The organism is Alcanivorax sp. P2S70 (genome assembly GCF_000475295.1).
Taxonomy (GTDB): Bacteria; Pseudomonadota; Gammaproteobacteria; order Pseudomonadales; family Alcanivoracaceae; genus Alcanivorax; species Alcanivorax profundi.
Genome location: NZ_AXBZ01000034.1, coordinates 170,053 through 285,395, shown reverse-complemented (window position 1 = coordinate 285,395; position 115,343 = coordinate 170,053). Strand labels below are relative to the sequence as shown.

Below are 115,343 nucleotides of genomic sequence, written 5' to 3'. Positions count from 1 at the left end.
GATGGAGCGCCTACCATTACGATTGAAAATCAGTTGTTGATTGGCGAAAGCGTCAACTTTGGCAATGGCCCGGGTAATCCACTGATCGGTAACGTGGGATTTGGGGATCAAAACTACGGACGTATCGCTATGCCTGGCGGAATCTGGAATAGCGAGATTGTAGCCAAGGTTCCCTAGGAAAACTGAACAGCATAAGACCTGTTTCCGGTGTTAACCGGAAACAGGCAAAGCAGACATCAGCAGGTGGGCTGTTCCGCTCCATGCCATGCGAATTTCTTGAACGGTTCATCAACCGGTGTATTGGCCAGATGGTTGGTGTAATTACTCATCACCTTTTGTGCCAGCCCAAGAATAATCTCGAGAACATGTCGCTTTTCAAAGCCGGCACCAAGAAAGCTGTTGATCGCTTCTTCACTGACCTCACCCCGGTCGCGAACCACTGCAAGAGTGAAGTCACGGAGTGCCTCCAGCCTGTCGGTAGGCAGAGGTGTCTTGTCACGTAATGCATTGGTGATGCGGTCGTCTACTTTCATGGATTTGGCGATGCCGGTGTGTGCGGGAACACAATAGTGGCAGGCATGTTCCACATTAATGGTCTGCCAAACGACGGTGATTTCATCATCGTTAAAGCTGGTTTCAAGAAACAGGGAATGCAGTTTTTGGTACCCCTCCAGCAGTCCCGGGGCCTCCGCCATTACCGCATGCAAATTCGGAATCATGCCAAAGCTTTTCTGTGACGCCTTCAAGAGGGCTTGGCTGGCCTCAGGGGCGCTGTCTTCTGTATGCAGCTGAAAATCCGTCATGGGGACTCCTCAGTAAAGGTTTGTTTTTGAGTGATTGCTCAAATACAGGATCAAACCCTAACAGCATTGTGTGGAATCTCAACCTTTTTTGAGTGAATACTCAAAAAAGGAGTAAAATGCATTGCATTCGAGGCGATTGACCCACCAGAGGAGAGAAAGGTTTTGCCAAGACCAATGCGCCAAGACCGCCAAGAGTGTCTACAACGCGCCATGGCCCTGTTCTGGGACAGGGGTTATCACGCGACCTCCATGAAAGACCTGGAACAGGTCCTGGATATGCGCCCGGGCAGTATCTATGCCGCCTTTGGAAGCAAGGAAGGCCTTTATAGTGAAGCATTGACGTTGTATGCCAGAGACATGGCCAGCGAGTTTTCCCAACGGGTCTCCAGCCAGTCCAGTGTGCTCAATGCGCTGGCCAGCTATGTGAGGGAGCTGGGTAAACTGAATCGTGACAAGCTGCCTTCCTGTGCCTGCATGCTGGTGAAAGGGTTGCTGGAAACGGGGGAAAGCCACACCTTGCAACGGCAAATCGAGGCCAGTCTGTCGGGTATGGAAGGCCTGTTCCGACAGGCTTTTCAGCACGCCATCGAGAACAGCGAAATAGCCCGGTCTGGCGAGGACCGCTATCAGCCGGAGCGATTGGCCAGGTGGTTGCAGTTTTCCATCATGGGCCTGCGTGCCTATGCTCAGCGGTCCGGGAATCAGCGCGGGCTTCAAGCCCTGGCGAATGATCTGGCAGATGACGTTTTGAGACTAGGAACCCTCTGACCAGTGCCTTGATGTCTTGCCTGCCGTTTGAAGACCGGCAAGGCTTGGGAGAGCGGGCTTGTTGGGCGGCTAGAACGCGACTGCGATTCCCAGCCCCGTTTCATTATCCACGCTGTCGTTATCCAGGGCGCCGCGGCCATAAAGATCGAATTGAATCGTCGGAGTCAGCATCCAGGTAAGACCGCCGCCTGCGCGATGATTATCGTCACCGTTTTCGTCGTTCCGGCTTAGGCCGGCGTCAAGAAAGACCGCCCATTGCTCGTTGAGCCGTGCGTGCCAGCTTGGCACCACGGTAGTCCACTTTTCGTTACCTCTGTCGTCATAACGAACACTGAGTTGCAGCTGGTGTCGGTCGTCAAGCCACCAGCCTCCACTGATTGCCATGAAGCTGCCATCTTCTTCATTACTGAAAGCGTCGCTGGCGGTATCCAGCAGCATGCCGCCGAGCAATGCTGCGCGAAAGATGTCGCCCCGGTAGAGGGACAATTTGAGACCCAGGCTGCTGTCGCCCATTCCATCCAGTTCGCTGGACTGTTTTCCGGTGGTGTATTCCTGATAACGGTAACTGTTGATACCGACCTGAATTTCCATCTTCGGGATAACACGCAATCGCAACAGGGTATTGAAGTCCAGGGTCGTAATTTCCGGACTGCTGCGCATGTCCAGTGTCGCGTCAGGGAGCCCCTGTTCAATGGCGATGCGGTATTTGCCTAGCAGATCCGGGTTCAGTCCCAGTCCTGGTCGTTCGAAAGCCGGGGCGGCCACGCCCGGGCCAGCAACAAGCAACAGTAGGGGGGGTACGCAAAGCCAGCGGGGCATCGACTCTTCACTCCTTTGAAGAACATGCAGGCAGACAAATCGGAAAAGGCACCCTAGCACCGCCAGAACCGGCTTCACCATTAACCGAAAGAATTAACCGTGCCAGGGGATGACGAGATTGCTAGACAGGGTGTCTACATGGCGTAGTATTTTGTAACCGTTCCGGGTTTGCCGCAGGTGACCTGCGGGGAAGGCTGTGCCACCCTTGGGGGCCGGCATACTGGTGAGTAGGTGGAACACCCTGCCGCCGTCGGAACGATAATAATTGCCATATTTATGGACCTTTGGAGAGTCAAAATGAGTAGCGACCTGAGCATTCAGCGCAGTGCTTCCGCCGTGGAGCCGGCACTGGTGATCAACCGTATCCTGGAAGCGGGGGTGCGCAAGGCGCCGAACCAGACCATCACCTACAATGGTCGTGATTACACCTACCGCGAGTTTGAGGAGCGGGTTCATCGTCTGGCCGGGGCGCTGGCCGCCCAGGGCATCAAGCCCGGTGACACCGTCGCCGTCATGGACTGGGATACCAACCGCTACCTGGAAGCCTTCTTTGCAATCCCGATGATGGGGGCTGTGCTGCACACCGTAAATGTACGGTTGAGCCCGGAGCAGATCCTTTACACCATCAACCACGCCAAGGATGACGCTATCCTGGTGAACAGCGAATTCCTGCCGGTGCTGGAAGAGCTGAAAGACCGTATCGAGCCGGTGAAAACCTATATCCTGCTGGACGATGACGGGGTCAAAGGCAGCGACAGCCTGCCCCTGGCGGGGGAATACGAGGCGCTGCTGGCCGACGCACCGGCCCGCTATGCGTTCCCGGAGCTGGACGAAAACACCCGCGCCACCACCTTTTACACCACCGGCACCACCGGCCTGCCCAAAGGGGTGTATTTCTCCCACCGTCAGCTGGTGCTGCATACCTTTGCCGGTCGTAACACCATGTCCGGTGTCGGTCAGGGTCGCTTCAACGAAGACGACGTCTATATGCCGATTACCCCCATGTTCCATGTGCACGCCTGGGGGATTCCCTACATGGCGACCCTGATGGGCGTGCAGCAGGTATACCCGGGCCGTTATGAGCCGGCTACCCTGCTCAAGCTGCTGGTCAGCAAGAAAGTCACCTTCTCTCACTGTGTCCCCACCATTATCCAGATGCTGTTGCAGGCGGAAGCCGCCAAGAGCGTGGACCTGAGTGGCTGGAAAGTGATCATCGGCGGTTCGGCCTTGCCCAAGGCCCTGGCCATGGGGGCGCTGGAGCGAGGTATTGATATCTATACCGGTTACGGCATGAGCGAAACCTGCCCACTGCTGACCCTCGCACAGTTGACCCCGGAGCTGGAGAACGCCGACCTGGAAACCCAGGCCGACTACCGCACCCGCACCGGTCGCCCGGTGGCCATGGTGCAGTTGCGAATCGTCGATGGCGAGATGAACGACGTCCCTCACGATGGCAAGAGCCAGGGGGAAGTGGTTGTCCGCGCCCCCTGGCTGACCCAGGGTTATCTGAACGATCCGGAAAAGTCCGAAGAGCTGTGGGCGGGTGGCTGGTTGCACACCGGTGACGTGGCGGTGATGAGCGACGATGGTTGGCTGAAGATCGTTGACCGCATCAAGGACGTGATCAAGACGGGCGGCGAGTGGGTCTCCTCCATTGATCTGGAAGGCCTTGTCCTGCAACACCCCGGTGTGGGTGAGTGTGCAGTGGTCGGCGTGCCGGATGCCAAGTGGGGCGAACGCCCGGTGGCGCTGGTGGTGAAAAGCGGTGATGCCGACGAAGAGGGTATCAAGGCCCTGATTGCCGACTATGCCGAGAAAGGCATCATCAGCCGTTATGGCATCCCGGACCGGGTGATTTTTGTCGATGCCCTGCCGCGTACCTCCGTGGGCAAGCTCGACAAGAAGAAGATGCGGGCGGAAATGGTGTAAGAAGCCCTGGCAAATACGGTGGTTCGACCGCGAAGGGTCAGCGACGCTTGGCGCGTCGCGGTGGAACCACCGTTCGCTCAGAACAGCGACCTGCAATCAGCGTTGCCACGATAACCACGACGAATACGCTGTAGGAGCGGAGGTTCCGCCGCGAAACCGTACTCTGGAAACCCCACCTTAACCGCAGTGCATGACGACGCACGAAGCATCCCCCGGTTTTATCTCTTTGCCCTCTGTGGTGATGAGCGCTTTGGAGCACCTTTCCGGCAAGACACCAGCAGATCAAGGCGCGATATTCGCAAAGAATGTATCCAGGAATGAATTAGCTTCATACTTGGCGGTCAGACTGGCGTATGAATTGCGAATTGCTTGCATAATGACGCGCTAGGCTTGGCGTGTTGAATTGAGGGAGTACCCCATGGGGCGGATTTTGGCGGGGCTGGTGCTGTTGGCGCTGGCGGCAGGGGGTATCTGGTGGGCACTGGTACCCGATAGTGCGGCACCGCGACAACGGCCACCCACCGCGGTCAACGTGGCACCCAGCATTGAGCGGGACCTGTTTGATCAGGTCGAGGCCGTGGGCACCGCCCGGGCGGCCCAGGCCGTGGTGCTGTTGGCGGAGGTGCCCGGGCGGGTCTCGAAGATTCATTTTCAACAGGGCCAGCAAGTCAAACGGGGTCAGCTGCTGGTGCAGCTCGATGATCGCAATGCCCGTGCCGAACTGGCCCGGGCCGAAGCCGAATACCAGCGTGCCCAGGACGATTTTCGCCGTGGCCAGCAGTTGGTAGACCGCCGGGCGATCTCGCAATCGGAAGTGGATACTTTCCGCACCAGCCTGGAAGCCGCCAGAGCCAATCGCGATGCAGCCCAGGCGAACCTCAACGACCACCGTATTCAGGCCCCCTTTGCCGGGGTGGTCGGGCTGCGCCAGGTGGATCCCGGCGCGTATCTTCAAACCGGTGATGCCATCACCACGCTGGATAACCTGGGCCATATCGAAGTGGATTTTCAGATACCGGAGCGCTATCTGGGGCGGCTTACCGTGGGGCTGCGGGTGCATGCCAGCAATGAGGCGTTCCCGAACCTGAATTTTGACGGGGCCATCAGCCATCTGGATTCCCGGGTCAATGCCAGCAGCCGCAGCCTGACCGCCCGGGCCCGGCTCAACAACCCCGGTAACCGGGTACGTCCCGGTCAGTTCATGCGTATTACCGTGCAACTGGCACAACGCACCGCGTTACTGGTACCGGAACAGGCGATCATCACCCAGGGAGCACAGAGCTATGTGTTCACCGTGGATGCCAACAGTCAGGCGATTCGTCATCCGGTGACCCTCGGCGGTCGGCGTGATGGTTGGGTAGAGATTCGTGACGGTCTGGTGGGGAACCCCGAGATCATCGTTAACGGACACACCCGGCTGGGCAGTGGTCAGGCGGTCAACATCATCGACAACCCCGATGCCTTGTTGCCGGAACAGCGGGTCTTGATTGCCCCACCGACACAGGACGTGGCGGGAGACGCGGCCGCATGATCCTGTCTGATGTGTCCATCAAGCGGCCGGTCTTCGCTACGGTGATCAGCCTGCTGATCGTGGTGTTCGGTGTCATTGCCTTGCAGAAACTGCCGATCCGGGAATACCCGGACATTGATCCGCCGGAAGTGTCGGTAACGGTGGACTATGCCGGCGCGGCACCAGAGGTGATCGATACCCAGATTATCCAGGTTATTGAAGGCGCCATTGCCGGGGTGGAAGGGGTGCACCGCATTGAGTCGCGCAGCCGGTTGGGCTCGGCGCGGACCACGGTGGAATTCAGCCTTGAGCGGGATGTGGATATCGCCGCCAATGATGTTCGCGACGCCGTATCACGGGTGTTGAATCGCCTTCCGGAAGAAGCAGAAACACCGGTGATTGCCAAGGCCGATGCGGATGCCCGCCCGATCATCTGGGTGACCCTGACCAGTACCTCGCTGGCGCCACAGGAGCTGACGGACTTTGCCGAGCGTTCTCTGGTGGACCGTTTTGCGGTGCTCGATGGCGTATCGGAAGTGATCATCGGTGGTGAGCGCCGTTATGCCATGCGGGTGTGGCTGGATCGTCAGAGGATGGCAGCCAACGGCGTTACCGTGACCGATATCGAGCAGGCCCTGCGCAGCAACAATGTGGAGCTGCCGGCGGGACGGCTGGAGTCCGACTCGCGCGCCTTTACGCTGCGCGCCGACAACCGTTTGGCAACCGTGGACGCCTTCAAGGACCTGGTGGTGCGCCGCCAGGGCGATTACCTGTTGCGGCTCGGTGATGTGGCGAGAATTTCCCTGGGGGTGGAAAACGACGATTCCATTCTTCGCGCCAACGGTGAAACCGCCATTGGCCTTGGGGTCGTGCGCCAGTCCAAGGCCAACACCGTGGCGGTATCGGACCTGGTGCGTGAAGAGATTCTGGCGGTGCGCGAAAGCCTGCCGGCTGATATTCATCTGGATATCAATTCTGACGAGTCCCTGTTCATTCGCGCCTCTATCCGCGAGGTGTTGATCACCCTTGGGATCTCGGTGGTGCTGGTGATTGCCGTGATCTTTGTCTTCCTGGGCAATTTGCGTGCGACCCTGATTCCTGCCGTCACCATCCCGGTTTCCGTGATCGGCGCCTTTATCGGTTTCGGGATGATGGATTTCTCCATCAATGTGCTCACTCTGTTGGCGTTGATTCTGGCCATTGGTCTGGTGGTGGATGATGCCATCGTGATGCTGGAAAACATTCAGCGGCGTATTGATGAAGGGGAGTCGCGACTGGTGGCGGCTTACCTGGGGGCCCGGCAGGTGGCCTTTGCCGTGGTCGCCACTACGCTGACCCTGGTCGCGGTGTTTGTGCCTATCTCGTTCATGGGCGGCGATGTGGGCCGGTTATTCAGTGAATTTGGTTTTACCCTCGCTTCAGCAGTGATCATTTCCAGTATCGTGGCGCTCAGTCTTGCGCCCATGCTGTGCTCGCGCTGGCTGCACCGTCACAGCCAAAAAAATCAGCAAGGGCAGGGCAACGCATTTGAGCGCGCGTTGACGCGACTCAACAATGGCTACGCGAGCACCCTGAAACGGACCCTGCAATCACCGGGGTTGTTGATTGGTGGCTGCGTGTTGTTGTGTGTAGTGGCGGTGGTGCTGTTCCGTCAATTGCCCCAGGAACTCGCCCCCACAGAAGATCGCGGCGTCTTTATTATTCCAGCCACCGCGCCCCAGGGAGCCACGGTGGAATATGGCGCTCATCACACCCAGGCCGTGGAAGAGATTCTCATGCCGCTGGTGGAAAACGGTGAAGCAGAGCGGGTGCTGGCAATCGTTGGTTTCCGGGGGGTGGCAGAGCGGGCGTTCACCATTGTTCGCCTGAAAGACTGGGAAGATCGCGAGCGCACCCAGCAGGAAATCGTTAACGGGATTCGTGGCCCGCTGATGAACGTGACAGGCCTGCGAGCCTTCCCGGTGAATCCCCCGGGGCTCGGGCAGAGTGCCTTCAATCAGGAACTGGAAGTGGTGGTCGCCGGACCAGACTATGAGCAAGTGTTGGCCTGGAGCGAAACCCTGATGCAGGCCATGAATGACAATCCCAACCTGACCAGCATCGACACCGATTTCGAACAAACCCAGCCGCAACTGGACGTGAAACTGAATCGTGAACGGGCCGCGGATCTGGGCATCACCGCCACCGATGTGGGGCAGACCCTGCAGGCCATGTTCGCCACCCTCACCGCGTCCACCTACGTGGATCGTGGTCGCGAATATGATGTGCTGCTGGAAGCCGAAAAACGCGCCAGCCGCAGTCCCGAGGACGTACTGCCGATCTACCTGCGCGGCAGTTACGGCGATCTGGTACCGTTCTCCAGTGTGGTGGAACTGACCACCACCGGCGATGCCCCGGAGCTGCGCCGGGTGGATCGCCTGCCCGCGATTACCCTGTCTGCCAACCTGGCAGAAGGCTACGATCTGGCCTCGGCCATGAACTATGTGGAACAGAAAGCGCAGGAAATCCTGCCGCTGGAAGCGCGCATCAGCTATAAGGGGATGGCCGAAGAACTGGAAGAATCCTCCTCGGCCATTCTGATTACCTTTGCGCTGGCGCTGGTGATTGTGTTCCTGGTGCTGGCGGCCCAGTTCGAAAGCTGGATCCACCCCCTGATCATCATGTTGACCGTGCCACTGGCGCTGGCCGGCGCGGTGATTGCCATCCGCGTCACCGGGGACAGCCTCAATATCTACAGCCAGATTGGCATGATCATGCTGCTTGGGCTCATGGCCAAGAACGGCATCCTCATCGTTGAATTCGCCAATCAGTTACGGGATGAAGGCAGCAGCGTCAAAGACGCGATTTACCAGGGCGCCATTGTGCGTTTCCGGCCGGTGTTGATGACCGGGGTGTCCACCATTTTTGGTGCCGTACCACTGGTGCTGGCCACCGGTGCCGGTGCGGAAAGCCGTTTTACCATCGGCGTGGTGATTCTGGGAGGCTTGCTCTTTGCCACGGTACTCACACTCTTTATCATCCCGGTGTTGTACCAGTGGTTGGCACCCTACGCTTCCCCCGCCGATGCGGTGAAGCAGCAGCTGGATAAGGAAATGCCGAGAAGCCACTAACTACGCTGTAGGAGCGTCGCTCGCGCCGCGAGCGACGCTCCTACGGCGAGGTTGATTCATGACTGACTACCAACTGATCCGCAGCAAGCGCCGCAGCCTGGAGCTGCGTGTGCTGGAAGATGGCCGTGTTCAGGTGCGTGCGCCGCAGCGGGCGTCCCTGCGCATGGTGCAGGATTTTGTGGATAGCCGGCGTCAGTGGATAGCTGACCAGCAACAGCGCCAGGCCAGCCGCCCCCGGCAACGCTGGCAAGATGGTGCCACGCTCGCGTGGCGCGGCGAGCCCTTGCAGATGGATGTCTGTGAAGGGCGCACCCGGGTCGCACTCAGCGGACCCTACCTGTCGGTGCGGGTGGCAGAGCCGGAGCAGGAAATGGCGGTGCGCAGCGCCGTGGAGGGCTGGATGCGCCGCCAGGCCAAACCGGTGTTTGAAGACAGTATCGAGCGCCAGTTTCACTGGTTTGAACAACAGGGCTTTGTCCGCCCCACCTTGCGCATCAAGAAAATGCGCACCCGCTGGGGGTCACTGTCTGCCCGCGGTTACATCAACCTCAACATGGCGCTGCTGCACTACCCGGCCGATGCACTGGACTATGTGGTGATGCACGAGCTCTGTCACCTAAAACACATGGACCACGGTCCCGGCTTCCATGCCCTCATGGACGCCCGCATGCCCGACTGGCGTCACCGCAAAACCCTCCTCGAGCAACCCCTGTTCCAACCGTGAATGAAAACCCCCCACCCTTCCCGTAGGAGCGTCGCTCGCGGCGCGATAAAAAACGCCTGGCATTTTCGCCAGGCACAAAAAAACCCGCCGAAGCGGGTTTTTTTGTTTGCCGAAGCAGTGACTTAGTCAGCCACTACGTTGGCAGCCTGAGGACCTTTAGGGCCCTGCTGGATCTCGAAGGAAACCTTCTGACCCTCGGCCAGGGTTTTGAAGCCTGAGCCAGTGATTGCACTGAAATGAACGAATACGTCCGCACCACCATCGTCCTGGGAGATGAAACCAAAACCCTTGGACTCGTTGAACCACTTCACAGTACCAGTAGCCATGTGAATCTATACCTCAAAAACTATTACTTAGGGTGTTGCTTGCAAACCATGATGGGGGGTGTTCGGAGACAACTTCAGCTTCACGCAGGGAAGGCAACTACCAACACAAACCTCGGCCATAATTCGCAGCCACTTCCGACTCTACTCCCCTTTTACGGCAATCACCACCTCTTTTTATGGCGTATTTCTGCGGCTTACAGCGGCGTTGTCATAAATCTGACCGCCATCTCATGGTGCTGGCCCGGTGCCAGCACCAGCATGTCGTCCAGCACGCGGGCGGTTTCAATGCAGATCATCTGTTGCCAGGCATCGTCCGGGAACTGGCTCAGGCGCTGACTTTTCTCGACCCAGGGGTTCCACACCACTGCGGATTGGCTGCCGGAAACCGACAGGGTAATGCGCCGTTGCCAACCGGGATCGTCGATATGGAGCTGATTGCCCAGCTTCAGGTACAGGCGATCCGTTTCGCCTTGCAGGGTCAGCGGGCCCTGCTGCAAATGGCTGTGCCATTGGTCCAGAGCATCCACATAGGGGTGCCCATCGAGGCCCTGCAGGGTAATCCGCCGGCTGTCGCTGACCGCAAAATAGCTATGCAGTGCCTGAGACAGCGCGACCTCGGACTCACTGTGGTTGTGGTTAACCAGCGTCAGTGTCAGGTGCTGGTCCAGACAGACGATCAGGGTCGGGGTCACGCCGGGGGCCTCATCGGGCAGGTGATCCGGGTCGGGCCGGAACCGCAGCACACATTGCTGCGAGCTCTGCACCTGCTCTACCAGTGTCCATGGCAGGCCTCGCACCAGGCCATGGGCGGGCGGGTCGGCCAGGATATAGCGTGAGGCGACAGCGTCGGGATTGAAGCCAAGCCCACCAAACCAGGGCCAGCAAACGGGCACCCCTCCGCGTACGCTCTGGCCACGCTGGTAGGCCGCTTCCGGGCTCAACCAGATCAGTGGGGGCTCGCCGTCGTGGCGGTACTCCAGCACCTGGGCGCCCTGTTCGGCGATCACCAGCGTTTGTCCTCGATGATAAATCTGCCAGCAGGACAGTTCACCGCGGGTGATTTGGGAGATGGAAGAGGTCATCCGTTACCTGCCATTGTCGTCAGGAGAAAATCGGCGTTAGCCGATCTTCGCTGTCATATAGCACCCGCTCCGGTTTGCATCGGGCAGGAAATGTCGGAGATGGGCTTGCGCCCATTTCCGACCTGCGGTTCAGCGGGTTACCCAGCTTGCCTATGTCACTTGATCCCTGCCGCGATCTCCAGCTCGCGGATGGACTGCTCCAGATAATCCAGCAGGCGCTGCATGGAAGGCAGGGTCCGGCGGCAGGCGATCAGGCCAAATTCCAGCTGATCCTGGTAGCTGGTCAGGGTGATATTGAGGGCAATGCGATCCAGGGCAATGGAGACCGGGTACACCCCCTTGAGTTGGGCCCCGTTCCAATACAGCGGCTCACGGGGCCCCGGCACGTTGGAAATCACCACATTGAAGGCACGCCATTTGGGGGCCAGCCCGGTCAACAGGTTGAGGCCGGTGGGCGCCATGGTCAGGGCGGTAAAGTTGAGGATTTCCTCGGCACTCATTTGCGAGAAGCGTTGCTTGGCCTCCTCGATGGAGTCATGCACCACCCGGATACGGTTGCCGGGATCACAGATATGGGTGCCCAGGTTGGCCAGGATCATACCGATCTGGTTACCGCCGGCGCTGTCGTCGGTACGCAAGTTCATGGGCACCATGGCAATCAGCGGTTCGTCCGGCAGGGCATGCTGGCTGATCAGATATTCGCGCAGGGCGTGACCGCACATGGCCAGCACCACGGTGTTCACTGTACAGCCAAACGCCTTGGCAATGCCTTTCAGGCGCGACAGGCAGAAGCTCTGGGCGGCGAACCGGCGCGAACCGGTGATGGCACCATTCAGAATGGTGTCAGGGGCCTGGAAGATGGAAACGTAATTCTCATCCTTCTTGGCCTTCTGGGTGACCTTGTAGATCTCCCGCGCCAGCGCAGGCACCGTCGCCGCCTGCTTGCTCACGCCGGCGGTGAGGCGGGCCAGACTGGAGGCCACATCCACCGGGTTGCTGGGCAGTGAGCGTTGGCGCTTCTTGATCTGGAAGGCCCAGCCCGGTGCCATATCCCGCTCATTGGGGTCGGTAGACAAGGTGCGTGTAGCCGTGCGCATGGCCGAAATACCGTCCATGACCGAATGGTGAATCTTGTAGTAGAGCGCGAACTGGCGGCCGCGGATGCCTTCAATCAGGTGGGCCTCCCACAGCGGCCGTTCCCGGTCCATCAGGTTGGAATGCTCTGCCGACACCAGTGCCAGCAGCTCACGGATACGGCCGGGTTTGGGCAGGGCTTCGTGACGAAAGTGATGGTCCAGGTCGAACTGTTTGTCCTCGGTCCAGTAGTACTGGCCAAGGCGCCGGGTAAGGCGCTGATTGAACGGCGCCACCGGGCTGGAATATTCACGCATCTGCTCGGCCAGCTCACTGACATACTTGGGGCCGGCACCCTCCGGAAAATGGAACAATTGCAGGCCGCCTACATGCATGGGCTGCTGGCGTTTTTCGAGCCACAAGAACAACTGGTCCACCGGGCTTAGCGCTTTCATAGAGTCCTGTTCCTTCTCTCTTGTCGTGGTTCCATTTACACAGACTGTCTACCGCTATTGAAAATGAAATGCAGCGTCCGTGCCAATCGGTGAAAAAACCGATTTTTTGCTTGGCAGAGAGGATGATAGCGATAAAAACGGGTGGGGGTCACTGTGTCGACGGCGAGGTCATCATGGCATTCATGTGAATAAGAAGGGCTGTCTCATTGGGTAATGTTATCGAAGAAGATTCAGTGAAAGACAGTGGGATGCCGTCCGCATACGCAAGGAATTTGTGGCTTGCGTAGCGACAGGGTTTCACTAACACTCGATGGCTGACTGAGCAGTCATAACAGGGTGAGAGGGAGAGCGTCCTGGGCTTGCGTCATGCGACGGTATTGTGCGCTCGTTATCCTCAGGAAGGGGAGGCGCCAGCCACTGCAAAGCATTCATCCTGTGAATACTGAAAATAGACCGTATTGATTATGTTTATGGGATGGTGAGGTCTAGAATGCGCTGCATCGTAGGCCGGCATGTCCTGACATGAACAGGGTTGCCCCTCCCCGGTATCGATAAATCAATTTCATATATCAGAGGTTCACCATGTCATACACCAAAGATATCGAAGCACTTAGCTCCGTGATTGGTGCCAACAGCACCTGGAAAGATATCAATCCGGAATCTGCTGTTCGCATGCGTCTGCAAAACCGTTTCAACACGCATCTGGATATCGCAAAGTTCAACGCCAAGACCATGCGTGAAGACATGGCCGCCTATGATGCCGACAACAGCCTGTACACCCAGTCTCTGGGTTGCTGGCACGGTTTCATCGGTCAGCAGAAGCTGATCTCCATCAAGAAGCACTTCGGCACCACCAAGCGTCGTTACCTGTACCTGTCCGGCTGGATGGTTGCTGCTCTGCGCTCCCAGTTCGGTCCGCTGCCTGATCAGTCCATGCACGAGAAGACTACCGTTGCTGACCTGATCCGTGAGCTGTACACCTTCCTGAAGCAAGCTGACGCCTGGGAACTGAACCACCTGTACCGCGCTCTGGACGATGCCAAAGAAGCTGGCGACGCTGCCAAGCAAGCTGAAATCATCGACAAGATCGACAACTACGAAACTCACGTTGTTCCGATCATCGCTGACATCGATGCTGGTTTCGGTAACCCGGAAGCCACCTACCTGATGGCCAAGCAAATGATCGAAGCGGGTGCTTGCTGTATCCAGATCGAAAACCAGGTTTCCGACGAGAAGCAGTGTGGCCACCAGGACGGTAAAGTTACCGTTCCTCACGCCGACTTCCTGGCCAAGATCAATGCCGTACGTTACGCGTTCCTCGAGCTGGGCGTTGACGATGGCGTGATCGTTGCCCGTACCGACTCCGAAGGTGCTGGCTTGACCAAGCAGATCGCTGTTTCCACTCAGGAAGGCGACCTGGCTGACCAGTACAACTCCTTCCTGGAAGGCGAAGAAGTCACCGATCCGTCTACCGTTTCTCACGGTGACGTTCTGGTGAAGACTGCTGGCAAGCTGATCAAGCCGACCAAACTGGCTTCTGGTCTGTTCCAGTTCCGTCGCGATTCCAACATCGACCGTGTTGTTCTGGACTGTGTCACCAGCCTGCAGAACGGCGCTGACCTGCTGTGGATCGAAACCCCGACTCCGAACATCGAGCACATCAAAGGCATGGTTGATCGCATCCGCGAACAAGAGCCGTCTGCCAAGCTGGTGTACAACAACAGCCCGTCCTTCAACTGGACTCTGAACTTCCGTCAGCAAGTATTCGATGCGTGGGAGAAAGAAGGTAAAGACGTATCCGGTTACGACCGTACCCGTCTGATGAGCGCTGACTTCGATGACTCCGAGCTGGCTGCTGAAGCTGACAAGTGGTGTCAGAACTTCCAGCGTGACGCTGCTCGTGAAGCCGGTGTATTCCACCACCTGATCACTCTGCCGACCTACCACACCGCTGCTCTGTCCACCGACCAGCTGGTAGAAGGCTACTTCGGCGAAGAAGGCATGCTGGCCTACGCCGCTGGTGTTCAGCGTCAGGAAATCCGTCGCGGTATCGCTACCGTGAAGCACCAGGACATGGCCGGTTCCAACATCGGTGATGACCACAAAGAGTACTTCTCTGGTGAAGCTGCTCTGAAAGCTGGTGGTAAGCACAACACCATGGGTCAGTTCGAGAACAACTAAGTTTCTCGATCTAACCTTCGGTTAGTGTGAAAAACGGCTCCCGCAAGGGGGCCGTTTTTTTTGGGGGATTCATCGTGGCTTGTGGGAATGGGTCCGCTGTAAGGCCCCATCCGCAGGAGCGTTCCTGCCGGAAGACTAAGGCGTATGGGGGCAGGTGGATTTGCCTGGAATTTGCTTTTGGATGACAGAACCGAAACGCTGAATTCCTCAACGCCACCACAGATAGTCTACTTTTCTGGAAAGCCGCGCGCGTCTGCGGCAACAAAAAAAGGGGCGGCCTGATGGCCGCCCCTTTTTGCATCCGACGTCAGTCATCTGACGCCTGACGATCACTTACTCATAATCGAACGAGAAGTGCTCTTCTTTCAACTGCATGGTGCTCTTGGTAGGCTTCAGCGCGGCTTCGGCATGGCCTTTGGCGCTGGGCAGCATACGCTCGAAGTAGAACTCTGCAGTGGCCAGCTTGGCTTTGTAGAATTCCGCCGGCTCGGCACCGCCGTTCTCCAGCTTGTCCTTGGCAACGCCTGCCTGCAGCGCCCAGAAGTACGCCATCATGGCGTAGCCGCTGTACATCAGGAAGTCGTAGCTGGCAGTGGAGACCATGTCGCGGTCCTTGGCTGCCACCAGCATGATGCGGGTGGTCAGGTAGTTCCACTCTGCTGCGATTTTCAGCAGCTTCCAGGCGAACGGACGCAGCTTCGGATCACGCAGGTTCTTGGTTCCGAAATCCACCAGCTTCTTGCTGAAGTCACGAACACATTTGCCTTTGGTGCTCAGCAGAACCTTACGGCCCAGCAGATCCAGTGCTTGGATACCGGTGGTGCCTTCGTACAGGGTAGAGATCCGCGCATCGCGCACGATCTGCTCCATGCCGTGTTCCTTGATGTAGCCGTGGCCACCGAACACCTGCATGCCGTCGTTAGCCACTTCCAGACCCTTCTCGGTCAGGAAGCCCTTCAGGATCGGGGTGAAGAAGCCCAGCTCGCTATCCCAGTGCTCGTACTTCTTCATGTCGTCTTCCAGGATGCCGGAAATCATGTTGTCGGCGTACTGGGCGGCGAAGTAGATCATGGCACGACCGCCTTCGGCGATGGCCTTCTGCTTGAGCAGCATGCGGCGTACATCACCGTGATGGATCAGGCTGTCAGCAATCTCATCGGGCTGTTTCTTGCCAGACAGGGCACGCATGGACTTACGCTCTTTGGCATAAGGCAGGGCGCCCTGATAAGACAGTTCGGCGTGGGCAATGCCCTGCATGGCGGTACCCAGACGGGCAGTGTTCATAAAGGTGAACATGCACTCCAGGCCCTTGTTTTCCGGACCGATCAGGAAGCCGGTCGCGCCGTCAAAGTTCATCACACAGGTAGCGGAAGCCTTGATCCCCATTTTCTTTTCCAGGGAACCGACGCTCACACCGTGGTCTTCGCCAATCTTGCCAGGCAGATACTTCGGCACGATAAACAGGGAGATACCCTTGGTGCCTTTGGGGGCATCAGGCAGACGTGCCAACACGATGTGCACGACGTTCTCGGTCAGGTCATGATCACCGGAAGAAATGAAGATTTTGGTGCCGGTAATCTTGTAGCTGCCATCACCCTGAGGCTCGGCTTTGGTTTTCACCTGACCAAGGTCGGTGCCGCACTGGGGCTCGGTCAGACACATAGTGCCTGCCCAGGTGCCCTCGGTCAGTGGTACCAGGTAAGCCTGCTTTTGCTCTTCGGTACCGTGCAGCTGGATGGTATTCATTGCGCCCAGGGACAGACCCGGGTACATGGAGAACGACCAGTTCGCAGTGGCCATCATTTCCTGTTTGAGCAGGCCCAGAGACATGGGCAGGCCCTGGCCGCCATATTCAACAGGATGGCTCAGACCTTGCCAGCCACCCGCGACAAATTCGCTGTAGGCTTCCTTGAAGCCCTTCGGAGTGGTAACGACGCCATCTTTCAGCTCACAGCCTTCTTCATCGCCGCTCTGATACAGGGGGGCGATGGTGTTTTCACACAGCTTGGCCATTTCTCCGATGATGGCTTCCACCATATCCGGGGTGGCTTCTTCACCATTGGGCAGAGTCTTGTAGTGACTCTCGAAGTCGAACACTTCGTTCATCAAAAAGCGCATGTCGCGCACGGGGGCCTTGTAAGTCGGCATGGAAATTCCCTCGTCAGAATCAGTCAGGCTGTCATAAAGAGCCAAAGGCGGTCTTAAACGGACAGCGGATCACGGAGCGCATTGTTGGGGAAAGCCAACGCAAAGACATTGACTGCCAAGGCGGCAGGGGCGCGGCGTTAGGGTGAATGGGCGTTCACGGGGTGTTGAGCTTCGAGCTGTTAACGGCGAGCGCTGAGGAAAACCACAAACATCGCAACAACGCCGCTGCGCTACGTTCCTGCAGCAGCTCCGCAGAAGGGTTTTCCTCACAGCTCAAAGCGCATAGCTCACAGCTGTCTTACTTCTTTCCCTTCCAGCTATACATGGACGTGGATACCCCGATCCGGTAGGCCACTTCATCCCAGGCCTTGCGCGGCAGTGCCGCCTTGAGCAGCTCGGTGGATTTGGCGATGGCCGGCTCGATGACAAAGCTGTCTTTCTTCTGCATGCCGCGAAGAATGCTTTTGACTACTTTCTCCGGGGTCAGCATGGGGGTGAACATGGGCGTCTTCACCCCGTCGAACATGCCGGTGGAAATGTAGCTGGGGCACACGGTGGTCACATGCACGTGTTTGATCTTGCGCACGTCCAGTTCCAGCCGAATGGATTCAGAAAAACCCACCACGGCCCACTTGCTTGCCGCGTAGGTGCTGCCATAGGGCAGGCCAACAAAGGCAGAAGCGCTGGCGATATTGACCAGGTAACCTTCCTTCGCACTGATCAGGTCATCCAGAAACGCATGGGTGGTGGCCATCAGCCCTTCGCTGTTGATGCGAAAGGTATTGAGGTGCTGCTCCAGATCCACTTGCTCGAACTCGCCGCCAAATACCACGCCTGCGTTATTGATCAGCCCGGTGATGGGGCCCACATCGGCGTGCAGCTTGTCGCGGAATTTGGCGATGCTGGCAAGCTTGCTCACATCCAGCACATAGGGATGGGCCTTGCCGCCGGCGGCCTTGATACGGTCGGCGACCTCGCGGGCGGCACTGATACGGCGAGCGGTGACAATCACCTCGGCGCCCTTGCGCGCAAACTCTTCTGCCATCAGGGCGCCGATACCGGCACCGGCGCCAGTGATCAGAATGCGGTGATTATCAAAACGGGCCATGGGTCATCCTTGTTGGTGTCGACAGTGAATGTGGGGGTCCATGCTCGCATGCCCGCCCCGCCACAGTAAGGATAATAACCGTCAGGGCAGGGATAGGTTGTGCTATCCCGGCAGTTTCAGGCCGGCCAGCACCACCTGCCCATTTTCGACCGAGCGGGCGCGCAGGCGCAGGCCACTGATGCGTACCGTATCGCCGACCACGGCATGCTTGCCGACTTGTTTGGTAAACAGCTCGGCCACGGTGAGCCCCTGCCAAAGGGGCGGGGGAGATTCCACCCCGTAGACGGCCACCAATTGGGCCACCGGGGTTTTGCCGAGCACGGAAAAGTCCCCGTAATAGCGTTTTTCGTCCTGACTCATCTTGTGGCACAGGTCAGACAGCGCCGATTTCTCGGACAGGGGAGCCAGCCAGGAAATCAGGTCGCCGGCTTCAATGACGGGCTCGTCCCGTGGGCTCAGCACCGTGTGATTGCGGTACAGCATCAAGGGCGTGCGCCCGTCATCGGAGAGCTCAGCCAACGGTTTGCCCACCGCACGGGCGCCATCTTCCACCTGGAACTGCAGTAAGTAGCGGTCCCGTGGGGCGGCCAGGGCGACCGTCTGCCGGGGTTCGGTGGAGGGGGGCACCGAGACCTTCAGGCGTCGCGCCATAAAACGCAGGCTCGCGCCCTGGCCAATCAGGGAAATCAGTACCACCACCAGAGTGATATCAAACAACAGGTAGGTCTGTTCCACCCCGGCCAGCAACGGGAACACCGCCAGCACGATGGGCACGGCGCCGCGCAGCCCGGTCCAGGCAATGAACATTTCCTCGCGCCAGGTAAAACGGAACGGCAGCAGGCTGATCCAGACGGCCAGCGGCCGCGCCAGCAGCATCAGGAAGGCCGCCACGGCCAGGGCCCAGGCCAGGTGTTCGGTCAGTCGCGACGGCGTGACCAGCAGACCCAGAATCAAGAACATGCCGGATTGGGCCAGCCAGGCCATGGAGTCCATGGACTTGAGGACGTTGTCGCCGGTCCCGCCGCGGCGATTGCCCGCCACCAGGCCAGTCAGGTAGATCGCCAGAAACCCCGAGCCGCCCACCAGGTTAGTAAGCGCAAACACCATGGCGCCGCCAGAGCACAGCAGCAATGCATGCAGCCCTTCATTGCTGCGCACCCGCAGCAGCAGTTCGCTGATCACCACCCCCAGCACCAGCCCCATCAGTGCGCCGAGGCCGAACTGCTGCACCAGGGTCACCAGCATGCCAATGCCCCACTGGGCATCCGGATTGACCAGTAATCCCACCAGCATCAGGGTGATGAAGATGGCCATCGGGTCGTTGAGTCCGGATTCGATTTCCAGGGTACTGGCGACCCGCTCGTTCAGCGACACACCGGCGCCCTTGATCACGCTGAACACCGCCGCTGCATCGGTAGAACCAATAATGCCCCCCAGCAGCAGGCCCACTCGCCAGTCCACGCCCATCAACCAGGTAGCAAAGGCGCCCACCAGCCCGGCAGAGATGGCCACCCCGAGGGTGGCGAGACTGAGCGCCGGCTTCAGTCCCAGCTTGAAGGTACTGAGCCGGGTGCGCAGGCCGCCATCCAGCAGGATCACGGCCAGGGCAATGTTGCCAATCACATAGGCGGTGGAAAAATCATCGAAATCAATCCCGCCAAGGCCGTCTTCCCCTGCCGCCATGCCGACCAGCAGGAAAATCAACAGCGACGGCACCCCGAAGCGAGCGCTCAGGGACCCAAGCAGCAAGCCGGTGAACATCAGCCCGGTGCCGATCAGCAGGAATAAGTTCAATGAATCCAAGGAGTTTTCCGGTTAAGTGAGATGAACGATCTATAGTAGAATAGCTTACACGCAAGTGGCGCCAGGCTGCATGCTCTGAGTAGGCGCATCGGTGGCGGTGCGATTCCCAGCCAGGATCAAAAACCTTTTCACCACAGCGCGCACTGGGTTCACAGAGAAAACCGTGTTTCCTTAGTGACCGCTGTGCGCTCTGTGGTAATCAATCCGGTTTAATCGCCGTGGGTTATCGCGCCGCGAGCGAGGCTCCTACGGTAGCGTTTGGTGGCATGGTGTGAGACGCGTGACACTTGCGGCGTGGGCCGTTCTTTCTATACTATCGCGCCCCTTTGATCATATTTTGAGCAGCAGGCAAACCTGCAAGGTTGTTGTCAGATGGATTATTCCCAGCGTTTTGGCGTGATTGTGATCGGTGGTGGTCATGCCGGTACCGAAGCCGCCCTGGCGTCTGCGCGAATGGGCGTGTCCACCCTGTTGCTCACCCACAATATCGAAACCCTGGGTCAGATGAGCTGTAACCCGGCCATCGGCGGGATCGGCAAGAGCCATCTGGTGCGTGAGATCGATGCCCTCGGCGGGGCCATGGCCCGCGCCACCGATAAAGGCGGCATCCAGTTCCGCGTGCTCAATGCCCGCAAGGGCCCGGCAGTGCGCGCCACCCGTGCCCAGGCGGACCGCATCCGCTACAAGGCGGCAATCCGCGAGACGCTGGAAAACCAGCCCAACCTGACCATCTTCCAGCAGCCCGTTGACGACCTGATCGTGGACAATGGCCGCTGTGTCGGCGCTGTTACCAACATGGGCCTGCGTTTTCATGCGGATGCGGTAGTGCTGTGTACCGGTACCTTCCTGGGCGGCGTGATCCACATTGGTCTGGATAACCACCAGGGTGGCCGTGCCGGCGACCAGCCCTCCAATGCGCTGGCCCGCCGTCTGCGCGAGCTGCCGTTCCGGGTGGATCGTCTGAAAACCGGGACCCCGCCGCGTATCGATGGAAAGACCGTGGATTTCTCGGTGATGGAAGAGCAGTGGGGCGACACCCCGCTGCCGGTGATGAGCTATCTGGGCAAGGTGGAAGAGCACCCGCGCCAGATCTGCTGCTATATCACCCACACCAATGCGCAGACCCATGACATCATTCGCAGTGGTTTCGACCGCAGCCCCATGTTCACGGGGGTGATCGAAGGCACCGGCCCGCGCTATTGCCCGTCCATTGAAGACAAGGTGAATCGCTACCCGGACAAGGACACTCACCAGATCTTTGTGGAGCCGGAAGGCCTCGACACCCACGAGCTGTATCCCAATGGCATCTCTACCAGCCTGCCGTTCGATGTGCAGCTGCAGGCGGTGCGTTCCATCCGCGGCTTTGAAAATGCCCACATTACTCGCCCTGGCTATGCCATCGAGTATGACTTCTTCAATCCCCAGGATCTCAAGCACAGCCTGGAAACCAAGCATATGCCGGGGCTGTTCTTTGCCGGCCAGATCAATGGCACCACCGGCTACGAAGAAGCCGGGGCCCAGGGGTTGCTGGCGGGCCTGAATGCCGCCCGCCTGAGCCTGGAGCAGGATGCCTGGACCCCGCGCCGTGATGAGGCCTACATCGGCGTGCTGGTGGACGACCTGATTACCATGGGTACCCAGGAGCCTTACCGCATGTTCACCAGCCGAGCCGAATATCGGCTGTTGCTGCGTGAAGACAATGCCGACCTGCGGCTCACCGAAAAGGGCCGCGAGCTGGGGCTGGTGGACGACGAACGCTGGGCGGCCTTCAATGCCAAGCGCGAGGGCATGGAGAAGGAAGAGCAGCGCCTGAAAAATACCTGGGTGCGACCGCAGACACCGCAGGCCGAAGCGGTGAACCAGCTGATCGAGAACCCGCTGACCCGCGAATACAGCCTGTTGGACCTGCTCAAGCGTCCGGAGCTGGATTACGCCAGCCTGGCCAATGCTGTGGCGCTGGAAGATCGCCCGTCCGCCGAAGTGGTCGAGCAGATGGAAATTCTCGCCAAGTACGCCGGCTACATTGACCGTCAGACCGACGAGATCGAAAAGCTGCGGGCGGCGGAAACCACGGCTCTGCCGGCGGATTTCGACTACGAGCAGGTGAAAGGCCTGTCCAACGAGGTGAAGCAGAAGCTCGGCACCGTGCGCCCGGACACCCTGGGCCAGGCGGGCCGGATTCCCGGGGTGACCCCGGCGGCCATTTCCCTGCTGATGATTTACCTGAAGAAACACCACCACCAGAACAAGGCCGCCCAACACGCATGAGCCTGCCCGCACAACTGGCTGACACTCTGGCCCGGGGGATCGACACCCTCGGCCTGCCCCTCAGCGACGACCAGCAACGCCAGCTGATCCACTACGTGGAACTGCTGGTCAAATGGAACCAGGCCTACAACCTCACCGCCATCCGCGACCCGCAGGAAATGGTGACCCGCCACCTGCTCGACTCGCTGGCGGTGCTGCCGTTCGTGGGCGAGGGCGATACTCTGGATGTGGGAACCGGTGCCGGCATTCCCGGCATTATCCTCGCGGTATCCCGCCCGCAGCAGTCGTTCACCCTGCTGGATTCCAATGGCAAGAAAACCCGCTTTGTGCGCCAGGCCCGCCGGGAACTGGGGCTGGATAACGTGGAGGTTGTACACGGTCGCGTGGAACAGTACCGTAAAGCGCCATCACAGATAATTTGTCGGGCCTTTGCCTCCTTGTCGGACATGCTGGCGCTCATGACGTCCATAATGACCGACAATACCCGGCTACTGGCCATGAAAGCGGCCAGCACGGAAGACGAACTGGCGACCCTGCCGGCACAATGGCAAGGGCATCACCACACCCTGACCGTGCCGGGTCTGGACGAACCCCGCACCCTGGTGGTGGTAAGCAAGGCCTGATGCCCGTGCCCGGCATTGCCGAATGGAGTGTGGGAGCTTGCCTGCAAGCGATTTTCGTTGCGACAGCGCAAATCGCCAGCAGGCTGGCTTCCACAGCGGTCTGATCCGCCCGCATGGCGGAGCCGCAATGTCTCAATAAGGAGAACAGCGTGACCACCGTATTTGCCGTAGCCAATCAGAAAGGCGGCGTGGGGAAAACCACCAGCAGTGTGAACCTGGCGGCGTCACTGGCGGCCACCCGCAAGAAGGTGTTGCTGGTAGACATTGATCCCCAGGGGAACGCAACCACCGGTTCCGGTGTGGACAAGTTCGACACCGACTACACCATCTACGACGTACTGTGTGACGAAGTGCCCACCGAAAAGGCCATCGTCAACACCCCGGAAGACAGCGGCTTCGACCTGATCACCGCCAACGGCGACCTGACGGCGGCGGAAGTCCAGCTGCTGGACATGAAATCCCGTGAGTTCCGCCTGCGCAACGCGCTGGCCCGCATCCGTGACAATTACGACTATATCCTCATCGACTGCCCGCCGAGCCTCAATATGCTCACGGTGAATGCCCTGACCGCGGCAGACTCGGTGATCGTGCCGATCCAGTGCGAATACTACGCCCTGGAAGGTCTCACGGCCCTGATGAACACCATCGAAAAAATCCGCACCGTGCTGAACCCCAAGCTTCACATCGGCGGCCTGTTGCGCACCATGTACGATCCGCGCAACAGCCTTTCCAACGATGTCTCCAACCAGCTGATCAGCCACTTTGGTGACAAGGTGTACCGCACCATCATTCCGCGCAACGTGCGGCTGGCGGAGGCTCCCAGCCACGGCGCCCCGGTGATTACCTATGATCCCAAGTCCCGTGGTGCGGTAAGCTACCTGGCACTGGCCGGCGAAATCCTGCGCCGCGAACAGGCCCTCAAGACTCAACCTGCCGCGGCATCGTAATTGCACGGCAGATGACACGCATTACCTGTGGGAGCGGTCGTTCGACCGCGATTTTCACACTGGAACGGGGATCGCGGTGGAACCACCGCTCCCACAGAAGAACAAGGAACCACCATGGCGGCAAAGCGTAAACGCGGTCTCAGCAAGGGCCTGGATGCCCTGCTCAGCAGTAATGAGTCCTACCAGCAACGGCAGCAGGACGAAGTGAGTGTGGAGGCTGGTGAGCAACCGGATCCGGTGACCCAGCCACCCCGCGACGGTGAATTGCGCCACCTGCCGGTGGAATACATGGAGCGTGGCCGCTACCAGCCGCGCCGTGACATGTCTCCGGATGCCCTCGAAGAGCTGGCCGAATCCATTCGTGCCCAGGGGGTCATGCAGCCCATCGTGGTGCGCCCGCTCGGCGAAAAGCGCTACGAGATCATCGCCGGTGAACGCCGCTGGCGTGCCGCCCAGATGGCCGAGCTGGACACCATCCCGGCGGTAGTGCGCGAAGTCCCGGACGAAGCGGCCATCGCCATGGCGCTGATCGAGAACATCCAGCGGGAAAACCTCAATCCCATGGAAGAAGCCATTGCCCTGGGGCGCCTGAAAGAAGAATTCGGCCTGACCCATCAGCAAGTGGCTGACGCCGTAGGTAAATCCCGCGCCATGGTCACCAACCTGCTGCGCCTGATGAGCCTGGAGCCTGACGTCAAAAAGCTGCTGGAACACGGCGACCTGGAAATGGGCCATGCCCGTGCCCTGCTGGCGCTGGACGGCAACAAGCAGATCGATGCGGCCCGCACCGTGGTGGCCAAGGGGCTGTCCGTCCGCCAGACCGAAGAGCTGGTGCGTGACTACGAAAAGGCCAAACCCGCCAAACCGGCCGCCCCCAAGGAAGACCCCAACGTGAAAGCGCTGGTCAACGACCTGTCCGATCGCCTCGGGGCGCCGGTACAGATCCAGTCTGGCCAGGGGGGCAAGGGCAAGCTGGTGATCAGCTACAACAACCTGGACGAGCTTGACGGCATCCTCGCCCATATCAAGTAACCCACCTTCTCAGCCAGCCGAATTGCAACAAGGCGTGTCCGGCGTGGGTGCGGTTGCCGCTCCTGAAGGTGGCAAATGCGGCGGTCCTCCGTGGCCGCCACTTGTTGCCTGAACGTGCCGCAAGCCTTCAATGGGCCGCTGTCCTCGCCCCGCCTTTACGAGTAAACGAAAATTTCAAATTTGTCTCTTTGTGGATTTGAACTTAGTTCAGGCGAAACCCGCAGCGATCCTGCTGCGAAAACGGCTCGACCATGGTCGAACATTGACCAACAATCCACGCTCTACGGTTGCCACTTGCGTGCCAACTCCATATACTTCGCCGCGCTAACGATCAGGGGTGCCCAAGACCTTGCGCCTGGTGCGGCATCAACATGCATCAGCCCAGAGGCTTCACGGTGACCACCAGCAACGAATTCCAGGCCCACAGAACATTGTTCTGGGGGTTAATGCGCGCTCAACTAGCCGCCATTGTGGTGTTCGCCCTGCTGGTAACGGTAACGGCCGGAACACTGGCCGGCCTGGTAGCGGCCTGGGGAGGCACTATCAGCCTGATCGCATATGCCTGGGGCGGCTATCAGATATGGCTGCATCCCGGCAATCATGCGCCCAAGCGCATGGCCACCGCAGCAGTACGGGCGGAAATGGGCAAGATCGCAATCATGTTGTTGCTGTTCTGGCTCACTTTTTCCAAGGTCCCCGAAACGCGGGAAATGAAAATTGCAATGGTTCTGCTGCTAGGCTTCCTGATCGCCCAGGTCGTGGGCTGGATTCAGGTAGCGCGTCTCGACGGACGCACAGCAGGGCAAGACGGGCAAAACGACTGAGACTGTAGGTATCAATATGGCTGGTAGCTCTCCGGGCGAGTACATCAAGCACCATTTGGGTAATCTGACCTATGGCGAACTGCCCGCAGGCTATGTCCGTGAATGTCACGGTCATGCCGAGACGCTGAGCGAAACCACCTGGACTTTTGCCTGTAACGGTACCGAAGCCAAAGACATGGGCTTCATGGCATTCCACGTTGATTCCCTCGCCTGGTCCGGCGGTCTCGGCATCATCATGTGCCTGTTGTTCTGGCTGGGTGCCCGCAAGGCAACCGCCGGCGTCCCTACCGGTTTCATGAACTTCATCGAAACCATCATTGAATTTATCGACACCCAGGTTCGCGATTCTTTCCACGGCAAGAGCAAACTGGTGGCGCCGCTGTCACTGGTGATCTTCTGCTGGGTATTCCTGATGAACCTGATGGATCTGATCCCTGTGGACTTCATCCCGCAGACCTTTACCTGGATCATGACCACCTTCTTCGGCTGGACCGCACACGAAGCCTACTTCAAGATCGTGCCCAGCACTGACCCCAACATCACGTTGTCCATGTCCTTCTCTGTCATGCTGCTGGTGATCTTCTTCACCATCAAGGCGAAAGGTGTGGGTGGCTTTATCGGTACCTTGGCCCTGCACCCCTTTGAGGCCAGCAACCCGGTAGTGAAATGTCTGTTGATCCCGGTGAACCTGCTGCTGGAGACCATTGGTCTGCTGGCCAAGCCGGTATCCCTGGGTCTGCGACTGTTCGGCAACATGTATGCCGGCGAGTTCGTGTTTATTCTGCTGGCCGCCATGATGGGCACCTGGCAGTTTATCGGTGCCTGGCCGTGGGCGGTATTCCACATTCTGGTTATCACCCTGCAGGCATTTATCTTCATGGTACTCACTATCGTGTACCTGAGCATGGCGGTCGAAGACCACTAAGATTTTTTAAACCGGTTTTTAATTAAACCAACCAAGCACTTAACGGGAGTGTAAAGATGGAAGGCATTCAATTTCTTGCTGCTGCTATCGTAGCTGGCCTGGCGGCCATCGGCGCAGGTCTGGGCTTCGGCATGATGGGTGGCCGTTTTCTGGAATCTGTAGCTCGTCAGCCTGAACTGGCTCCGATGCTGCAAACCCGCATGTTCATCATCGCTGGTCTGCTGGATGCTGTGCCGATTATCTGTATCGCTATCGCGTTCCTGCTGATCTTCCAGTAATCGATCGCGTTTGATCCGGTAAATTACCTAACGCGATTGAGGTGATGGCATGAACATCAACATGACGATCATCGGCCAGGCTATCTGGTTCGCTCTGTTCGTATTCTTCTGCATGAAGTTCGTCTGGCCGCCCATTTCCCGGGCTCTGGAAGAGCGCAAGCAGAAAATTGCCGAGGGCCTGAGCGCCGCAGATCGTGCTGAGCGCGATCTGGAACTGGCCCAGGAAAAGGCGACCGCCAATCTCAAAGAAGCAAAAGAGAAGGCGGCCGAAATCATTGATCAGGCCAATCGCCGGGCTAATCAGATTGTGGATGAGGCTAAAGAAGCCGCGCGCACCGAAGGTGAGCGTCTGGTAGCCAAAGCCCAGTCTGAGATTGACCAAGAAGTTAATCAGGCTCGCGAGCAGCTGCGTAAAGAAGTGGCAGCCCTGGCGTTGTCTGGTGCCGAGAAGGTACTGGGCGGCGAAGTAAACCAGGACGCGCACAAGCAGATGCTTGAGCAGCTGGCGGCTGAACTCTGAGACTACGGGTAACCCATGGCTGAACTGACCACCATCGCACGCCCCTACGCCAAGGCCGCCTTTGTTTTTGCAAAGGAACAAGGCGCCCTGGACAAGTGGGAAAAGATGCTGGGCCTGGCAGCAGCAGTGGCAGGTGATGCCAGCATGCGTGCCTACCTTGACCAGCCGGAACTGGATGACGCCGCCAAGGTTTCTGCCTTTGCAGAAGTCTGTGGCGACGAACTGGACGAAAGCGGGCGCAATTTCATTGCGCAGCTGGCGCACAACAAGCGTCTGCCGCTGTTGCCGGTCATCCTGGAACTGTTCCACGCGCTTCTGGCAGCGGAACAGCAGTTCACCGACGTGGAGCTGGTCTCCGCGTTCGAGATGGACGACGCTGTTGCCGAAAAGCTGGTAGCCGCTTTGAAAAAACGCCTTGGCACCGACGTGAATGTCACCACGTCTGTGGACCAGTCACTGATTGGAGGCGTGCTGGTGCGAGCCGGCGATACCGTAATTGATGGCAGTGTGCGTGGCCGACTTAACCGTCTGGCAGAGCAACTGAACTCTTGAGTTTGAGGGATTAGAGATGCAGCAACTCAACCCGTCCGAAATCAGCGAGATTATCAAGTCGCGCATCGCGAAACTTGATACCTCCACCGAAGCACGTAACGAAGGTACGGTGGTTTCCGTATCCGATGGTATCGTGCGTATTCACGGTCTTGCCGATGTCATGTTCGGTGAGATGATCGAGTTTGAGGGCGGCATCTATGGCATGGCCCTTAACCTCGAGCAGGATTCCGTTGGCGCCGTGGTACTGGGCGACTACCTGAGCCTGGCCGAAGGTCAGAAGGTACGTTGTACTGGCCGCATCCTGGAAGTTCCGGTTGGTCCGGAGCTGCTGGGTCGCGTTGTTGACGCCCTGGGTAACCCGATCGATGGCAAAGGCCCGATCAACGCTTCCGCTTCTGACGCGGTAGAAAAGGTTGCTCCTGGCGTTATCTGGCGTAAGGAAGTTAACGAGCCGGTTCAGACTGGCTACAAGGCGATCGACTCCATGGTGCCGATCGGTCGTGGTCAGCGTGAGCTGATCATTGGCGACCGTCAGATCGGTAAGACCGCGGTAGCCGTCGACTCCATCATTGCCCAGAAGGGCACTGGCGTTAAGTGTATCTACGTTGCGGTTGGCCAGAAGCAGTCCACCATCGCCAACGTGGTACGCAAGCTGGAAGAGCACGGTGCAATGGATCACACCATCATCGTTGCCGCTTCCGCTTCCGATCCGGCTTCCATGCAGTTCCTGGCACCGTTTGCCGGTTGCGCCATGGGCGAATACTTCCGCGACCGCGGTGAAGATGCCCTGATCGTATACGATGACCTGACCAAGCAAGCCTGGGCGTATCGTCAGATCTCCCTGCTGCTGCGTCGTCCGCCGGGCCGTGAAGCTTATCCTGGTGACGTGTTCTACCTGCACTCCCGTCTGCTGGAGCGCGCCGCCAAGGTCAGCGAAGAATACGTAGAGAAGTTCACCAACGGTGAAGTGAAAGGCAAAACCGGTTCTCTGACCGCCCTGCCGATCATCGAAACCCAGGGTGGTGACGTATCTGCATTCGTACCGACCAACGTGATCTCCATCACCGATGGTCAGATCTTCCTGGAAACCGACCTGTTCAACTCCGGCGTACGTCCGGCCATGAACGCCGGTGTGTCTGTATCCCGTGTAGGTGGTGCAGCCCAGACCAAGATCGTCAAGAAGCTCGGCGGTGGTATCCGTCTGGCACTGGCTCAGTACCGTGAACTGGCGGCCTTCGCCCAGTTCGCTTCCGACCTGGATGATTCCACTCGTGAGCAGCTGGAACATGGTCAGGCCGTTACCGAGCTGATGAAGCAGAAGCAGTACAGCCCGCTGAGCGTTGCTGAGATGGGTGTTGTTCTGTACGCCGCTAACGAAGGTTACCTGAAAGGTATCGAAATCGAGAAAATCGGTTCCTTCGAAACGGCCATGCTGGACTACATGAACAGCGAAAAGAAAGCGTTGATGGACAAGATCAACGAGAAGGGTGACTACAACGGCGACATCGAGGGTGAGATCAAGGAATCTCTCGATCAGTTCAAAGCCACCCAGACCTGGTAATTCGCTGATAAAAGGTACTTCCTATGGCCAGCGGTAAAGAGATCAAAGGCAAGATTGCCAGCGTCCAGAGCACGAAGAAGATTACCCGTGCAATGGAAATGGTGGCAGCTTCCAAGATGCGTAAGGCACAAGAGCGTATGGCGGCTTCCAAGCCCTACGCCAGCCGCATGCGTCAGGTGGTTGCCCATCTGGCCAATGCCGATCTGGAATACCGGCACAGCTACCTGCAAGAGCGGGAAGTCAAAAACGTTGGCTACATCGTAGTGACCTCCGACCGGGGTCTCTGCGGTGGCCTCAACGTGAACCTGCTCAAGAATGTCGTCAAAAGCGCGCAAGAGTGGAAAGAAAAAGGCGCCAAGGCCCAGTACTGCGTAGTGGGTACCAAAGGTGTGTCTTTCTTCAAAAGCGTAGGCGGCAATGTGGAAGCGACCGTGAACGGTCTGGGTGATACTCCTCACCTGAACGATCTGATCGGTTCCATCAAGGTAATGCTGGATGCCTATGACAATGGTGCCATCGACCGTCTGTACATCGTGTACAACGAATTCGTGAACACCATGACCCAGGCGCCGACCAACATTCAGCTTCTGCCGCTTGAAGCGGGCGAAGAAGAAGAGTTGAAGCGTCACTGGGACTACATTTACGAGCCTGCCCCGAAAGAGCTGCTCGACGAACTGCTGGTGCGGTTCATCGAATCACAGGTCTATCAGGGTGTGGTTGAAAACAATGCCTGTGAGCAGGCAGCGCGTATGATCGCGATGAAAGCGGCCAGCGATAATGCCGGTGACATCATTCGTGATCTGCAGTTGGTGTACAACAAGGCACGCCAGGCTGCAATTACGCAGGAAATCTCCGAAATCGTTGGTGGTGCTGCTGCGGTCTAAACTGATAGACCCGGCAAAAACGCAAGTTAAGAGGATGCAAGCATGAGTAGCGGTCGTATTGTTCAGATCATCGGTGCTGTGATCGACGTGGAATTCCCGCGCGAAAACGTACCGAAGGTATATGACGCCCTCACCGTGGACGGTACTGAAACCACGCTGGAAGTTCAGCAGCAGCTGGGCGACGGCGTAGTCCGTACCATCGCCATGGGCTCCACCGAAGGTCTGAAGCGTGGTATCACCGTGACCGACACTGGTGAGCCGATTCAGGTACCGGTAGGCACCAAGACCCTGGGCCGTATCATGGACGTGCTGGGTCGCCCGATCGACGAAGCCGGTCCTATCGGTGAAGAAGAGCGCATGTCTATTCACCGTGCGGCTCCTACTTACGCTGAGCAGGCAGCTACCAACGAACTGCTGGAAACCGGCATCAAGGTAATCGACCTGGTTTGCCCCTTCGCGAAAGGCGGTAAGGTTGGTCTGTTCGGTGGTGCGGGTGTAGGTAAAACCGTAAACATGATGGAGCTGATCCGGAACATCGCGATCGAGCACTCCGGTTTCTCCGTGTTTGCGGGTGTGGGTGAGCGTACTCGTGAGGGTAACGACTTCTACCACGAAATGAAGGACTCCAACGTACTGGATAAAGTATCGCTGGTTTACGGTCAGATGAACGAGCCGCCGGGTAACCGTCTGCGTGTAGCGCTGACTGGTCTGACCATGGCCGAGAAGTTCCGTGACGAAGGTCGTGACGTACTGTTCTTCGTCGATAACATCTACCGTTACACCCTGGCCGGTACCGAAGTATCCGCTCTGCTGGGTCGTATGCCTTCTGCGGTAGGTTACCAGCCGACTCTGGCGGAAGAGATGGGCGTTCTGCAGGAACGTATTACCTCCACCAAGGTAGGTTCCATCACCTCCGTACAGGCCGTATACGTACCGGCGGATGACTTGACTGACCCGTCTCCGGCGACCACCTTTGCTCACCTGGATTCCACTGTATCCCTGAGCCGTGACATCGCGTCCAAAGGTATCTACCCGGCGATCGACCCGCTGGATTCCACCTCTCGTCAGCTGGATCCGCTGGTTATCGGTCAGGAACACTACGACATCGCTCGTGGCGTTCAGATGGTGCTGCAGCGCTTTAAAGAGCTGAAGGACATCATCGCGATTCTGGGTATGGACGAGCTGTCTGAAGAAGACAAGCAGGTGGTATCCCGCGCCCGTAAGATCGAGCGTTTCCTGTCCCAGCCGTTCTTCGTGGCGGAAGTATTTACCGGTTCTCCCGGCAAGTACGTTTCCCTGAAAGACACCCTGGCAGGTTTCAAGGGTATCCTGAACGGTGACTACGACCACATTCCGGAGCAGGACTTCTACATGAAGGGTTCTATCGACGAAGTGGTAGAAGCCTACAACAAGCGTAGCAAGTAACCTTCACCGGGAGACAACAAATGGCGATGACCGTGCATTGCGACATTGTTAGTGCAGAACGCCAGCTGTTCTCCGGCCTGGTAGAAATCGTGGTAGCTTCCGGTGTGGAAGGCGACCTCGGTATCATGCCAGGCCATGCCCCGCTGCTGACCCGGCTCAAGCCGGGCCCGGTACGGGTGAAGAAGCAGAATGGTGAAGAAGAAGTGTTCTACGTATCTGGCGGCTTCCTGGAAGTGCAGCCGAAGCTGGTCACCGTACTGGCTGATACGGCAGAACGTGCCGACAACATGGACGAAGCTGCCGCCGAGCAGGCAAAACAGCGCGCCAAAGAAGCGCTGGAAGGGAAGAACTCCGAAATGGATTACTCCCGTGCTGCCGCGACGCTGGCCGAGGCTGTTGCCCAGTTGCGTGCAATTCAACAGTTGAAGAAAAAGGGCCGGTAACGGTACTTTTTGCAAATCTTCAACACAGAAAGGGTAGCCGGGTGCTACCCTTTTTTGTTTCTGTCATAAAGATGACGTACAACAGCAAGCCAAACGGGCCGGGAAGGTCTGGAACACCTCAGTAAAGCAATAAGGACAGGCTAATGAGTCTAGCGGTAGTCATTCTCGCGGCAGGCAAGGGCACACGCATGAAGAGCGCCCTGCCCAAGGTTCTCCATGAAGTGGCAGGCAAAGCGATGGTTCAGCACGTCGTCGATGCAGCCGCCAGCCTGGAGGTGACCAATACGGTCGTGGTTTATGGACATGGTGGTGACCAGGTACAGCAGACCGTGCAAGGCCATAACCTGCAGTGGGCGGAACAGGCAGAACAACTCGGAACGGGCCATGCTGTCGCCCAGGCGATGCCCTTGGTCAGCGAGGATATCGTTCTGGTGCTCTACGGCGACGTACCGCTCATCCGTCCAGAAACCCTCAAGGAATTTGTCGCCTGTGTGGATGACAACACGCTGGCACTGATGACCCTTACCCTGGATGACCCCAGCGGCTATGGCCGTATCGTCCGTGATGGCCAGAATAACGTCCAGCGCATCGTCGAACAGAAAGATGCCTCCGATGCCGAATTGGGTATCCAGGAGATCAACACCGGTATCCTTGCCTGTACCCGCAGTTTTCTGGCGGATTGCCTGCCGAAGCTGTCCAGCAACAATGCCCAGGGTGAATATTACCTGACGGACGTCATCGCCATGGCGGTGCAGTCTGGCCTGAATGTGGAAACCCTGCAGCCTGGGTCCGCCTGGGAGGTCGATGGGGTCAACGACCGTGTCCAGCTGGCCCGTCTCGAGCGTATTTTTCAGCGGGCCCAGGCCGAATCGCTGATGCGTGATGGGGTCACCCTCCGTGATCCCGCCAGGCTGGATATCCGTGGCAGCGTACAAATCGCCAGTGACGTCATTATCGATGTGAACGTGATACTGGAAGGCGATGTCACCATCGAAGAGGGCGTCACCATTGGCCCGAACTGCATCATTCGCGACGCCAATATTGGTGCTGGCACGGCCATCGAAGCCAACAGCCTGATTGATGGTGCGGTAGTGGGCGACCATTGCACGGTGGGGCCCTACGCACGCCTGCGCCCCGGCACCGAACTGGCGGACAAAGCCAGGATCGGCAACTTTGTAGAGACCAAGAAGTCCTATGTGGGCGAAGGCTCCAAAGTGAATCACCTGACCTACATCGGCGACAGCCAAATCGGCAAGGGCGTGAATGTTGGAGCCGGCACCATTACCTGCAATTATGATGGTGTGAACAAATTCCAGACCGTGATGAAAGATGGTGCCTTCATCGGCTCCAACTCGTCACTGGTGGCCCCGGTGACCATCGGCGAAAACGCAACCGTTGGGGCGGGCAGTACCGTCACCAAGGACGTGGACGACAACGGCCTTGCCGTGGCCCGTGGTCAGCAACGGAATGTGGCCAACTGGAAGCGTCCCACGAAGAAAAGTTGACAGTTGATAGTGGACAGTTGACAGCGAAACCGTCGCTTGTCGCTGATTCGTAGGGCGGAAATAAGCGTCAGCCCATCTCCGTCATAACACCGCTATTCAGGAACAGAGTTAGGGAAAATTAAGCATGTGTGGAATCGTCGGTGCCATCGCCCAGCGTAACGTAGGCAACATCCTGATCACCGGACTCAAGCGCCTGGAATACCGGGGCTATGACAGTGCCGGTGTCGCGCTGCTCAACGACAGCGGGATTACCCGGGTACGTCGGCAGGGCAAGGTGGCCGGGCTGGAAGATGCGGTTAATGAACAGGCGGCCAGCGGTTTCACCGGTATCGCCCACACCCGCTGGGCGACTCACGGTAAACCCTCTGAAGCCAATGCCCACCCGCACATGTCTGGCAACGATCTGGCGCTGGTCCATAACGGCATCATCGAAAACTTTCAGGAGCTGAAAGACGCACTGGAAGCCGACGGTTACACCTTCCAGTCCCAGACCGATACCGAAGTGATTGTTCACCTCATCGACCAGACCCTGCAAACCGGCGTGGACCTGTTCACCGCCGTGCAGCAAGTGACAAAGAAACTCGACGGCGCCTACGCCCTGGGTGTGATTCACAAGGCGCAACCGGACAAGCTGGTTACCGTCCGTTCCGGCAGCCCGCTGGTGATCGGGCTTGGCATCGATGAAAACTACATCGCCTCCGACCAGCTGGCCCTGTTGCCCGTCACCAACCGCTTTATCTTTCTGGAAGAAGGCGATCAGGCAGAGCTGACCATCGACGGTGTCCGTATCGTTGATGCCAACGGTAACCCGGTCACCCGCGAGCCCCACGAATTCGACGGCACCCACGAAGATGCGGAAAAGGGTGAATACCGCCACTACATGCAGAAGGAAATCTTCGAGCAGCCGGCGGCCATCCAGAAAACCCTGGAAGACCGTATCGAATCACCGGCAACGTTGATCAACGCCTTCGGTGAAAAAGCCCCGGCCATTTTCGACAAGGTAAAAACTGTCCAGATCGTGGCCTGTGGCACCAGTTACCACGCAGGTATGGTGGCCCGTTACTGGCTCGAAGACATTGCCGGCATCCCCTGCCAGGTAGAAGTGGCCAGTGAATTCCGCTACCGCAAACATGTGGTACCGGAAGGCACCCTGTTCGTGACCATTTCCCAGAGTGGCGAAACTGCCGACACCCTGGCTGCCCTGCGTGATACCCAGTCTCCCAACTATGTGGGCCGGCTGGCCATCTGTAACGTGGACAGCTCCTCACTGGTGCGCGAATCCGAGCTGGTATTCCTGACCAAGGCCGGCCCGGAAATTGGCGTGGCGTCCACCAAGGCGTTCACCACCCAGCTGGCCGGCCTGCTGATGCTGGTATTGGCCCTGGGCCGCCAGAAGGGTCTGGCCGACAGCGAAATCGAAACGGTACTGGCAGAAATGCGCCAGCTGCCGAACCTGATCGAACAGGCCGCCGCACTGGATAAGCCCATCGAAAAACTGTCCGAGCACTTTGTAGAAAAACATCACGCGCTGTTCCTGGGCCGGGGTGTGCAGTTCCCGGTGGCGCTGGAAGGTGCGCTCAAGCTCAAGGAAATTTCCTACATCCACGCAGAGGCCTACGCCGCCGGTGAACTCAAGCATGGTCCGCTGGCGCTGGTCGACAGTGAAATGCCAGTGGTGTCCGTGGCGCCCAACGACGAACTGCTGGAAAAACTGAAATCCAACCTGCAGGAAGTGCGCGCCCGGGGTGGTGAGCTGTATGTGTTCGCCGACAAGAACGCCCACGTCAAAGAAGGCGAAGGCATCCACGTACTCAACATGCCTGCCGTCCCGGAAACCATCGCCCCCATCGTCTACACCGTGCCGCTGCAATTGCTCAGCTACCACGTCGCCGTGCTGCGCGGCACCGATGTGGATCAGCCAAGGAATCTGGCCAAGTCGGTGACAGTGGAATAAGGCAGTTAACAGTTAATAGTGAACAGTTAACAGCGAAAGCCCGGCAACGCCGGGCTTTTTGTTGCACACCTCCCCCTGTAGGAGCGTCGCTCGCGGCGCGGCTTTCTTTCACGATTGGAACACCAACCCAGCCGATGCCTGGCTCTCGTGCGTTCGCTCAAAAAGGGATGTAGCCAGTGCAACGATGTCATCCCGCATGGCGAGTTTGGCCATCCATGCTTCAGGGATAGCGGACGCCCCGTAAAATGCACCGGCAATCTGTCCGGCGATCGCGGCGGTAGTGTCTGCATCATCCCCCAGGTTGGTGGCGGCAAGGATGGCGTCGCGGTAATTGTCGGTATGGAAGAAACACCACAACGCGGCTTCCAGGGACTGGATGCAGTAGCCGGAGCCGATAATGTCATCATAACCCGCTTGCAGAAAATCCCCGCCGGCCAGAGCCTGCACCTTGGCTTCCTGCCAGTGTTGGTCAGCCAGGTTTTGCATGAGTGATGCCTTGTCAGTGCCACGCAAACAACGGTCCAGCAACAGGGCAAACAGCTCACAACATTCCACCGCTTCAGCTGCGCCGTGAGTAGTACGGGAACTGAGTGCCGCCAGTTGGCGCAAGCGATCCGGTGCAGGGTGGGCAAACAGCACCACCGGAGCCAGCCGCATCAGCGAGCCATTGCCAGCGGTATGGGCTGCGGTGTCGCCAGAGTAGGGCTCGCCGGTATCACGGAAACGCGCCAGGGCGTCGCGCACGGTGTTGCCGATATCAAAGCAGCTGCCGGTGGCGCTAAGGTAGCCCCATTGCCACCAGTTCAAATAGCGACTCATTTGGTCTCGGGCATCAAAGGCCTGCTTTTCAACGAGGCTTTCCGCCAGACACAGGGCCATGGAGGTGTCGTCGGTCCATTGACCGGCTTTCAGGTTGAAGGGACCGTTGCCCGTCATGTCGGTAACCGGTGCAAAGCTGCCTCGGGGTGAAAATTCCACCGTCGTGCCCACCGCATCACCGCAGGCAAGCCCGGCCAGCGCGCCGATGAAACGATCCTTGCGTGTGTTCATGATGCTTTCCTTTTGATAGGCCTTTACAGGCCTTCACCAAACACCCGCGCAAACAGATGTTGCTCGGAGCCGGTGGCGGGTTGATAGAGTGCCGCAGGCCGGCCCCGCCCCCCTTCGGGAATGCCTTCGCCCACTTCTTCGAGAATCTCCGCATTGAGAATGCGCCGACGAAACGATTTCTTTTCCAGGGTGGCATCCATCAATTGTTCGAACGCACGCTGTAACTGGGTCAGAGTGAAAGGGCGTTTCAGCACATGAACCGGCAGCACGGTATAGGCCGTCTTGTTCTTCAAGCGCTCCCGCGCTGTGGCAATCAGGCTGCGGTGATCGAACGCCAGCTCAATGCCTCCGAGCTGATCCAGCGGCCACCAGCGGGCATCGTTAACTGACGCCACGAAGTCTGCGGTAGGGGCATGGGGGATCAGCGCCATGTACAAGGCCGTGACAGACCAGCCACGGGGATCGCGCAGGCCGTTGCCCTTGCTACACACCTGCTCCAGAAGCGGCGCGGCGACACCGGTTTTTTCCTTCAGCTTGCGGTGGGCGCAGGCGTCCAGGTCGTCATCACTGTGAATGTCGATAAAACCGCCGGGTAAGGCCCAACGCCCCTTGTGCGGAAAGTCGCCCCGTTCCACCAGTAGCACCTGCAGGGCGCCTTCGTGCAGGGTAAAGATCGCCACGTCCACGGTAACCAGTGGGCTGTCGTAGTCCCTGGCGTTGTACTGTTTGAGGAAGTCGGCTTCTGAGCGGTAGGTCATGGTTCGATCACCAGGGGTTGCTATATAGTGGCAGTTAGCCAACAATACAGAGCAACACCGGTTCAGGCAACCGGTTCACGGCAGCGAGACAGACTTGCTGCCCACATCCACGGCAAGGAGCTTGCTGATGCAGTACGAATTCGATTTCGCGGTCTTTATTGGCCGCTTTCAGCCCTTTCACGCCGGTCACCTGCAGGTGGTGCGCACCGGCCTGGAGAAAGCCGAACGATTAATCTTGTTGATCGGTTCCGCCTGGCAGGCTCGCAATCCCCGCAACCCCTGGACTCACCAGGAGCGAGAACAGATGGTGCGCGCCTGCCTGACGGAAAGTGAAAACCAGCGCCTGCTGTGCTTGCCATTGATGGACGTGCCCTACAATGACGAAGCCTGGGTGCGAAACGTGCAGTCCACCGTCGCCGGTATGGTCACCGCCCATCACGCCACCCCGCACCGGCCAGCGCGCATTGCCCTGATCGGGCACCGCAAGGACCACACCGGTTTTTATCTGAACCTGTTCCCGCAGTGGTCCGCAGTGGGCGTAGACAACGTGCGGCAGATCAGCGCCACGCCGATACGCGAGCGTTACTTTTCCGCCGCCCCGGAGACACTGCTCCCCTCGCTGGTCGATACGGACGTGCTGCCGTCAGCAGTGGCGTCCTACCTCACTGGCTTTGCCAATGATGCGGGTGCTTATCAGCACATCCGCGATGAAATCGCCTTCGTGCGCAAATACCGAGACGCCTGGTCGTCCGCGCCCTATGCGCCCACCTTCGTCACGGTGGATGGTGTGGTGGTGCAATCCGGCCATGTATTGCTGGTGGAGCGTCGTGCCAGCCCCGGCAAGGGGCTATGGGCGTTGCCCGGTGGTTTTGTGGATGGTAGTGAACGGTTGCTGGATGCCTGCCTGCGGGAACTGCGTGAGGAGACCCGCTTGAAAGTCCCGGCCCCGGTCCTCAAAGGCTCCATTCGCCGCCAGGAAGTCTACGATGACCCCTACCGTTCCGCTCGCGGCCGCACCATCACCCACGCGTTCTATATGGAGCTGGAGCCCAATGCCAGCCTGCCAAAAGTGAAGGGCGGTGACGATGCTCGCCAGGCACGTTGGGTACCGCTGGGCGAACTGACCCCGGAGCGGTTGTTCGAAGATCACTACTTCATCATTCAGGACATCCTCGGGTTGATTTAACCGGGAACGCGAGCAGGGATGGAACTGGACGCCGTTATACAGCGCTATCAGCATGAGCTGGCGACCACCGTCTTCCGGGAACCCCACCCGGAGGACGCCAGTCGCTGGCATCAACAGCGCATTGGTGAGCGTACCTGGCGGGTCGCCCAACCGGTAACGCTGACCCCCTACGCCGCGGTGCAGCCCTGCTCCGCCCGCTGCCGATTTTGCTCGGAAAACCTGCGCGAAAACGGCGATACCGGCACCCATGCCAGCCTGCTGCGCCCGGGCATGAATTACTTCAACCAGCTTCAGACAGCCCTGATGGCGCTGCGTGGCCTGCCGTTGTCCTATTCCCTGTCGGGCCTGGAAATGACCGACCATCGTGACTGGTTTCTGCGCCTGCTGGATTGCCTGTCGTCCCATGCCGCGGTGAGCCCGGTGGAGGGCAGGGTGCTGTACAGCAATGGTGCCGGGCTCACTGCGCTGGGGGAGGATGCGGAGCTGGCCGCGGCCATCCGCAGTTTCACCTTCGACTGGGTGGAGCTGTCGCGGCACCATCCCGACACCGTTACCAACCAGCAGATCATGCGCTTTCGTTCCCGCGAAGGGGTCATGATCACGGATCAGTTTCGTGAGTGTGTCGCACAACTGGGTGCACTCACGGAGGTCAAGCTGGTGTGTCTGGTGCAGCAGGGCGGGGTGGACAGCCTCGCCGCCCTGCAGCGTTATCTGGACTGGGCTCGCTCGCTGGGGGTACGTCATGTGATCCTGAGGGAAATGTCGCAACTGGATCAGCGCTACCGCGCCAACGGCACCCAGCGCTATATCCGCGCGTCGCGAGTGTCTGTGGCGGGCTTGCTGCAGGCCTTTCTGGAAGCTCATCCCCCGGCCCAGGGCACCCGCCTGCGGCAGGCCAACCACGGCTATTACTTTTCCAATCTGGTAATCGAAAGTGATGGCCTGACCGTCACCTTCGAATCGTCAAACTATCAGCGCCTGCACGAAAAGCATGACAGCGGCCAGATCTTCAAACTGGTATTCCATGCCAACGGCAACCTGTGCGCGGACTGGAATCCGGAGCGCCATGTCCTGATCCCCGCCGTCAACGGAGACATCGCCCATGCCCAATAGCTGGCTGCACCTGGACGCCAACCAGGACACCCATGCCCTGGATCACACCCTCACCAGCAGCGACCCGTTTGCTGCCCGTGACCGCGGCTGGGTAGAACAGATGCGGCCTTTCGTACGCGAGTTGTCCCAACCCGGTGATCGGGTGCTGGACCCCTTTGCCGGCTTTGCGTCCACCCTGGTCGCGGCCTGCCAGGAAGGCCGGCAAGGTGTCGGTATCGAAATTGAAGCGGGCCGTCTGCACACGGCGCGCCAGCGACTCGATGATCTGGGCCTTGGGCACGCCACCCTGATCCACGGCGACTGTGAAACCGCACTGGCGAACATGGAACCCGTCGACCTGGTGCTCACCAGCTTGCCGTATTTCGGTTGCGGCATGGAAAGCGCTCACCCTGGCCAGCTCTACGGCGCAGGCAGCTATGCGCACTTTTTGCAAAAAGTGCGCGGCATTCTCAAGGCACTCAAGCCGATCATCAAACCGGGGGGTTACATCGTAGTGGGTGCCGAAAACCTGCAACTGGATGGCCTCTGGGTACCCCAGGCCTGGGATGTGGCACGGCTGCTGGCCGAACGATTCCGTTTTATCGAGGAGCGCGTCATTGTTTACGACCGTCCCCACACCGACAGCACCTCACCGCACAGCAACCGCGCCCATGAATACATGTTGGTGGCGCAAAACAGCGCCCGCGTCTGTGATCGGGATGCCGCAATGTCACTGCTTAAGTTACTGCAAGCGGATTTCCCACAGGCCATGGTCATCGGCAGTTTCGCTCGCTGGTTGAAGGGCGAAGCGGTAACCCCGTCGGATGTGGACCTGCTGTTGCCCAACGATTCACACATACTGCAGCCACTCACGCAGTGGCTGGAAAGCCGGGGCTTTCAGCTCACCCGCTGGGGTGCCCCTCTGCAGGCAACCATGACCACCCAGGCCATGGCCGGCGCCAACTACTTACGCGCCGAACGACTGGCTGCGACCGGCAGCACCCTCACCCTGGATCTGGCCTTCCATGCGGATCCGCAGGTCTACCCGCAGCTGGCAGGCAAGGCGGAAACACGTCAGGGCATTATCTGCATCAGCGAGCCTGCAGACCTGGGCTAGCGTCCCCTGTGGGAGCGGTTGTTCGACCGCGATTGGCGTCAGCCGCCAAGCCCTTGTTAAAAAACAGTTGACACATTAGTGGCGTATAGCCAATATATGTTCATCGGCACGACGGGACCCGTCAGTGCCGAGCAGCGGATCGCTGCCAGCGTGCTGGAAAGACCGGCGCCAATCACAATCGACAGGAGGAACTCCGTCATGCGTAACCTGATTCTCAACACCGATTCCTACAAGACCTCTCACTTCGCCCAATACCCGGCCGGTGCCGAGTATGTCTCCAGCTATATCGAATCCCGTGGTGGTCGCTACCGCGACACCGTGTTCTTCGGTCTGCAGGCCTTCCTCAAGGAATACCTGAGCCGCCCGATCAGCAAAGCGGATATCGAAGAAGCCGAAGCGGTCTGTGTTGCGCACGGCGTTCCCTTCAACCGTCCGGGCTGGGATTACATTCTCGACAACTACGACGGTTACCTGCCCATCGAAATCGAAGCCGTGCCGGAAGGCACCGTGGTGCCCACCGGTAATGTGCTGGTGCAGGTCATGAACACCGACCCCAATTGCGCCTGGCTCACCAGCTATGTGGAAACTGCCCTGTTGCGCGCTATCTGGTATCCCACCACCGTGGCCACGGTGTCCCGCAACTGTCGCACCATCATCCAGCGCTACCTGGAAGATACCGCCGACAACAGCGACAGCCTGCCCTTCAAACTGCACGACTTCGGTGCCCGTGGCGCCACCTCGGAAGAAGCTGCTGCCCTCGGTGGCATGGCACACCTGGTTAACTTTGCCGGTACCGATACCCTGTCCGCGATCATGGCCGCGCGCCGTTACTACGGTGCCGACATGGCCGGCTTCTCCATCCCGGCGGCAGAGCACAGCACCATTACCAGCTGGGGGCGCGACGGTGAAACCCGGGCCTACGCCAACATGATCCAGCAATTCGGCGGGCAAGACCGGGTGGTGGCGGTAGTCAGCGATTCCTACGACATCTGGAACGCCATCGACAACCTGTGGGGTGGCGAACTGCGCGAGCAGGTAGAGCAGGCCGGCGGCACCCTGGTGGTCCGTCCCGATTCCGGCGAACCGGTGGAGATCGTCCCGGAAGCCATCGAACGCTTGATGGCCCGCTTCGGCTACCGCACTAACAGCAAGGGCTACCGGGTGCTGCCGGACTGCGTGCGCCTGATTCAGGGCGACGGCGTCTGTGCCCAGTCCATCGAAGCAATCTTGCAGGAAATGAAAGCCCGCGGCCTGAGTGCGGATAATGTGGCCTTCGGCATGGGCGGCGAGTTGCTGCAAAAGCTTAACCGCGACACCCAGAAGTTCGCCATGAAAGCCTCTGCCATCTGCATCAACGGCGAATGGCGCGACGTCTACAAGGATCCGATCACCGATCCAGGTAAACGCTCCAAGCGTGGCCGGTTGGCGTTAGTACGCAGAAACGAGAGCGTCCAGACGGTACGCGCTGATGCTCTTAACGGTGACGGTGTAGATAGTGAAGAGAACCAATTGATCAAGGTGTTCCGTAATGGAGAAACCCTGGTCGATTGGGACTTTGAAACCATTCGCCAGCGGGCGGCACAGGGCAACGGCGGCAATTAATCGGCCAATGTCCTGCCCCCGTGACCACATCGCGGATCAAGGAGTAAAGCGTTCCACAGCGAAGCCCGGCAATAGCCGGGCTTTTTGTTGCACACCACTTTCTACACCTCCCCTGTAGGAGCGTCGCTCGCGGCGCGATAGCCGCGGCGCGGCTCTCTTTCGCGGTGGAACCACCGCTCCTGCAAAACCGTGCCAATCCCCTGGCAAACTTGTATACCACCTTGTATGGCACGGTTGCTGCATAAAGTTGGTGCATGGCAACCGGCAGGAAGAGGTCTGGCTCGTGACCGTACAGGAACCGGCACCGACACAACGGCGACATCCCAAGACACCAGCCCATGGCAAGGGGTGGAAGGCCCGGCTGCAGATGCAGCTGGAGTGCGCCATTACGGGGCAAGGCGCCAAGACTGTCATGACCGGCCTGCACCATTATGGGCCGCTGCGCGTTCAGCGCCCCTTCTACCCGGAAGGCGGCACCGCCCACATCTACCTGCTGCATCCCCCCGGTGGCGTGGTCGGTGGCGATGGTCTGGAGATCGACATCACTGCCGGCACGCAGGCCCATGGCCTGTTCACCACCCCCGGTGCCACCAAGTTCTATCTCAGTGCCGGCGATACCGCCCGCGTCAGCCAGGCCCTAACCGTGGCCCCCGGTGGCACCCTGGAATGGTTTCCCCAGGAAAACATCTTCTTCCCCGGCGCCAAGGTGCACATGGACACCACCATTGATCTGCATGGTGATGCCCGTTTCATGGGCTGGGAAATCTCCTGCCTGGGGCGGCCGGTGAACAGCGAGATCTTCGAGCAGGGCAATATCGATGCGCGCTTTCGCATTAATCGCGACGGCAGGCCGCTGCTGATCGAGCGCCTCAAGGTGGATCAGCCGCGCCACCTCAATGCGTCATCCGGGCTGCGTAACTTTCCCATGCAGGCTTTGTTTGTGGCCACTGGTTGCAACGAGGTCTTGCTGGAACAGGCCCGCGACATCATTGAGGGCAACACCGGCGAGATGCCCTGTGGCCTCACCTTGATCGACGACATTCTGGTGATGCGTGTGCTCGGCACCCGCTGCGAAAAAATCCAGGCACTGATGATTCCGGTCTGGCAGTTATTACGCCAGACCCTGCTGAACAAACCGGCGGCAATCCCGCGCATCTGGAATACCTGACGGTGAACGGAAAAGGCGAAAAGGCAAAATCATGGAACTGACACCCAGAGAAAAAGACAAGCTGCTGATCTTCACCGCCGCACTGCTGGCGGAGCGGCGCATGGCCCGCGGTCTCAAGCTCAACTACCCCGAGTCGGTGGCCTTTATCACCGCCGCCATCATGGAAGGCGCCCGCGACGGCAAGACCGTGGCGCAGCTGATGGGCGAAGGCCGCACCCTGCTCAAGCGCGATGACGTGATGGAAGGCGTGCCGGAAATGATTCACGAAGTGCAGGTGGAAGCCACCTTCCCGGACGGCACCAAGCTGGTCACCGTTCACGACCCGATTGTGTAAAGGAGTGCACCCATGATTCCCGGCGAAATGAAAGTGCAGGACGGCGACATCGAGATCAATCCCGGCCGTGAAACCGTCACCGTGGAAGTGGCCAACACCGGCGACCGTCCCATCCAGGTGGGCTCCCATTACCACTTCTATGAAGTGAACAACGCCCTGCAGTTTGATCGCGAAAAAACCAAAGGTTTCCGGCTCAACATCCCCGCCGGCACCGCGGTGCGCATCGAACCCGGCCAGAGCCGCACCGTGGAACTGGTGGCCTACGCCGGCGAAAGAAAAGTCTACGGCTTCCAGGGCAAGGTGATGGGCTCGCTCTGAGTTCAGCAAGGAATTCAATGCGGCCTGATCACAGCCTCAGGCGCTAACGGAATAACAGGAGAACCACCGTGGCAACAATGTCCAGACAGGCCTACGCGGAAATGTTCGGCCCCACCACCGGCGACCGCCTGCGCCTCGCCGATACCGATCTGTGGATCCAGGTGGAAAAGGACTACACCGTCTACGGCGACGAAGTGAAATTCGGCGGCGGCAAGGTCATCCGCGATGGCATGGGCCAGTCTCAGCATCCCTCTGACAAAGTCATGGATCTGGTCATCACCAATGCCCTGATCATCGATCACTGGGGCATCGTCAAAGCGGACATCGGCATCAAGGCCGGGCGCATCGCCGCCATCGGCAAGGCCGGTAACCCGGACGTGCAGCCCGACGTGGATATCATCGTCGGCCCCGGCACTGATGTGGTGGCAGGCGAGGGCAGCATCGTCACCGCCGGCGGCATCGATTCCCACATTCACTTTATCTGTCCGCAGCAAATCGACGAGGCGCTGGCCTCCGGCGTCACCACCATGATCGGCGGCGGCACCGGCCCCACCACCGGCACCAACGCCACCACCGTCACCCCCGGCCCCTGGAACATGGCGCGCATGCTGGAAGCGGCGGATTCGTTCCCCATGAACCTGGGCTTCCTCGGCAAGGGCAACGCCAGCCTGCCGGAATCGCTCACCGAACAGATCGCCGCCGGCGGCATCGGCCTGAAACTGCACGAAGACTGGGGCACCACCCCCCAGGCCATCGACACCTGCCTCACCGTGGCCGACGACACCGACACCCAGGTGGCGATCCATACCGACACCCTGAACGAATCCGGCTTCGTGGAAGACACCATCGCCGCGTTCAAGGATCGCACCATCCACACCTATCACACCGAAGGGGCGGGCGGTGGCCACGCACCGGACATCATCCGTGCGGCGGGGCTGGCCAATGTGTTGCCATCCTCCACCAACCCCACCCGGCCCTACACCGTGAACACCGCCGATGAGCATCTGGACATGCTCATGGTCTGTCACCACCTGGATCCGAGCATCCCCGAAGACGTGGCCTTCGCCGAATCGCGCATCCGCCGCGAAACCATCGCCGCCGAAGACATCCTTCACGACCTCGGCGCCTTCTCCATGATCGCCTCGGATTCCCAGGCCATGGGCCGCGTCGGTGAAGTGGTCATGCGCACCTGGCAAACCGCCCACAAGATGAAAGTGCAGCGCGGTGCCCTCAAGGGCGATCCCGCCGAGCACGACAACTTCCGCGTCAAACGCTACGTGGCCAAGTACACCATCAACCCGGCCATCGCCCACGGCATGGCCCACGAAATCGGTTCGGTGGAAGTGGGCAAGCTGGCAGATCTGGTGCTGTGGAGCCCGGCCTTCTTCGGCGTGAAACCCAACCTGATCATCAAGGGCGGCATGGTGGCCATGGCCAAGATGGGCGACCCCAACGCTTCCATCCCCACACCGCAGCCGGTGCATTATCGCCCCATGTTCGGCGCCTACGGTAAGGCCCGCCAGGCCACCACCATGACCTTCATCTCACAGGCAGCCATGGATGCCGGCATCCCCGAACAACTGAAACTGGCCAACCGCATCGGCGTGGTGAAAGGCTGCCGCACCGTGAAAAAGAAAGACATGCTGCTCAACGACTGGCAGCCCAACCTGGAAGTGGACCCGCAAACCTATCAGGTGCGCGCCGATGGCGAACTGCTCACCTGTGAACCGGCGGACATCCTGCCCATGGCCCAGCGCTACTTCTTGTTCTGACAGCGCGCGTTAAGACATTGAGAACACCATGATCGAACTGACAAAAAAACTGAATGAGACCGCCCTGGAAGGGCTCGATGACAGCACACTGAAAGTCCTCAGCCTGCCCATCGATGCGCGCATCAAAAGCCGCCAGAAAGCCCTGCTGGAAAGCGGCGAACCGGTGGGCCTGTTTCTCGAGCGTGGCACCCTGCTACGTGGCGGTGATGTGCTGACTAACGCCGACGGCATTCTGGTCAAAGTCATCGCCGCCGATGAAACCGTCTCCACCATCCAGTGCAACGATGCCCTGATGCTCGCCAAGGTGGCCTACCACCTGGGCAACCGGCACGTGCCCCTGCAAATCGAAACCGGCTTTGTGCGCTACCAGCACGACCACGTGCTCGACGACATGGTGCGCCAGCTCCCCGGGGCCGACACCAGCGTCACCGTCAACGTAGAGCAGGCCCCGTTCGAACCGGAAGCCGGCGCTTACCAGCAGGGCGGGGGTCATCACGGGCATTCGCATGGGCACTCACATGGAAATGGCCATAGCCACTCGCACGATCATGATCACAGCCACGACCACAGCCACGATCACTCACACGAACACAGCCATTGAGCTAACGCGATGCCCCGGGGCATCGTCACGAAAGGAGCACACCATGAAACACCTGACTCGCAAGGCCAGCACCGCGGCCCTCACCCTGGCCACAGTCGCCCTGCCAGCCGCCGCCATCGCCCACACCGGCGAAGGCGCCCATGTGCACGGCGGCCTGATGGCGGGCCTTACCCATCCCGTCACCGGCATGGATCACCTGGTCGCCCTGGTGCTGTTCGGTGCCTTGCTGGCCGGCACCACCCTCAAGGAAAAACAACTGGGCTTTGTCGCCGCCGGCATCAGCCTGGCCGCCGGCTTCGCCGGTGGCGTGGCCCTCGGCGGTCACGTGGCCATGGAAGCTGTGATCACCGGTTCCGCCTTGCTGTTCGCCGCAGCCCTGGCGTTCCCGGCCAGCGTACGTGGCAAAGCCGCCTGCGCCGTCGCCTTCCTGCTGGGCGCCCACGGCTGGGCCCACGGGGTGGAAATGACCGGCAGCCTGGCCGGCTTTGGCGCCGGCTTCCTGGCCAGCTCCGTGCTGCTGATGCTGGCGGGCCTGCCGCTGGGCCAACAGATCCAGAAAATCGCCCCGGCCCTGCGGGCCGTACTGGCTGCCGGTGCCGCCCTTGGCCTGATGCTGCTGGCGGGCTAAACGATGAGCCGCGCATCATGAGCAACAGCGCCTTCTTCCGACTGCAGCAACTGATCAGCCCATCGCTGCCCATCGGTGCCTTCACCTATTCACAAGGCATGGAATGGGCAGTGGAGTGCGGCTGGATCAAGGATGCAGACGACGTCTACGTGTGGCTCGATGGCCTGCTGGAAAGCAGCGTCGGCGCGCTGGAGTTACCGGTACTGGCACGGCTCTACCACGCCAGCCAACAGCAGGATCTCGATGCCTTCAGCCACTGGGCGGACACCCTGCTGGCCTGGCGGGAAACCAGCGAACTGCGCGCGGAAGAATGCCAGCGCGGCCAGGCCCTTACCATGGTGCTGGACAAACTGCCGGATGCCGCAGGCTGGCCCGAGCTGCAACAACAATGGCGTGATGCCCTGGCCCAGACCCAACTGGCCGGCTTCGCCCTGGCCTGCGCCCGCTGGAACGTGGATCTGGAACAGGCATTAAACGGCTACCTGTGGAGCTGGCTGGAAAACATGGTCATCGTCGCGGTGAAACTCATCCCCCTGGGCCAGAGCGATGGCCAGCGGGTGCTCTACCGCTTCAGCGACCAACTGGCGGCCATCACCCAGCAGGCCATGGCCCTGGACGACGATGACATCGGCTCCTCGTCCCCCGCCATGGCCATCGCCAGCAGCCTCCACGAAACCCAATACTGCCGCCTGTTCCGGTCATGACACTGGCGCTGGCACCGGAATCGGCAAAGAACACTGTGGGAGCTTGCCTGCAAGCGATGCCCACACACAAAACCAATGTGGGAGCGTGCCTGCACGCGATAACCCAACACCAGACAGGCAAGAACAACGGAGAACACCATGAGCGAACATAAATCCCCCCTGCGAGTCGGCATCGGCGGCCCGGTCGGCTCCGGCAAAACCGCCTTGCTGGAAAAACTCTGCAAAGCCATGCGCGACGACTACCACATCGCCGTGGTCACCAACGACATCTACACCAAGGAAGACCAGCGCATCCTCACCGAAGCCGAAGCCCTGGAGCCAGAACGTATCGTCGGCGTGGAAACCGGCGGCTGCCCCCACACCGCCATCCGCGAAGATGCCTCCATGAACCTGGCGGCGGTAGAAAACCTGGCCCGCAAATTCGGCAACCTGGACGTAGTGTTCGTGGAAAGCGGCGGCGACAACCTCAGCGCCACCTTCTCACCGGAGCTGGCAGACCTGACCATCTACGTGATCGACGTGGCCTCCGGGGAGAAGATCCCCCGCAAGGGCGGGCCGGGGATCACCAAGTCGGATCTGCTGGTGATCAACAAGATCGACCTGGCCGATCTGGTGGGGGCGGATCTGGGGATTATGGAATCGGATACCAACCGGATGCGCGGGGAGAAGCCCTGGGCGTTTTCGAATCTGAGGAATGATGTGGAGGGGTTGGAGAAGATTATTGGGTTTATTGTGGAGGAGGGGATGTTGCGGAGTCATTCGGAGAAGGCGGCGACGGGGTGATAGTGAATAGTTAACAATTAATGGTGGATTGTTGAGCCCGGCGTTGCCGGGCTTTTTTGTGGGTGGTGATGGCGTAATGATTTCATGGGTGGGTTGGTAGACATGGGGGGTTGTGGTTTGTAAGAGATGGCTTACAGAAAGCGCTAACTTATTGATATAGAGCGAATGTTGTTCGAGAAGGGGGGCGTGGGTAAATACTGACCTTGATTGTGTGGTGGGCGCAGGATGCAAGACCTGACCCTGGACCGCAATGGAAAGCCCGTAGTTGATAATTTGGGTTTTTTGTTAGAGATCGGCTTTAGAGATCTATCAATTCCCATAGCACTGATGCAGCCAATGGGACATTGAAGACTCTGATCCTGAACTTTGGGCTCTGTATTGTCTTTTAGAAAGAATAAAAAGGGAATCAGCATATGGAGATAAAGACGGCCTTCCTTAGGGGTCCGGCATTCGTCTTTGATCTAGTGCTGGTCTCATGCCTGTTGAAGCTTTTAGGCATGCTGGCCATACCTCTGGCTTTTTTGTGTGCTGGCTGTCGGTCTGCATCTGGGAAAAAGACTGTTTGTGTTTAAGTTTATAGATGCGAAAACCTGCCAGCCTCTATCCGAGCTTCAATGGTTTCATGACATGATCGCTGAGACGCGGGTTGTCTGAAAAAGTGAGTTCACCGATAAAAAGAAAGCTGACAGTGGGTCAAGATATCGGTGGGGATGCTTTGTATTATGGGGGACTCGATAAAATCGAACATCGAAAAGCCTGTAATAATCACGCTTACTGCCCGAGGAATACGTAGGGAGGTTGCTGCGGCGCGATTGGTTGAGCCTACGGGTAAAGATGTAGTCTGAAGACAGAAGCTCACTTGATATGGTTGGTTTCTTTGAATTTGATGATTGTGAGTAAATAATAATTTTAGCCTAGATGAGAGGTAGGGATTATGGATGGGTTTGGGGGAAAGATGGCTTTGGAGGCAGCTAAGCCTGCTTCAGGGTTTCTGACGGCAATCTTGGGGCCAAAAATTGAAGACTTAAAAAAGTGGTCTGAAGAAAGAGACCTTAAAGGAAAGCTTGATAAAGAGCATATTGCTTGTGTTATGAGGCCTTATTTGGAGAAGCTTTCATATCGTGTTGGTGAGGTGACTTCAATTGCTTTCTCTCAGGTTAAGTTAAATATTTTTGATGCCTATGAGCCTCTTTGCTTAACAAAAAATGATGCCAGATATAGAGATGAGGAAATAGAGGTTGATATAGAGTTGATGGTAAAAACTGATAAGGGGGGGTTTTTAATAATTGATGATGCGGGAATGGGGAAAAGTACTTTCTCAAAATATTTGGTTTCGCAAATTCTCTATAAATCGAACAGAATTCCAATACTATTTGAACTAAGAAGGTTAAGTGTAGGCGATGACTTGATTGATTCTTTGGCTGCAGAGTTAGATTTGCCTGGAAGGAGGTTTGATAGAGAGGTTTTTTATAGGTTGATTGAGTTAGGGAAATTTTACATTGTTCTTGATGGATTTGATGAGGTGGAGATCGAATTCCAAGAGAATCTATCAATGCAAATATATGATATGTCAGTAAAAGGCGGTGACAATGTTCTTTTGCTCACCTCAAGAAGGCAGGATGCATTACCTGATATTTCTAATTCTTTTGCATTGAGGTTTATTCCTTTCACTAAAGAGAAAGCATCTTCATTAATATTAAGATACGATAAAATATCTGGCCTTGATGTTGGCGAGCGACTAAATAAAGAAATTGACACAATTCCAGAAAAATTTATAGAGAGCCCCTTGCTTGTTTCTCTGTTGTATAGAACCTATGGAGTTAATGGTTCTATCGCAGCAAGAGTTTCGACATTTTACGATGAGATTTATAGTGCTCTTTACAAAGGTCATGATCTTATTAATAAAAATGGATTTGTCAGAGATAAAAAATCAGGGTTGGACTACGAGGAGTTTAGGAAGGTGCTAAGAGCATTGTGCTATTATATGATGATTAGAAGGAAGTCATCATTTCATAGCTACAGCGAAGCGTGCTCGATTGTTGATGAGGCTAAGAAAATTTGTGGTATTGATCATTTCGTTTCCTCCGAATACCTTGAAGACCTTTTAGGTGCTGTTCCTTTGATGCAGAGAGACGGCTCCGAGTTTAAATTCATGCATAAAACTATCCAAGAATATTTTTCTGCTGAGTATCTCATATATAACAAATCAAGCTATGAATTATTGAGAAAACTATTCAATAGCAAGCTTTTTTCAGGGTTTTCAAAAGTTTTCGAGTTTTTGGCTGATATAGATCGTTCTCTTTTCGATAGTGTAATTACATTGCATCATGCAAAAAAAGCTCCTGATGTTTCCGGGAAAAACAATGAATTTTCTGTTGCTGCCAAAACGATATTCTTTTTAAGAAAAGTAAAAATGGGGCTTTGGAAAGTTTCTGATTATTCTGAAAATGTAGGGTTTGATGATTCAGAGGTGCAAGTTCTTTCTTCTGAGTGCCACGTGGCTGGTGGTTTATCACATACATCATGGTGGAGTGGGGTGCTCAATGGTGAGGAATATATGATAGCCATTACCCATGATGAGGGCTTTGAAGGGTTTCATAAGTTGGCGTTTGAAGGGATAACAAAAAAAACCAGCTTTGGTGAATTGCCGGTTGATGATTATTGTTATGATTTAAATGGGCTCGATGAGGTTCTCGGCATCAATCAATGGGTTGACATTAATTATAAAGAGCTTTGTAGGCTGTATGATTGCAATGAAATAACGAAGATATTTGTTAATGATCTCTTGTTTGAAGCGCTTATCTCTTCTGGTGTTGGAGTGAGAGTGCTTTGCCAGAAAAAAATTGATGCTGTTTTCGAAGGTGTAGAGACATCATTGAGAAATGAAATGGAGCTTGACAAGTTTTTATTCTGATACGGTAATCGGGGACACGCATGAATTGGGTGTTTCCCAAGACTAAGACCTGAGCCTATAAACTACTCATACAAATAGGCTTTATTAGTTTGACGGTGCCGCGGCCCTCTGAAGTTGCAGGTAGCGGCTGGGGTCATAGCGACTGCATAGCAGCAAAGCAACGCTATACATCATCGCCAGTGCAAGCCAGGCAGCACTGAAGCTCCCGAGGTGATCGCGCACATTGCCCATGATTAAGGGTGTAATCGCCGCTAGGCTGTAGCCATACCCCTGTACTTTGCCAATTAATGAGCCAAGCTAATCGGGGACACGCATGAATTCGTTCCTTCCTCTCTCCCCCTCTCTCATGAGGGGTTGCGTAATTCTGTGAATTTGATTAGCTTCGGCGTATGGAGTCGTACGCCTCAGGTGTGAGCGCCCGAAAAGACGATGCTTAGCTAAGTTCCACCCTCTCCGAACGGTAAATCTAAATTAAACCGCTGGCAGGATGTGATGAACGCTCACGACATTCGATAAAGTACAGCGGGTTAATGGAGATTTACGCCATGAATCCTGATTTGCCCAAAATTTGCGCCGATTCTCTTCGCAATGATGTGAGGGAGAAATACGGTGTCAAACTAAAAGCTTCTCACGCACATGAATTAGTAGCTGCATATTTCGGTTACAAGTCCCGAAATGCGATGCTCGCTGACTGTGTATACCCAATCTCTAAGCTTCCTCAGGCTGAATTTGTCGTGATGACTCCCGGTTCATTTATAGATGAGCGGAGACGAAATCTCGAAGGGATAGCGGAAGACCTGCCTGACAGCTACGTCTTGGGAGAGGCTGTATACACAGCTTTATTTGCGAATAATCTCTGGGATAGTGCAGCGCCCCCGTACAGAAGCTTTAGGTCACTGGCTGCTGTTCTTCATGACAATAATGAAGCATTTCGGAGTCTCTTCAAGCTGTCTCCAAAAGGCTCAATGCATCATGTTGTCGCGCAATCAATTTTGAAGGATGAAGTGATTCTGACTGTATTCCATACCCATGGAATGCCGACAGATGAAAGCATGGTGGATGGAAAAACAGTCATTCGCCTACAGCGCTCAGCCGGTAAGGTTGGCTATGGATCTGCAGCAATGTCTCCACCGGAGAAGTGGGCGGCTGGGGCGAGACGCTCATTAAGATCACTGGGAATTTCCCCTCTCAAGAGCCAGTGATCGATCTGGGCTCAGGTCTTGCCCTGTGCGCTTGAGTGCATAGGGAAAGACCTGAGCCCATAAACTACCAATACAAATAGGCTGTATTAGTTTGACGGTGCCGTGGCCCTCTGCAGTTGCAGGTAGCGGCTGGGGTCATACCGACTGCAAAGCAGCAAAGCAACGCTATACATGGAGGCCTAATCGGGGACACGCATGAATTGGGGGATGTTATGGACGTCGCTTCTGGTTGAAGTAGTATAAAATAAGGTTTTTATCGTGAAATTATAATTTTTGTCCAGATCTGTATTTTTGATAAAGCGCTAGAAGATCATTCTCTGTAGGCCATTGCTTTTCGTGGGCTTTTTTCCTGTGGCGATTAAGAATAAACATCAATGTTGATATTGCATTGTTTCTATTGCCGCGTTCATAATTTTCTATTGTCTTTAAAAGCGAAGGGTAAAAGTAAGGCGCTTTTTTTATGTCTGCGTTCAGTTTCTCTCTAGAGAGTTTTTCCGCTTGTTCATTTTGTAATGATATTGTGTGGGCGTCATAAGCGAACTTATCAGCTTCGAAAGTTTTGTTCATGATTTTATTTTTGGCTTCATTTTCCTTCTGCCGCTGCTCGTTTTCTATATCCTCTTGAACTTCTGAAAGGCATTCTAAAGGGTGTCGAATCCAGTGTTTGAATCTCTGACAATCACTGACAAATAATTGTTCCGCTTGTTTAAGTATGCCATTTTTAAGTCGAGAATGGTGATCAATATTTTGCTCTAGTGACTGGATTGAAAAATCAATGAATCCCGATTTGCTGTTGCTAATTAAATCATAATGTTGATGAGGGTTGGTTCTATTATTGTAAGAAAAATAGATATGAAGCGTGAAGCCGCCAACGTTAGTCATTATATCGTAATTGGCAACATCCGAAGGGTGCCATTCTAATCCCGTAAGCTCTGTAGATGGCTTGTTGTATCGTTGAGTTAGCCAAATCGGAGGGGTTGTGAAGTTGGGGAGAAGCTCATTGACTGCGCAATCAACAATAAACTGGCGGCAGCACGCCCAAAATGAAATTAAACACTCTTGATCTGGTTGATGAGCTGGATGGCTATCATGACTAAAATGCCATTCATTCCTATTCCCATGGCGAGCGATAACGCTTTGATGACAGGATGGACATACGCAGTTGCAAGCGCGACCAGACTTCACATCTGAAATCTCGCATAATCTTCCAAGGTCCATGCTGAAAGCAAAAGGAATTTTTACAGCCATATCATTTATACAGTAGTGAACTAATATAGATGGTAAGCATTGTAGACTAGTCGAGCGCGAAGAGTAGGAATCGCAGTGGAATCGAGACGGAATCGAGGACACGCATGAATTGGGGAATGTCCTACGCCGTTTGTGGCTAGTCTCTGATGTAGGTTGGTTCGAATAGTCAGTAGTGTTGGGTGATGGATAAGCAAGGAGGCTTGTCATGACCCGAGCGCGTTATAGCCAGGTGTCTCTGGATTCCACGTCTTACTATCACTGTATCTGCCGTTGTGTGCGGCGGGCCTTTCTGTGTGGCCAGGATCATTATTCTGGTCAGGATTATGAGCATCGCCGCCAGTGGGTGGTGGATCGCCTTGCGGTTCTTGGTGAGGTGTTTGCCATTGATCTGTGTGCCTATGCGGTGATGTCCAATCACTACCATGTAGTCCTTCGTATTAACCAGAAGAAAGCCTTGAGCTGGTCTGATCAGGAAGTGGCAGAGCGGTGGATGCAGCTATTCAGCGGGCCGTTGATCGTCAAGCGTTGGCTCAAGGGTGAGACTGAAGCGGCAGAAAATCTTAAGGCTGAAGAAATCATTCAGAGCTGGAGGGAGCGCCTGTATGACCTAGGGTGGTTCATGAAGTGTCTGAATGAGTATCTGGCCCGTAAGGCCAATGAGGAAGACTGTTGCAAGGGCCGGTTCTGGGAAAGCCGCTATAAGTGCCAGGCCCTGCTAGATGAAAAGGCGGTGCTGCAGTGTATGGCCTATGTAGATCTTAACCCGGTGCGGGCGGCTATGGCAGAAACGCCTGAGGCGTCCGATTACACCTCGATTCAGCAGCGATCAGAAGACGTTAGGTCAGAATCTGAAGACAACCGAAAACCCGCGCTGCTGCCAATGGTGGATGCCAATACAACGGAGGTAGAGGATGACAATACGCTATGCCGATTTAGGTTGATGGATTATCTGGAGCTTGTGGATAGCACAGGCAGAGCTGTGCGGGACGACAAACGCGGCGCTATTTCGTCACGTGCAGCGGGAGTACTTGATCGTTTAAGCATTGATGAAAGGGCCTGGTTGGCGCATATGAGGCCCAGAAAGCAACGGCTACCTGTTGCTGTTGGGGCGTTGAATCGGTTGAAAGAGTATGCACAGATGACAGGCCGGAAATGGGTTGCCGGTCAGAGCTTGATGGCATGAAGCGATTCCAGGCTTTACCCGCTAAGGGGCTGAGCCAAGGGGATAGAGGGGCAGATTTGGCTCGCCCAGCTAGATCTGAGTACAGGGCCTGCTTAATGAATCTTGCAAGCCCAGCTGCGGTATTCTTGAGGCTCCGCTAATTCAGTTGGTTTTTGTAAACCACACCGTCTTTCATGATGAAATCGAAATGTGTTTGTGGGTCTGCTACCAGAGACAGATCCTCGAGCGGATTGCCGTTGACGAGGATCAAGTCGGCATAGCTACCTTCCTCGATCACGCCAAGTTTGCCCTCTGGATAGGGGCTGCGGGGGCCGGAGAGAGCCAGCAGCTCACCGGCAGTGGAGGTAGCCTGGCGTAATGCTTCAACCGGAGTGAACCAGCGCTCCAGCTTGGCAAGCTGTTTTCCCTGTTTTTCGGCCAGTTGCGGATCAAACAGGGTATCAGTGCCAAATACGATTTTTACTCCCACTTTCTTGGCCAGTTGATAAACGCGGTCGGTGCCTTGGGTGACATCAATGTATTTTTTTCTGCTGAAAGAACCTTCAGGAAACGCGATGGCATCTTCGTCATCCAGAATGGGCTGCATACTGAGATAGGCCCCTTTCTTTTTCATTAGCCTAAGTGTTTTCTCGCTAAGCAGGTGCCCATGCTCAATGCTCATCACTCCGGCGTTAACAGCGCGTTGGGTCGCCTCGTCGGTAAAGGTGTGCGTAGCAACGTAAGTGTTCCAGTCTGCAGCGGCTGCGACTGCCGCGCGGGTCTCTTCATCCGTGAATTGTGTTACGTCGAGTGGATCGAACGATGAGGAGACGCCGCCGCCAGAGTTGATCTTGATTTGCGATGCCCCCATGCGCAGGGCTTCACGGGTGCGTTTAAGAACTTCGGGTACCCCATCGGCCACAATCACGTGGCCAATGCGTTCCATGTAAACCAGAGAATCATGGGAGTTTGCCGGAACCGCCGTGGAAGGGCGAAAATCGGTATGACCGGAGGTCTGGCTGATGGCCGGGCCGGAGGGAAAAATCCGTGGCCCCTGGTACAGACCAGAATCCGTCAAGGCTGCCAGCGAAAAGACATTCCCGCCCACATCCCGTACGGTGGTAAAGCCACGTAGTAACGCCTTTTCATTGCTTTTGGCACCAATCAGCAAGTGATACGCGTGATCGCTGGTAAGGCCTGTTTGCATAGGAATGCTGGCGTAAGCTGAGTGCCAGTGCATATCAATGAGGCCCGGAATCATGACCCGGCCTTTTCCATCGATTACGGTTGCCCCGTCGGTATCTGGCCGTTCTTTCGAAACAGTTTCGATAAGGTTGCCATTGATCATCACGTAGGCGTTCTCGAGCAGCGCTTCGTGACTGCCATCAAAAACATGGACATTGGTAATGAGTGTTTTGGATGAGGGGGTGGCGAATGCCGATGTAAAAAAAGCAAGGAAGGATAGCGCCAGGGCCGTCCATAGCAGAGAGGGCTTCATCATCGATCTCCATCACATTCATCATTGGATAACGGGGTTTCACAATACAAGAGCAGCATATTGCTGATCGAAAGATTGCACGTGGCCGGGCGGTTCGCAAGAGTTAAGGCTGAAGTAACCGTGCAGACGCCTGTATGGCCCTTAACCCGGTACGAGTGGCCATCGCGGAAACGCCCGAAGGTTTCGATTACTCCTCGATTCAGCAACGTTCCCAAAGTCTGGGGTCAGAAACCAAAGACAAGCGAAACCCGGGCTAGTACCAATGGTTGATACTAATAAAGTGGATAAGGATGATGACGACACGGTAAGCCGTTTCCGGTTGATGGATTATCTTGAACTTGTGGATAGTACTGGGTGTACTGTTCGTGATGAAAAGCGTAGCGGTATCTCATCGCGTACTGCAGGCGTACTGGAGCGTTTAGGCATTGATAGTGAGACCGGATTAAGAAACATGGTGCCGAGAAAGCAGCGAAAACCTGTGGCACTAGCAGCCTGGGCCTGGGGATAACGGATTGGGTATTGGGCGTCAATGCCGCCCTGGTTGGGTGATGAATTGCCAAAGAACGGAAAGTAAAAGGGGATAGGTTATGATTTCAGGGATGAAACGATTACGGAATATGCTCTGGCATGAGGTAAAAGAAATTTTGCCTGCCACAATATTTTTCCTGGCAGTATTCCATATGATATCAGTCACGAAATTGGCTGTGCTAGAACAGGTGGAGTTGAGTGTGTTGCGCACTTCCGCTGCCACGGTTGCTGCTCTGCTGGTTGCCAAGGCGATTCTGATTGTAGAAAAGATCAAGATATCTGAACTATTCAGAAAGGTGCTTTGGCATAACATTATTTGGAAAGCTTTTCTTTTTTATCTGGTGACCCTGATTTTTCATATAGCAGAAACCCTCATCAGCCAGTACCTGGAGAACGGTGGGCTGTCACTGAGTATGAAAACTATTCAGGAGTCAGAAACCCCAGCCTATTTCCTGGTGGTACAAATGTGGCTGGCGGTATCAATATTACTTTTTACTTCCTTGCGTGAAATTGTCGGCGCTGTAGGTTCAAAAGAAGTGCAAAGGTTACTGACAACACAAAAGGAGGTAGCGCTTCCTGCAGGAAGTAATCAGGCATGAGTAATCCGGGAGGCGCAAGTAAAGTGTGATGTTCGCACGGTTCAGGGTTGTTCTATGATGCCGTGTTGACTTCGGTTTTGCCCCGTGCGCTTTCGTGCAAGGGGCAAGACCTCGGCCCAAAAGAAACCTTACTAATTAGCTTTATTAACTCGACGGTGCCGGGGCCCTCTGCAGTTGCAGGTAGCGGCTGGGGTCATACCGACTGCATAGCAGCAAAGCAACGCTATACATCATCGCCAGTGCAAGCCAGGCGGCGCTGAAGCTACCGAGTTGATCGCGCACATAGCCCATGATTAACGGTGTAATCGCCGCCAGGCTATAGCCATACCCCTGTACTTTGCCGATTAATGAGCCTGCAAGCTGGGTATCCTGATGATGGTCCATGGTGACGATCATGATCATGGGAAACTGACCCCCAATCCCCAAGCCCAGCAAGGTGAGCGGTAGCAGTATGGAGGTTGTCAGTGAAAAATTGGCCAGCCAGATAAACCCGGATATAGACAGAATCAACACACTCAATAGTGCCTTCCTGCGATCCGTGCTCCCTGCCGCCCAGGCAGGAAAGAGCAGCCCGGCGATGACTTCAACGGCCGTGAGGTAGCCAAGAAACAGGCCGGATTGCGTGTTGCTGTAACCCAGGTCCACCAGAAAGGGAGGCAGCCAGGCCAGCACGCAGACATAACCGGCAGCGGCCATGCTGAACGTGGCCGTTAGAGAGACAAGTCGGCTCAAGCTAAGCTGCTTAACCTGGGGTTGTGCAATCAAGGATGAAGAAAAAGATCTTGCGTACCGCGCGGACCAGGGACGCCAGGCGACGAGCGCAATCATGGCCGGCAGTGCCCAGAAGGCCAGGGCGGCGCGCCAACTTTCCAGCCACTCGGCCAGATAGGGCGTCAGGCCTGCTGCAAGTGCGGCCCCAGCCATAATGGCACTCACGTAAATGCCCATTGTTTTGGCACCATCACGGGAGGAGGACTTGATCACGATGGGGAGTGTGGCCTGAATCACAGCAATCCCTGAACCCGACAGTAGTGCTGTAAGCAGGAGTGTCAGGGTGTTGAATCTGCCGGCATCAACGAGCCGCAGCAAGTTTGCGAGCAGCAAAAGCACGAGGGCAGCCTGGATCAGCTGCGGCAAGCTGATATAGCGCCGCAGCCATAAAGTCACGAAACAGCCGACCCCCATGGCAAACACCGGCAACAGTGTTAACCAGGCTACGCCACTGAAACTCAGTCCGGTATCGAGTTGAAGTTGGGTTACAACGGGTCCGATGGCGGCCAACGCAGGGCGAAGGTTCAGGCCAACGAGCACACAGATAATGGCAAGACTGAGCGCGGTGGGTCTTTTGACTGGGGTATGAGAGTGAATGTGCTTAGACATAAATGTACTTCCGGGTAATGAAGCCGGAAGCCATCTTAAAAGCTCAACCTAAGTTGAGGTCAAGGACTTAGCAGTCCTGCGTTATCTGCCATAAAACGCCCTAAATGTTGAGTGGGTTAACAGGGCGCAAGGACACGCAACAGGTCTATTCCTCTGGTGCCGTCTCTCTCATCGTTTTCCCGGAAGATGAGTCAGTTTCTCACCACACATAAAACAGAACTGCCGCTTGCCGCTGATTTTGTTATCGCAGCTCGGGCAATGTTGTGAGGCCGAGAGCTTGCCGTCGAGACTGCCATCACGAAGGTCGATTTCATGCATCTTGCTTGCGATCCGGGATTCTGAAACGCCGACTTCACGAAGAAGCTCAAGTGCTGCTGTTGCCATCAGCGCGATCGTATCTACTTTCTCGTTGAGTGTTTTGAGATGTTGCCGGTTGGCATTGGTTTCCGAGCCGGCTAGCTTGGCGGCGTATTCGTTATCGATGATCTTGTAATTTTGCAGAAAATCTTTCATCACTTTCCTTATGGTTTCAGGCTTCTTGTTACCCTTTAGGAGCGCCGTTATTACGCTCTGGGATCCGCTTCGTCACTATCAAGCGTATTGATGCAAAACTCAAACATACCTCACCGCGCCGCCATCCACCCGGATATTCTGCCCATTGATAAACCCTGCTCGCGGACTAGACAGAAACACCACCAGATCGGCGACCTCTTCGCGGGTGGCCAGACGCCCACAGGGATTGGGGAAATCATGTTGGACGATCGCATCTTGCAGTGAGATTTCGTCCAGATTCCAGCCTTTTTTCCTGGCGCGTAACTGATAGGCGTATTCCACCTCGGCCGTGTGGATCAGCCCCGGCGACACCGTGTTCACGGTAATGCCGGTGTGGCTTAGCTCCCGGGCCAGGCTGACCGAGGCGTTGGAGAGCGCGGCCTTGGCGCCGTAGTAGTGGGGCATGATGGCATTGGGTTGGTGGTCGCCAATGGTGCTCAGGTTGATGATGCGGCCCCACTGTTGTGCCTTCATGTGTGGGGTGCAGTGTTGAATCAGGCGCACGGCGCTGAGCAGGTTCACGTTGGTGGCTTCTATCCATTGTTCGGTGCTCAGGGAGTCCCACTTTCCCATCAGTGCGCTGCCGTAATTATTGATCAGGATATCCACCTGCAGGCCGTGCTCAGCCAGTTGCTCCATTACCTGATGCGCCCCTGCATCGGTAAGGATATCGCCAACCACTGGCACGATCTTCATCCCGGCATCGGCCATGGTACTCATGGCCTCATCCGCCTGCGTCTGGGTAAACGCATGCAGTGCCACAGTCGCGCCCTCCGCTGCCAGGGTGGTGGCGATGACATTGCCGGTACCGCGGTGGGCGCCGCTGACCAGGGCGGTTTTTCCGTTGAGATGAAGATCCATGATGGGGCTCTCTGTCTGACTGCTGTCAATTGTCTGCAGGCTCAAGAGTACAACATTAAGCACGCGATTATTGGTGATTCAGGGGGGGGGATAGTATCGGTGGATTGGGGGATCGCGCCGCGAGCGACGCTCCTACGGGAATGCCGGTGAGCTGTCGATTCAGCTATTTTCTCAAAGGATGAACGTTGTTTTCAGGATCCCGTGTTGTGCTTTTCGAAACGCGCGCTAAATCCCCGCCTCGCGGTCGCGAAGATCGCCATTCAAGCATGAGCTCCTACTACAGCAACGGGATTGAATCATCAGTGAAGCATCACGAATACAGGTGATGCTTCACGCTGGTTTGCGGCAGTGCTTCTTGTGTCAGCTCTTCCAGAATGCTGTCCAGGGTGTTGGAGATCATGGCAGCGTTCTTGATCATGGCGATCTTGGGGTAGACGTTTCTGCGCCCGGCCTGGATCAGGCCTTCTTCTTCGCCGTCCTTGAATTCAAACAGTGTGTGCCGCCATTTGAAGTCGCGTTTTTCCAGCAGGATATTGATGTCGCCCAGGTAGTTCTGATCGAGCATTTCTTTCACATAGGCCAGCTGCGCGCCGGTGAGCTGGCCGATGCGGCCACCACGCTCCAGCATCTTTTCTGCGTAGTCGAGCACTTCGCAGGCCATGCGCAGCCCGGACACCGACAGCGCATTACGAAACCCCTTGCGCTGGCGTGACTTGATGTCCCTGACAAAAGGCACCACCACCGGATTGATCAGGCTGACGATAAAATGGTTCACCCCGTACAGGCGAGACAGACGCCGGGCAGGAAGATCTCCGGAGACCGAGCCGTCCACCCAGCGGCGGCTGGCCAGGTAGGGGCGGGGTTTGCCGTCATAGCCTTTGGCATACAGGCGCTCGGCGGGGATCATGCCGGGGATGCTGCATGAGGCAGAAATGGCGGAACGGATATACACGTTGGGTGACGTGATGGCGTTCATCAAGCGCGAGTTCTGGTGTTTCTCCGCCGGTGAAATCGACACATTGATGTAGCGCCCGGTCTTTTCGTAGGCTTCTTGAAAAGTAAGGTTCATGGGCACGATTTCATCCAGTGCCTGTTCCTTGTGAAGCTTGGCTTCTTTTTCTGTGACGCGCCCCAGCACGGAATCCAGCAACGAGTTTTCTGCAAAACCTTCGTAGCGTTTACTGGAAAAATATTCGCGGCTTTTCAGCTCGTCGTTGGTGTAGAGGCCAAGTTGCCCTGACACCACGGCACCAGCGCTGGCCCCGGACAGCACGTTGGGCACCAGGTCGTGATTGACCAGTTCCTGCACCACACCGTGGTGAAAATAAATCAGCCCGGCGCCGCCAGATAGCAGTAAGGCAGAGCGACCATAGCAATGACTGGCGCGGCGGAAAAAATCCAGTTTTTCCAGATAGCTGATGTCGGCATCCGGGGCTTCACTGATACGCACCAACGATTCACAGATAAGCGACACATACTCATCGATCAGATGCTTGGTGCCGCTGCGGGCCCGGGTATAGAGAATCGGACGCCCCATGCCACCCATGTTGCCATGGACGCCTTCGTTCAGGGCGTAAAGCAGCTCCCGGTCGGCGCCTTCGCTGAGGAACTGTTTCAGCTTGTCTCGCCGGGTCTGGATTTCCACATAGTCGTACAGCGTGGTGCGGTGCGTTTCGCGCCACACATCGGCACCGGAATAAGCGTCGTGCTGCTGCGCCAGGTCGTACCAGTCCTGGTAACGGGTGGCGGCGCTCATGGCTTGGTCCAGGTTCTTCAGGTTCATGTCGGTTGGTGATGCATCATTCATGCCCATCAGTTTTCCCTGTGATTGAAAGCCCGTCATGAACGCGGGTGTCGTCAGCGGGAAGCAGAAAAACCGCTGACCAGAAACGAAACATTTCGCATGCCTTTGTCGACCAGACTGCCTTCGCAGTTGTATAGCAGAAACCAGCTTTGAAAGTGTCCGAGAAGATTGCTGAGAATGGCATCGACAATCACATCGGTATCGACCTTGCCCAGACTACCTTGCTGCCGTGCGGCCTCGAACAGCGGTTCTACCAGCGGGAGCAGCTGCGCCATTTTTTCCTGATAACTCTGACCGATTTCGGTAACCACATTACCGGCATCGCGAAGGATTAACAGACACAGTTCCCGGTTGGCTTCGCCGAAGCGAAGGAAAGACTCGGCGATATCCAGCAAACGATCCATGGCAGGTTTTTCCGTAGCGATGGCTTGCAAGGTCAGGACACCCAGATGCTGAAACACTTCGCGCACCATTTCCTGCAGCAGATTGTTCTTGCTGCCAAACAGTTTGTAGATGGTGGCCTTGCTGATACCGGTCTGGTTGGAGATCACCTGCACTTCGGTTTGATGAAATCCGTTGGCGGAAAACACTTGCTGGGCCGACGCCAGCACGGTGTCGCGCTTGCTTTGGGCGGGCTGACCCAGCCAGGTCATGTCCTGCAGGGAGGAGGGTGCTGCGGTGTTGGCTGCCATGGGAATGCGTTGACCTTTTTCTGCGTTGTGGCGATTGCGGATTTGCATTTGCGTTGCCGTGAGCATAGCGTAGCAGAAACTAAACGCGCGCGTTTAGTTGATGGTAGACATTCATATAAAAAGATATCTACACCTGCCGGATGCAGGCGGCACGGCAAACGTGGAGGCCAACATGAACAGCAAGGCAAGGCTGGTGGAACACCAGCATGGCAAGCCAATGGTCACTCATCATGGCGGGTTCGAATCGCTGGAAGAGGAACTGGACTACACCGTTCCCCTGGATCAGGTGAAAGGCACAATCCCCGAGGCGGTGAGCGGCACCTTCTTCCGCATTGGGCCGGGCCGTAACAAGATTGGCGGTGAGGAGTTTGGCCACTGGTTTGATGGCGATGGCATGTTGCACTCGGTGTCGTTCACGGACGGGGGCGTGGTGTATCGCAACCGCTATGTGCGCACCCCCAAGTACCTGGCCGAGACCCGCGCCAACAAGATCGTCAAACGCAGTTTTGGTCACAACGCGCCGGGGGGCATTCGCAAGAATATTGGCCGCCTGCCTGCGAACTGTGCCAACACCAATCTGGTCTACCACGGCGGCAAGTTGCTCGCGCTATGGGAAGGAGGCCGCCCCTGGCAACTGGACCCGGCGACGCTGGATACCATCGGCGAGCACGATTACGACGGCAAGCTGGGCAAGTTCAATGCGTTCAGTGCCCACGGCAAGGTGAACCCGCGCACCGGGGTGTATTACAACTTTGGCATTCGCCCTTCGTTTACGCCCAAGGGGGCACTGACCGGTAAGGGCGCCATTGATCTTTACAAGATTGCGCCGTCTGGGCACCTGGTAGAAAAGGGATCGTTCGAGGTGGATTTTCTGAGTTTCTGTCACGACTTTGCGCTGACAGAAAACTACATGATTTTCTTCCAGTCTCCCATCGCCATGAAGTCGCCGGTGCCGTGGTTGGCCGGCTTGATTCCGTTTGATCAGGCGATTGCATGGCGACCGGAACTGGGCATGAAAATCTATGTGGTGCGCACCCGGGATTTTCAGGTGGAAACGGTATTCACCGTGGACAACCCGTTTGTGGCGATTCACTTTTCCAACGCCTGGGAAGATGAGAGCGGCAATATTCAGGTAGATCTGACCCGCTTTGAAGATTTTTCCGTCAACGAATTATTGCGCGATGTGTTCCACAGCAAAGGCGATTCGTTCTCCGGCACGTTCTGGCGCTATGCGTTGAATGTGAAGACCGGCGCCATGGACGCGACGTGTTATGAGCAAGCCCTGTGCGGGGAATTTCCGCAGTGGGATCACCGCTATTCTACGCAGCCCACATCGGTCATGTATGCGGCCTGCATGATGACTGATCACTCCATTTTTTTTGACGGGGTGGAACGCATTGAACTGGAGACCGGCACGGTCACCAGCCATTCCCTGGGCGAAGGCCGGTATACCTCTGAAGCCATGCATGTGGCGCCACGTGATGGGGATGACAACCAGGAAGGCTGGCTGGTGAGTATGGTGTACGACGCACGCGACCACACCAGTGAAGTGGTGATCTTTGATGCTCGCACGCTGGAGGAAGTCGCGGTGGTGCCGCTGAAGAATCATGTGCCTTTTGGTTTTCACTGCGGGTATAGCCCGAGGTCGTTTGTTAAATAAGAGTCGGATGTCGGAGGTCTGACGTCGGACGCAACACCCGGAACGGAAAAGAGCGAGGGGTGTTGCTTTTAGCGTCAGACTTCCGACGTCAGACGTCCGACCGCAACCCCGATGAAATAAAACGCGAAACCTTCTCAATGAGTAAAGCCGTGATCCAAAAATCCCAGCACGAATTCGATGTAGTCCTCTACGGGGCCACCAGTTTTGTGGGCCGCTTTGTCGCAGCGCATTTGTTTGAACGTCAGCAACACGACCCCACGTTGCGCATCGCTCTTGCCGGACGCAGTGACCGCAAATTGCAGGCGCTAAAACACGCGCTGGGCATGGCAGACCTGCCAGTGATCCTGGCGGATGCTGCCGACGGTGATGCACTGGAAGCGATGACTCAGCGTACCAAGGTGGTCGCCAGCACGGTGGGCCCCTATGCCCGTTACGGTTCGGCACTGGTGGCGGCCTGTGCGCAAACCGGCACGGATTATTGTGACCTGACCGCGGAAATTGCGTGGATGCAACGGATGGTGGCGCAACATGGCGCCGCTGCCCATGCCAGCGGCGCGCGCATCGTACACAGTTGCGGGTTTGATTCCATTCCGTCGGATCTGGGCACCTGGGTTTTGCAGCAGGAAGCGATAGCGCGTTTCGGCCAGCCTTGCCAGACCGTGCAGATGCGCGTGCTCAAGGCCAGCGGCGGGTTTAGTGGCGGTACGGTGGCGAGCCTTTCTGAGATGGTGGCGCAAGCCAGTGACGATGCACAGGTACGGGCCTCGACCCTCAATCCCTACGGGCTGGGTCACGACGGTGGCGAGGGGCCGCAGACAGATCGCACCTTGCCCCGTTACGACAAGACGTTGGGCCAGTGGAGCGCCCCGTTCCTGATGGGGCCGATCAATACCCGCGTAGTGCAGCGCAGCCATGCACTGGCGGGCCGGCCCTGGGGGGACGATTTCGTGTATGACGAAGCCATGGCCACGGGCCGCGGCCCGCTGGGGCTGGCGCTGGCGGCGGGTGTCACGGGGGCCTTGGGCAGCCTGATCGGGCTTGCCGCCTTGAAGCCTACCCGCCCGCTATTGAAAAAGGTGCTGCCCAAACCGGGCAAGGGTCCGAGCCTGAAGACCATCGAAAACGGGTTCTTCCACATGCGCGCCACCGGCACGACCCGTGATGGTCAGTCGCTGAGTGTCGATATCCATGGCGAGAAAGACCCGGGCTATGGGGCGACCTCGAAGATGCTCGGCGAGTCGGCCCTGTGCCTGGCGGCGGATAGCGACAATGGCCACGTGGGCGGCGGTTTCTGGACCCCGTCTACTGCCATGGGCTGCCGGCTGGTCGAGCGGCTGGCGGAGCATGCGGGGGTGCGAATTGTGCCGGCTGACTAGCCGGTGAGAGCAGCACGAAAAGGAACTTTTCAAGCGCGGCAGACTACCCGTTAAGCAGGAATTCATGTTGACCGTGTACATTCCGGATTCCTGTATTTGCCAAGGAGCGTGACCATGAACGCCATGTCGGTGCTTAACCAGATCTTCAATCAGTCGCAGGGTGGGCAATCCCGCCAGGGCGGAGGATCCGGGACAGACATCAACCAGATGTTGGGCAACCTGGGTAATCAACTGTCGGGTAGCCAGGGTAGCAGCGGTATTGATGTGAAAAGCCTGCTCGGTGGCGGCGCGCTGGGCCTGATGCTGGGCTCCAAACGGGGCCGCAAGATGGGTGGCAAGGCGCTGAAGTATGGCGCCCTGGCCGGTGTCGGTGTGTTGGCCTGGAAGGCCTACCAGAATTACCAGACCGGCAGCCAGGCTCAGGGGCAGCCTGCCGCGGCACAACAGGGTCAGCCGCTGGATCAGCTGCAAGGCGCAGATCAGGAGCGCCGGGGCCTGGAAATCCTGCAGGCGATGATCATGGCCGCCCGTGCCGATGGTCACATTGATGCCAATGAACGTGCCCTGCTGACTCGGGAAATCGAGCAACTTGGCGCCGATGACGAACTGCATGCCTGGATACAGTCCCAGTTCGATGCACCCCTGGATGCCAGTGCGCTGGCGGCCATGGCCGATTCTCCCCAGGCCGCTCGCGAAATCTATCTGGTCAGTGTGGTGATGGTGGACGAGCAGAACCCCATGGAACGCGCCTGGCTGGACCAGCTCGCCTCTGCCCTGACGTTGGACGCAGGGCTGGCCGCTGAGCTGGAACAGCAGGTGCTGGCGCCGCGCTGAGGCCTGTGCAGCGTGTGATTAACGCTGACGGGCCTTGAGGGCGGCGGCGTCCTGTTCGGCCCCGGCGAGAGCGGCTTCCAGCAAGGCGGGTTCCGCTTCGTCGCGCCACCAGAAAGCGGTTTTGCCTGGCTGTTGCACGGTCACCTGGGTGCCCATGATGGGGGTCAGCAGGGTGACATTACGTTCCCAGGCTGCGGCGGCGGCTCGCTCCAGAGGTTCAAACCAGTCATGCAGCGCCAGATCGAATGTGCTGTTGTGGATGGGGAGCATGGCGCGGCCCTTGAGATCAAGATGCGCCTGTACGCTCTGTTCCGGCAGCATATGCACCTTGCTCCACAACAGGTTATAGGCGCCGGTTTCGATCAGGGTCAGGTCAAAGGGCCCCAGCCGTTCGCCGATTTCCCGGAAGCCCCCGAAGTAACCGCTGTCGCCACTGAAGAACAGGTTGCCACCCTGTCCCTTGATCGCCCAGCTGGCCCACAGGGTTTCATCCCGGTCGGAAAGGCCGCGGCCGGAAAAATGCTGGGCCGGTGTGGCGGTAAACTGCAGGCTGGCAATCCGGTGGGACTGCCACCAGTCCAGCTCGACGATCTTGTCGTCGGCAATGCCCCAACGGCGCAGGTGATTGCCCACTTTCAGCGGTACCAGATAGGTGCCGACCTTGTTGTCCAGCGCCAGCAAGCTGTCGCGATCAAGGTGATCATAGTGGTCGTGGCTGATGACCACGGCGGTAATGGCGGGCAGGTCGTCGAGCGCAAAGGGCAGGGGGTGAAACCGTTTCGGGCCGGCCCACTGCACTGGTGAGGCGCGGTCACTGAAGACCGGATCGGTCAGCACGGTGTGGCCGTCCAGCTGGATCAGAATGCTGGAGTGGCCCAGCCGATACACGGTGGCCTGGTCGCCGGGCGCAGACAGTTCACCCGCCGGGATCTGGCGCAGTGGCAGCGGGGCGGTGGGGCTGGGAGCCTTGCGCTCGGTGCGCAGGTACATCTTGGCGATTTCCCACAGGTTGCTGGCGGCGGCGCTGCCGGCCATACCGGTGTTATAGAACTTCTGCTCCGGTGTGGAGCAGGCCTTGAACAGACTCACTGCCATAACGAGGACTCCTGCAAATACCAGCCAGCGTATTTTCATGACGCACCAATAAAGTAAACTATACGGTGTAGTGTATATGGGTTTTGGGAAAAGTAAACTGCTTAGTGTAAAATGCGCTCCGACCCGGATTGCCTGGACAGTGAATCGACCATGACCGAACACAAACCGACCCGAAGCGAACTGAAGCGCCAGGCCATCCTGCAGGCGGCCCGTGATGCGTTTCAGGAGCGCGGGGTGCACAGCACCAGCATGGACGAGCTGGCCGCGTTGGCGTCGGTGTCCAAGCGCACGGTGTATAACCACTTTGCCAGCAAGGAAGCGCTGATCATGGCGCTGATGACCGAGCTGTGGCAGCAGGCCACCCTGCATGAAGGGCGCGACTACGAGCCCGGTGTGGCGCTGCATCCGCAACTGTGTGATTTGCTCGAGTCGGAAATCGAGGTGATCTGCAGTCAGGAATACATCGAGCTCAACCGGGTGGCGTTCGACCATTTTCTGCATCAGCCGCAGGCGCTGCGTGAACAGGTGGAAAAACTGTCTGCCCATGAGCCGGCCACTCGCCGCTGGATTCGGGCCGCGGTGGCCGACGGTCGCCTGGCAGAACTGGATGACGAGATCGCCAGCCAGCAACTCCATAACCTGATCAAGGGCAGCTGCTTCTGGCCGCAGTTGATGCAGATTGCCCCTTTGCTTGGCGCCCAGGAGCGGCACGATCTGGCGTCGCGCACGGCGGCGTTATTTTTGAGCCACTATCAGGCCTGAGCGCCGTCTTGCGGTATTAACCCAATGCATGCTTCCCCATGCGTAGGGATCAATGTCATCACTCCCCCGCTCTGGCTACACTGTGGTCTTTGTGCTTTTGCCCAAGACTGGAGTTCGCCGTGCCCGCCCCCTTTGCTGCCATCCTGATTGCCAACCGAGGCGAGATCGCCATCCGTATTGCCAACGCCTGTGCGGATCTGGGTATCCGTTCGCTGGGGGTGTTTGCCGAGGATGATCAGGCGTCCCTGCACGTGCGTCAGGTGGATGAGGCCGTCGCGCTGCCGGGCAGGGGCGTGCCGGCGTACCTGAACGGCGCGCAGCTGATTGCCATTGCCCGTGAACACCGCTGTGAGGCGATTCATCCCGGTTACGGGTTTCTTGCCGAGAATGCGGCCTTTGCTGAGGCGTGTGCCGAGGCAGGGCTGACGCTGATCGGGCCGGGGGCTGACACGCTGCGGTTGTTTGGCGACAAGGCGGCAGCCCGGGCGTTGGCGGCGCGTTGCCAGGTGCCGCTGGTGCAGGGCACTGATCAGGCAGTGACGCTGGAACAGGCCCAGGCCTTCATGGCCGCGTTGAATGGCAGTGGCGTGATGATCAAGGCCCTGAGTGGTGGTGGCGGACGCGGTATGCGAGCGGTTACTGACCCGGCCGATCTGGCCGCCGCCTATGCCCGTTGTCAGTCGGAAGCGCAGGCCGCCTTTGGTGATGACGCCGTCTATGTGGAGCAGCTGGTAAGCGCCGCCCGGCATATTGAAGTGCAGGTGCTGGGCGATGGCAGTGGGGCGGTGAGTCATCTGTGGGAGCGCGATTGCACCCTGCAGCGCCGCCACCAGAAGCTGGTGGAATTTGCTCCGGCACCGGGGCTGGACCCGGCCCTGCGCGATCGCATTATCGACAGCGCCCTGACGCTGGCCCGGGAAGTGAAATACCAGGGCATTGGCACCTTCGAGTTTCTGGTGGAACCGGAACAGGATCGCTTCTACTTCATGGAAGCCAATCCGCGGGTGCAGGTGGAACATACAGTGACCGAGCAGATCACCGGCGTGGATCTGGTGCAGAGCCAGATTCGTCTGGCGGCCGGTGCCAGCCTGGCGGATCTGCAACTGGAGACGCCGCCGGGGTATGACGGTATGGCGGTACAGCTGCGGGTGAATCTGGAAACCCTCAAGCCAGATGGCGGCACCACGCCAGCGGCGGGCACGCTCACCGCCTACGAGCCTGCCAGCGGGCCGGGGATTCGCGTGGATGGTTACGGCTATGCCGGTTATGCGGTCAGCCCTGCCTACGATTCCCTGTTGACCAAACTGATTGTCTCGGGTGCGGATTATCCTGCTGTGCTGCAGCGCGCCCGTCGCGCCTTGAAGCAAACGCGCATCGCGGGCGTAAACAGCAACCTGCCGCTGCTGCAGGCGCTGTTGGCCAGTGACGATGTGCAGGCCAACGCGGTGACCACCCGGTATGTGGAAACCCATCTTGACCCGTTGCTGGCGGCCCTGCCGGAAGAGGTCGCTTCCGATCTGCCGGTGACAACGACAACGCAGATTGAAAACGTCATTACCCCGGCCGGTTGTGAAGCACTGCTCAGCCCCACCACTGGCGTGTTGGTGTCGTTACTGGTGAAGGCCGGCGCCACCGTGCAGGAGGGCCAGGTGGTGGCCGTGCTGGAAGCCATGAAAATGGAATTCGAAGTGCGTGCCACGGTGGCGGGGCGTGTGCATAGTCTGGCGGCCCGGGAGGGCGATGCCCTCAATGAAGCATCGCCATTGCTGTTTGTGGAGCCGGGTGAGGTGCAGGGCGATGCCATCGCCACGGAAGAAAGCGTGGACCTGGACCATATCCGCAAGGACCTGGCCGAGGTACTGGATCGGCATCAGGCCATCAGTGATGCGGGCCGGCCGAAGGCGGTGGAGAAACGCCACCGCAAGGGCAAGCGCACGGCACGGGAAAACCTGGACGACCTGCTGGATGCCGACAGCTTCCAGGAATACGGCGCCATGGCGCTGGCCGCCCAGCGTCGTCGCCGCAGCAGTGAAGAATTGCAGGCCATGAGCCCGGCAGATGGTTTGATTGGCGGCACCGGCACCGTTAATGCCGAACAGTTTGGTGAGTCGGCCGCGCGGGTCATGGCGATGAGCTACGACTACACCGTGTTTGCCGGCACCCAGGGGATGATGAACCACAAGAAGACCGACCGGCTGTTGCAGCTGGCCGGGCAGTGGAAGATGCCGCTGGTGTTGTTTGCCGAGGGCGGTGGTGGCCGCCCCGGCGATACGGATTTTGTCGGCGTGGCCGGGCTGGATTGCCACACCTTTGCGGCTATGGCTACGTTGTCCGGCCAGGTGCCGCTGGTGGGCATTGGCTCTGGCCGTTGCTTTGCCGGCAATGCTGCTCTGCTGGGGTGTTGCGATGTGATTATCGCCACCGAGGATGCCACTATCGGCATGGCCGGCCCGGCCATGATTGAAGGCGGTGGCCTGGGCCGGTTCACCCCGGAACAGGTGGGCCCGGTGAGCGTGCAGGCCCCCAACGGGGTCGTGGATGTGTGTGTGCGCGACGAGGCCGAGGCCGTGGCGGTGGCCAAACGCTACCTGTCCTATTTTCAGGGCTCGGTGACAGACTGGCAGGCAGCAGACCAGCGGGAACTACGCCACCGCATTCCGGAAAAACGCACCCGCGTGTACGACATCCGCACCCTGATTGAGACCCTGGCCGATACGGGTTCCGTGCTGGAGCTGCGCCAGGCATTTTCTCCGGGAATGATCACGGCGCTGGTGCGCATCGAAGGCAAACCGTTCGGTCTGATTGCCAATGATCCGACCTGTTTGGGCGGCGCGATTGATGCCGTGGGTGGCGACAAGGCTGCCCGTTTCATGCAGCTGTGCGAAGCGTTCGGGCTGCCGATGATTTCCCTGTGCGATACCCCCGGCTTCATGGTCGGGCCGGAGGCGGAAAAGCAGGCCACGGTGCGCCATGTGTCGCGCATGTTCGTTACCGCCGCCAGCCTGACTATTCCGTTTTTTACCCTGGTGCTGCGCAAGGGCTACGGCCTTGGGGCCCAGGCCATGGCCGCCGGCAGTTTTCATTCGCCCTTGTTCACCGCTGCCTGGCCCAGTGCCGAGTTTGGTGCCATGGGCCTGGAAGGGGCGGTGCGGTTGGGCTTTGCCAAGGAGCTGGCGGCGCAGCCCACCCCCGAGCGCCAGCAACGGCTGTTCGACAAGCTGGTTGCCAAGGCCTACCAGCAAGGCAAGGCGCTCAACATGGCCAGCTTCCTGGAAATCGATGCGGTGATTGATCCGGTGGAGAGTCGCCAGTGGATCTTGCGCGGGTTGAATGCGTCCGGCTTCAAGACCGGCACCCACGGCGGCCGTCCGTTTGTGGATACGTTCTGAACGCGCGGTAGGAGCGTCGGTTATTCGCTACGCTCGGTGGCGGCGCGATAATCCAGGCCGGGAAGAAAGATTTACCACAGCAGCTCGACGCCACGGCGATTGAGACACCGGTTTCCCCACGGGTCAGTGTGCTCCGTGGTGAAGAGGGCCTTACCCGGCACCGGAATCGCGCCGCCAGCGACGCTCCTACAAAAGTACGGCACATGCCCCGTGCTACCGACTTGCGGACGAAATCTCTACACTGGTGTGATCATTGATTGATCAGGACGCCGAATGACTGTCTCTGCTCCGACGCCCCGTGCCTGGCCTTTGCTACCGCTGCTGTTCTTTCTGGTGGTGTTTCTCGGCAGTGGCCTTTACTACACCTCCACTGACACCGATTTCGCGTTTTACCAGATCAAGGCGCCGGTGGTGGCCATGGCGGCCATCGTGCTGTTTATGGTGATGGCGCGGGTGGCGGGCCAGCGGTTGAATGCCAGTGTGGAGCGTTTGCTGGCAGGGATGGGCCACCCCAATATTATTCTCATGTGCCTGGTGTTCCTGTTGGCCGGCGCCTTTGCCAGTGTCAGCGACAGCATTGGCAGTGTAGAGGCAACCGTGCAGTTGGGGTTGCGGATTATTCCTGCCGAGTGGGTATTGCCCGCACTGTTTCTTATTTCCGCGTTCATTGCCACGGCTATGGGGACGTCCATGGGCACCATCGCGGCGACGGCGCCCATCGCGGTGGGGTTCGCTTCTGCCACCGGCTTGCCTCTGCCATTGGCGCTGGGCGCGGTGGTGGGCGGCGCCATGTTTGGCGATAACCTGTCGATGATTTCCGACACCACCATTGCCTCGACCCGAAGCCAGGGCGTGTCGCTGAAGGACAAGTTCCGGATCAATATCTGGATCGCCCTGCCAGCAGCGGTGGTGACGGTGCTGGTATTGATCGTACTGGGCGAGGGTGAACACCAGGTGGAAGCAAAGCCGTACACGTTTGCGCTGGTGGTCCCTTACCTGCTGGTATTCGGGCTCGCGTTGAGCGGCCTGAATGTGCTGGCGGTGCTGATCATCGGGATCGTATCGGCGGGCGTGACCGGTATGGTGCTGATGCCGGATTACACCCTTCCCAGCATGAACGGGGCGATCTACAAGGGCTTTGAAGGCATGTTCGAGATCATGCTGTTGTCCATGTTGATCGGTGGCCTGTCACAACTGATGACGGATCAGGGCGGCACCCGCTGGGTGATTGAACGCATCCATGGAGTGACTCGCTGGTTGAAGCTGCCTCTGCAGCGCGCGGGGGAGGTAGGTATTGCCTTGCTGGTGGTGTTTGCCAATGTGTTTGTCGCCAACAACACCGTGGCCATCGTGCTCACCGGTGACATGGCCCGCGACATCGCCACGGATCATGGCGTCGACCTGCGTCGTTCGGCCAGCCTGCTGGATATCTTTTCCTGTGTGGTGCAAGGGTTGATTCCCTACGGTGCCCAGGTGCTGTTGGCCTGTTCCATTGCCGCCATTTCGCCGCTGGCGCTGATTGGCAGCATCCATTACTGCTGGGTGCTGGCGGTGGCCGGCATCGTGGCTATTGTCGTCAATCGTCCACGGCTATCCTCTTCGGCCTCCCCGGTCTGATCTCCTACACGTCTTCCTGAGTTCGGCCTACGCCGGTTTGTGCTGCCTTCTGGCACAGTCCGGTGCGAGGCTGTTGTTCAGGAGTATGTGGTGACTGTTTTTCTGAAAAGTGTGTGCGTTTTTCTGTTCTCTATTGCGTTGCTGGCAGAGGCACAACCGCCGGCGTTGCAGCTGGCCAAGGTGTATCAGCCGGGCATGCCCCTCGACGGTTATTGGGTCAGTGAAAAACTGGACGGGGTAAGGGCCTACTGGGATGGCGCACAGCTGTGGAGCAAGGGCGGCAATCGAATTGCCGCGCCTGAATGGTTTACTCGCGGTTATCCGGATCAGGCCATGGAAGGGGAATTATGGATGGGGCGGGGACGCTTTGCCGAGGTGTCGGCGGCGGTTCACCGGTTGCGCCCACAGGCGCAGGAATGGCGACAGATCCGTTTGATGCTGTTTGATTTGCCAGAATCGCGGCAGCCCTTTGCGGTGCGGGTGCAAGAGATGCGAGCGCTGGTGGTCGCGTCATCTTCCTATACGCTGGGGATGATTACGCAAACCCCGGCCACCGACCACGACAGGCTGATGCTGCAACTGGACAAGGTCATGGCGCGCGGTGGGGAAGGGTTGATGCTTCACCATGGCGATAGCGTGTATCACGCGGGCCGCAGTGATGCGGTGTTGAAGGTAAAGAGCTACCAGGATGCCGAAGCCAGGGTGACGGGACATGTGGGCGGCAAAGGCAAGTTTGCTGGCATGTTGGGTGCCTTGCAGGTGGAAACGGCGGATGGCCGTCGGTTTCGTTTAGGGACAGGTTTCAGTGACGCCGAGCGCCGCGATCCGCCGCCGATTGGCAGTACCGTCACGTTCAAGTATTACGGACTGACGGCCACGGGTCTGCCAAGGTTTGCCAGCTTTTTACGGGTAAGAAGGGACGAACCGGTCAATTAGCGGCCCGCTACCTGCGCTGCCGGCTTGTTCCGAAAAGCACTTTACTGCATGGTGTTCAGCAACACGTTGCAGCAGGACATGGCATGCGCAACCCTTCTTCACCGGTGCAGGAATCCGCAACCGCTGCGTCTTCCCTGTCGCTGGTTTCTGACAGCGATCAGGCATTCACGTTACGTGTGACATTGGCGCGTCTTGCCACCCGAACGCTGGATCTTCAGTACTACATCTGGGACGACGACACCACGGGAAAGCTGCTGATCTACCGGGTGCTGGAGGCGGCTCGCCGTGGGGTAAAAGTGCGGATGTTGCTGGATCACGCCAACCAGTTGGGACGGGATGTGAAATGGGCCGTGCTGGATGCGCACCCCAATATTGATGTGCGCCTGTTCAACCCGTTTCGGGGGCGATTCAAACATTTCCTTCAATGGTTGTACCACGCACCACTGCTGAACCATCGCATGCATAACAAGGCATGGATTGCGGATGGTGAGCATGCCCTGGTGGGCGGGCGCAATATCTCCGATCACTACTTCGGGGTGAACCCATCCAGTAATTTTCGTGATCTGGATCTGTACGCCAGTGGTCCCATTGCTGCCGAGACTCGTGACGCGTTCGAAGCCTACTGGAACAGCGAGTTGGCGGTGCCCATGAAGACCCTGCGTCGCTATGGTCCGGAGCGGGCTGAGCGGGCCTGGCAGTGGTTATCGCGCTGGCGCCAAAGCCTGAAGGGTTACCCTTACCTCTTCCCTCAACATGAACAATTTTTCCGTGACTATCTGACCAGACAACAACAGCAATGCCATGTGGCAAAGCCTGTGTTGTTGTTCGATAGCCCCGCCAAGGCAGCGGGTGCACGGCAGGCATTGATGGGCAATCAGCTGGCGCGGTTACTGGCCCGGGATGATCACCATGAGGTGCTGATCGAAGCCAGTTATTTTATTCCCGGTGAGGACTTCGTCTCGGCGTTATCCGGGTTACGGCAGCGAAACGGCCGGGCGGCGGTGTTGACCAACAGCCTGGCCACCAATGATGTGATTGCCGCCCATGGTGCTTATGCCCGTTATCGCAAGGCGTTGGTCGAGGCCGGAGTGGAACTGCATGAATTGCAGCCCAATGCGCGGGCATTACACCGTCAGGTCAGACTGTTTCGCGGTCGCTCGCGGGCCAGTCTGCATACCAAGGCCATGGTGCTGGACCGACGTGAAGTGTTTGTGGGGTCGTTCAATATGGACCCCCGGTCGGTGCATCTGAATACCGAAATGGGCTATTACGTCGTCTCGGACAGTCTTGGGCAGGAAGTGGCAACCTTCATTGAGGAAGGCTTGGCCCCGGCCAACAGTTTTCGTCTGGAAAGCGACAAGGGCAAACTGCGCTGGGGAGGCGATGGTGACGCTGGGGAGCCGGCACTGTATCGCCATGAGCCGGGGGTCACCGTGTGGCGCCGTCTGATGGCATGGTTGCTGTCGTTATTGCCCATTGAGCGCATGCTGTAACCCACGCATGCTGAGTGGCACTGCTTATGGTCACGCGCCGCTCCCCAAGCCCAACACAAGGACATACCATGACCCAGCCTTTCTGCTTTCGTTTTCGCGTCCGCTATAACGAATGCGACGCCCAACAGGTGGTGTTCAACGCCCGCTATGGCGATTACGTGGACATCGCCATGACGGAGTTCATGCGTGCGTTGGGGCGGGATTACAACCAGCTGCTGGCTCAGGGGCTGGATAACCAGGTGGTGAAACTGACAACCGAATGGCAGTCGTCAGCGCGGTTTGACGATGTACTGGATATCTTTGTGTCGCTCACGCACATGGGCAATACCTCGTTCACGCTGGAAGCCGATATTCGCCATGCGGATGAAGGGCGAGCGGTCGCCCGTTCCGAAGCGGTGTACGTGATGATGACTACCGAGCCGTTTGCCAAAACCCCGGTGCCTGCTGACCTGCGTGAGTTGCTGCAAGCCGGGGCACCGGGTGTGGTGATCGATCAAAGTGGACGTGCCTAGCGGAGTCTCAGTCGGGCGCCACGTTTAGCACCACCTTGCCCTTGGCAGTGCGAGAGGTGAGCGCCGCCAGGGCGCGTTCATACTCTTCAAACGCGAACACTTCACTGATACGCGGCTTGAGCTTGCCCTGACCGTACAGCTGAAACAGTTCCATGATGTTCTGCACGTTGGTCTGCGGCTCTTTCTGGGTGAAGGCGCCCCAGAACACGCCGACAATGGCGCAGCCTTTTAGCAGGGCCAGATTGGCGGGGATTTTCGGGATGTCACCGGCGGCGAAACCGACCACCAGCAGACGCCCGTTCCAGGCCATGTTGCGGATCGCCGCTTCGGTATACTTGTCGCCCACCGGATCGTAGACCACATCCACCCCTTTCGGATAACGCTGCTTGAGCGCGTCCTTGAGGTCTTCTTCGGCGTAGTTGATCAGGTCGTCGGCGCCGGCTTCCTTGGCCACGGCCAGCTTGTCTGCGCTGCTGGCGCAGGCAATGACGGTGGCGCCCATGGCTTTGCCCAGCTCTACCGCCGCCAGGCCAACGCCGCCGCTGGCACCCAGCACCAGCAGGGTTTCCCCGGGCTGGATATTGGCGCGCTGCTTGAGGGCGTGGTAACTGGTGCCGTAGACCATGGAGAAGGCGGCGGCGGTGTGGTCGTCCATGCCGTCTGGTACCGGAATCAGATTGGTTTCCGGCACCAGGATTTCTTCAGCAAAGGCGCCGTAGCCAGTGAGACCCATGACCCGCTGGCCGGGCTTGAAGCGCTGCACGCCTTCACCCACAGCGATCACTTCGCCGGCCATTTCGCCGCCGGGGGAAAAGGGCAGCTCCGGCTTGATCTGGTATTTGCCTTCAATGATCAGGGTGTCAGGGAAGTTGAGACCGGCGGCCTTCACTTTCACCTTCACCTGGCCCTTGCCGGCCTCGGGGGACGGGATGTCGTCGATCACCAGCTTGTCGGCGGGTCCCAGTTCCTTGCACAAGATTGCGCGCATGCGTAGCTCTCCCGGAAATCAGTTTTTATGTGCAGGAAACGCTAACGCTGATAGCGGCATTAGACAAATGCATGGGACGCATTGGGGAAGATAAAGGGGGATAATAGCTGTGAGCTGTGAGCTGTGAGCTGTGAGGGGCCAGCTACAAGCTTCAAGCTGCAACGCGGATCAGGCTGGTGGGTCTTGAATGGCCGTGCCCGCGTTCCCGGGTAATGGCGCGGGCACTGAGGTGCAGAACAGAAAACTTGTCTCGCGCCTTGTCGCTTGAAGCTTGTGGCTTGCAGCTGTTTTCAGCCGTTCTTCTCGATATGCGCCAGCACGTTGGCCAGACGGTCGACAAGAATCTTGTTGATGCTCTTTTCCAGCACCCGGCCGAGTTCGTCGCTGACTACGGCATCGGCCAGCGGGCGGATGCGGGTGATGAAGTCGGCCAGTTTGGGCACGTCTTCCCCTTCGGGCAGGGCATCGTCGCCGTACTTTTCGTCCACCAGATGGTGAATGATCATGCCGATAAAGCGTTCTGCCAGCTTGTCGACTTCTTCACGAACCAGGGTGACATGGGTAAGGACGGCATCCAGCGGAACACCGGCTTCGCTCAGTTCCTTGCCTGCGTTGTAGACGCGAGGATAGGGGATGCGCAGGCGCATGCCTTCAGGAATGATGTAGCCGAGCTTTACGGCTTTGGTCATCACTTCCGGGGTGATGTCCTCGCCGAAGTCGTCGAGCAGATCCTGGTAGTCCAGATAGGAGGGGACGCCCGGGTTCTGCCAGGAAGTCACCGCTACCTCGAGGCCGAGGATGTCATTGAGTTCGCGGCCTTGTTCCCAGGCGCTGAGCAGGTCACGAATGTTATTGAGCGTGTAACCGCGCTCCAGCAGGGCGCCGATGATTTTCAGGCGGGCCAGATGCACATCGGTGTAGATGCCGGTTCGGCCGCGCTTTTCAGGCGGTGGCAGAATGCCGCGGTCCTGATAGGCACGTACGTTCCGCACCGTCGAGCTGCCTTCGCGGGCCAGCTCGTCGATGGTGTATTCCTTGTGGGTACCGGCGTCGGCCGGGGCGTCCTCTGCGGCAGGCTGGGTGTATTTCTTCAGGCTGCGCAGGATGGCTGCGGGGTTACGGTCACTGGTTTTCATGCCGCGATGATAGCCCGGTTTTTGCACAGGCGCTACAGGCTGCAGGCCAGAGTGTGTGCCGGTTCGGGACAGAAGGGTTCGCTGGCCGCAGAGCGGAGTGTCGGTCTGCGGCCAGCGGGTTTGGCTTACGGTGAAAGTTCTACCTGGGCCAGGTTTCTTGCCAGGCTTGGGGTAAAGCGTCCCAGCCATTGCATGCCCACGGCTTCGGGGCTGACAGGGACCACTGCCTGGTTGGTTTCCACGGCGCGGACAATGGCGGCAGCCACCCGGTCGGGGGTAAACGCGCGACGCTGGTAAAGCTTCTGTGCGCTTTCCTGACGGCGGCTCTGTTCATCCTCATCGACACCCACAAAACGGGTGTTGCCGGCGATGGCCGTGTTGACGATGCCGGGGCAGATGGCGCTGACGCCGATGCGGTGATCCGCCAGTTCGGCGCGCAGACATTCGCTGAACATCAGAACGGCACTTTTGCTGGTGGCATAGGCTGGCAGTACCCGCGACGGCATGAAGGCAGCGGCGGAGGCCACGTTGATGATATGGCCGGCCTTGCCCTGATCGATCATCTGTCGGGCGAACAGGCGGCTGCCGTGGATCACGCCCCAGAGGTTGACTCCCAGCACTTGCTGCCAGTCTTTCACACTGGTTTCCATCAGGCCGCCTGACAGGCCGATGCCGGCATTGTTGACGACGATGTCCAGGGCGCCGAATTCCTTCTCAACATAAGTGGCCAGGGTTTCCATGGATCGGGTGTTGCTGACATCGCACTTGCGGCTCAAGGCGGTGCCGCCTTCTGCCAGAATCACATTGGCGGTGGCCGCTGCGGCATCGGCATTGATGTCGGTGCACAAGACGGTGGCGCCGCGGCGGCCGAAGGCCAGCGCGGTCTCGCGTCCAATGCCGGAGCCGGCACCGGTGATCAGTGCCACTTTGCCTGTATCGGGTCCATGGTGGGCGTTGGCATCCACTTTGGCGCGCTTCAATTGGGCGCTGGCCGGGCCGCCCTCGATATGCTGGATAAATTCACGTACCCATTTGGCGGTCACATCGGGGTATTGCTGCAGCGGCCCCCAGTGGCCGGTATCCAGCTCGCGGCGCCAGAGCTGGTCGGTCCATTTTGGCAGGTCTTCGAGCATGGCCGGGCGCACATAATTGTCTTCCCGCGCCACGATCAGTTGCACAGGGACTTTGGTGTAGCGCTCGCGGGGTTTGAGCAGGCAGGGAATCATATTGGCGCGGTACAGCTCGATACCGTGCACACCATCTTTCAACTGGCTGGCGCTGGGTTCGATGTCGAGATTCTCGGTGCGCTTGAGCACTCCGGGCCAGGCCTTGGCCAGCCCGGCTTTCCACAGGGCCGGTGCCAGTACCGGCAGCTGGAAGGCGCCGATGTACCAGGAATGGGACAGTTGATTCAGTACCGCCGCCGGGTTCTGCTTCAGGTTGGTCTTCATCCACTGGCCCACGTGATCCAGGCAGGGGCCAGACAAGGTGGTGTACGAGGCGATGCGCTGTTCCGCGCCGGGGTCGGTGACCGATTCCCAGGTCTGGATGGAGCCCCAGTCGTGGGCCACCAGGTGAACCTTTTCGTCAGGACATTCGGCATCCATCACGGCGTGCAAGTCGTTACGCAGTTCACGCAGCTTGTAGGCGGCGCGCCCTTTGGGCACCGAAGAGTCGCCGGCACCGCGTACGTCGTAGGCGACGACCTTGAAGTCGCGGCTCAGTCGTTCGGCGACTTTTTCCCACACATGGTTGGCATCCGGGTAGCCGTGCACCAGCACAACGGTGGGACTCTTGTCATCGCTCCAGGTTCTGACCGCCAGTTCCACGTCACCGCGGCGTACCTTGCTGTCGCGCCATTGCACCATCTTGTGTGTCCTCGTTGTACTGTCTGTCGACTCTGTCGTCGGTTATTGCGTCAGTGTTGGGGGATCCAGGGTCAGCGCGTCGGCGCCCTGACTCAGCCAGCGTGGGCCATGATCATCCATCACCAGAAACTCATTGCCGGCCACGGTGTGGCCATCGCGGCTGAGGCTGAACTGCCATTGCCACAGGCCCGGGATCAGTGCCCCCTCGGCAATGCGGTTGCCCTCCGGCAGATTGCCGGTGATCGGTGCCAGCCTGTGGCGCTGCTGAACGTCCGGAAACCGCGCCGCCAATTGCTGTGGGCTGTGCCCGTGGGCCAGCGTTGCCGGCAAGGCTTGCCGCCATTCCTCCAGTTCGTGCTGCAGGGCGACCAGAGCCGGTTCTTCGGACGGGCCGGCCAGGCTGGCTTTGGCGGCATAGCCGTTCAGCACGGCATCGCAGCGCAGTATATAAGTCATACCCTGACGGTAGCGGCGCTTGCCCGGTCTGTTGAGGCCAAAGGGGCGAGCGCGGTTGTGGCCGGAAAAACGTACCCTGGGCGGTCGGGCAGGATCGAAGACCTGATGGGCCCGCAGCCAGTCCCGCATGAGTTGTTCGCAGTCGGCAACGGTCATGCCCGGTTGCAGTGAACCGGCAATGATCTGCACGCATTTCTCGGCGTAATGTTTCGCCTTGAGATAAGGGGCCAGCGCCTGCTGGTCCGGGGTCCAGAACGCGGTCATGGCGCCTCCGGGTTGTTGTTAGATGGCTATCGATACTTACACTCGTCAATGTAACAGTCAACTGGCCGAGTTGGCTTTGCACCACGGGGGGCTTTCCTCCAGGGCCAATCGGGTCTTACAAAACTTGAACATTTTCTTCGCGTGAACTTCACATCTTGCTGGCCCTGAGTTGTTAGGGTGGCGGCCTTGAATACCATTCAAATTCTGGCTTCTCCGGGCTGGGTCGAGCGGCGGGTCCGGGGAAAAGGAGAGGAGCGTGTCGCATCAAGTCCGGTTAGCCCCAAACCTCATTCTGCTATTGAGCCTGTTGCTGTCGTTATGGGTACCAACGGCGTCGGCTCAGGCGCCATCCTCCGCGCAAAGCCAATACGGTGAACTGGCCGATGCGCTGGAAGATGACGGTCGTCGTGAGCGCTTGATCGAGCAGTTGCGTGGCCTGGAGCGTGCCGCGGAGCCCGCCCCGTTGGGAATGGAGGGTGAGGTGCCCGCCGCGCAGATTGCGGCCAGCTCGCCCAGTGGCCAGACCGCAGAACAGGTCTCCTTTGCTCGTCGTATGGCCGCGGCAACCGGCAATATTGCCGGGGACCTGGGGCAGCAGTTCGCAGCCATAACCGGGGTGGTAACCGGCTGGTTTGAAAGCGATAGCGGTGCCGGGGTGGCCCGGGCCTCTGAGACTGCGCTGGACATGAAGACGGTGGGGGCCGCGCTGTTGAATCTGGCGATGCTTGTGGTGGCTACCTTTGTGGTGTTCTGGGCCCTGCGGGCTCTCGCAGGGTCGGCATTTATCCGGTTGAGTCGCTGGGCAGGCAGAGGGTCAGAGAAGCTGGCGATCCTGCGTACGGCTGCTGCGGTGGGTATGGCGGCTGTCGCGGATATTGTGGTGGTAGCCCTGGCCTATCTGGCCGGGAGTTTCATCGCCTCTTTGTTGACGGAACAGCTGGCCGCAGATGCCACTCGGTTGGCGCTGTTTCTGAATGCGTTTCTGGTGGTTGAGCTGGTGAAGGCGGGGTTGAGGATGTTGTTCTCCTCCCGGTACGAAGGTTTGCGCTTGCTTCCGGTCGCGGCGGAGCAGGCGCGTTACTGCAATCGCTTTCTCGCCCGCGAGGCGGGGCTGATTGGCTATGGCATGCTGGTACTGGTACCGGTGCTGAACTTCAATGTGTCGCCGTCGGTGGGGAATGGGATGGGTACGCTCATTATGTTGCTGGCCCTGGTGTATGCAGCCCTGGTGATCTTGCGTAAACGGACGGTGCTGCGAACCGCCCTGGCGCAACGGGCCGAGCATCACCATGGCCCGGCCCGCCTGGCCTTGCTGGGCTTGTCACGGGTGTGGCACGGCCTGGCCCTGGCCTATGCCTTGCTGGTGTTTGCGGTGACGGTGTTGAATCCGGAAACGGCGGTGCCTTTCGTGGCCGCGGCCACCTTGCAAACCCTGTTGTATGTGGGGGCGGGATTACTGGTGTCGGTGGCACTGGGACAGCTGATCGGCAAGGAAATCCGCTTGTCTGAGCGTATCAATGCGAGCATGCCGCGGCTGCAGGCGAGGGTGAACACCTATGTGCCGACCGGGTTAAAAGTGATTCGTGCCTTGATCCTGGCGCTGGTGTTGGTGGTGTGTCTGGATGCCTGGAGGGTATATGACCTTGCCGCCTGGTATGGCACTGAGGCCGGTGCCATGACGGTGTCGGCGTTGCTGGATATCCTGATTATTCTGGCGCTGGCGGCGGCGGTCTGGGTGGCTCTCGCCAGCCTGGTCGAGCACAAGCTCAGCCCCGGTGAAAACAGCACCCCTGCACAGGCTGCGCGGGGTGAGACGCTGATGGGGCTGTTCCATACCACGCTGGCGATCACCATTATCATCATGACCGTGATGATTGTGCTGTCCGAGATCGGTGTAGATATCGCGCCGCTGATTGCTGGCGCCGGGGTGTTGGGGCTGGCCATCGGCTTCGGTGCGCAGAAACTGGTGCAGGATGTGATTACCGGGGTGTTTATTCAGCTTGAGAACGCGATGAACACCAACGACTTTGTTAGCGTCGGCAGCCATTCCGGCACCGTGGAGCGCGTGGGTATCCGTTCGGTGGCGTTGCGGGATCTTTATGGTACCTACCACATTGTGCCGTTCTCCTCGGTGGATGCCGTGTCGAACTTTACCCGTGAATATGGCAACCACGTGGGCGAGTACGGCATTGCTTACCGGGAAAGCATTGATGACGCCATCGTGCAGCTGGAGGCCGCCTTCGAGACCCTGAAAGACGGCGAGCACAAGGACAATATTCTTGCCCCCATGACCGTGGCGGGGGTCACGGCCCTTGCCGACAGCTCGGTGAATATTCGTGTGGTCATCAAGACTACCCCGGGCAACCAATGGGCCGTGGGCAGGGCGTTTAACCGGCTGGTGAAGATCTACTTTGACAAGGCGGGGATTGAAATCCCGTTCCCGCATACCACCCTGTATTTCGGTGAAGACCGGGATGGCACGGCGCCTGCGGCCCCGGTGCGATTGACCGATGACCGGGTGGTGTCGACCCAGAGCGGAAAGTAAGCCTTGCCGGTATCTGGCTCAACGCCCGCACTGCTGTGCGGGCGTTTTTGTGTGGTGACTTCCTCAAGGGGCGTGATGGCTATCGGTGTGCCAGGGGATCGAGGGATTTGGGGTGATTTGCCAGAAGGCAAAAAAAAGGGCCGGCAGAAGGTGCCGACCCTGGAATCACCGGAAAGGGAGAGCTCGGTGAATAAAAAACCTTATGCGGCGTCCCGCAGGATATCGCCAAGCAGCGCTTCGAAGTTTTCGAGGTGCTGGCGGTTATCGTGATCCCACGGATGGAAGCCGGGCTTGAACCAGTCCAGCCAGGGCAGGGTAATGTTGCGGAAGATGCCTTTCTTGCCCCAGGTGTGTTTGGCCACGGCGCGCCAGCCTTTCAGGTCGGTCAGGCCGCCCTTGATGCGCACGTTGTGCAGGTAGAAAGGAATGAACAGGGCAAAGAAGATCCCGGTGGCCGCCACCAGTGTTGTGGTGCGCAGGGCGTAGGCGCCCGGGTTGCTGTCACGACCAATGACAGTGGTGTAAACATCAAAGGCCACGGCCTTGTGCTCGGTTTCTTCCAGCGCGTGCCAGTTCCAGATGGCCTGATAGCCCGGGTCTGACCCATCCATGATTTCCGGCAGGTCCAGCAGGCCGCCTGCCAGAATCGCTGTCAGGTGTTCCAGTGCTACGGTAGCGGCCAGCTGGAAGGCTTTGGGAGTGTAGGCCTGAACAGCATTGAGCAACTGGGTGACAACTTCTTCCTGCGCATGCAGCGGGATACCGCTGTCAGCCACGTAGTTGTTGTACTCGTCGTGCTCGCGGCCGTGCATGGCTTCCTGACCAATAAACGCGGTAACGGCTTTTTTCAGTTCGGGATCCGTGATCTGATCGCGGTAATTGCGTACGCTATCAATGAAAAAGCGCTCCCCTACCGGAAAGAACAGGCTCATGGTATTCAGAAACTGGCTGACATTAAGCCCGTCCCGATGCCAGGTCAGGGCCTTGGCCGGATTGAGGTTGAACTTCAGGTTGCGACGAATCGGAAGAATCGAGATCGCTTTCATGGCGCGCCTCCAAAACTGTTACATTGGTTAATGATACAATTAACCCTCAAACCATCAAGGACTTTTCCGCCCAGGCAACAGGACATGACAGACAATAAACAGGAAGTGGCAAATCGTTTACTTGATGGGTTGGTGGATTATCTGCTGGCCCGACTCGCGCCTGCCCAGCTGGAGGGCCTGATCGAATCAGAGCTGGATTACCTGCTGGAACAAGCTGGCCGTTACACCCTGACCGAGTGGGTCAGCGCGGAGCAGATCCATCACACCGCCCGCAAGTACGCCGTGGAAATGCACATCAGCGGTGCGATTCCCGAGCTGGTGGGCGATATGGTCGAGAAATTCTATGACCAGGCAGCGGATAGTGAGCGGGTGGTGGCCGATGTCGTTGATGAAGATGTGGTGATGGCCTTGTTGGACAAGGTGCTGGAGATTCCGCTCTCTCGTCAGGGAATGGCATGGCTGGGGCGTAACCCGGTGCTGCTCGCGTTGCTGGCAGGGGGGGCCCAGATGGGACTCAAGACCTTGCTGCACCAGGGGCTACCCGCGCCGCTGCGCGAACAGCTGGGCAAACGGTTGCCGGCACGCTGGGTGTCCAGCGTGGAAACCCGCCTGCAGGAATGGTTGCTGCGACGAACCGAGCAGCTGCTGAGCGACCCCTATCTCTATCGGGACGAGAATCTGGATGAGCTGCGCGAGCTGGTGTTGGTGGCCTGGCAGGAGTTTGCCCAGCGCCCGGTGGCCGAGGTGCGTGGGCTGGTCACCAGTGAGGATATCCAGGAGCTGTTCGTGATCGGTTTCGAGTATTGGCGGGAGCTACGTCATACCGACTATTTCAACAGTCTGCTGTTGTCCGGGGTGAATGCCTTCTTTGAAAAATACGGCGACACCAGCCTGACCGAGCTGCTGGAGGAAATGGGCGTCACCCGCGAAATGATGCTCGACGACGCCCGCCGCTTCGCCCCGCCGATCCTCGACAAGCTGCGCACGGAAGGCCTGCTTGAGGAGTGGCTTCGTCGTCATCTGAAGGGGTATTTTGAGGCGGAGGAGACGCTCGCGCTGTTGAGTGAACAGTGAAGAGTTAACAGTGAACAGCGCGCGGTGTCGTCGTGTGCGGTTCTTGAACACAAGAGGCCGCGTCCCAGTGATGGGCGCGGCCTCTTTGCTTCCAGTCACAGCCAGACGCCGATCGCGCCGCTGTTCACTTTTCACTGTTAACTATTAACTGTCGATGGCTTTTCTATACGCCTGCGTATGCAGCAACTCCACCAACTCCCCTTCCGGCACCGGCTTGCTGATCAGGTACCCCTGGATGCTGTCGCAGTCCATGTCGCGCAGGATGCTGAGGTGGTCTTCGGTTTCCACGCCTTCGGCGACCACGTTCATCTGCAGGCTGTGAGCCATGTCGATGATGGCGCGGGTGATGGCGGCGTCGTCGGGGCTCTTGTCCAGATCCATAATGAAGGACCGGTCGATTTTCAGGGTGTCTACCGGGAAGCGCTTCAGGTAGCTCAGTGAGGAATAGCCGGTGCCGAAATCGTCCAGGGCCAGCTCGATACCGCGGGTGCGCAGTTGCTGGAGCAGCTCGATGTTCTGCTCCATGTCTTCCATGATCAGGCTTTCGGTGAGCTCCAGTTCCAGCAGGTGGGGGGGGAGCTCGGTGCTGGACAGTACCCGGTCGACAATATCGGCCACATTCCCCTTGCGGAACTGGTGGGCGGACAGGTTCACCGAGACGCAGATGTCGCCCAGCCCCTGCTTGTGCCATTTGTAGGCCTGGCGACAGGAGCGTTCCAGTACCAGCTCACCAATGGCGGAGATCAGGCCGGTTTCTTCGGCCAGCGGAATGAATTCGGCGGGTGGCAGCAAGCCCATGGTCGGATGCTGCCAGCGGACCAAAGCTTCCACAGAATTGATGCGGTTGGTGGCCAGGTCCATTTTCGGTTGGTAATGAACCACAAACTCGTTCTTGAAAATGGCCTTGCGCAAGCTGGTTTCCAGGGCCAGTTGTTCCACCGAGGCCACACGCATGTTACTGCGATAGAACTGGTAGTTGTTGCCGCCACTGCGCTTGGCCTGATACACCGCCATATCGGCCTGATTGATCATGCTTTGCGCTTCTTTGGCGGTATCCGGGAACAGGCTGATCCCGATACTGGCTCCCAGCAGTAACTCATGGCCATCGATGAGGAACGGCTTTTTCATGGCGTTAATGAGTTTCTGGCATTGCTGGGTGATGACATTTTCGCCGCCATGGTTTTCCAGCAACAGGGTGAACTCGTCGCCGCCGACCCGCGCCATGTTCTCGACTCCACCGGCGTGCTCGCCAAGGCGCTCTGCGGCCGCTTTGAGCAGACGATCGCCGATCTCATGACCGAGGGATTCGTTGATGGGCTTGAAACGATCCATATCGATCATCAGCAAGGCCACTTTTTCCCGGTTCAGGCGTGCCAGGGTGAGCGACTTGTGCAGGTGTTCGCGGAACTGGGACCGGTTGGGCAGTCCGGTCAGGCGGTCATAATTGGACAGAAACTGCAGTTGTTGCTCGGTTTCCTTGCGTGCGGTGAGATCGGACATCATCCCTACGTAGCGGATCACCCGTTTGTGCTCATCGCGAACGGCGCTGACCTGCAACCATTCAGGGAACATTTCACCGTTACGCCGCCGTTCGTTGATTTCCCCTTCCCAGAAGCCGTTTTCCTTGAGTGCGGCGGTAATGGACAGATAAGTCTCGCGGTTGGGGGCGGTGTCTTCATGGTCGAGAACCCGCTTGCCCAGCATCATGGATTCAGAATATCCGGTGATTTGCTCAAAGCGTGCGTTCACTGCCAGGAAGCGGAATTTGTGGTCGAGGATGAAGATCCCTTCGGGGGCGTTTTCGAAGACCGTGGCGGCCAGGCGTTGTTGCTCCTGAGCCTGACGGTCTTCGGTGATATCACGGCGAGTGCCGATCATGCGGGTGGCGCGGCCTTTTTCGGACCACTTGACCACCCGTCCCTCATCTTCGATCCAGCGCCAGTTGCCATCGGCATGGCGAAGCCGGTAGACGGCGTGGTAGCGATCGCTGTCGCCCTTGAAATGGGACACCATGGCCCGGCGGATACGGGTCAGGTCTTCCGGATGCACCAGGGTTTCCAGGTCACCGAAGAAATTCTTGAAATAGGCGCTGTCGTAGCCCAGCAGGCGGTCGAAATTGGTGTGGTAGTTGCGCCCGGTGTCCAGCATCCAGTCCCACAGGCCGATATTACTGGCTTCCAGTGCCAGTTCCAGCCGTTCGCCGGTGGCGCCCAGGGCCTGGTTGCTCTCCTCCAGCGCCTGGGTACGTTCTTGCACCATGGTTTCCAGCCGCTCGTTGGTTTCCTGCAGGCGCTGGCGGGCTTCTTTCCGCTCGTAGATTTCCTGTGCCAGTTTCTCGTTGAGAGCTTCGGCGTCGCTGCGGGCGCGGTTCAGGTAATCAATCAAGGAGCGGTTACTGGCTTGCAGCATCATCGCCTGGTGCCCGGTGTTATGAATGCGGCGGGCGGCCAGCAGGAAGAACAACCCGAGCACGGACAGCAGCACCAATAAGGACAGTTCCGTCTCTGCCTGAGTTTGGGACAGCCGGTACATGGTGGGGCCAAGCAACATGGCCAGATACAGGAAAACCGTTGGGAAATGGCTGCTGTAGGCGGCCAGCGCCATGGTGCTGAGGCCCAGGCCAAGGCTGGCGCAGAGTAACTGGACACTGAGCAAATCCGGGCGGAAAAGCAGTTCCACAGGATTGAAAAGATAGCCGGCCATGCCAATCAGCAGGGGGGTGCTCAAGGCCAGAATGGACAGCCTCAGCCGACAGGTGGGGGTAATTTCGTCGCGTAAGAGCCGCTGGCGGCATACAAACAGCAGCGGAAGGCGAAGGATTTGAACTACGACGAAAGCCAGCAACCAACCGCTCAGCAAGGTGCGTGAGATTTCGGTGCTCCAGTACACCCCGGCCAGTGCCGCGGCGCTCAGTGACTCCAGCACAAACAGCGCGAGGAGACCACTGAACAACAGTTGGCATTGTTCAGAGAGTACGCCCTTGAAAGGGGCGTGGACTGTTTTGTTCGGAGACTGCGAAGACACCTTGGTTGTTATCCTTTGGCGCTTATGCCGAGTGTTTTTGTTTGTCAGTGTACCCATCGGCAGGAAGAAGGGGAACCGCCTTTATTTGCCTATCGAAAGGGGTTTTGCAGTGGCTGCAGGAGCACGCCCTTTCTGCAGGGGTTTCTTGGGGCCACATTCTGCTAAACTCCCGCGCCATGGATGATGTGACTTCCCTTATCGATGGTTTGAACCCGGCCCAGCGCGATGCGGTGGCCGCCGATGATCGCCATTTGCTGGTATTGGCCGGTGCCGGCTCGGGCAAGACCCGGGTGCTGGTGCACCGCATTGCCTGGCAGATTGCCACCGAACAGGCCTCGCCGTTCGGTATTTTGGCGGTGACCTTTACCAACAAGGCGGCCGCCGAGATGCGCGGCCGGATCGAGCAGCTGCTGGATATGTCCGCCGAGGGTATGTGGGTGGGCACCTTCCACAGCATTGCCCACCGTTTGCTGCGCTCGCACTGGCAAGAGGCCGGTTTGCCCCAGGGCTTCGAGATTATTGATGCCGATGACCAGCAGCGCTTGATCAAGCGGGTGATCAAGGAGCTGGGGCTGGATGAGCAGCGCTGGCCGGCCCGCCAGGCCACCTGGTTCATCAATAGCCAGAAGGATGAAGGCCTGCGTGCCAAACACATGGACGCGAACGGCGACCTGTTCGCCCAGACCATGCAGAAGATTTACTACGGCTATGAAGAGGCCTGCGAGCGCGGCGGGCTGGTGGATTTCAATGAGATGCTGTTGCGGGTGCTGGAACTATTCCGCGACAACGACAGCCTGCGGGGCCACTACCAGCGCCGCTTCCGCCATATTCTGGTAGACGAATTCCAGGATACCAACAGCATCCAGTACGCCTGGTTGCGGTTGTTGGCCTATGAGGGCAATGCGGTGACCATTGTGGGCGATGACGACCAGTCCATTTACGGCTGGCGCGGCGCCAAGATCGAGAATATTCACAAGTTCAGTCGTGATTTCCCGGATACCCGCACCATCCGCCTGGAGCAGAACTACCGCTCCACAGGCACTATCCTGAAAGCGGCCAACGCGGTGATTGATAACAACAGCGATCGTCTGGGCAAGGAACTCTGGACCGAAGGTGGCGATGGCGATCCGATTCGCTTGTATGCCGGCTTCAACGAAGTGGACGAAGCCCGCTTCGTGGCGGGTCGGGTGGACAAGCTGTTCCAGGAAGGGACCGCGCGCCGGGAAATGGCAGTGCTGTACCGCTCCAATGCCCAGTCACGGGTGCTGGAAGAAGCCTTCCTGCAGGCCGGTATTCCCTACCGCATCTATGGGGGGCAGCGTTTCTTCGAACGTCTCGAGATCAAGAACGCTCTGGCGTATCTGCGCCTGATCAGCAACCGTCATGCAGATGCCGCCTTTGAGCGGGCGGTCAATACGCCCACTCGCGGCATTGGCAACAAGACCCTGGAAATGTTGAGGGAAGTGGCCCAGGCCCGCGGTTGCTCGCTGTGGGATGCCGGACAGGCCATTGTCAGTGAGCAGTTGCTAACTGCCCGGGCGATCAATGCGCTGGCCGTTTTCCTCAATCTGGTCGACCAGCTCGCACTGCAGTGTGATGGGCTGAATCTGGGGGAAACCGCCGAGCATGTGATCGAGGCCAGTGGTCTGGTGGCGTTCCATGGCAAGGAAAAAGGCGAGAAGGGGCAGCAGCGCCAGGAAAACCTGCGAGAGCTGGTGTCTGCCACCCGTGAGTTCGGTGAGGAAGATGAAGATTCCGAGATGGACTCGCTGACAGCGTTTCTCGATCACGCGGCGCTGGAGTCTGGCGAGGGTCAGGCCGATGCCCATGAGGACGCGGTGCAGATGATGACCCTGCACTCGGCCAAGGGGCTGGAGTTCCCGGTGGTGTTCATTTGTGGCATGGAAGAGGGCCTGTTTCCTCACCAGCGTTCCAGTGAGGACCCCAGTGGCCTGGCCGAAGAGCGTCGTCTTTGCTACGTGGGTTTGACCCGCGCCATGCGTGAACTGTACCTGACCCATGCGGAAAGCCGTCGCCTGTACGGCAACGAAAACTACAACCCGCCCAGCCGCTTCCTGCGCGAGATTCCCGCCGAGGCCATGGAAGAGATTCGTGCCCGCGCCGGTTTCAGCCGCCCCATGGGCGGTGGCAGCAAGCCGATCCGGGAAACCGAGGCCAACGGTATTGTGCTGGGCGCGCGCGTGTTGCATCCCAAGTTCGGTGAAGGCACGGTGCTGCACTTTGAGGGGCAGGGCCCCAATGCACGCTTGCAGATCAATTTCGACGGCGCCGGCACCAAATGGTTGGTCAGTCAGTACGCGCGTCTGGAAGTGATTTAAAGAAGGTCTGACGTCAGACGTCCGACCCGTCGACAAGAACCATGGGGTGGCCGATGACTGCTGCCCAACCACGGAGGATGACTCTTGGACCGTCGTAAATTCGTTTCTGCCCTCGGATTGGGTTTGGGTGGCCTGGCGCTGGCAGGGTGCGAGCAGAAAGACTGCCCGCCGGCCGAGCAGACCGCCGCCGGTGAGCCGGAAAAGAAGAAGCCGCAGCCGCAAACTTACGAATGGAAGATGGTTACCACCTGGCCGAAGAACTATCCGGGCCTGGGAGCCGGGGCCAACCGGTTTGCCAAGCGAGTGGAAGAAATGTCTGCCGGGCGAATCAAGATCAAGGTGTACGGCGCCAAAGAGCTGGTACCGGCATTCGAGGTGTTTGATGCGGTGCGCCAGGGCAGTGCCGAAATGGGCCACGGCGCCGCCTACTATTGGAAAGGTAAACACCCCGCCACTCCGTTCTTTACCGCCGTACCCTTCGGACTTACCGCCCAGGAAATGAATGGCTGGCTGCACCATGGTGGTGGTCAGGAACTGTGGGATGACCTGTATGCCCAGTTCAATCTCAAGCCGTTTGCCTGTGGCAATACCGGTACCCAGATGGCGGGCTGGTTCAACAAGGAAATCAACAGCGTTGACGATCTCAAGGGCCTGAAAATGCGCATGCCGGGCCTGGCCGGAGAAGTACTGGCCAAGGTCGGCGCCATCCCGGTGCAGTTGCCGGGGGCTGAAGTGTTTACCTCGCTGCAGACCGGCGCCATTGACGCGGCGGACTGGGTTGGCCCCTACAATGACCTGACCTTTGGCTTGCACCGGGTGGCCGAGTACTACTACTACCCGGGCTGGCAGGAGCCGGGCCCGACGCTGGAACTGACCATCAACAAGAAAGTCTGGGACAGCCTGCCGGCAGACCTGCAGGCGATTATTCGCTATGCCGCCCAGTCAGAAAACCAGGACATGCTGGATGAGTACACCGCACGCAACAACGCCGCCCTGGACGAACTGGTCAACAAGCACGGCACCAAACTGCGTCGCCTGCCGGATGATGTGCTGAAAGCCTTGAAAGAGGCCAGTGATGAAGTGGTCGAGGCACTGGTGGCAGATAACAAGGATGCCCGCAAGGTGTATCAGTCGTACCGCAAGTTCCGCGATGAATCCATCAATACCATGGCCATCGCCGAGCAACCGTACCTGAATATTCGCAGCGAGCTGGAAGACTGATCGCTACGGGTTAAGGAAGCGAGTGACGAGTTTCGAGTTGTGAAAACCCTTATCCGGATGGGGGTTGTGTCCAAATCTTCGAAACTCGTTTCTCGAAACTAGTCTTGCGGCACTACCCGGGTACGCCCGGTGTCATCAATGGCCACAAAGGTGAAATGCCCTTCAGTCACCTTGGAGAGGGTCCCGGTGTCTTCACGAATCCAGACTTCCACCAGAATCTGCATGGAGCTGCGGCCGATATCCTGCAGCTGGGTATAGCAGCTGACCACCGCGCCAATGGGGACCGGGCGCAAGAAGGCCATGGAATCGATGGCCACGGTGGCGACCCGGCCACGGGCTTTTTTGCGGGCGGTAACGGCGCCGGCCAGGTCCATCTGGGACACCAGCCAGCCGCCAAAAATGTCGCCGTTCCAGTTGGAATCCTGGGGCATGGCAATGGTCTGGATGGCCAGGGTGCCAATCGGTTGCGGGGTGTCATCGGTGTGATCGGTCATGTTGTTATCCACATTTTGGTCGCGGGCCCGGGGCCGTGCGTGAAAGTGTTCGTCTGTCTTTCCGAATAACGGAATAGACCTCCAACTCGTTGAGTTCGGCGCCACTAAACAGCCTGAGCACCCTGCAGGAGCCATGCTCGCATGGCGATCCGGCCGAGGCGAGACCGGGATTGCCGCGCCCAATAGCCATGTCAGGGGTACAGCATGGCGGGCAACCAGGTGGCCAGTTGCGGAAACAGTGCCAGTATACCCAGCATCACAAGCTGAATAACGATAAAAGGCACTACCCCCTGATAGATCTGTGCGGTGCGTACCTCCGCCGGGGCCACCCCGCGCAGGTAGAACAGTGCGAATCCGAAAGGTGGGGTCAGGAACGAGGTTTGCAAGTTCAGGGCCAGCATCACTCCCAACCATACCGGATCGAGCCCCATCGCCAGCAGCACAGGTCCGACAATCGGCACCACCACGAAGGTGATCTCGATAAAGTCGAGAATAAAGCCGAGCAGAAAGATCAGCAGCATGACCATCAGGGTGGCGCCAATCACCCCTCCGGGCATGGCCTCGAACAGGCTGTGCACGGCATCTTCGCCGCCAAAGCCCCGGAACACCAGTGAAAACAGGCTGGCCCCGATCAGGATCATAAACACCATGGCGGTCACCCGGCTGGTGCTGCGGACGACTTCGCCAACAATGGCCAGGTTCAGGTGCCGGTTGAAAGCCGCCAGCAGCAGGGCGCCGAAGGCCCCGACCCCGGCGGCCTCAGTGGGGGTCGCCTTACCGGTGAGAATAGAGCCCAGTACCGCTGCGATGAGCAGCAGTGGCGGCAGCAGTCCGCGCAGGATATCGCCCCACCCGATGTCATTTGCCTCGTCGCGGGGCATGGCGGGGGCAAGATGGGGCTTCCACCCGCTAATGACCAGCACATACAGCAGGTACAGGCCCACCAGTATCAGCCCGGGGATCAGGGCACCGACGAACAGGTCACCCACCGAAACCGTGTCCAGTGACCACAACCCCTGTTTGAGTTGAGCCTCCTGATAGGCGTTGGACAGCACGTCCCCCAACAGCACCAGGGCAATGGACGGGGGGATAATCTGCCCCAGCGTACCGGTAGCACAGATCAGTCCGGTGGAAAGTTGCGGCTGGTAGCCCTGGCGCAACATGGTGGGCAGCGACAACAGGGCCATGGTCACCACCGTCGCACCGACGATACCGGTGCTGGCGGCCAGCAGTGCACCGACCAGAATGATCGCCAGGCCCATGCCTCCCGGCAGTGGGCCAAACAGGCGGCCCATGCTGGATAACAGGTTTTCTGCCACCCGGGATTTTTCCAGCATGACCCCCATGAACACGAACAGTGGCACCGCCATCAGGGTGGTGTTCTCGATGATGCCGAACAGGCGGTTGGGCACAAAGGTAAGGTCAGCGGGGTTAAAGATGCCGGTGGCCATGCCGCCCGCGGCGAACAGCAGGGCGGTGCCCCCCAGGGCAAAGGCTACCGGGTAGCCGCTGAGCAGCACCAGGCACACCGCGACGAACATGATCAGCGGAATCCACTCGATCACAGGGTGTCCTCCGGGTGTGCGCTGGGTGGGGCCAATGGTGTCCCCAGCAGGGTCAGGGTATGGCGCAGCAGGTCGGCCAGTCCCTGAATGCCCAACAGGGCAGGTAGCACCAGCAACAGGGACTTGAGCAGATAGACGAAGGGCAAGCCGCCGTTGGCGGAACCTTCCTGCTCTCGCCAGCTGCTGGCCACATAGTCCAGCGACAGCCAGAACAGGGCGGCACACACTGGCAGCAGCAGGAAAAGGGTACCGAGCAAATTGACCCAGGCTCGGGTACGCGGGGAAAACCGTTGATAGAGCACGTCCACCCGAACGTGCTCGTCTTCCGCCAGGGTATAGGCAATAGCGAGCATAAACAGGGCGCCATGCAGGTAGGTCAGCGATTCCTGCAGGGCAATATTGCCAATCCCAAAGGCGTAGCGCAGTGCCACCACCAGCACCATGCCGAGCACCAGAAACAGGGCAAGCCAGGCGGAAAGGCGGCCAACGGCCGTGGTCAGGCGGGTCAGGCGATGCTGCCAGCGCAGGAACGTGTGCTTCATGACACCTTGTTATTGTTGGGTCCGAGTCAGTATGGGGGCGGATTATACGGGGCTTGGCATGACTTTTCAGCCGTCAGGCCCCGTGGTTGGCGGGTTTTTCGTTTCTGGTCAGGGGTGAGCAAATGAAAAAATTCGAATTGCTACATGGGTGTAATGTGGTTGTCATAAAGCGTCTCTAGGATGCGCTGTGCTGAAACATGAACTGGCTTGCAACATTTAGAACGACCGGGGTGGACCAAAACAATCATCGCCGGTGCCATGTAACTGGAGGCTTATTGTGAACTTCAAGATCAAAGCAACCCTGGCGAGCGCCGCCGCTGCCCTGGCTTTCGCCAGCGCCCCGGCCACTGCCGACACCCGTGATTACATTTCCATCGTGGGTTCTTCCACTGTGTACCCGTTCGCGACCACCGTCGCTGAGCGTTTCGGTCGCAGCTCTTCCAACCCGACCCCGAAAATCGAATCTACCGGTTCCGGCGGCGGCATGAAGCTGTTCTGTGCGGGTGTGGGGACCCAGCACCCTGACGTGACCAACGCGTCCCGTCGCATGAAGAAGTCCGAGTTTGCCCAGTGCCAGGAAAATGGCGTGAAGGACATCACCGAAGTGGTTATCGGTTATGACGGCATCGTGTTTGCCAACTCTTCCAAAGGCAAGCACATGGACGTTACCTTGCGTGATCTGTTCCTGGCCCTGGCCAAGGAAGTTCCGGATCCGAAAGGCGGTGAGAAGCTGGTCGCCAACCCCTACAAGACCTGGAAAGAAGTGAACCCGGCGCTGCCGAACACCAAGATCGAGGTTCTCGGTCCGCCGCCGACTTCCGGTACCCGTGATGCGTTCAACGAGCTGGCTATCGAAGGTGGTTGTAAGACCTTCCCGTGGCTGAAGGCCATCAAGGGCGAAGACAAGTCCAAGTACAAGGCGATCTGCCGCAGCATCCGTGAAGACGGCGCCTACGTAGAAGCGGGCGAGAACGACAACCTGATCGTTCAGAAGCTGGAAAAGAACCCCAACGCATTCGGCGTGTTCGGTTTCTCCTTCCTGGATCAGAACCGTGGCAAGGTACAGGGCGCTAAAGTAGGCGGTGTGGCCCCGACTTTTGATAGCATTGCGTCTGGCGACTACCCGGTATCCCGCTCTCTGTACTTCTACGTGAAGAAAGCTCACGTAGGTGTGGTACCGGGCATCGAAGGTTACGTGAAGGAATTCACCAGCGAGAAAGCCTGGGGCGGTGAGGGTTACCTGGCCGAGAAAGGCATGATCCCGCTGGCCGATGACCTGCGCGGTGACATGCAGAAACAGGCTCGTGGCCTGGTATCCATGACCGATGCCGAGCTGCACTAAGCGCTGAGTTCTGGAAGAGAAGAAAAAGCAGGGATGCTTTCAGCCCGACGGTGGAACCACCGTCGGGCTTTTTAACCAGCGATCAAATTTATGACATTTTTTTTGCAGTCAACGGTGCACCAAGGTCGCTGCGTTGACTGGAGAAAAAACCTAAACGGAGAACACCATGCAAACCGGTAATCTGCTGTTGCTGCTGGTGGTAATGATCGCCGGGGCCTATTACATGGGGCACCGCCGTTCCTTTGCCCTGGCTCGACCGCTGGGCGGCATTCGCCACCTGCACTCATTGCCGTTCTATTACGCCATGCGTACGGCAATCTGGTGTGCTATCCCGGCCCTGGTCGTGCTGGGGGTCTGGCTGGCGTTTGATGACACCCTGATTCGCAACATGGTGATGGGAAGCCTGCCGGCGGCCAGTCAACCGGTGGATGGCTCCGCTGCGAACCTGATGCTCAACCAGATCAGCAATGTGGCCAGTGGTGCCCTGTCTCCGGCTTCGGTATCACCGGAAATTGCGGCGGCAGCGGAGAAACTGAATAGCCTGCGTCAGCTCAATACCATGGCAATTACGGTTGTTGTGATCGTGGTGGCCATGCTGGGAACGGCCTGGGGCTGGGTGAAAATTTCGCCGCAAATGCGTGCCCGGCAACAGGTCGAAAAAGTCCTGCAAACACTGTTCATGCTGAGTGCCACCATCGCCATCCTGACCACGGTTGGCATTCTGATGTCGGTGCTGTTCGAATCCATCCGTTTCTTCGGCAAGGTGCCGGCTACGGATTTCCTGTTCGGCCTTCACTGGAGTCCGCAGACGGCTCTGCGTGCTGACCAGGTTGCCTCTGAAGGGGCTTTTGGGGCTATTCCCCTGTTTGTCGGCACCTTGCTGATTTCTGCCATCGCCTTGCTGGTGGCGGTGCCGGTGGGGCTGATGTCTGCCATCTACCTGGCCGAATATGCTCCCGCCAGAGTGCGCGCGTTTGCCAAGCCCGCTCTGGAAGTGTTGGCAGGCGTGCCGACGGTGGTATACGGCTTCTTTGCTGCACTCACCGTGGCCCCGGTGATTCGTCAGATCGGTGAATCCATCGGCCTGGATGTGGCCTCGGAGTCGGCCTTGGCGGCGGGCCTGGTGATGGGCGTGATGATTATCCCGTTTGTGTCGTCGCTGGCGGATGACGTGATCACGGCGGTGCCTCAGGCGCTGCGCGATGCGTCACTGGGGCTGGGGGCTACCCGTTCAGAAACCATCAAGAAGGTCATCTTTCCGGCGGCTCTGCCGGGCATCATGGGCGGTATTCTGCTGGCGGCATCGCGGGCCATTGGTGAAACCATGATTGTGGTGATGGCGGCGGGACTGGCGGCGAATCTCACCGCAAATCCACTGGATGCGGTGACTACGGTGACGGTGCAGATCGTGACCCTGCTGACCGGTGACCAGGAGTTTGACAGTGCCAAGACCCTGGCGGCCTTCGCCCTTGGCCTGATGCTCTTTATCACTACCTTGTTGCTCAACGTGATCGCGCTTCACATTGTGAAGAAGTATCGCGAGCAGTACGACTAGCGCCTGGAGGCATTCGACATGAGCAAGACCACCGAACAGGTACGCAAGTCACTGGCCAAACGCTACCGTGCTGAGCGTCGTTTCAAGGCCTTTGGTGTGGGCGCCATTGGTTTTGGCCTGCTGGCCCTGGTGCTGTTGTTTACGGACATCATTGGCAAAGGCCATAGCGCGTTCTTCGAAACCTACGTGAAGATGGAGGTGACCTTCGATCAGGACACGCTGGATATCAGTGATGTTCGTGATGAAGAGCAGCTCAATTTTGCCAATTATGATGGTGTTATTCGCAACGCCCTGCGCGAAGAGTTTCCGTCGGCCAGTGGTCGCCAGGAAAAGCGTGAGCTGTACAGCCTGATCAGCACCGGGGCCGGCTATGAACTGCGCGATTTGCTCAAGGATGACCCTTCCTTGATGGGCAAGAGCATCACCCTGTGGTTGCTCGCCGATGACGACGTCGACGTATATGTGAAATCTGCCCAGGACGACCGGTTGGAGTCCCGTCTCAGTGATAACCAGAAGAGCTGGATCGAGAGTCTGGAGGCGCAGGACCGTGTGGAGTTGCAGTGGAACCAGTCCCTGTTCACCCACGGGGATTCCCGCGAGCCGGAGCTGGCGGGTATCTGGGGAGCGGTGACCGGTTCGTTCTTCACTATGCTGGTGACCTTGATACTGAGCTTCCCTATTGGGGTGGCCGCGGCCATTTACCTGGAAGAATTTGCGCCCAAGAACAAGTTCACTGATTTCATTGAAGTGAACATCAACAACCTTGCGGCGGTGCCCTCTATCATTTTCGGCCTGTTGGGTCTGGCGGTGATTATCGGTTTGTTCGGGTTGCCCCGTTCGGTACCTGTTGTCGGGGGTATCGTTCTGACCCTGATGACGCTGCCCACCATCATTATTTCCAGCCGTGCTGCCATCAAGGCGGTGCCGCCGAGCATCCGCGAAGCGGCCATGGGCCTGGGCGCCTCGAAAATGCAGGTGGTACTGCATCATGTGCTGCCGCTGGCCCTGCCTGGCATGCTGACCGGCGCCATCATCGGTATGGCCCAGGCACTGGGCGAAACGGCCCCGCTGCTGATGATCGGTATGGTGGCGTTCATTGTGGATGTCCCGGGTGGGCCGCTGGATCCCTCCACCGTGCTGCCCGTGCAGATTTACCTGTGGGCCGATAGCCCGGAGCAGTCCTTCGTGGCCCTGACCTCCGCGGCCATCATGGTGCTGCTGTCTTTCCTGATCGCCATGAATACGCTGGCGGTGTTCCTGCGCAAGCGCCTTGAGCGGCGCTGGTAACGAGGTAAGAATCATGGATACTGCAGAAAAGTTTGATGACAAAGCGCCAGGTAACATGAAGCTGGCTGACCAGATTGAAGGTGAACAGGCAATGGACGAGACAATCCGCTATCCGGACCAGACGGTCGGAACCCCTTATGTGGACAACCCGAAGATGCGCATGCGCGACGTGGAGGTGTTCTACGGCGAGAAGCAGGCCATCCACGGCGTCAGCCTGGATATCGGCAAGAACGAAGTGGTGGCGCTGATCGGTCCTTCCGGTTGCGGTAAATCCACCTTCCTGCGTTGTCTGAACCGCATGAATGACACCATCGATATCTGTCAGGTAAAGGGCAACCTGCACCTGGAAGACCAGGATCTTTATGATCCCAAGCTCGATGTGGTGGAGCTGCGTGCACGGGTGGGCATGGTGTTCCAGAAGCCGAACCCTTTTCCCAAGTCGATTTATGACAACGTGGCCTATGGTCCCCGGATTCACGGTCTGGCCAACAAGAAATATGACCTGGACGAAATCGTGGAAACCAGCCTGCAAAAGGCGGGTTTGTGGAATGAAGTAAAGGACCGTCTGCATTCCCCTGGCACGGGCCTGTCCGGTGGTCAGCAGCAGCGCCTGTGTATCGCCCGTACCATTGCCGTAAGCCCGGAAGTGGTGCTGATGGATGAGCCCTGTTCTGCGCTGGACCCCATTGCCACCGCCAAGATCGAAGAGTTGATCGCTGAGCTGAGCGAGTCCTATACCATTGCCATCGTGACCCACTCCATGCAGCAGGCGGCCCGTGTCTCCAACCGCACCGCTTACTTCCATCTGGGGCGTCTGGTGGAAATGAATGATACCGATACCGTGTTCACCAAGCCGGAACACGATCTGACAGAAGCTTACATCACCGGCCGCTTCGGTTAAGGCACAAGGAGAGCAGGATCATGGATCGCATGCATTTTGGTGAGCACAGCTCATCCCAGTTCAACGACGCGCTGGAGTCCATCCGCAACAACCTGATGGAAATGGGTGGCCTGGTAGAAAAGCAGGTGGTGGACGCGTTGCAGGCATTGCTGCAGGCCGATTCCGCCCTTGCGGAAAAGGTGATGGAAACCGAGGACAAGGTCGACAAGCTGGAAATGCTGATCGACGAGGAGTGCACCAAGGTGCTGGCGCTGCGCCAGCCGGCGGCGTCGGATCTGCGGTTGATTATCGCCGTTACCAAAGCGGTGTCAGACCTGGAGCGCATCGGTGACGAATCCGCCAAGATTGCCCGTATGGGGCAGCAGCTGGCGGAAGAGGGTGAGTCTCCACGGGGTTATGTGGAAGTGCGTCATATCGGTAACCACGTGCGTAACATGTTGCGCGATACGCTGGATGCCTTTGCACGCTTTGATGCCAAAAAAGCGCTGGAAGTGGCTGCCGAAGACAAGGAAGTGGACCTGGAATACCGCAGTGCCATGCGCTCGCTGGTCACGTTCATGATGGAAGATCCCCGTTCCATTTCCCGGGTACTGAACATCATCTGGTCGCTGCGCGCGCTGGAGCGCATTGGTGATCACGCCCGCAATATTGGCGAGCAGGTGATCTATCTGGTGGAAGGCAAGGATGTACGCCACATCAGCGTGGACGAGATTGAAGCGAAGTTGAAAAAGTAGAGCAGCCTCAAGCTACAAGCTACAAGGAAAACCCGGCCCGACAAGGTCGGGTTTTTTGTTTGGGTTTCCGTAGGAGCGTCGCTCGCGGCGCGATTACCGAACCATAAAGCGAGTAACGAGTTTCGAGTTGCGAAAACCTTTCCCGTTATTCAGAGCCGCTCCAGCTTTTGCATTTCGAAACTCGCGTCTCGTAACTCGAAACTTTCTCCTCGCCAAGGCTCGGTAATCGCGCCGCGAGCGACGCTCCTACGGCAAGGTTGTACTTTTAAACGAGGCCACGGGCCTGCCCGCTGTCACAAAGCCTTCCCCCTTTGAAACTTGTCTTTTGTAACTTGGAGCTTATAATATCCGTATTTCCGGATATATAGATATAGGGATGCCAGCGGCCATGATGACACCGACCCAATTGTGCAAATGCCTGGGTGATGACACCCGTCTCAGCCTGATCTGCCTGCTGCACGGTCAGGGTGAGGTGTGTGTGTGTGATCTGGTAGACAGCCTGCAGGCACCGCAGTCCACCATTTCCCGGCATCTGGCCCAGCTGCGCCAATGCGAGCTGGTAGTGGCTCGCCGTCAGGGCACCTGGATGCATTACCAGCTGAACCCGGCATTGCCGCAATGGGCGGCCGAGGTAATTGCCACCCTGGTGATTCCGGCCCGTGAGGACCTGAACATTACCCTTCCTAACACCGCTTGCTGCGGCTAACTCTGAGAGACGGATATGAATACGCCCCTGACAATTCTGTTTTTGTGCACCGGCAATTCCTGCCGATCCATTATTGGCGAAGCGCTGGCCGATCATCTGGGTCAAGGCCGGCTTCATGGCCTGAGCGCGGGTAGCATGCCCACTGGCACCGTTAATGAAAACGCGCTGGCTGTGTTGGCGCGCCACGGTGTCGAGGTGAATAACCCCAGCTCCAAGACCATGGATGCTCTGGAGGGTGAGCAGATTGATCTGGTGATTACCGTGTGTGATGCCGCCGCCGGGGAATCCTGCCCGGTGTGGCTGGGTGATACGCCCAAGGTGCATTGGGGGCTGGCAGACCCGGCCCACGTTACCGGTAGCGAAGACACCATTCGTGCTGCGTTCGAGACCACCTATAACGAACTGCACGCACGGATTGAAGCGCTGGCATCGCTGGACCTTGAGAGCATGAATGGGCTCGGTCTTGTCGCTTGTGCACAGAAAATCCACCGTGAGATGGGTAGCGAGTAATGCCGTTTTTTGAACGTTATCTGAGTCTCTGGGTGGCCCTGGCCATTGCGGCGGGGGTCGGGCTTGGGTTGGTCATGCCGGGTGCCTTCGAAGCCGTAGCCGGGTTTGAGTACGCCCATGTGAACCTGGCGGTAGCGGTCTTTATCTGGGTGATGGTCTACCCGATGATGATCCAGATTGATTTCACCGCCATCAAACAGGTCGGCAAGAACCCCCGGGGCCTGTTACTGACACTGGTGGTCAACTGGCTGATCAAGCCATTCACCATGGCTGCGCTGGGGTGGCTTTTTTTCAAGGTATTCTTCGCCGGCTGGGTAGACCCGCAAACCGCAACAGAATACATCGCCGGCATGATCTTGCTGGGCGTGGCGCCCTGTACGGCCATGGTGTTTGTGTGGAGCCAGCTTACCCGCGGGGATGCCAATTACACCCTGGTGCAGGTGTCCGTTAACGACATCATCATGGTCTTTGCGTTTGCACCGATTGCCGGTTTGTTGCTGGGCGTCAGTGACATCACGGTGCCGTGGGATACGTTGTTGCTGTCTGTGGTGTTGTATGTGTTATTGCCGCTGATTGCCGGTTTTGTTACCCGTCAGTGGCTTGGCAGCGATGAGCGGGTGGCGCAGTTTGTTCATGCGCTGAAACCGGTAAGCGTGATGGGCCTGTTGGCGACAGTGGTGCTGTTGTTTGGCTTCCAGGCCGAGACCATTTTGGCCAAACCCATGGCTATTGTGTTGATTGCCATTCCGTTGCTGATACAGACCTATGGCATTTTTGTTATTGCCTATTGGGCGGCAAAAAAACTGCGTCTCAAACATAACGTGGCAGGACCCGCTTGCCTCATTGGTACCAGCAACTTTTTCGAGTTGGCGGTGGCGGTAGCAATCAGTGTGTTCGGTCTGCATTCCGGCGCGGCTCTGGCCACGGTCGTGGGCGTGTTGGTAGAGGTTCCGGTGATGTTGTCACTGGTGGCGATTGTTAATCGTACTTCTCATTGGTTCGAGACAAGCAATTCATAGTGAATAGTTAACAGCGAAAAACCTGGATCAAGAAAGTCGTAATCATTTCTGATATTGGGTTTTCGTTGGATGGAAAGAAGAAATGAGTGATACCCCCAATCTTGATAACAACTGTTTCCGGGTTCCGACCGCGGATGCCGTGTTTCGCGACACGCCGTCGGCGCACAAACCTCGCATTTTGTTGCTGTATGGTTCGCTGCGTTCGCGGTCGTTTAGCCGGCTTGTGGTGATGGAGGCGGCCCGGATTCTGGAAGCCATGGGCGCGGAAACAGCCATCTTTCATGCCGATGGGTTGCCATTGCCCGACAGCGAAGAGGTCGATCACCCCAAGGTGAAAGAGCTGCGTGACCGGGTGACCTGGAGTGAGGGTATGGTGTGGTGTTCGCCGGAGCGTCACGGCGCCATGACCGGCATCATGAAAGCGCAGATCGACTGGATTCCTTTGTCGCTGGGGGCAGTGCGTCCCACTCAGGGAAAAACCCTGGCGGTGATGCAGGTGTGTGGCGGGTCGCAATCATTCAACACGGTAAACCAGTTGCGCGTGCTGGGTCGCTGGATGCGTATGGTGACGATACCCAATCAGTCATCGGTGCCGAAAGCCTTTCTGGAGTTCGACGACAACGATCGCATGAAACCCTCGGGGTTCTACGACCGTATTGTCGATGTGATGGAAGAGCTGGTGAAGTTCACCTACCTGACCCGCGACCGCAGCGACTATCTCGTGGACCGCTATTCCGAGCGCAAGGAAAGCGCGGAACAGCTTATGGCACGGGTGAATCAGCGAAGCATGTAGTCGCAAAAATCAGGGCACCGACGTGATGGGTGCCCTGCCTGCTTCAGTGCGGGTTGGCCGGGTACCATTGGTCCAGCCCCATCTCTACGGAGTGCTCCGCGCTGCCGAACCACACCTGACCATCCTGAATCATGGCCTGTAGCTGCATGCTGCGCTGGGTGCTCTCGGCGAGGGCGGCTTCACTGTCTGCGCTCACATGGATAACGCGCAGGTTATCGAACCGGGTAACCTTGTTCTTGATGCTGTCCCACCATACCTGCGGAGCACGGGGGCCATAGCAGTAGAGGGTGACCTGACGCGCCAGGCCGCAGGCTTTGCGAAGGCGTTTTTCGTCGGGCATGCCCAGTTCGATCCAGTGCTCCAGAGTGTCATCGGGGTTGCGTTGCCACAGATCCGGTTCATCGGTGCTCGACAGCCCTTTGGTGAAGGTCAGGTCTTCGTGGGCGCTGAGCGCAAACGCCATCAGGCGTAGCATCATCCGCGATTCGGTTTCCGAAGGGTGTAGCGCCACCGTCAGGTTATGGGTGGCGTAGTAGTCCCGGTCCATATCCGAGATGGTCAGCTCGGCTTTGTAGATGGTGGCAGTCAGGGCCATGGTTTCACTCGCAAACAGGGGTGCTGGCAATACGCACATACGCAAAGTTGGATTGTAGCAGGCCTGGGGGGCCGTCAGGTCACCAGCGCGAGAATACCGAAGCCGAAAAACAGGGCGGCGCTAATCCGGTGTGCGCGGCGCTCGAACTGTTTGCCACCAAACTGGTGGGCCAGCCAGATGACTGGCAGATTGGCGGCGATCATGCCCAGGGTCGAGCCACTGAGTACCGGCCAGAACTGGTCCTGGAACTGTACCGCCAGGGCAATCGTCGCCAGCTGGGTCTTGTCGCCGATCTCGGCAATGAAGAACAGCACGAGAGCGGTGAGGAAAGGCCCGTATTTCGGCTCTTCCTTGATCTCTTCATCGCCATCGGGAATCAGCATCCACAGGCCCAGGACCATAAAACTGATGCCGAGAATCCAGCGCATCCAGTCCATCGGGACGGTGTCCGCCAACCAGTCGCCAAACCAGACCGAGGCGCCGTGATTCAACAGGGTGGCGACGACTACGCCGGCCAGAATGGGCCAGGGCTTGCGGAATTTAAGGATCAGCGCCAGCGACAGTAGCTGAGTCTTGTCACCGATTTCGCCAAGGGCAACCAGCAACAGGGAACTGAACAGGGCTTCCATTGAGGCTATTCCAGAGGGGCGGGATTAACGTTGACATGAGACACCACCTGCCAATCCCGCCCCAGCGGAATGCAAGTCGTGTCTCAGGTCTCGTCAGTCCGCGTGGCCCGGAGGGCAGTGCGGGCGTGGACGCCATGCGCATGAGGCGCAACTATGTTGACGGCCACCTTGAGGCTTGTGCCGTGAAACGGCAGTGGAAAGCGATCGAGCGACTACTCCCCCAAGACGAAATAAACCATAGCGGAAATGTGGGTAAAGGGCCAGTACAATGGTGGGAACAGCTGCAAGCGACAAGGCGATCAGGTGGGATGTCTTGCTGCTTGCCCCAGCCATTTCCGCAGGAGCTCAATAGAGAGATTCCCATGAGCGAAGACCGCTTGATTGATATCGAAACCAAACTGGCCTACCAGGAAGACCTGATCGAATCCCTCAATCAGATCGTCAGTGATCAACAGAGCCAGATCCGTGAGCTGGAAACCGCATGTCGCAAGATGGTGGATCGATTGGTAGACCTGAGCGAGGCATTCGCTGCCACACAAGTGGAAGATGCGCCTCCACCACACTATTGATCTTCAGGCGGCGATATCCGTCAGGGAATCTTCAGCCTGATCTCGTTGTGCCATGTGCCTGCGGGAATGACCATGCGCCCAAAATCTTCTGATCCAAACCCGACCGTTCCAATCAGTGGATCACCTGCGGCGCCACCAAAATGTGCGGATTGGCCAATATCCAAATCGTTACTGATCGCCAGTTGCGGCAAGCCATCAGCGGTGTGCTGACCGGAAACCATTGACAGGCTGCCGTTGCGCCATGCGACTCGCCCGGACAGGGCGTCGATATAGAATCGGGATTGCGGGCTTGATACCTCGCCGACTCGAATATAGCTATTGTCCAAATCCAGCAGACCATTAAAGCCGATGGGTGCCGCTCCGGTGTTGGTGTCGACCGGTAGCGGGTTGAGTACAAACAGGAACTGATCGGTTTGCAAATTCACATCTATCAGTGAAACCCTGGTGAGGGCATCGTAGCTAAGGTCGCTCATATTGCCACCACCAAATAGTGCTCGAAAACGGTACTGAGCCAGATTATCTGTCTGTAACCACAGCCCACCGGGAAGTTGGGGGTAACGAGAATCACCATCGGTTACGCGCAAGAATAGGTCCCGTGCACGGTAAAAAATATCACCATTCATGAAGCCTACGCCGCGATGACTCTGGGTATCCACCAACATAAAATGGGTGTTGGTTTGCCAGCCGTCGCCTGCGGTTGAACGCACTGCCGGATCGCTGCTGTTGGCTCGACGCCAGGCATCAGGAGATTGCGCTATCAGGGTGATATCGGCACGAATTCCCGAGTCAGTGGTTACTACGCTGGCACCCGATGCGCGACCATAGGGATAGAGAAAAATATCGGCATCAAGCTTTCCGAAGGTAAAGGCGGCGCCCCAGTCAAGCGGCGTAACTGTCCCACCGGAAAGAGGATCTTCTACTTCAACGCGCGTGTTGTAGGCAAGTAATCGCGCATCACGCATCAATATCGCGAAAGCACTTTCGTTGCTACCGGGCAGGTCATTACTGTACCACTCCCCTCCAGTGGCCATGCAGGATGACTGGTCCAGCACCCCTGAAGTGGCAGCGCCGGCACACAAACCTGAGGGCCCGCTCCCTCCTTGCATCACATCGAATACAACGGGCAGGGCGAACATCGGCCCGGGTGCTGCACCAAGTCGTTGCCATTGGCTAAAGCGGGCCACGGTTCCGTTACCACCGGCCTCCCCCAGCGACAGGGCGAAGTCGCTGTCAAAATCCCAGGCGGTGTAAAGGCTAATGCCTTCTGAGCGACTACCGGTAACGCTGCCATCAGTATCCTGAAAGGTATTGGGGCCGTTGACATAGGTGTTATAACCAACGCCCCCTGCTTGTAGATGCCATTGAGGGTTGACCAAGCCACCACGCCAGCCAAAACGCAGCAGGTTACTGCGACCACTTACATCAAAGTTGGTCGGCGAATTCTTGAACGCCAGGTCAAAGCCGATATTTACATCGGCATAGGGGGCTTGCAGAAGCAGGCCCCGGGAATCAATGCCAACGCGTCCAAGTCCGGCGGATTGTCCATTGGCCGCGCCGGTACTGAAACGGGTATCAAGTTGCAGGTTGGCAAAGCTGAGTTCCGGACTGCCAGCAGGCCCCTGGCGATATATCACGTCACCGTTAAGTGAAAAATCCAGCGAAGCAAGATTATCCTCAAGATTAAAGGGGCCACCTCGATTACTGAGCGAAAATTGCCCGGCTGACAATAATGCAAGACTGCCAAGTGAGCGGTCACTGGCATCGTCATTGGCGGTGTGCAGAGAGAGGGATCCAAGGGTCAATTGCTGGTTTGACCATTGTCCGGAAAGGCTCAAGTAGGGCTGCCCGGAGCCATCACTGCCAGCGTCCAGGTGCCATTGCTGCTGAAGGTTGCCACCGTGCCCCTCCAGAACAATATCCTTAACCAGGGTGCAGGCATGCTGACCATTCAGTCCGCCGGTGCAGGCACCGTTATTCAACGAATTATCATCGGTAATCCACTTGAGGGTATCGAGACGCAGTGGAGCTTGACTGCTTAGTGTCACTGATACGCCATCTGCGCCGTTAATAGATGACAGTGCGTCATCGCTCATGGCCTGCAGTGCAAGAGCGTATGGTGTGAAAAAGAGTAAAGGGATCCATAACGGGCCTGGTCGATTCATAATCGCCTCCTTAGCAGAACACCGCGCTGCCGTAACAATTGGATACCCTTGGCAAATCGATCTTGGGATTATCAATCAAAAGTTGTCCTTCAGGACCGAGCAGGCTAACCGCCGTGCCCAGGTCCACGTAGCCCACATCAATACGGTTAGGCGGATTGATGTTCAGAATTTTTGCCCCGGGAGCGTTCAGCCACCAACCCGTATTGGCAGTAGGGGCATAGGCACTTGAGCAACGGCCATTAGCAGGAATCTGCCCATACGCAGGATTGCAGGCATCAAAAGCCTGGTTATTGGGTGGTGGTGCCTTGCTGTAATTTGGCCACGCAACCCGTTCGCGTTGCATGGAAAGGAAAAAGTTTTCTGTATCTGGTGTGAGCAGGTAATGCACCTGGCGCATGTCAATGCGAAGTTGCCCATAGCCCTCATCAATGATCAGATTGGCTACACCTTGCGCGGGAAGACAGACCGCGAAATTCCAGAAATTACAGTTCAGATCGATAGCGTCGACCGTGAGTTTGGCGGCCGCCACGTGCAGGGTTTGCAGACGTGTACCACTGGCATCGACAAAGAACGGTGTTGAGTTGGCGTTACAGCCATACTGGGCTGGATTCATACGACCAAAACAGGTGTTGAGGTCAGCATCAAAAAAATTCAGCAGGTTTGCTCTCGCACGAATCGCGGCAGAAAGCTCCAGCGACAGAAATCCAGACACACTATTAATGCCGGAATGACAGTTGACTACACCCTGACCTGTGGTGGCAGAGGGGTTGCATGCGCCACCATGCTCCTGATTGATCAGGTTGCTTTCCAGCCCCGGCCCGATGAAGCCTTCTGAAGGTTTTCCCGAGCCGGTATAATCACGACCAATTGACAGTGCACCATTAATACGCTGGCCGCCTATCTTGATACCGGCAACTTCACGCAATGTGGCGGTGCTGTCGTTTTTTATTGCCAGCTCTACATAAGGACGGATCAGTTCAAAGGCGCTTTCCGGACCGTCCAGGGATGGAAAATCCCCGTCGTTATTCACTCCCATAAAGCTCAGGTAATCAATATCAATGTCGCAAGGGGCTGACGTCGTCAGCAAATCGTTTACCCCGCCACAGCCAAGCTGGAATTTTGCAATATTGGCATTCAGGTTGAGTTTGACGTCCAGACCCATGCGATAGAAATCGAAGTTGGCGGAACCATCGCTGGGGGCATTGGCCAACGCATTGGGACCGATGTGATCAGACAGGAAAAGGCTGCCATCCTGTGCCAGTACTTGTGACAGTGCGTCATCTTCCATGGGTACCAGTTGCGCATGTACGGTTGCAGACAGGCAGGCGAATCCCAGCAGCGACAGTGCGCGCCACATACCCTTGCCGCTATGGGATTTAGAATCCGAAAACATAGGAGACACCCTCAAAACGCATGTTGGCCGGAGCATTCAATGCCCTGCTGTCTGTGGCCCGAAATCCCAACACACTGCCGGAGGCGGCATCGCGCATATAACCCGGGATGGCATTAACGGTGTCGTCGTATTCGAGGGCAACGCGACCGATGTTGGTGAACAGGTTAAGATCGTTGTAGGCGCCAACAGCTTTGTTGAATGGGTAATAGGTTCGTAGTGCGAGCATGCCGCCAGGATTGCAGTTGTCGATCAGGCATTCGCCAGCTACAGATTCGAAACGCTCAGGATCAAGATAGGGCGTATTGATCGTTGGCAAGGGGGCGCTGTCAATTCGCAGGTCATTGATCTGCAGTTCGCCATAATAATCCTTGAGCATGAGCCAGATTCCTTCGCGATCTGAAAACTCAAACCCCATTCGGCACGGGTTGAGCCCGCCGTTGTTACAACCAATCGGATTGCCTTGTGCGTTGACGTTGTTACGCAGTAGCAGGGTCAGTTGAACACCCTCGCCAGCCTGACCGGCGATGAGTGCCATTTCGTTATCGGCAAGTGGAGCAAGAGAGTCACCGTAGGCACCAGGAAACATCAGCAGAAGAAGCAGACCATAGCGTTGCATCAGCACACCCCCGGTCGGCAGCTTTCCATGTAGAACTGGTTGATTAGTAGCCCTTCAATACGAGCAGAACCCAGACTTACCCGATCGGTGGTGTAGTAAAGATTATTGTTGCCGGGCCCGCTGCTGACCGGTCCTTCTGTTGGCGTAAAGCACGCGCCGGGGCTGTTGGGATCGCAGCGGTAATTCTGGGTGCGCTGCATGCTGGAATTTTCGCCACGCTTGTCGATGCGGACCGGGCGTTTGGCGAACGCATTAAAGGTGCTGCCATTGCGAGCCTGAAACACGATGCCGTCGTCGCTGGCATTCACAGTTTCACGTGTGCCAAGGGCATTCCAGCCTGCCATGGCCGGATACCAGTCACCGTAGCGGACATAGCCATGTGATAAGCGGTAGTTCTGGCAGGCGCTGTCACTTTCGCCGCAGGCCTGTTGCCAATCCCGTGTCGCTGTTCGTGCTGTTTCGAAGCCGCGAACATCGCCGCTGTCGAGACCGTAGAATCGGTTGTAGACCGCTGGATTATCAGGAACAGGGGTGAGTTCAAGGTAGAAGTCACCGTTGTTGCCAACCGGCCCCAGCACCAATGCCTGATAGTAGACCTGGCCGAAAGGGAGAAAGGCATCCACATTACGAAAGAAAAGGCCTTCATCCGGATCGAACGTTGGTGCTTCCCCAATCTGGTCGGTGGCGTTGTCAGCAGCCTGAGCAACGCTGAAACGGAAATCCCCTTGAAGGTAGCTGTGATAAAACATACCGAAGGTTTCATTGCCCGGTTCGGTATGTTGGAAAAGGCGGAAAATACTGCCGGCGGCATTACCGCGTATCAGTGTCTGGCTTTTCAGTAGTCCGCCGCCGCTGGGATTATTTGCCCCCTGTCCCATTTGCAAGGCCTGGGTGGCGGTATCGCGAGTGGCCCCTGCTTCAATCTCGCCCCAGAATGAAAAGGTGTAATCCGGCTGACGGGTAGGGGCCAGAAACTCGTAAATGGTTTTGTCAGGATTGGATGAGTCCTGGTTGATCAGGCTGCCGTCCCAGGCCATGCCTTGGGGTGACCATGAGCGCATTACGTACGGGTTGTCGAAGGGAGAGAACCAGGCAATCTGGCCGCCACGGGGACATGCTGCCGTGGAGGCATCGCAGCTGCTTTCATTCCAGTGACTGCCACCCGCCCCGGTTCCCGAAATATTAACCCCGTACCAGCGCAGGTCGCCGCGTCGCCAGCACCCTACGTTGCCACTGCTGTTACCCGCTGCGGTACAGGCTCCGGCTGGAGTGATTCCTGTTTGTTCGAAGTAGCTGGTAGGGGCCATGGCATAGCGGAACTGGTCCAGTGCCACGGCAATGCCCGCGCCGTGAGCTGCCGACATTTCCGTCTCATTGAGAGGTTGCAAGTGTGCCTGCGCTGTTCCCAGGGTGAACAGTAACAAGCCGCTTATTATTATTCTGGACATGCTCGGCTCCGCACGGAGGCGTAATGAACGAAACGCCAATGGTGCGCCCTGTGGCGATAAGAAACGCAGTGGTAAAAGTTGTCAGGAAGGGGACAAATCGCGTCGCCGGGTGCCAGTATTCGCATCAGGGAAGACATATCCTGACACTCACGCGGCAAATGCAGCCATGCCGTGGGGGCGCTTGTGTCCGTGACCTAGACTGCGCCTGTCTCCACTCGCATTGAGTGGCCTGAATAAAAACAAGACAGGTAGTGTGATGATCCGGTTGTCTCTGACATTGATGTCGCTGTTGTTGTTCTTGCCGGGGTGTCAGCGACTTCCTCCCGCGAGCCCGGCGCCTGAATTTTATCTTGCCTATCCCGGTGTGCAGGAAACCCGACTTCTGCAAACTGCAGATGGGCTACAGCTTTATGGCCAGTGGTGGGCGCCTGAGCAGCAAGCACCGCGGGCCGTGATTTTGTTGCTGCATGGCACGGCGGCGCATACTGGCGTGTATGCCCCATGGGCGAACCATCTGGTGGAACACGGTTATGCGATGTTCGCCTATGACATGCGCGGCTGGGGGCAATCGCAGGGGTTTGGCCGTGCAGGCTTCAGCCGTGATGCCGAGGTGTATGTAGAGGATCTGGCCTTGGCATTTGAAGAAGTGGCACGCCGGTATCCCGGGGTGCCTGTGTACCTGCAGGGAGAATCGTTGGGGGCTGCCATTGCATTGCAATGGGATATTCGCGGAGATCAGAGGGGGCATGGTTTGATTCTGAATGCCCCGCCAGTGGTTGTGAACCTGAAGGTGGGCCCCTGGAGACAACCGGATTGGCTGTCCAATGCCATGACCTGGAATGCGGGCTTGGTTGGCCGCATGGCTCCCAATGCTGCGGTATTCAGTATGGCGGGCCGGCGCGGGCAATGGATGTGGAACAAGGCGATCTTTGATCCGTGGGCGAGGTCCTGGGTTGCCAGCGAAGTGAACATGACGCACTCGGCAATCGCTGCCAGCTACGTGACGCACTTGCAAAAGATGACAGCCGAAATTCGTGCCAATCTGGATCGTATTGATAAGCCCATGATTGTTTTGCAGGGAGCAGAGGATTATCTCGTGTCGCCAAAAGCGGCGCGGCGGTTAGTCGAGGAAAGCGCGTCTAGCGACTCGCGTTGGCATCTTTATGAAGACGGCTCCCATTGTGTGTTGCACGATGGACAAAAAAAACAGGTCTGGAATGACATTATTGTTTGGCTGGATGAACGCCTGGATCAGCAAGCAAAAGAATCGTCACCTTTCGTGATTACCCGCTTTGCGCATCATCAGCCTTGAGGTGAAACTTCCAATGAAAGACATTACGGTATTGGGCATTGTCATGATGCTGCTTGCGGGATGTTCGGGTTCGGTGCGACAAGGGCCTGTGGTGGAGCAAGAGATTCCGCCAGCGATGCTGGCGCGGGCTCAGTCATTGGGGTTGCCGTTGTCATCGCAAGCGATGCCTCGGTTGGCCAATGCGCTTGCTCAGGCGCAACAGTATTGCCAGCTGGATGAGCGGGAACTGAAGGTGGAAGTGCGGCAGCAATCACGTGGGGGCGATAGCATTCCTGTGGTGAAAGTGGATTGCGAATAACCGTTAGCCGTGTTCGCGGTATTGCGATGGAGTCATGCCTCTCCACTGCTGGAAGCGTCGCTGAAAGGAGCGACTGCTGGAGAACCCTAGCCGTTGGCTGATTTCGGCCACGGTCATTCCTGTTACCTTCAAATAGTCACAGGCCAGTTGTTCGCGAGTCTCGTCGAGCAACTGTTGCCATGACAACTCCTGTTCGGCCATGCGTCTGTCGAGGGTTCGAAGACCAATGTTGAGGCGGTCGGCTACGGTCTTGCGCCGTGGCAGGCCCGATAACATGAGGTCGCGAGCCAGCCATCGTACCTGCCCAACAAAGGACTGTTGTTGCTCTACGGCAGCCAGCTGTTCCCGCGCGAGTGCTTCTGCCTGTACCTGGCGTTGGTCATTAAACACATTGATGGGTTAATCCAGCGTGTGGCTGTCCAGCTCTACCTGGTTGCTGCCAGCAGAAAAGATCACCGGGCAGCCGGTGAGAGCCTCAAACGTTTCGCGTTCCTCGTCATTGATGGCTGGGTGCTCCAGCATCATGTTCAGTGGGGCCAGCGCAGGTTGTCCGGTAATAAAACGTACCATGGCCGTGCCCAGCAGCATCAGGTTGGTCATGAGATGACGGCGTAGTACGGGGTGGCGGGTCACCATGGAGGCGGTCAGCAACATGTTGCCATTGGGGCGTTCTTCCACATGGAAGCCGCCGGAGTTGCCACCAATCAAGGCCTGATATTTGGTCGTGAAGTGAAGCGCTTCGCGCAGGCTGGTGGCGCTGAAGGCCAAAGACGTCAGCGTGTTGAATATGGCAGGCATCATTTGCTGGCCAATGTGCATGCCCAGCAGTTCGTCCTGGCTGACCAACAGCAGCTCCTGAACAAACGTTTCCAGTTGGGCTGTGGGTACCCGGGCCATGGGCTGCAGTGCGCTGCCGGGATCAAGCCGGGCGCGACGCAGAACATCTTCGACCGGCAAACCCAAACGCTGTGCGCCATAGTACAAGTGGGCAAGACCGACACCGGAAACGAAATGTTCCGTGTCGCAGGCGAAGGCGTCGCTGGTTGATGGCAAAGGGTTCATGACATCATTTTGCAATAAACCGGTGTCCGGTCACAGCCTGCGAATACCGTTCGACGGAAATTCTGACAGCAGGGGAGATTTCTCCGGGGGATCGATGTTGCGGCGAGGCTGGGCGGACAAGGAGGTTATCCTTGTCCGGTGGAACCGCAGAGGCTATTCGGTATCTTCCAGGCTCAATCCGCGGGTGGCGACATCCAGGCTTGAGGCATCAGTCTCGTTGCCGAGTTTGATCATCAGGCGCAGATCGTTTGGCGAATCGGCGTGGAGCATGGCGTCTTCGTAGGTGATTTCCCCGGCGGAGTAGAGGTCGTACAAGGCCTGGTCGAAGGTCTGCATGCCCTGTTCGCGGGATTTGCTCATCAGCTCCTTGAGCATGTGCACTTCACCCTTGCGGATATGGTCCTGCACCAGCGGCGTGCCGAGCAGAACTTCAATGGCCGCGCGGCGACCCTTGCCGTCCGGGGTGGGGATCAGCTGCTGGGCGACAATGCCTTTCATGTTCAGGGACAGGTCCATCCACAGCTGGTCGTGCATATCGGCGGGGAAGAAGTGAATGATCCGGTCCAGCGCCTGGTTGGCGTTGTTGGCGTGCAGGGTGGCCAGACACAGGTGACCGGTTTCGGCGAAGGCGATGGCCTTGTCCATGGTTTCCCGGGTGCGGATCTCACCAATCAGAATCACATCAGGCGCCTGACGCAGGGTATTCTTCAACGCCACTTCAAAGCTGTCGGTGTCGATGCCCACTTCGCGCTGGGTCACGATGCAGCCCTGATGCTGGTGAATGAATTCGATGGGGTCCTCGATGGTGATGATGTGACCCTTGGAATTCTTGTTGCGGTGGCCAATCATGGACGCCAGCGAGGTGGATTTACCGGTACCGGTGGCACCCACGAAAATCACCAGGCCACGCTTTGTCATGGCCAGTTCCTTGATCACCGGCGGTAAGCGCAGGTCATCCACATTGGGGATCTTGGTTTCAATACGCCGCAGCACCATGCCGACCAGGTTGCGCTGGTAAAAGGCCGAGACCCGGAAACGGCCA

The 115,343-nt window shown here is 57.9% G+C and carries 100 protein-coding genes (2 of these 100 only partly in view); 64 read left to right on the top strand and 36 right to left on the bottom strand.

Translation table 11 applies throughout. From position 1 onward, the window contains the following. Positions 1-177: the 3' end of a DUF6160 family protein gene (locus tag Q672_RS28520; protein WP_022985924.1), read on the top strand. The gene continues 1,905 nt to the left of window position 1, outside the view; only the last 177 of its 2,082 coding nucleotides appear in the window; its start codon lies off the left edge, out of view; the stop codon is at positions 175-177. Between the two features lie 59 nt (positions 178-236). Here Q672_RS28520 and Q672_RS28515 read toward each other — a convergent pair whose 3' ends face one another. Then, entirely contained in the window at positions 237-803 is a 567-nt protein-coding gene (locus Q672_RS28515) for a carboxymuconolactone decarboxylase family protein (RefSeq protein ID WP_022985923.1), read from the bottom strand. 174 nt (positions 804-977) lie between these two features. On the opposite strand from Q672_RS28515, the gene Q672_RS28510 reads away from it, so the two are divergent. After that, complete coding sequence (locus tag Q672_RS28510) at positions 978-1,571, top strand: TetR/AcrR family transcriptional regulator (RefSeq protein WP_022985922.1); 594 nt, start codon at positions 978-980, stop codon at positions 1,569-1,571. 69 nt (positions 1,572-1,640) lie between these two features. On the opposite strand, the gene Q672_RS28505 is transcribed toward Q672_RS28510, so the two are convergent. After that, the gene (locus Q672_RS28505) at positions 1,641-2,390 is read right to left on the bottom strand and encodes a transporter (protein ID WP_022985921.1); all 750 of its coding nucleotides are present in this window, start codon (positions 2,388-2,390) and stop codon (positions 1,641-1,643) included. A gap of 297 nt (positions 2,391-2,687) precedes the next feature. Here Q672_RS28505 and Q672_RS28500 point away from each other — a divergent pair, with 297 nt between their 5' ends. The 4 genes from Q672_RS28500 to Q672_RS28485 all read left to right on the top strand — a co-directional run bounded on the left by Q672_RS28500 (position 2,688) and on the right by Q672_RS28485 (position 9,663). Next, complete coding sequence (locus Q672_RS28500) at positions 2,688-4,319, top strand: fatty acid--CoA ligase (RefSeq protein ID WP_022985920.1); 1,632 nt, start codon at positions 2,688-2,690, stop codon at positions 4,317-4,319. A 418-nt stretch (positions 4,320-4,737) separates the two neighbouring features. Continuing rightward, positions 4,738-5,850 carry an efflux RND transporter periplasmic adaptor subunit gene (locus Q672_RS28495; protein WP_022985919.1) on the top strand — a complete coding sequence of 371 codons (1,113 nt, stop codon included), beginning with the start codon at positions 4,738-4,740 and terminating at the stop codon, positions 5,848-5,850. Beyond that, a complete protein-coding gene (locus tag Q672_RS28490; protein ID WP_022985918.1) occupies positions 5,847-8,939 on the top strand; it encodes an efflux RND transporter permease subunit in 3,093 nt (1,030 codons plus the stop codon). The genes Q672_RS28495 and Q672_RS28490 overlap by 4 nt, the downstream gene beginning before the upstream one ends. 58 nt (positions 8,940-8,997) lie before the next feature. Continuing rightward, entirely contained in the window at positions 8,998-9,663 is a 666-nt protein-coding gene (locus Q672_RS28485) for a M48 family metallopeptidase (RefSeq protein WP_022985917.1), read from the top strand. A 122-nt stretch (positions 9,664-9,785) separates the two neighbouring features. Here Q672_RS28485 and cspE read toward each other — a convergent pair whose 3' ends face one another. From cspE to Q672_RS28470, 3 genes are all read right to left on the bottom strand, one after another. Beyond that, positions 9,786-9,989, bottom strand: a complete 204-nt coding sequence (cspE, locus tag Q672_RS28480; protein WP_022985916.1) for a transcription antiterminator/RNA stability regulator CspE — start codon at positions 9,987-9,989, stop codon at positions 9,786-9,788. 194 nt (positions 9,990-10,183) lie between these two features. Continuing rightward, positions 10,184-11,071, bottom strand: coding sequence for a D-hexose-6-phosphate mutarotase (locus Q672_RS28475; protein WP_022985915.1), 888 nt, complete (start codon positions 11,069-11,071; stop codon positions 10,184-10,186). Between the two features lie 155 nt (positions 11,072-11,226). Next, complete coding sequence (locus Q672_RS28470) at positions 11,227-12,600, bottom strand: WS/DGAT/MGAT family O-acyltransferase (RefSeq protein WP_022985914.1); 1,374 nt, start codon at positions 12,598-12,600, stop codon at positions 11,227-11,229. A 582-nt stretch (positions 12,601-13,182) separates the two neighbouring features. On the opposite strand from Q672_RS28470, the gene Q672_RS28465 reads away from it, so the two are divergent. Further along, the gene (locus tag Q672_RS28465; RefSeq protein WP_022985913.1) at positions 13,183-14,781 is read left to right on the top strand and encodes an isocitrate lyase; all 1,599 of its coding nucleotides are present in this window, start codon (positions 13,183-13,185) and stop codon (positions 14,779-14,781) included. A 333-nt stretch (positions 14,782-15,114) separates the two neighbouring features. Here the strand turns inward: Q672_RS28465 and Q672_RS28460 are convergent, their stop codons facing one another. From Q672_RS28460 to Q672_RS28450, 3 genes are all read right to left on the bottom strand, one after another. Beyond that, positions 15,115-16,929 (bottom strand): acyl-CoA dehydrogenase C-terminal domain-containing protein, encoded by a 1,815-nt coding sequence (locus Q672_RS28460; protein WP_022985912.1) that lies wholly within the window; start codon positions 16,927-16,929, stop codon positions 15,115-15,117. Positions 16,930-17,227: 298 nt separating this feature from the next. Further along, a complete protein-coding gene (locus Q672_RS28455; protein ID WP_022985911.1) occupies positions 17,228-18,037 on the bottom strand; it encodes an SDR family NAD(P)-dependent oxidoreductase in 810 nt (269 codons plus the stop codon). Positions 18,038-18,139: 102 nt separating this feature from the next. Further along, positions 18,140-19,840, bottom strand: coding sequence for a potassium/proton antiporter (locus Q672_RS28450; protein ID WP_022985910.1), 1,701 nt, complete (start codon positions 19,838-19,840; stop codon positions 18,140-18,142). A gap of 372 nt (positions 19,841-20,212) precedes the next feature. Between Q672_RS28450 and mnmG the strand changes: the two genes are divergently transcribed. The 15 genes from mnmG (at position 20,213) to glmS (ending at position 35,581) form a co-directional block, all read left to right on the top strand. Further along, positions 20,213-22,108: a tRNA uridine-5-carboxymethylaminomethyl(34) synthesis enzyme MnmG gene (mnmG, locus tag Q672_RS28445; RefSeq protein WP_022985909.1), complete on the top strand. Its 1,896-nt coding sequence runs from the start codon at positions 20,213-20,215 to the stop codon at positions 22,106-22,108. Continuing rightward, a complete protein-coding gene (rsmG, locus tag Q672_RS28440) occupies positions 22,105-22,731 on the top strand; it encodes a 16S rRNA (guanine(527)-N(7))-methyltransferase RsmG (RefSeq protein WP_022985908.1) in 627 nt (208 codons plus the stop codon). The genes mnmG and rsmG overlap by 4 nt, the downstream gene beginning before the upstream one ends. Before the next feature lie 149 nt (positions 22,732-22,880). Next, positions 22,881-23,678: a ParA family protein gene (locus Q672_RS28435; protein ID WP_022985907.1), complete on the top strand. Its 798-nt coding sequence runs from the start codon at positions 22,881-22,883 to the stop codon at positions 23,676-23,678. A 114-nt stretch (positions 23,679-23,792) separates the two neighbouring features. Next, entirely contained in the window at positions 23,793-24,710 is a 918-nt protein-coding gene (locus Q672_RS28430; protein ID WP_022985906.1) for a ParB/RepB/Spo0J family partition protein, read from the top strand. Positions 24,711-25,081: 371 nt separating this feature from the next. Further along, positions 25,082-25,534, top strand: coding sequence for an ATP synthase subunit I (locus tag Q672_RS28425; protein ID WP_022985905.1), 453 nt, complete (start codon positions 25,082-25,084; stop codon positions 25,532-25,534). A gap of 16 nt (positions 25,535-25,550) precedes the next feature. Next, complete coding sequence (gene atpB / locus Q672_RS28420) at positions 25,551-26,459, top strand: F0F1 ATP synthase subunit A (RefSeq protein ID WP_022985904.1); 909 nt, start codon at positions 25,551-25,553, stop codon at positions 26,457-26,459. 56 nt (positions 26,460-26,515) lie between these two features. Continuing rightward, on the top strand, positions 26,516-26,737 hold the full coding sequence (gene atpE / locus Q672_RS28415) for a F0F1 ATP synthase subunit C (RefSeq protein ID WP_007151035.1): 222 nt from the start codon (positions 26,516-26,518) through the stop codon (positions 26,735-26,737). 49 nt (positions 26,738-26,786) lie between these two features. Then, entirely contained in the window at positions 26,787-27,257 is a 471-nt protein-coding gene (locus Q672_RS28410; RefSeq protein WP_022985903.1) for a F0F1 ATP synthase subunit B, read from the top strand. 15 nt (positions 27,258-27,272) lie between these two features. Next, entirely contained in the window at positions 27,273-27,809 is a 537-nt protein-coding gene (locus Q672_RS28405) for a F0F1 ATP synthase subunit delta (protein WP_022985902.1), read from the top strand. A 16-nt stretch (positions 27,810-27,825) separates the two neighbouring features. After that, positions 27,826-29,370 (top strand): F0F1 ATP synthase subunit alpha, encoded by a 1,545-nt coding sequence (atpA, locus tag Q672_RS28400; RefSeq protein WP_022985901.1) that lies wholly within the window; start codon positions 27,826-27,828, stop codon positions 29,368-29,370. Positions 29,371-29,393: 23 nt separating this feature from the next. Next, entirely contained in the window at positions 29,394-30,254 is an 861-nt protein-coding gene (gene atpG, locus Q672_RS28395; protein WP_022985900.1) for a F0F1 ATP synthase subunit gamma, read from the top strand. Between the two features lie 42 nt (positions 30,255-30,296). Next, positions 30,297-31,679, top strand: coding sequence for a F0F1 ATP synthase subunit beta (gene atpD, locus Q672_RS28390; protein ID WP_022985899.1), 1,383 nt, complete (start codon positions 30,297-30,299; stop codon positions 31,677-31,679). A 20-nt stretch (positions 31,680-31,699) separates the two neighbouring features. Beyond that, a complete protein-coding gene (locus Q672_RS28385) occupies positions 31,700-32,122 on the top strand; it encodes a F0F1 ATP synthase subunit epsilon (protein WP_022985898.1) in 423 nt (140 codons plus the stop codon). Between the two features lie 143 nt (positions 32,123-32,265). Beyond that, positions 32,266-33,627, top strand: a complete 1,362-nt coding sequence (gene glmU, locus Q672_RS28380; RefSeq protein WP_022985897.1) for a bifunctional UDP-N-acetylglucosamine diphosphorylase/glucosamine-1-phosphate N-acetyltransferase GlmU — start codon at positions 32,266-32,268, stop codon at positions 33,625-33,627. A gap of 124 nt (positions 33,628-33,751) precedes the next feature. Next, positions 33,752-35,581, top strand: a complete 1,830-nt coding sequence (gene glmS, locus Q672_RS28375; protein ID WP_022985896.1) for a glutamine--fructose-6-phosphate transaminase (isomerizing) — start codon at positions 33,752-33,754, stop codon at positions 35,579-35,581. A 108-nt stretch (positions 35,582-35,689) separates the two neighbouring features. On the opposite strand, the gene Q672_RS28370 is transcribed toward glmS, so the two are convergent. Continuing rightward, positions 35,690-36,631, bottom strand: coding sequence for an ADP-ribosylglycohydrolase family protein (locus tag Q672_RS28370; RefSeq protein ID WP_022985895.1), 942 nt, complete (start codon positions 36,629-36,631; stop codon positions 35,690-35,692). Between the two features lie 23 nt (positions 36,632-36,654). Continuing rightward, complete coding sequence (locus tag Q672_RS28365) at positions 36,655-37,389, bottom strand: NUDIX domain-containing protein (protein ID WP_022985894.1); 735 nt, start codon at positions 37,387-37,389, stop codon at positions 36,655-36,657. 127 nt (positions 37,390-37,516) lie between these two features. Between Q672_RS28365 and Q672_RS28360 the strand changes: the two genes are divergently transcribed. The 14 genes from Q672_RS28360 (at position 37,517) to Q672_RS33835 (ending at position 52,810) form a co-directional block, all read left to right on the top strand. Then, positions 37,517-38,575 (top strand): bifunctional nicotinamide-nucleotide adenylyltransferase/Nudix hydroxylase, encoded by a 1,059-nt coding sequence (locus tag Q672_RS28360; protein WP_022985893.1) that lies wholly within the window; start codon positions 37,517-37,519, stop codon positions 38,573-38,575. An 18-nt stretch (positions 38,576-38,593) separates the two neighbouring features. Beyond that, a complete protein-coding gene (locus tag Q672_RS28355; RefSeq protein ID WP_022985892.1) occupies positions 38,594-39,688 on the top strand; it encodes a hypothetical protein in 1,095 nt (364 codons plus the stop codon). Next, positions 39,678-40,784, top strand: a complete 1,107-nt coding sequence (locus Q672_RS28350; RefSeq protein ID WP_022985891.1) for a class I SAM-dependent methyltransferase — start codon at positions 39,678-39,680, stop codon at positions 40,782-40,784. Before Q672_RS28355 ends, Q672_RS28350 begins: the two co-directional genes overlap by 11 nt. A 198-nt stretch (positions 40,785-40,982) precedes the next feature. Next, on the top strand, positions 40,983-42,386 hold the full coding sequence (locus Q672_RS28345) for a nicotinate phosphoribosyltransferase (RefSeq protein WP_022985890.1): 1,404 nt from the start codon (positions 40,983-40,985) through the stop codon (positions 42,384-42,386). 283 nt (positions 42,387-42,669) lie between these two features. Then, positions 42,670-43,554 carry an urease accessory protein UreD gene (locus Q672_RS28340; protein WP_200866016.1) on the top strand — a complete coding sequence of 295 codons (885 nt, stop codon included), beginning with the start codon at positions 42,670-42,672 and terminating at the stop codon, positions 43,552-43,554. Positions 43,555-43,585: 31 nt separating this feature from the next. After that, complete coding sequence (ureA, locus tag Q672_RS28335; protein ID WP_022985888.1) at positions 43,586-43,888, top strand: urease subunit gamma; 303 nt, start codon at positions 43,586-43,588, stop codon at positions 43,886-43,888. A gap of 12 nt (positions 43,889-43,900) precedes the next feature. After that, positions 43,901-44,206 carry an urease subunit beta gene (locus Q672_RS28330; protein ID WP_022985887.1) on the top strand — a complete coding sequence of 102 codons (306 nt, stop codon included), beginning with the start codon at positions 43,901-43,903 and terminating at the stop codon, positions 44,204-44,206. 77 nt (positions 44,207-44,283) lie between these two features. Further along, positions 44,284-45,978 (top strand): urease subunit alpha, encoded by a 1,695-nt coding sequence (gene ureC, locus Q672_RS28325; RefSeq protein ID WP_022985886.1) that lies wholly within the window; start codon positions 44,284-44,286, stop codon positions 45,976-45,978. 28 nt (positions 45,979-46,006) lie between these two features. After that, positions 46,007-46,579 (top strand): urease accessory protein UreE, encoded by a 573-nt coding sequence (gene ureE / locus Q672_RS28320; protein WP_022985885.1) that lies wholly within the window; start codon positions 46,007-46,009, stop codon positions 46,577-46,579. A gap of 43 nt (positions 46,580-46,622) precedes the next feature. After that, complete coding sequence (locus tag Q672_RS28315; RefSeq protein WP_022985884.1) at positions 46,623-47,207, top strand: HupE/UreJ family protein; 585 nt, start codon at positions 46,623-46,625, stop codon at positions 47,205-47,207. A 17-nt stretch (positions 47,208-47,224) separates the two neighbouring features. Further along, positions 47,225-47,911 carry an urease accessory protein UreF gene (locus Q672_RS28310; protein WP_022985883.1) on the top strand — a complete coding sequence of 229 codons (687 nt, stop codon included), beginning with the start codon at positions 47,225-47,227 and terminating at the stop codon, positions 47,909-47,911. 138 nt (positions 47,912-48,049) lie between these two features. Beyond that, entirely contained in the window at positions 48,050-48,694 is a 645-nt protein-coding gene (ureG, locus tag Q672_RS28305; protein WP_022985882.1) for an urease accessory protein UreG, read from the top strand. A 934-nt stretch (positions 48,695-49,628) separates the two neighbouring features. Next, positions 49,629-51,608: an NACHT domain-containing protein gene (locus tag Q672_RS28300; RefSeq protein ID WP_022985881.1), complete on the top strand. Its 1,980-nt coding sequence runs from the start codon at positions 49,629-49,631 to the stop codon at positions 51,606-51,608. A gap of 545 nt (positions 51,609-52,153) precedes the next feature. Continuing rightward, complete coding sequence (locus tag Q672_RS33835) at positions 52,154-52,810, top strand: hypothetical protein (RefSeq protein ID WP_022985880.1); 657 nt, start codon at positions 52,154-52,156, stop codon at positions 52,808-52,810. 264 nt (positions 52,811-53,074) lie between these two features. On the opposite strand, the gene Q672_RS34145 is transcribed toward Q672_RS33835, so the two are convergent. Next, on the bottom strand, positions 53,075-54,058 hold the full coding sequence (locus Q672_RS34145) for a competence protein CoiA family protein (protein WP_152521834.1): 984 nt from the start codon (positions 54,056-54,058) through the stop codon (positions 53,075-53,077). Between the two features lie 205 nt (positions 54,059-54,263). Here Q672_RS34145 and Q672_RS28285 point away from each other — a divergent pair, with 205 nt between their 5' ends. Next, positions 54,264-55,241 (top strand): transposase, encoded by a 978-nt coding sequence (locus Q672_RS28285; protein WP_022985878.1) that lies wholly within the window; start codon positions 54,264-54,266, stop codon positions 55,239-55,241. A 136-nt stretch (positions 55,242-55,377) separates the two neighbouring features. On the opposite strand, the gene Q672_RS28280 is transcribed toward Q672_RS28285, so the two are convergent. Continuing rightward, on the bottom strand, positions 55,378-56,721 hold the full coding sequence (locus tag Q672_RS28280; RefSeq protein WP_031226663.1) for a metal-dependent hydrolase family protein: 1,344 nt from the start codon (positions 56,719-56,721) through the stop codon (positions 55,378-55,380). A 259-nt stretch (positions 56,722-56,980) separates the two neighbouring features. Between Q672_RS28280 and Q672_RS34140 the strand changes: the two genes are divergently transcribed. Both Q672_RS34140 and Q672_RS28275 read left to right on the top strand, forming a co-directional pair. Continuing rightward, positions 56,981-57,226 (top strand): hypothetical protein, encoded by a 246-nt coding sequence (locus Q672_RS34140; protein ID WP_152521833.1) that lies wholly within the window; start codon positions 56,981-56,983, stop codon positions 57,224-57,226. Positions 57,227-57,305: 79 nt separating this feature from the next. Further along, entirely contained in the window at positions 57,306-57,845 is a 540-nt protein-coding gene (locus Q672_RS28275; RefSeq protein ID WP_022985875.1) for a hypothetical protein, read from the top strand. Between the two features lie 144 nt (positions 57,846-57,989). Here the strand turns inward: Q672_RS28275 and Q672_RS28270 are convergent, their stop codons facing one another. From Q672_RS28270 to Q672_RS28250, 5 genes are all read right to left on the bottom strand, one after another. Next, positions 57,990-59,225, bottom strand: a complete 1,236-nt coding sequence (locus Q672_RS28270) for an MFS transporter (protein ID WP_022985874.1) — start codon at positions 59,223-59,225, stop codon at positions 57,990-57,992. A gap of 168 nt (positions 59,226-59,393) precedes the next feature. Then, the gene (locus tag Q672_RS28265; protein WP_022985873.1) at positions 59,394-59,738 is read right to left on the bottom strand and encodes a hypothetical protein; all 345 of its coding nucleotides are present in this window, start codon (positions 59,736-59,738) and stop codon (positions 59,394-59,396) included. A gap of 99 nt (positions 59,739-59,837) precedes the next feature. Then, complete coding sequence (locus Q672_RS28260; RefSeq protein ID WP_022985872.1) at positions 59,838-60,638, bottom strand: SDR family NAD(P)-dependent oxidoreductase; 801 nt, start codon at positions 60,636-60,638, stop codon at positions 59,838-59,840. Between the two features lie 310 nt (positions 60,639-60,948). Continuing rightward, positions 60,949-62,445 (bottom strand): patatin-like phospholipase family protein, encoded by a 1,497-nt coding sequence (locus tag Q672_RS28255; RefSeq protein ID WP_031226661.1) that lies wholly within the window; start codon positions 62,443-62,445, stop codon positions 60,949-60,951. Positions 62,446-62,495: 50 nt separating this feature from the next. Further along, positions 62,496-63,182 (bottom strand): TetR/AcrR family transcriptional regulator, encoded by a 687-nt coding sequence (locus Q672_RS28250; protein ID WP_022985870.1) that lies wholly within the window; start codon positions 63,180-63,182, stop codon positions 62,496-62,498. A gap of 124 nt (positions 63,183-63,306) precedes the next feature. Here Q672_RS28250 and Q672_RS28245 point away from each other — a divergent pair, with 124 nt between their 5' ends. From Q672_RS28245 to Q672_RS28235, 3 genes are all read left to right on the top strand, one after another. Beyond that, positions 63,307-64,794 (top strand): carotenoid oxygenase family protein, encoded by a 1,488-nt coding sequence (locus tag Q672_RS28245; protein ID WP_022985869.1) that lies wholly within the window; start codon positions 63,307-63,309, stop codon positions 64,792-64,794. Positions 64,795-64,943: 149 nt separating this feature from the next. Further along, on the top strand, positions 64,944-66,170 hold the full coding sequence (locus tag Q672_RS28240) for a saccharopine dehydrogenase family protein (RefSeq protein WP_022985868.1): 1,227 nt from the start codon (positions 64,944-64,946) through the stop codon (positions 66,168-66,170). A gap of 114 nt (positions 66,171-66,284) precedes the next feature. Then, on the top strand, positions 66,285-67,004 hold the full coding sequence (locus Q672_RS28235; protein ID WP_022985867.1) for a tellurite resistance TerB family protein: 720 nt from the start codon (positions 66,285-66,287) through the stop codon (positions 67,002-67,004). 18 nt (positions 67,005-67,022) lie between these two features. Here Q672_RS28235 and Q672_RS28230 read toward each other — a convergent pair whose 3' ends face one another. Next, a complete protein-coding gene (locus Q672_RS28230) occupies positions 67,023-68,099 on the bottom strand; it encodes an MBL fold metallo-hydrolase (RefSeq protein WP_022985866.1) in 1,077 nt (358 codons plus the stop codon). A gap of 150 nt (positions 68,100-68,249) precedes the next feature. Between Q672_RS28230 and Q672_RS28225 the strand changes: the two genes are divergently transcribed. The 6 genes from Q672_RS28225 to Q672_RS28200 all read left to right on the top strand — a co-directional run bounded on the left by Q672_RS28225 (position 68,250) and on the right by Q672_RS28200 (position 76,808). Next, positions 68,250-68,861: a TetR/AcrR family transcriptional regulator gene (locus tag Q672_RS28225; protein ID WP_031226656.1), complete on the top strand. Its 612-nt coding sequence runs from the start codon at positions 68,250-68,252 to the stop codon at positions 68,859-68,861. A gap of 119 nt (positions 68,862-68,980) precedes the next feature. Further along, a complete protein-coding gene (locus tag Q672_RS28220) occupies positions 68,981-72,250 on the top strand; it encodes a carboxyl transferase domain-containing protein (RefSeq protein WP_022985864.1) in 3,270 nt (1,089 codons plus the stop codon). Between the two features lie 273 nt (positions 72,251-72,523). Beyond that, complete coding sequence (locus Q672_RS28215) at positions 72,524-73,867, top strand: Na+/H+ antiporter NhaC family protein (protein ID WP_022985863.1); 1,344 nt, start codon at positions 72,524-72,526, stop codon at positions 73,865-73,867. 90 nt (positions 73,868-73,957) lie between these two features. Next, positions 73,958-74,803, top strand: a complete 846-nt coding sequence (locus Q672_RS28210; protein ID WP_022985862.1) for a DNA ligase — start codon at positions 73,958-73,960, stop codon at positions 74,801-74,803. A gap of 83 nt (positions 74,804-74,886) precedes the next feature. Further along, on the top strand, positions 74,887-76,296 hold the full coding sequence (locus Q672_RS28205; RefSeq protein ID WP_022985861.1) for a phospholipase D family protein: 1,410 nt from the start codon (positions 74,887-74,889) through the stop codon (positions 76,294-76,296). A 68-nt stretch (positions 76,297-76,364) separates the two neighbouring features. Next, positions 76,365-76,808, top strand: a complete 444-nt coding sequence (locus Q672_RS28200) for an acyl-CoA thioesterase (protein ID WP_022985860.1) — start codon at positions 76,365-76,367, stop codon at positions 76,806-76,808. Positions 76,809-76,815: 7 nt separating this feature from the next. On the opposite strand, the gene Q672_RS28195 is transcribed toward Q672_RS28200, so the two are convergent. From Q672_RS28195 to Q672_RS28180, 4 genes are all read right to left on the bottom strand, one after another. Continuing rightward, complete coding sequence (locus tag Q672_RS28195; RefSeq protein ID WP_022985859.1) at positions 76,816-77,796, bottom strand: NADPH:quinone oxidoreductase family protein; 981 nt, start codon at positions 77,794-77,796, stop codon at positions 76,816-76,818. A gap of 290 nt (positions 77,797-78,086) precedes the next feature. Then, on the bottom strand, positions 78,087-78,932 hold the full coding sequence (locus tag Q672_RS28190; RefSeq protein ID WP_022985858.1) for a MerR family transcriptional regulator: 846 nt from the start codon (positions 78,930-78,932) through the stop codon (positions 78,087-78,089). A gap of 125 nt (positions 78,933-79,057) precedes the next feature. Beyond that, positions 79,058-80,800 (bottom strand): SDR family oxidoreductase, encoded by a 1,743-nt coding sequence (locus Q672_RS28185; RefSeq protein WP_022985857.1) that lies wholly within the window; start codon positions 80,798-80,800, stop codon positions 79,058-79,060. Between the two features lie 42 nt (positions 80,801-80,842). Beyond that, positions 80,843-81,520 carry a M24 family metallopeptidase gene (locus Q672_RS28180; RefSeq protein WP_022985856.1) on the bottom strand — a complete coding sequence of 226 codons (678 nt, stop codon included), beginning with the start codon at positions 81,518-81,520 and terminating at the stop codon, positions 80,843-80,845. 256 nt (positions 81,521-81,776) lie between these two features. Between Q672_RS28180 and Q672_RS28175 the strand changes: the two genes are divergently transcribed. Beyond that, complete coding sequence (locus Q672_RS28175) at positions 81,777-84,065, top strand: mechanosensitive ion channel domain-containing protein (protein WP_022985855.1); 2,289 nt, start codon at positions 81,777-81,779, stop codon at positions 84,063-84,065. A gap of 200 nt (positions 84,066-84,265) precedes the next feature. Here the strand turns inward: Q672_RS28175 and Q672_RS28170 are convergent, their stop codons facing one another. Then, positions 84,266-85,111 (bottom strand): metal-dependent hydrolase, encoded by an 846-nt coding sequence (locus Q672_RS28170; RefSeq protein WP_022985854.1) that lies wholly within the window; start codon positions 85,109-85,111, stop codon positions 84,266-84,268. 84 nt (positions 85,112-85,195) lie between these two features. On the opposite strand from Q672_RS28170, the gene Q672_RS28165 reads away from it, so the two are divergent. Further along, positions 85,196-86,185 carry a hypothetical protein gene (locus Q672_RS28165; protein ID WP_022985853.1) on the top strand — a complete coding sequence of 330 codons (990 nt, stop codon included), beginning with the start codon at positions 85,196-85,198 and terminating at the stop codon, positions 86,183-86,185. A gap of 144 nt (positions 86,186-86,329) precedes the next feature. On the opposite strand, the gene Q672_RS28160 is transcribed toward Q672_RS28165, so the two are convergent. After that, on the bottom strand, positions 86,330-89,209 hold the full coding sequence (locus Q672_RS28160) for a GGDEF domain-containing phosphodiesterase (RefSeq protein ID WP_022985852.1): 2,880 nt from the start codon (positions 89,207-89,209) through the stop codon (positions 86,330-86,332). A gap of 176 nt (positions 89,210-89,385) precedes the next feature. On the opposite strand from Q672_RS28160, the gene uvrD reads away from it, so the two are divergent. Further along, entirely contained in the window at positions 89,386-91,548 is a 2,163-nt protein-coding gene (gene uvrD, locus Q672_RS28155) for a DNA helicase II (protein ID WP_031226648.1), read from the top strand. An 84-nt stretch (positions 91,549-91,632) separates the two neighbouring features. Further along, positions 91,633-92,769, top strand: a complete 1,137-nt coding sequence (locus tag Q672_RS28150) for a TRAP transporter substrate-binding protein (protein ID WP_022985850.1) — start codon at positions 91,633-91,635, stop codon at positions 92,767-92,769. A gap of 98 nt (positions 92,770-92,867) precedes the next feature. On the opposite strand, the gene Q672_RS28145 is transcribed toward Q672_RS28150, so the two are convergent. The 3 genes from Q672_RS28145 to Q672_RS28135 all read right to left on the bottom strand — a co-directional run bounded on the left by Q672_RS28145 (position 92,868) and on the right by Q672_RS28135 (position 95,370). Next, on the bottom strand, positions 92,868-93,263 hold the full coding sequence (locus Q672_RS28145; protein WP_022985849.1) for an acyl-CoA thioesterase: 396 nt from the start codon (positions 93,261-93,263) through the stop codon (positions 92,868-92,870). A 191-nt stretch (positions 93,264-93,454) separates the two neighbouring features. Continuing rightward, positions 93,455-94,825 carry a TRAP transporter large permease gene (locus Q672_RS28140; RefSeq protein WP_442778108.1) on the bottom strand — a complete coding sequence of 457 codons (1,371 nt, stop codon included), beginning with the start codon at positions 94,823-94,825 and terminating at the stop codon, positions 93,455-93,457. Beyond that, complete coding sequence (locus tag Q672_RS28135; protein WP_022985847.1) at positions 94,825-95,370, bottom strand: TRAP transporter small permease subunit; 546 nt, start codon at positions 95,368-95,370, stop codon at positions 94,825-94,827. Before Q672_RS28135 ends, Q672_RS28140 begins: the two co-directional genes overlap by 1 nt. A 289-nt stretch (positions 95,371-95,659) precedes the next feature. Here Q672_RS28135 and Q672_RS28130 point away from each other — a divergent pair, with 289 nt between their 5' ends. The 9 genes from Q672_RS28130 (at position 95,660) to arsH (ending at position 104,217) form a co-directional block, all read left to right on the top strand. Further along, a complete protein-coding gene (locus tag Q672_RS28130) occupies positions 95,660-96,712 on the top strand; it encodes a substrate-binding domain-containing protein (protein WP_031226646.1) in 1,053 nt (350 codons plus the stop codon). A gap of 166 nt (positions 96,713-96,878) precedes the next feature. Beyond that, entirely contained in the window at positions 96,879-98,267 is a 1,389-nt protein-coding gene (pstC, locus tag Q672_RS28125; RefSeq protein WP_022985845.1) for a phosphate ABC transporter permease subunit PstC, read from the top strand. 18 nt (positions 98,268-98,285) lie between these two features. Further along, on the top strand, positions 98,286-99,554 hold the full coding sequence (pstA, locus tag Q672_RS28120; protein ID WP_022985844.1) for a phosphate ABC transporter permease PstA: 1,269 nt from the start codon (positions 98,286-98,288) through the stop codon (positions 99,552-99,554). Between the two features lie 13 nt (positions 99,555-99,567). Beyond that, positions 99,568-100,455 carry a phosphate ABC transporter ATP-binding protein PstB gene (pstB, locus tag Q672_RS28115; protein WP_022985843.1) on the top strand — a complete coding sequence of 296 codons (888 nt, stop codon included), beginning with the start codon at positions 99,568-99,570 and terminating at the stop codon, positions 100,453-100,455. Between the two features lie 20 nt (positions 100,456-100,475). Beyond that, entirely contained in the window at positions 100,476-101,189 is a 714-nt protein-coding gene (phoU, locus tag Q672_RS28110) for a phosphate signaling complex protein PhoU (protein WP_022985842.1), read from the top strand. A gap of 388 nt (positions 101,190-101,577) precedes the next feature. Beyond that, entirely contained in the window at positions 101,578-101,895 is a 318-nt protein-coding gene (locus Q672_RS28105; RefSeq protein WP_031226644.1) for a metalloregulator ArsR/SmtB family transcription factor, read from the top strand. Positions 101,896-101,910: 15 nt separating this feature from the next. Then, positions 101,911-102,405 (top strand): arsenate reductase ArsC, encoded by a 495-nt coding sequence (locus tag Q672_RS28100; protein ID WP_022985840.1) that lies wholly within the window; start codon positions 101,911-101,913, stop codon positions 102,403-102,405. After that, positions 102,405-103,424, top strand: a complete 1,020-nt coding sequence (gene arsB, locus Q672_RS28095; RefSeq protein ID WP_022985839.1) for an ACR3 family arsenite efflux transporter — start codon at positions 102,405-102,407, stop codon at positions 103,422-103,424. The genes Q672_RS28100 and arsB overlap by 1 nt, the downstream gene beginning before the upstream one ends. Before the next feature lie 82 nt (positions 103,425-103,506). Further along, entirely contained in the window at positions 103,507-104,217 is a 711-nt protein-coding gene (gene arsH / locus Q672_RS28090) for an arsenical resistance protein ArsH (protein WP_022985838.1), read from the top strand. A gap of 43 nt (positions 104,218-104,260) precedes the next feature. On the opposite strand, the gene Q672_RS28085 is transcribed toward arsH, so the two are convergent. After that, positions 104,261-104,812 carry a YaeQ family protein gene (locus Q672_RS28085; protein ID WP_031226643.1) on the bottom strand — a complete coding sequence of 184 codons (552 nt, stop codon included), beginning with the start codon at positions 104,810-104,812 and terminating at the stop codon, positions 104,261-104,263. A 74-nt stretch (positions 104,813-104,886) separates the two neighbouring features. After that, positions 104,887-105,441, bottom strand: a complete 555-nt coding sequence (locus tag Q672_RS28080; RefSeq protein WP_022985836.1) for a TMEM165/GDT1 family protein — start codon at positions 105,439-105,441, stop codon at positions 104,887-104,889. A gap of 362 nt (positions 105,442-105,803) precedes the next feature. Here Q672_RS28080 and Q672_RS28075 point away from each other — a divergent pair, with 362 nt between their 5' ends. Then, a complete protein-coding gene (locus Q672_RS28075) occupies positions 105,804-106,010 on the top strand; it encodes a SlyX family protein (RefSeq protein WP_022985835.1) in 207 nt (68 codons plus the stop codon). Positions 106,011-106,030: 20 nt separating this feature from the next. On the opposite strand, the gene Q672_RS28070 is transcribed toward Q672_RS28075, so the two are convergent. Genes Q672_RS28070 through Q672_RS28055 form a run of 4 tightly spaced genes read right to left on the bottom strand, consistent with a single transcriptional unit; the run spans position 106,031 to position 111,545 of the window. Next, on the bottom strand, positions 106,031-108,172 hold the full coding sequence (locus Q672_RS28070; protein WP_022985834.1) for a hypothetical protein: 2,142 nt from the start codon (positions 108,170-108,172) through the stop codon (positions 106,031-106,033). A 10-nt stretch (positions 108,173-108,182) separates the two neighbouring features. After that, a complete protein-coding gene (locus tag Q672_RS28065; RefSeq protein WP_147393896.1) occupies positions 108,183-109,565 on the bottom strand; it encodes a hypothetical protein in 1,383 nt (460 codons plus the stop codon). Beyond that, positions 109,549-110,181, bottom strand: coding sequence for a hypothetical protein (locus tag Q672_RS28060; protein WP_022985832.1), 633 nt, complete (start codon positions 110,179-110,181; stop codon positions 109,549-109,551). The genes Q672_RS28065 and Q672_RS28060 overlap by 17 nt, the downstream gene beginning before the upstream one ends. Then, positions 110,181-111,545 (bottom strand): hypothetical protein, encoded by a 1,365-nt coding sequence (locus Q672_RS28055; RefSeq protein ID WP_022985831.1) that lies wholly within the window; start codon positions 111,543-111,545, stop codon positions 110,181-110,183. Before Q672_RS28055 ends, Q672_RS28060 begins: the two co-directional genes overlap by 1 nt. Before the next feature lie 340 nt (positions 111,546-111,885). On the opposite strand from Q672_RS28055, the gene Q672_RS28050 reads away from it, so the two are divergent. Both Q672_RS28050 and Q672_RS28045 read left to right on the top strand, forming a co-directional pair. Continuing rightward, positions 111,886-112,941 (top strand): alpha/beta fold hydrolase, encoded by a 1,056-nt coding sequence (locus Q672_RS28050; protein WP_022985830.1) that lies wholly within the window; start codon positions 111,886-111,888, stop codon positions 112,939-112,941. A 13-nt stretch (positions 112,942-112,954) separates the two neighbouring features. Next, positions 112,955-113,239, top strand: a complete 285-nt coding sequence (locus Q672_RS28045; protein ID WP_022985829.1) for a hypothetical protein — start codon at positions 112,955-112,957, stop codon at positions 113,237-113,239. A 3-nt stretch (positions 113,240-113,242) separates the two neighbouring features. Here the strand turns inward: Q672_RS28045 and Q672_RS28040 are convergent, their stop codons facing one another. The 3 genes from Q672_RS28040 to Q672_RS28030 form a co-directional block, all read right to left on the bottom strand. Continuing rightward, complete coding sequence (locus Q672_RS28040) at positions 113,243-113,629, bottom strand: helix-turn-helix transcriptional regulator (RefSeq protein ID WP_022985828.1); 387 nt, start codon at positions 113,627-113,629, stop codon at positions 113,243-113,245. Positions 113,630-113,638: 9 nt separating this feature from the next. Then, positions 113,639-114,301: an AraC family transcriptional regulator ligand-binding domain-containing protein gene (locus tag Q672_RS28035; protein ID WP_022985827.1), complete on the bottom strand. Its 663-nt coding sequence runs from the start codon at positions 114,299-114,301 to the stop codon at positions 113,639-113,641. A gap of 153 nt (positions 114,302-114,454) precedes the next feature. Then, positions 114,455-115,343: the 3' portion of a PilT/PilU family type 4a pilus ATPase gene (locus Q672_RS28030; protein WP_022985826.1), read on the bottom strand. 233 nt of this gene lie beyond the right edge of the window; only the last 889 of its 1,122 coding nucleotides appear in the window; its start codon lies off the right edge, out of view; it ends in the stop codon at positions 114,455-114,457.

Bases quoted from the DNA above. Each gene is read 5' to 3' on its own strand.
- Q672_RS28510 (WP_022985922.1), top strand. From the start codon at position 978: ATGCGCCAAGACCGCCAAGAGTGTCTACAACGCGCCATGGCCCTGTTC.
- Q672_RS28085 (WP_031226643.1), bottom strand. From the start codon at position 104,812: ATGGCCCTGACTGCCACCATCTACAAAGCCGAGCTGACCATCTCGGAT.
- atpB (WP_022985904.1), top strand. From the start codon at position 25,551: ATGGCTGGTAGCTCTCCGGGCGAGTACATCAAGCACCATTTGGGTAAT.
- uvrD (WP_031226648.1), top strand. From the start codon at position 89,386: ATGGATGATGTGACTTCCCTTATCGATGGTTTGAACCCGGCCCAGCGC.
- Q672_RS28365 (WP_022985894.1), bottom strand. From the start codon at position 37,389: ATGACCTACCGCTCAGAAGCCGACTTCCTCAAACAGTACAACGCCAGG.
- pstC (WP_022985845.1), top strand. From the start codon at position 96,879: ATGCAAACCGGTAATCTGCTGTTGCTGCTGGTGGTAATGATCGCCGGG.
- ureE (WP_022985885.1), top strand. From the start codon at position 46,007: ATGATCGAACTGACAAAAAAACTGAATGAGACCGCCCTGGAAGGGCTC.
- atpG (WP_022985900.1), top strand. From the start codon at position 29,394: ATGGCCAGCGGTAAAGAGATCAAAGGCAAGATTGCCAGCGTCCAGAGC.
- Q672_RS28275 (WP_022985875.1), top strand. From the start codon at position 57,306: ATGATTTCAGGGATGAAACGATTACGGAATATGCTCTGGCATGAGGTA.
- glmS (WP_022985896.1), top strand. From the start codon at position 33,752: ATGTGTGGAATCGTCGGTGCCATCGCCCAGCGTAACGTAGGCAACATC.
- Q672_RS28255 (WP_031226661.1), bottom strand. From the start codon at position 62,445: ATGAATGATGCATCACCAACCGACATGAACCTGAAGAACCTGGACCAA.
- Q672_RS28190 (WP_022985858.1), bottom strand. From the start codon at position 78,932: ATGAAAACCAGTGACCGTAACCCCGCAGCCATCCTGCGCAGCCTGAAG.
- ureA (WP_022985888.1), top strand. From the start codon at position 43,586: ATGGAACTGACACCCAGAGAAAAAGACAAGCTGCTGATCTTCACCGCC.
- Q672_RS28135 (WP_022985847.1), bottom strand. From the start codon at position 95,370: ATGAAGCACACGTTCCTGCGCTGGCAGCATCGCCTGACCCGCCTGACC.
- Q672_RS28475 (WP_022985915.1), bottom strand. From the start codon at position 11,071: ATGACCTCTTCCATCTCCCAAATCACCCGCGGTGAACTGTCCTGCTGG.
- Q672_RS28235 (WP_022985867.1), top strand. From the start codon at position 66,285: ATGAACGCCATGTCGGTGCTTAACCAGATCTTCAATCAGTCGCAGGGT.
- Q672_RS28310 (WP_022985883.1), top strand. From the start codon at position 47,225: ATGAGCAACAGCGCCTTCTTCCGACTGCAGCAACTGATCAGCCCATCG.
- Q672_RS28200 (WP_022985860.1), top strand. From the start codon at position 76,365: ATGACCCAGCCTTTCTGCTTTCGTTTTCGCGTCCGCTATAACGAATGC.
- phoU (WP_022985842.1), top strand. From the start codon at position 100,476: ATGGATCGCATGCATTTTGGTGAGCACAGCTCATCCCAGTTCAACGAC.
- Q672_RS28280 (WP_031226663.1), bottom strand. From the start codon at position 56,721: ATGATGAAGCCCTCTCTGCTATGGACGGCCCTGGCGCTATCCTTCCTT.
- Q672_RS28065 (WP_147393896.1), bottom strand. From the start codon at position 109,565: ATGTTTTCGGATTCTAAATCCCATAGCGGCAAGGGTATGTGGCGCGCA.
- Q672_RS28260 (WP_022985872.1), bottom strand. From the start codon at position 60,638: ATGGATCTTCATCTCAACGGAAAAACCGCCCTGGTCAGCGGCGCCCAC.
- Q672_RS34140 (WP_152521833.1), top strand. From the start codon at position 56,981: ATGGTTGATACTAATAAAGTGGATAAGGATGATGACGACACGGTAAGC.
- Q672_RS28430 (WP_022985906.1), top strand. From the start codon at position 23,793: ATGGCGGCAAAGCGTAAACGCGGTCTCAGCAAGGGCCTGGATGCCCTG.
- Q672_RS28500 (WP_022985920.1), top strand. From the start codon at position 2,688: ATGAGTAGCGACCTGAGCATTCAGCGCAGTGCTTCCGCCGTGGAGCCG.
- pstA (WP_022985844.1), top strand. From the start codon at position 98,286: ATGAGCAAGACCACCGAACAGGTACGCAAGTCACTGGCCAAACGCTAC.
- cspE (WP_022985916.1), bottom strand. From the start codon at position 9,989: ATGGCTACTGGTACTGTGAAGTGGTTCAACGAGTCCAAGGGTTTTGGT.
- Q672_RS28285 (WP_022985878.1), top strand. From the start codon at position 54,264: ATGACCCGAGCGCGTTATAGCCAGGTGTCTCTGGATTCCACGTCTTAC.
- Q672_RS28205 (WP_022985861.1), top strand. From the start codon at position 74,887: ATGCGCAACCCTTCTTCACCGGTGCAGGAATCCGCAACCGCTGCGTCT.
- arsB (WP_022985839.1), top strand. From the start codon at position 102,405: ATGCCGTTTTTTGAACGTTATCTGAGTCTCTGGGTGGCCCTGGCCATT.
- Q672_RS28460 (WP_022985912.1), bottom strand. From the start codon at position 16,929: ATGCCGACTTACAAGGCCCCCGTGCGCGACATGCGCTTTTTGATGAAC.
- Q672_RS28330 (WP_022985887.1), top strand. From the start codon at position 43,901: ATGATTCCCGGCGAAATGAAAGTGCAGGACGGCGACATCGAGATCAAT.
- Q672_RS28490 (WP_022985918.1), top strand. From the start codon at position 5,847: ATGATCCTGTCTGATGTGTCCATCAAGCGGCCGGTCTTCGCTACGGTG.
- arsH (WP_022985838.1), top strand. From the start codon at position 103,507: ATGAGTGATACCCCCAATCTTGATAACAACTGTTTCCGGGTTCCGACC.
- Q672_RS28195 (WP_022985859.1), bottom strand. From the start codon at position 77,796: ATGCGCGCAATCTTGTGCAAGGAACTGGGACCCGCCGACAAGCTGGTG.
- Q672_RS28050 (WP_022985830.1), top strand. From the start codon at position 111,886: ATGATCCGGTTGTCTCTGACATTGATGTCGCTGTTGTTGTTCTTGCCG.
- Q672_RS28360 (WP_022985893.1), top strand. From the start codon at position 37,517: ATGCAGTACGAATTCGATTTCGCGGTCTTTATTGGCCGCTTTCAGCCC.
- Q672_RS34145 (WP_152521834.1), bottom strand. From the start codon at position 54,058: ATGGCTGTAAAAATTCCTTTTGCTTTCAGCATGGACCTTGGAAGATTA.
- Q672_RS28250 (WP_022985870.1), bottom strand. From the start codon at position 63,182: ATGCAAATCCGCAATCGCCACAACGCAGAAAAAGGTCAACGCATTCCC.
- Q672_RS28425 (WP_022985905.1), top strand. From the start codon at position 25,082: ATGCATCAGCCCAGAGGCTTCACGGTGACCACCAGCAACGAATTCCAG.
- ureG (WP_022985882.1), top strand. From the start codon at position 48,050: ATGAGCGAACATAAATCCCCCCTGCGAGTCGGCATCGGCGGCCCGGTC.
- Q672_RS28165 (WP_022985853.1), top strand. From the start codon at position 85,196: ATGACAGACAATAAACAGGAAGTGGCAAATCGTTTACTTGATGGGTTG.
- Q672_RS28405 (WP_022985902.1), top strand. From the start codon at position 27,273: ATGGCTGAACTGACCACCATCGCACGCCCCTACGCCAAGGCCGCCTTT.
- Q672_RS28060 (WP_022985832.1), bottom strand. From the start codon at position 110,181: ATGCAACGCTATGGTCTGCTTCTTCTGCTGATGTTTCCTGGTGCCTAC.
- Q672_RS28100 (WP_022985840.1), top strand. From the start codon at position 101,911: ATGAATACGCCCCTGACAATTCTGTTTTTGTGCACCGGCAATTCCTGC.
- Q672_RS28075 (WP_022985835.1), top strand. From the start codon at position 105,804: ATGAGCGAAGACCGCTTGATTGATATCGAAACCAAACTGGCCTACCAG.
- Q672_RS28035 (WP_022985827.1), bottom strand. From the start codon at position 114,301: ATGAACCCTTTGCCATCAACCAGCGACGCCTTCGCCTGCGACACGGAA.
- Q672_RS28355 (WP_022985892.1), top strand. From the start codon at position 38,594: ATGGAACTGGACGCCGTTATACAGCGCTATCAGCATGAGCTGGCGACC.
- Q672_RS28145 (WP_022985849.1), bottom strand. From the start codon at position 93,263: ATGACCGATCACACCGATGACACCCCGCAACCGATTGGCACCCTGGCC.
- atpA (WP_022985901.1), top strand. From the start codon at position 27,826: ATGCAGCAACTCAACCCGTCCGAAATCAGCGAGATTATCAAGTCGCGC.
- Q672_RS28225 (WP_031226656.1), top strand. From the start codon at position 68,250: ATGACCGAACACAAACCGACCCGAAGCGAACTGAAGCGCCAGGCCATC.
- Q672_RS28230 (WP_022985866.1), bottom strand. From the start codon at position 68,099: ATGGCAGTGAGTCTGTTCAAGGCCTGCTCCACACCGGAGCAGAAGTTC.
- pstB (WP_022985843.1), top strand. From the start codon at position 99,568: ATGGATACTGCAGAAAAGTTTGATGACAAAGCGCCAGGTAACATGAAG.
- Q672_RS28505 (WP_022985921.1), bottom strand. From the start codon at position 2,390: ATGCCCCGCTGGCTTTGCGTACCCCCCCTACTGTTGCTTGTTGCTGGC.
- rsmG (WP_022985908.1), top strand. From the start codon at position 22,105: ATGAGCCTGCCCGCACAACTGGCTGACACTCTGGCCCGGGGGATCGAC.
- mnmG (WP_022985909.1), top strand. From the start codon at position 20,213: ATGGATTATTCCCAGCGTTTTGGCGTGATTGTGATCGGTGGTGGTCAT.
- Q672_RS28315 (WP_022985884.1), top strand. From the start codon at position 46,623: ATGAAACACCTGACTCGCAAGGCCAGCACCGCGGCCCTCACCCTGGCC.
- Q672_RS28215 (WP_022985863.1), top strand. From the start codon at position 72,524: ATGACTGTCTCTGCTCCGACGCCCCGTGCCTGGCCTTTGCTACCGCTG.
- atpE (WP_007151035.1), top strand. From the start codon at position 26,516: ATGGAAGGCATTCAATTTCTTGCTGCTGCTATCGTAGCTGGCCTGGCG.
- ureC (WP_022985886.1), top strand. From the start codon at position 44,284: ATGTCCAGACAGGCCTACGCGGAAATGTTCGGCCCCACCACCGGCGAC.
- Q672_RS28055 (WP_022985831.1), bottom strand. From the start codon at position 111,545: ATGTCGGCAGCTCACGGCGCGGGCATTGCCGTGGCACTGGACCAGTTC.
- Q672_RS28105 (WP_031226644.1), top strand. From the start codon at position 101,578: ATGATGACACCGACCCAATTGTGCAAATGCCTGGGTGATGACACCCGT.
- Q672_RS28515 (WP_022985923.1), bottom strand. From the start codon at position 803: ATGACGGATTTTCAGCTGCATACAGAAGACAGCGCCCCTGAGGCCAGC.
- Q672_RS28370 (WP_022985895.1), bottom strand. From the start codon at position 36,631: ATGAACACACGCAAGGATCGTTTCATCGGCGCGCTGGCCGGGCTTGCC.
- Q672_RS28470 (WP_022985914.1), bottom strand. From the start codon at position 12,600: ATGAAAGCGCTAAGCCCGGTGGACCAGTTGTTCTTGTGGCTCGAAAAA.
- Q672_RS28245 (WP_022985869.1), top strand. From the start codon at position 63,307: ATGAACAGCAAGGCAAGGCTGGTGGAACACCAGCATGGCAAGCCAATG.
- Q672_RS28185 (WP_022985857.1), bottom strand. From the start codon at position 80,800: ATGGTGCAATGGCGCGACAGCAAGGTACGCCGCGGTGACGTGGAACTG.
- Q672_RS28300 (WP_022985881.1), top strand. From the start codon at position 49,629: ATGGATGGGTTTGGGGGAAAGATGGCTTTGGAGGCAGCTAAGCCTGCT.
- Q672_RS28350 (WP_022985891.1), top strand. From the start codon at position 39,678: ATGCCCAATAGCTGGCTGCACCTGGACGCCAACCAGGACACCCATGCC.
- atpD (WP_022985899.1), top strand. From the start codon at position 30,297: ATGAGTAGCGGTCGTATTGTTCAGATCATCGGTGCTGTGATCGACGTG.
- Q672_RS28455 (WP_022985911.1), bottom strand. From the start codon at position 18,037: ATGGCCCGTTTTGATAATCACCGCATTCTGATCACTGGCGCCGGTGCC.
- Q672_RS28070 (WP_022985834.1), bottom strand. From the start codon at position 108,172: ATGAATCGACCAGGCCCGTTATGGATCCCTTTACTCTTTTTCACACCA.
- Q672_RS28180 (WP_022985856.1), bottom strand. From the start codon at position 81,520: ATGACCGCGTTCTGGACCCCGGACCAGCAGGCGCTGGCCCCTTATCTC.
- glmU (WP_022985897.1), top strand. From the start codon at position 32,266: ATGAGTCTAGCGGTAGTCATTCTCGCGGCAGGCAAGGGCACACGCATG.
- Q672_RS28080 (WP_022985836.1), bottom strand. From the start codon at position 105,441: ATGGAAGCCCTGTTCAGTTCCCTGTTGCTGGTTGCCCTTGGCGAAATC.
- Q672_RS28385 (WP_022985898.1), top strand. From the start codon at position 31,700: ATGGCGATGACCGTGCATTGCGACATTGTTAGTGCAGAACGCCAGCTG.
- Q672_RS28270 (WP_022985874.1), bottom strand. From the start codon at position 59,225: ATGTCTAAGCACATTCACTCTCATACCCCAGTCAAAAGACCCACCGCG.
- Q672_RS33835 (WP_022985880.1), top strand. From the start codon at position 52,154: ATGAATCCTGATTTGCCCAAAATTTGCGCCGATTCTCTTCGCAATGAT.
- Q672_RS28465 (WP_022985913.1), top strand. From the start codon at position 13,183: ATGTCATACACCAAAGATATCGAAGCACTTAGCTCCGTGATTGGTGCC.
- Q672_RS28485 (WP_022985917.1), top strand. From the start codon at position 8,998: ATGACTGACTACCAACTGATCCGCAGCAAGCGCCGCAGCCTGGAGCTG.
- Q672_RS28170 (WP_022985854.1), bottom strand. From the start codon at position 85,111: ATGAAAGCGATCTCGATTCTTCCGATTCGTCGCAACCTGAAGTTCAAC.
- Q672_RS28495 (WP_022985919.1), top strand. From the start codon at position 4,738: ATGGGGCGGATTTTGGCGGGGCTGGTGCTGTTGGCGCTGGCGGCAGGG.
- Q672_RS28410 (WP_022985903.1), top strand. From the start codon at position 26,787: ATGAACATCAACATGACGATCATCGGCCAGGCTATCTGGTTCGCTCTG.
- Q672_RS28345 (WP_022985890.1), top strand. From the start codon at position 40,983: ATGCGTAACCTGATTCTCAACACCGATTCCTACAAGACCTCTCACTTC.
- Q672_RS28265 (WP_022985873.1), bottom strand. From the start codon at position 59,738: ATGAAAGATTTTCTGCAAAATTACAAGATCATCGATAACGAATACGCC.
- Q672_RS28045 (WP_022985829.1), top strand. From the start codon at position 112,955: ATGAAAGACATTACGGTATTGGGCATTGTCATGATGCTGCTTGCGGGA.